Annotated in this window: 122 protein-coding genes (1 of these 122 only partly in view); 71 read left to right on the top strand and 51 right to left on the bottom strand. The window is 64.5% G+C overall.

The genetic code is table 11. The features are described 5' to 3' along the window. The 4 genes from ACOXXX_RS14285 to folK form a co-directional block, all read right to left on the bottom strand. Positions 1-335, bottom strand: partial view of a DUF2062 domain-containing protein gene (locus tag ACOXXX_RS14285; protein ID WP_422827270.1) — the 5' portion only. 319 nt of this gene lie to the left of the window's left edge; 335 of the gene's 654 nt are visible here — the first part of the coding sequence; the start codon lies at positions 333-335; the stop codon falls past the left edge of the window. 23 nt (positions 336-358) lie between these two features. After that, positions 359-2,503: a RelA/SpoT family protein gene (locus ACOXXX_RS14280; RefSeq protein WP_422827316.1), complete on the bottom strand. Its 2,145-nt coding sequence runs from the start codon at positions 2,501-2,503 to the stop codon at positions 359-361. A 34-nt stretch (positions 2,504-2,537) separates the two neighbouring features. Beyond that, the gene (gene rpoZ / locus ACOXXX_RS14275) at positions 2,538-2,891 is read right to left on the bottom strand and encodes a DNA-directed RNA polymerase subunit omega (RefSeq protein ID WP_422827269.1); all 354 of its coding nucleotides are present in this window, start codon (positions 2,889-2,891) and stop codon (positions 2,538-2,540) included. A 71-nt stretch (positions 2,892-2,962) separates the two neighbouring features. Then, a complete protein-coding gene (gene folK / locus ACOXXX_RS14270) occupies positions 2,963-3,511 on the bottom strand; it encodes a 2-amino-4-hydroxy-6-hydroxymethyldihydropteridine diphosphokinase (protein WP_422827315.1) in 549 nt (182 codons plus the stop codon). A 156-nt stretch (positions 3,512-3,667) separates the two neighbouring features. Between folK and ACOXXX_RS14265 the strand changes: the two genes are divergently transcribed. After that, positions 3,668-4,243: an NYN domain-containing protein gene (locus ACOXXX_RS14265; RefSeq protein ID WP_422827268.1), complete on the top strand. Its 576-nt coding sequence runs from the start codon at positions 3,668-3,670 to the stop codon at positions 4,241-4,243. Between the two features lie 36 nt (positions 4,244-4,279). Further along, positions 4,280-4,714, top strand: coding sequence for a YqaA family protein (locus tag ACOXXX_RS14260; RefSeq protein ID WP_422827267.1), 435 nt, complete (start codon positions 4,280-4,282; stop codon positions 4,712-4,714). Here ACOXXX_RS14260 and ACOXXX_RS14255 read toward each other — a convergent pair. Beyond that, the gene (locus tag ACOXXX_RS14255) at positions 4,711-5,148 is read right to left on the bottom strand and encodes a c-type cytochrome (protein WP_422827266.1); all 438 of its coding nucleotides are present in this window, start codon (positions 5,146-5,148) and stop codon (positions 4,711-4,713) included. The two genes, ACOXXX_RS14260 and ACOXXX_RS14255, sit on opposite strands and share 4 nt — an antisense overlap. A 134-nt stretch (positions 5,149-5,282) precedes the next feature. On the opposite strand from ACOXXX_RS14255, the gene ispH reads away from it, so the two are divergent. The 7 genes from ispH to ACOXXX_RS14220 all read left to right on the top strand — a co-directional run bounded on the left by ispH (position 5,283) and on the right by ACOXXX_RS14220 (position 9,574). Next, positions 5,283-6,233: a 4-hydroxy-3-methylbut-2-enyl diphosphate reductase gene (gene ispH / locus ACOXXX_RS14250; RefSeq protein WP_422827265.1), complete on the top strand. Its 951-nt coding sequence runs from the start codon at positions 5,283-5,285 to the stop codon at positions 6,231-6,233. Further along, positions 6,233-6,685, top strand: coding sequence for a pyridoxamine 5'-phosphate oxidase family protein (locus ACOXXX_RS14245; protein ID WP_422827264.1), 453 nt, complete (start codon positions 6,233-6,235; stop codon positions 6,683-6,685). The genes ispH and ACOXXX_RS14245 overlap by 1 nt, the downstream gene beginning before the upstream one ends. Positions 6,686-6,760: 75 nt before the next feature. After that, complete coding sequence (locus ACOXXX_RS14240) at positions 6,761-7,375, top strand: LysE family translocator (protein WP_422827263.1); 615 nt, start codon at positions 6,761-6,763, stop codon at positions 7,373-7,375. After that, positions 7,375-7,824, top strand: a complete 450-nt coding sequence (locus ACOXXX_RS14235; protein ID WP_422827262.1) for a DUF3429 domain-containing protein — start codon at positions 7,375-7,377, stop codon at positions 7,822-7,824. Before ACOXXX_RS14240 ends, ACOXXX_RS14235 begins: the two co-directional genes overlap by 1 nt. Next, on the top strand, positions 7,821-8,417 hold the full coding sequence (locus ACOXXX_RS14230; protein WP_422827261.1) for a class I SAM-dependent methyltransferase: 597 nt from the start codon (positions 7,821-7,823) through the stop codon (positions 8,415-8,417). Before ACOXXX_RS14235 ends, ACOXXX_RS14230 begins: the two co-directional genes overlap by 4 nt. Further along, a complete protein-coding gene (gene rnhA, locus ACOXXX_RS14225; RefSeq protein WP_422827260.1) occupies positions 8,410-8,877 on the top strand; it encodes a ribonuclease HI in 468 nt (155 codons plus the stop codon). Before ACOXXX_RS14230 ends, rnhA begins: the two co-directional genes overlap by 8 nt. Before the next feature lie 76 nt (positions 8,878-8,953). Further along, positions 8,954-9,574 (top strand): trimeric intracellular cation channel family protein, encoded by a 621-nt coding sequence (locus ACOXXX_RS14220; RefSeq protein WP_422827259.1) that lies wholly within the window; start codon positions 8,954-8,956, stop codon positions 9,572-9,574. Positions 9,575-9,577: 3 nt separating this feature from the next. Here the strand turns inward: ACOXXX_RS14220 and ACOXXX_RS14215 are convergent, their stop codons facing one another. Continuing rightward, the gene (locus ACOXXX_RS14215; protein ID WP_422827258.1) at positions 9,578-10,756 is read right to left on the bottom strand and encodes a MalY/PatB family protein; all 1,179 of its coding nucleotides are present in this window, start codon (positions 10,754-10,756) and stop codon (positions 9,578-9,580) included. 109 nt (positions 10,757-10,865) lie between these two features. Between ACOXXX_RS14215 and def (ACOXXX_RS14210) the strand changes: the two genes are divergently transcribed. The 7 genes from def (ACOXXX_RS14210) (at position 10,866) to ACOXXX_RS14180 (ending at position 14,942) form a co-directional block, all read left to right on the top strand. Beyond that, the gene (gene def, locus ACOXXX_RS14210) at positions 10,866-11,384 is read left to right on the top strand and encodes a peptide deformylase (protein ID WP_422827257.1); all 519 of its coding nucleotides are present in this window, start codon (positions 10,866-10,868) and stop codon (positions 11,382-11,384) included. Then, positions 11,381-11,878 carry a peptide deformylase gene (gene def / locus ACOXXX_RS14205; protein ID WP_422827256.1) on the top strand — a complete coding sequence of 166 codons (498 nt, stop codon included), beginning with the start codon at positions 11,381-11,383 and terminating at the stop codon, positions 11,876-11,878. Before def (ACOXXX_RS14210) ends, def (ACOXXX_RS14205) begins: the two co-directional genes overlap by 4 nt. Beyond that, on the top strand, positions 11,875-12,366 hold the full coding sequence (gene def, locus ACOXXX_RS14200) for a peptide deformylase (RefSeq protein ID WP_422827255.1): 492 nt from the start codon (positions 11,875-11,877) through the stop codon (positions 12,364-12,366). The genes def (ACOXXX_RS14205) and def (ACOXXX_RS14200) overlap by 4 nt, the downstream gene beginning before the upstream one ends. Before the next feature lie 82 nt (positions 12,367-12,448). After that, positions 12,449-13,360 carry a methionyl-tRNA formyltransferase gene (gene fmt, locus ACOXXX_RS14195; protein ID WP_422827254.1) on the top strand — a complete coding sequence of 304 codons (912 nt, stop codon included), beginning with the start codon at positions 12,449-12,451 and terminating at the stop codon, positions 13,358-13,360. A gap of 3 nt (positions 13,361-13,363) precedes the next feature. Beyond that, on the top strand, positions 13,364-13,603 hold the full coding sequence (locus ACOXXX_RS14190) for a hypothetical protein (RefSeq protein ID WP_422827253.1): 240 nt from the start codon (positions 13,364-13,366) through the stop codon (positions 13,601-13,603). 19 nt (positions 13,604-13,622) lie between these two features. Further along, positions 13,623-13,859: a GlsB/YeaQ/YmgE family stress response membrane protein gene (locus tag ACOXXX_RS14185; RefSeq protein ID WP_422827314.1), complete on the top strand. Its 237-nt coding sequence runs from the start codon at positions 13,623-13,625 to the stop codon at positions 13,857-13,859. A gap of 93 nt (positions 13,860-13,952) precedes the next feature. After that, positions 13,953-14,942, top strand: coding sequence for a glutathione S-transferase family protein (locus ACOXXX_RS14180; protein ID WP_422827252.1), 990 nt, complete (start codon positions 13,953-13,955; stop codon positions 14,940-14,942). Here the strand turns inward: ACOXXX_RS14180 and ACOXXX_RS14175 are convergent. Beyond that, positions 14,939-15,331, bottom strand: coding sequence for a response regulator transcription factor (locus tag ACOXXX_RS14175; RefSeq protein ID WP_422827251.1), 393 nt, complete (start codon positions 15,329-15,331; stop codon positions 14,939-14,941). The two genes, ACOXXX_RS14180 and ACOXXX_RS14175, sit on opposite strands and share 4 nt — an antisense overlap. A 212-nt stretch (positions 15,332-15,543) precedes the next feature. On the opposite strand from ACOXXX_RS14175, the gene ACOXXX_RS14170 reads away from it, so the two are divergent. Further along, positions 15,544-16,722, top strand: coding sequence for a lytic murein transglycosylase (locus tag ACOXXX_RS14170; RefSeq protein WP_422827250.1), 1,179 nt, complete (start codon positions 15,544-15,546; stop codon positions 16,720-16,722). A gap of 8 nt (positions 16,723-16,730) precedes the next feature. Here ACOXXX_RS14170 and ACOXXX_RS14165 read toward each other — a convergent pair whose 3' ends face one another. Then, positions 16,731-17,084: a hypothetical protein gene (locus ACOXXX_RS14165; protein ID WP_422827249.1), complete on the bottom strand. Its 354-nt coding sequence runs from the start codon at positions 17,082-17,084 to the stop codon at positions 16,731-16,733. Positions 17,085-17,154: 70 nt separating this feature from the next. Then, the gene (gene smc, locus ACOXXX_RS14160) at positions 17,155-20,610 is read right to left on the bottom strand and encodes a chromosome segregation protein SMC (protein ID WP_422827248.1); all 3,456 of its coding nucleotides are present in this window, start codon (positions 20,608-20,610) and stop codon (positions 17,155-17,157) included. Between the two features lie 183 nt (positions 20,611-20,793). Between smc and ACOXXX_RS14155 the strand changes: the two genes are divergently transcribed. After that, complete coding sequence (locus ACOXXX_RS14155; protein WP_422827247.1) at positions 20,794-21,246, top strand: GNAT family N-acetyltransferase; 453 nt, start codon at positions 20,794-20,796, stop codon at positions 21,244-21,246. A gap of 10 nt (positions 21,247-21,256) precedes the next feature. Here ACOXXX_RS14155 and ACOXXX_RS14150 read toward each other — a convergent pair whose 3' ends face one another. The 4 genes from ACOXXX_RS14150 to ACOXXX_RS14135 form a co-directional block, all read right to left on the bottom strand. Beyond that, complete coding sequence (locus tag ACOXXX_RS14150) at positions 21,257-21,655, bottom strand: hypothetical protein (protein ID WP_422827246.1); 399 nt, start codon at positions 21,653-21,655, stop codon at positions 21,257-21,259. A gap of 49 nt (positions 21,656-21,704) precedes the next feature. Further along, complete coding sequence (locus ACOXXX_RS14145; RefSeq protein WP_422827245.1) at positions 21,705-21,974, bottom strand: hypothetical protein; 270 nt, start codon at positions 21,972-21,974, stop codon at positions 21,705-21,707. 12 nt (positions 21,975-21,986) lie between these two features. Next, positions 21,987-22,196: a hypothetical protein gene (locus tag ACOXXX_RS14140; protein ID WP_422827244.1), complete on the bottom strand. Its 210-nt coding sequence runs from the start codon at positions 22,194-22,196 to the stop codon at positions 21,987-21,989. Positions 22,197-22,290: 94 nt separating this feature from the next. Then, positions 22,291-23,100, bottom strand: a complete 810-nt coding sequence (locus ACOXXX_RS14135) for a division plane positioning ATPase MipZ (RefSeq protein WP_422827243.1) — start codon at positions 23,098-23,100, stop codon at positions 22,291-22,293. A 223-nt stretch (positions 23,101-23,323) separates the two neighbouring features. Between ACOXXX_RS14135 and ACOXXX_RS14130 the strand changes: the two genes are divergently transcribed. Then, the gene (locus tag ACOXXX_RS14130; RefSeq protein ID WP_422827242.1) at positions 23,324-24,091 is read left to right on the top strand and encodes a hypothetical protein; all 768 of its coding nucleotides are present in this window, start codon (positions 23,324-23,326) and stop codon (positions 24,089-24,091) included. A 78-nt stretch (positions 24,092-24,169) separates the two neighbouring features. Here ACOXXX_RS14130 and ACOXXX_RS14125 read toward each other — a convergent pair whose 3' ends face one another. After that, positions 24,170-24,610: a cupin domain-containing protein gene (locus ACOXXX_RS14125; RefSeq protein ID WP_422827241.1), complete on the bottom strand. Its 441-nt coding sequence runs from the start codon at positions 24,608-24,610 to the stop codon at positions 24,170-24,172. 204 nt (positions 24,611-24,814) lie between these two features. Between ACOXXX_RS14125 and ACOXXX_RS14120 the strand changes: the two genes are divergently transcribed. Continuing rightward, entirely contained in the window at positions 24,815-25,732 is a 918-nt protein-coding gene (locus ACOXXX_RS14120) for a LysR substrate-binding domain-containing protein (protein ID WP_422827240.1), read from the top strand. Between the two features lie 72 nt (positions 25,733-25,804). Here ACOXXX_RS14120 and rpmE read toward each other — a convergent pair whose 3' ends face one another. The 4 genes from rpmE to ACOXXX_RS14100 all read right to left on the bottom strand — a co-directional run bounded on the left by rpmE (position 25,805) and on the right by ACOXXX_RS14100 (position 29,059). Further along, positions 25,805-26,026, bottom strand: a complete 222-nt coding sequence (gene rpmE / locus ACOXXX_RS14115; protein ID WP_422827239.1) for a 50S ribosomal protein L31 — start codon at positions 26,024-26,026, stop codon at positions 25,805-25,807. A gap of 11 nt (positions 26,027-26,037) precedes the next feature. Then, the gene (gene rplS, locus ACOXXX_RS14110; RefSeq protein ID WP_422827238.1) at positions 26,038-26,421 is read right to left on the bottom strand and encodes a 50S ribosomal protein L19; all 384 of its coding nucleotides are present in this window, start codon (positions 26,419-26,421) and stop codon (positions 26,038-26,040) included. 284 nt (positions 26,422-26,705) lie between these two features. Then, positions 26,706-27,866: an acetylornithine deacetylase gene (gene argE / locus ACOXXX_RS14105; protein ID WP_422827237.1), complete on the bottom strand. Its 1,161-nt coding sequence runs from the start codon at positions 27,864-27,866 to the stop codon at positions 26,706-26,708. Further along, complete coding sequence (locus ACOXXX_RS14100) at positions 27,863-29,059, bottom strand: M24 family metallopeptidase (RefSeq protein ID WP_422827236.1); 1,197 nt, start codon at positions 29,057-29,059, stop codon at positions 27,863-27,865. The genes argE and ACOXXX_RS14100 overlap by 4 nt, the downstream gene beginning before the upstream one ends. A gap of 439 nt (positions 29,060-29,498) precedes the next feature. Between ACOXXX_RS14100 and ACOXXX_RS14095 the strand changes: the two genes are divergently transcribed. The 5 genes from ACOXXX_RS14095 (at position 29,499) to ACOXXX_RS14075 (ending at position 35,107) form a co-directional block, all read left to right on the top strand. Further along, the gene (locus tag ACOXXX_RS14095; protein WP_422827313.1) at positions 29,499-30,599 is read left to right on the top strand and encodes an ABC transporter ATP-binding protein; all 1,101 of its coding nucleotides are present in this window, start codon (positions 29,499-29,501) and stop codon (positions 30,597-30,599) included. 120 nt (positions 30,600-30,719) lie between these two features. Beyond that, positions 30,720-31,841, top strand: a complete 1,122-nt coding sequence (locus ACOXXX_RS14090; protein ID WP_422827235.1) for an extracellular solute-binding protein — start codon at positions 30,720-30,722, stop codon at positions 31,839-31,841. 106 nt (positions 31,842-31,947) lie between these two features. After that, a complete protein-coding gene (locus ACOXXX_RS14085) occupies positions 31,948-32,235 on the top strand; it encodes a DUF1330 domain-containing protein (RefSeq protein ID WP_422827234.1) in 288 nt (95 codons plus the stop codon). Continuing rightward, positions 32,236-33,915 carry an ABC transporter permease gene (locus tag ACOXXX_RS14080; protein WP_422827233.1) on the top strand — a complete coding sequence of 560 codons (1,680 nt, stop codon included), beginning with the start codon at positions 32,236-32,238 and terminating at the stop codon, positions 33,913-33,915. It abuts the gene before it with no gap. A 4-nt stretch (positions 33,916-33,919) separates the two neighbouring features. Beyond that, complete coding sequence (locus ACOXXX_RS14075; RefSeq protein WP_422827232.1) at positions 33,920-35,107, top strand: ABC transporter permease; 1,188 nt, start codon at positions 33,920-33,922, stop codon at positions 35,105-35,107. 94 nt (positions 35,108-35,201) lie between these two features. On the opposite strand, the gene ACOXXX_RS14070 is transcribed toward ACOXXX_RS14075, so the two are convergent. Then, positions 35,202-36,071, bottom strand: a complete 870-nt coding sequence (locus ACOXXX_RS14070; protein ID WP_422827231.1) for a branched-chain amino acid aminotransferase — start codon at positions 36,069-36,071, stop codon at positions 35,202-35,204. A 161-nt stretch (positions 36,072-36,232) separates the two neighbouring features. On the opposite strand from ACOXXX_RS14070, the gene ACOXXX_RS14065 reads away from it, so the two are divergent. From ACOXXX_RS14065 to dxs, 6 genes are all read left to right on the top strand, one after another. After that, complete coding sequence (locus tag ACOXXX_RS14065; RefSeq protein ID WP_422827230.1) at positions 36,233-36,754, top strand: MarR family winged helix-turn-helix transcriptional regulator; 522 nt, start codon at positions 36,233-36,235, stop codon at positions 36,752-36,754. After that, entirely contained in the window at positions 36,741-37,442 is a 702-nt protein-coding gene (locus ACOXXX_RS14060) for a response regulator (RefSeq protein ID WP_422827229.1), read from the top strand. The genes ACOXXX_RS14065 and ACOXXX_RS14060 overlap by 14 nt, the downstream gene beginning before the upstream one ends. 136 nt (positions 37,443-37,578) lie before the next feature. Next, the gene (locus tag ACOXXX_RS14055; RefSeq protein ID WP_422827228.1) at positions 37,579-38,505 is read left to right on the top strand and encodes a histone deacetylase family protein; all 927 of its coding nucleotides are present in this window, start codon (positions 37,579-37,581) and stop codon (positions 38,503-38,505) included. Next, complete coding sequence (locus ACOXXX_RS14050) at positions 38,502-38,744, top strand: exodeoxyribonuclease VII small subunit (protein ID WP_422827227.1); 243 nt, start codon at positions 38,502-38,504, stop codon at positions 38,742-38,744. Before ACOXXX_RS14055 ends, ACOXXX_RS14050 begins: the two co-directional genes overlap by 4 nt. A gap of 4 nt (positions 38,745-38,748) precedes the next feature. Next, positions 38,749-39,615: a polyprenyl synthetase family protein gene (locus ACOXXX_RS14045; RefSeq protein ID WP_422827226.1), complete on the top strand. Its 867-nt coding sequence runs from the start codon at positions 38,749-38,751 to the stop codon at positions 39,613-39,615. A gap of 21 nt (positions 39,616-39,636) precedes the next feature. Next, positions 39,637-41,562 carry a 1-deoxy-D-xylulose-5-phosphate synthase gene (gene dxs, locus ACOXXX_RS14040; protein WP_422827225.1) on the top strand — a complete coding sequence of 642 codons (1,926 nt, stop codon included), beginning with the start codon at positions 39,637-39,639 and terminating at the stop codon, positions 41,560-41,562. A 25-nt stretch (positions 41,563-41,587) separates the two neighbouring features. Here the strand turns inward: dxs and ACOXXX_RS14035 are convergent, their stop codons facing one another. Further along, on the bottom strand, positions 41,588-42,202 hold the full coding sequence (locus ACOXXX_RS14035) for an exopolysaccharide biosynthesis protein (protein WP_422827224.1): 615 nt from the start codon (positions 42,200-42,202) through the stop codon (positions 41,588-41,590). Beyond that, positions 42,186-43,046 (bottom strand): SDR family oxidoreductase, encoded by an 861-nt coding sequence (locus tag ACOXXX_RS14030; RefSeq protein WP_422827223.1) that lies wholly within the window; start codon positions 43,044-43,046, stop codon positions 42,186-42,188. The genes ACOXXX_RS14035 and ACOXXX_RS14030 overlap by 17 nt, the downstream gene beginning before the upstream one ends. A 118-nt stretch (positions 43,047-43,164) precedes the next feature. On the opposite strand from ACOXXX_RS14030, the gene ACOXXX_RS14025 reads away from it, so the two are divergent. Further along, complete coding sequence (locus ACOXXX_RS14025) at positions 43,165-43,800, top strand: class I SAM-dependent DNA methyltransferase (RefSeq protein ID WP_422827222.1); 636 nt, start codon at positions 43,165-43,167, stop codon at positions 43,798-43,800. 93 nt (positions 43,801-43,893) lie between these two features. After that, the gene (locus ACOXXX_RS14020) at positions 43,894-44,379 is read left to right on the top strand and encodes a transglycosylase SLT domain-containing protein (RefSeq protein ID WP_422827221.1); all 486 of its coding nucleotides are present in this window, start codon (positions 43,894-43,896) and stop codon (positions 44,377-44,379) included. Between the two features lie 63 nt (positions 44,380-44,442). Here the strand turns inward: ACOXXX_RS14020 and ACOXXX_RS14015 are convergent, their stop codons facing one another. Beyond that, the gene (locus ACOXXX_RS14015; protein ID WP_422827220.1) at positions 44,443-45,198 is read right to left on the bottom strand and encodes a class II aldolase and adducin N-terminal domain-containing protein; all 756 of its coding nucleotides are present in this window, start codon (positions 45,196-45,198) and stop codon (positions 44,443-44,445) included. A 75-nt stretch (positions 45,199-45,273) separates the two neighbouring features. After that, a complete protein-coding gene (locus ACOXXX_RS14010; RefSeq protein WP_422827219.1) occupies positions 45,274-46,356 on the bottom strand; it encodes a DNA topoisomerase IB in 1,083 nt (360 codons plus the stop codon). Here ACOXXX_RS14010 and ACOXXX_RS14005 point away from each other — a divergent pair. Both ACOXXX_RS14005 and ACOXXX_RS14000 read left to right on the top strand, forming a co-directional pair. Next, complete coding sequence (locus ACOXXX_RS14005) at positions 46,355-47,836, top strand: AMP nucleosidase (RefSeq protein ID WP_422827218.1); 1,482 nt, start codon at positions 46,355-46,357, stop codon at positions 47,834-47,836. The two genes, ACOXXX_RS14010 and ACOXXX_RS14005, sit on opposite strands and share 2 nt — an antisense overlap. Positions 47,837-47,965: 129 nt before the next feature. Next, positions 47,966-48,253 carry an HU family DNA-binding protein gene (locus ACOXXX_RS14000; protein ID WP_422827217.1) on the top strand — a complete coding sequence of 96 codons (288 nt, stop codon included), beginning with the start codon at positions 47,966-47,968 and terminating at the stop codon, positions 48,251-48,253. 179 nt (positions 48,254-48,432) lie between these two features. On the opposite strand, the gene ACOXXX_RS13995 is transcribed toward ACOXXX_RS14000, so the two are convergent. Together ACOXXX_RS13995 and ACOXXX_RS13990 are read right to left on the bottom strand one after the other, a co-directional pair. Next, positions 48,433-49,128 (bottom strand): GNAT family N-acetyltransferase, encoded by a 696-nt coding sequence (locus tag ACOXXX_RS13995; protein ID WP_422827216.1) that lies wholly within the window; start codon positions 49,126-49,128, stop codon positions 48,433-48,435. Then, positions 49,121-50,512, bottom strand: coding sequence for an aspartate aminotransferase family protein (locus ACOXXX_RS13990; RefSeq protein ID WP_422827215.1), 1,392 nt, complete (start codon positions 50,510-50,512; stop codon positions 49,121-49,123). Before ACOXXX_RS13990 ends, ACOXXX_RS13995 begins: the two co-directional genes overlap by 8 nt. A gap of 405 nt (positions 50,513-50,917) precedes the next feature. On the opposite strand from ACOXXX_RS13990, the gene ACOXXX_RS13985 reads away from it, so the two are divergent. The 4 genes from ACOXXX_RS13985 to ACOXXX_RS13970 all read left to right on the top strand — a co-directional run bounded on the left by ACOXXX_RS13985 (position 50,918) and on the right by ACOXXX_RS13970 (position 54,367). Next, a complete protein-coding gene (locus ACOXXX_RS13985) occupies positions 50,918-51,916 on the top strand; it encodes an ABC transporter substrate-binding protein (protein ID WP_422827312.1) in 999 nt (332 codons plus the stop codon). A gap of 84 nt (positions 51,917-52,000) precedes the next feature. Further along, entirely contained in the window at positions 52,001-52,807 is an 807-nt protein-coding gene (locus ACOXXX_RS13980; protein ID WP_422827213.1) for an ATP-binding cassette domain-containing protein, read from the top strand. Further along, positions 52,804-54,069 carry an ABC transporter permease gene (locus ACOXXX_RS13975; RefSeq protein WP_422827212.1) on the top strand — a complete coding sequence of 422 codons (1,266 nt, stop codon included), beginning with the start codon at positions 52,804-52,806 and terminating at the stop codon, positions 54,067-54,069. The genes ACOXXX_RS13980 and ACOXXX_RS13975 overlap by 4 nt, the downstream gene beginning before the upstream one ends. Before the next feature lie 55 nt (positions 54,070-54,124). Next, the gene (locus ACOXXX_RS13970; RefSeq protein WP_422827211.1) at positions 54,125-54,367 is read left to right on the top strand and encodes a hypothetical protein; all 243 of its coding nucleotides are present in this window, start codon (positions 54,125-54,127) and stop codon (positions 54,365-54,367) included. Positions 54,368-54,400: 33 nt separating this feature from the next. Here ACOXXX_RS13970 and ACOXXX_RS13965 read toward each other — a convergent pair whose 3' ends face one another. Continuing rightward, positions 54,401-55,270 carry a zinc-ribbon domain-containing protein gene (locus ACOXXX_RS13965; protein ID WP_422827210.1) on the bottom strand — a complete coding sequence of 290 codons (870 nt, stop codon included), beginning with the start codon at positions 55,268-55,270 and terminating at the stop codon, positions 54,401-54,403. 161 nt (positions 55,271-55,431) lie between these two features. On the opposite strand from ACOXXX_RS13965, the gene ACOXXX_RS13960 reads away from it, so the two are divergent. From ACOXXX_RS13960 to ACOXXX_RS13945, 4 genes are read left to right on the top strand one after another with little or no spacing between them, the layout of a single operon-like run. Continuing rightward, the gene (locus tag ACOXXX_RS13960; RefSeq protein WP_422827311.1) at positions 55,432-56,109 is read left to right on the top strand and encodes a cell division ATP-binding protein FtsE; all 678 of its coding nucleotides are present in this window, start codon (positions 55,432-55,434) and stop codon (positions 56,107-56,109) included. A gap of 8 nt (positions 56,110-56,117) precedes the next feature. Further along, entirely contained in the window at positions 56,118-57,011 is an 894-nt protein-coding gene (locus tag ACOXXX_RS13955) for a cell division protein FtsX (RefSeq protein WP_422827209.1), read from the top strand. Beyond that, on the top strand, positions 57,011-57,745 hold the full coding sequence (locus ACOXXX_RS13950) for a lysophospholipid acyltransferase family protein (RefSeq protein ID WP_422827208.1): 735 nt from the start codon (positions 57,011-57,013) through the stop codon (positions 57,743-57,745). The genes ACOXXX_RS13955 and ACOXXX_RS13950 overlap by 1 nt, the downstream gene beginning before the upstream one ends. After that, positions 57,732-58,334 carry a pyridoxamine 5'-phosphate oxidase family protein gene (locus tag ACOXXX_RS13945; RefSeq protein ID WP_422827207.1) on the top strand — a complete coding sequence of 201 codons (603 nt, stop codon included), beginning with the start codon at positions 57,732-57,734 and terminating at the stop codon, positions 58,332-58,334. Before ACOXXX_RS13950 ends, ACOXXX_RS13945 begins: the two co-directional genes overlap by 14 nt. A gap of 22 nt (positions 58,335-58,356) precedes the next feature. On the opposite strand, the gene ACOXXX_RS13940 is transcribed toward ACOXXX_RS13945, so the two are convergent. The 13 genes from ACOXXX_RS13940 to sucC all read right to left on the bottom strand — a co-directional run bounded on the left by ACOXXX_RS13940 (position 58,357) and on the right by sucC (position 71,067). After that, a complete protein-coding gene (locus ACOXXX_RS13940) occupies positions 58,357-59,193 on the bottom strand; it encodes a TerB family tellurite resistance protein (RefSeq protein WP_422827206.1) in 837 nt (278 codons plus the stop codon). Between the two features lie 218 nt (positions 59,194-59,411). Further along, on the bottom strand, positions 59,412-60,800 hold the full coding sequence (gene lpdA, locus ACOXXX_RS13935) for a dihydrolipoyl dehydrogenase (RefSeq protein WP_422827205.1): 1,389 nt from the start codon (positions 60,798-60,800) through the stop codon (positions 59,412-59,414). A gap of 89 nt (positions 60,801-60,889) precedes the next feature. After that, a complete protein-coding gene (locus tag ACOXXX_RS13930; protein ID WP_422827204.1) occupies positions 60,890-61,285 on the bottom strand; it encodes an MAPEG family protein in 396 nt (131 codons plus the stop codon). After that, on the bottom strand, positions 61,282-61,512 hold the full coding sequence (locus ACOXXX_RS13925) for a hypothetical protein (RefSeq protein WP_422827203.1): 231 nt from the start codon (positions 61,510-61,512) through the stop codon (positions 61,282-61,284). The genes ACOXXX_RS13930 and ACOXXX_RS13925 overlap by 4 nt, the downstream gene beginning before the upstream one ends. A 15-nt stretch (positions 61,513-61,527) precedes the next feature. Further along, positions 61,528-62,070 carry a hypothetical protein gene (locus tag ACOXXX_RS13920; protein WP_422827202.1) on the bottom strand — a complete coding sequence of 181 codons (543 nt, stop codon included), beginning with the start codon at positions 62,068-62,070 and terminating at the stop codon, positions 61,528-61,530. After that, positions 62,067-62,306 carry a hypothetical protein gene (locus ACOXXX_RS13915; protein ID WP_422827201.1) on the bottom strand — a complete coding sequence of 80 codons (240 nt, stop codon included), beginning with the start codon at positions 62,304-62,306 and terminating at the stop codon, positions 62,067-62,069. Before ACOXXX_RS13915 ends, ACOXXX_RS13920 begins: the two co-directional genes overlap by 4 nt. A 28-nt stretch (positions 62,307-62,334) precedes the next feature. After that, a complete protein-coding gene (gene odhB, locus ACOXXX_RS13910; RefSeq protein ID WP_422827200.1) occupies positions 62,335-63,909 on the bottom strand; it encodes a 2-oxoglutarate dehydrogenase complex dihydrolipoyllysine-residue succinyltransferase in 1,575 nt (524 codons plus the stop codon). A gap of 4 nt (positions 63,910-63,913) precedes the next feature. Beyond that, entirely contained in the window at positions 63,914-66,886 is a 2,973-nt protein-coding gene (locus ACOXXX_RS13905; RefSeq protein ID WP_422827199.1) for a 2-oxoglutarate dehydrogenase E1 component, read from the bottom strand. Next, a complete protein-coding gene (locus ACOXXX_RS13900) occupies positions 66,883-67,446 on the bottom strand; it encodes a hypothetical protein (RefSeq protein ID WP_422827198.1) in 564 nt (187 codons plus the stop codon). The genes ACOXXX_RS13905 and ACOXXX_RS13900 overlap by 4 nt, the downstream gene beginning before the upstream one ends. Before the next feature lie 181 nt (positions 67,447-67,627). Beyond that, positions 67,628-68,407, bottom strand: a complete 780-nt coding sequence (locus ACOXXX_RS13895) for a hypothetical protein (RefSeq protein WP_422827197.1) — start codon at positions 68,405-68,407, stop codon at positions 67,628-67,630. 2 nt (positions 68,408-68,409) lie between these two features. Further along, positions 68,410-69,291: a succinate--CoA ligase subunit alpha gene (sucD, locus tag ACOXXX_RS13890; protein WP_422827196.1), complete on the bottom strand. Its 882-nt coding sequence runs from the start codon at positions 69,289-69,291 to the stop codon at positions 68,410-68,412. A gap of 140 nt (positions 69,292-69,431) precedes the next feature. Beyond that, the gene (locus tag ACOXXX_RS13885; RefSeq protein ID WP_422827195.1) at positions 69,432-69,785 is read right to left on the bottom strand and encodes a hypothetical protein; all 354 of its coding nucleotides are present in this window, start codon (positions 69,783-69,785) and stop codon (positions 69,432-69,434) included. 88 nt (positions 69,786-69,873) lie between these two features. Next, the gene (gene sucC, locus ACOXXX_RS13880; RefSeq protein WP_422827194.1) at positions 69,874-71,067 is read right to left on the bottom strand and encodes an ADP-forming succinate--CoA ligase subunit beta; all 1,194 of its coding nucleotides are present in this window, start codon (positions 71,065-71,067) and stop codon (positions 69,874-69,876) included. Between the two features lie 266 nt (positions 71,068-71,333). Here sucC and ACOXXX_RS13875 point away from each other — a divergent pair, with 266 nt between their 5' ends. Continuing rightward, positions 71,334-72,395: a glycosyltransferase family 2 protein gene (locus ACOXXX_RS13875; RefSeq protein WP_422827193.1), complete on the top strand. Its 1,062-nt coding sequence runs from the start codon at positions 71,334-71,336 to the stop codon at positions 72,393-72,395. Between the two features lie 36 nt (positions 72,396-72,431). Here ACOXXX_RS13875 and mdh read toward each other — a convergent pair whose 3' ends face one another. Beyond that, entirely contained in the window at positions 72,432-73,394 is a 963-nt protein-coding gene (gene mdh / locus ACOXXX_RS13870) for a malate dehydrogenase (protein WP_422827192.1), read from the bottom strand. A gap of 158 nt (positions 73,395-73,552) precedes the next feature. On the opposite strand from mdh, the gene ACOXXX_RS13865 reads away from it, so the two are divergent. After that, positions 73,553-74,308, top strand: coding sequence for a sulfite exporter TauE/SafE family protein (locus ACOXXX_RS13865; RefSeq protein ID WP_422827191.1), 756 nt, complete (start codon positions 73,553-73,555; stop codon positions 74,306-74,308). Positions 74,309-74,311: 3 nt separating this feature from the next. Here ACOXXX_RS13865 and ACOXXX_RS13860 read toward each other — a convergent pair whose 3' ends face one another. Next, the gene (locus ACOXXX_RS13860) at positions 74,312-74,620 is read right to left on the bottom strand and encodes a hypothetical protein (protein WP_422827190.1); all 309 of its coding nucleotides are present in this window, start codon (positions 74,618-74,620) and stop codon (positions 74,312-74,314) included. A gap of 254 nt (positions 74,621-74,874) precedes the next feature. Here ACOXXX_RS13860 and ACOXXX_RS13855 point away from each other — a divergent pair, with 254 nt between their 5' ends. From ACOXXX_RS13855 to ACOXXX_RS13785, 15 genes are all read left to right on the top strand, one after another. Continuing rightward, positions 74,875-75,732, top strand: coding sequence for an HpcH/HpaI aldolase/citrate lyase family protein (locus ACOXXX_RS13855; RefSeq protein WP_422827189.1), 858 nt, complete (start codon positions 74,875-74,877; stop codon positions 75,730-75,732). A gap of 3 nt (positions 75,733-75,735) precedes the next feature. Next, positions 75,736-76,281, top strand: coding sequence for an NnrU family protein (locus tag ACOXXX_RS13850; protein WP_422827188.1), 546 nt, complete (start codon positions 75,736-75,738; stop codon positions 76,279-76,281). A gap of 2 nt (positions 76,282-76,283) precedes the next feature. Continuing rightward, entirely contained in the window at positions 76,284-76,487 is a 204-nt protein-coding gene (locus ACOXXX_RS13845; protein ID WP_422827310.1) for a DUF1737 domain-containing protein, read from the top strand. After that, on the top strand, positions 76,487-77,542 hold the full coding sequence (locus ACOXXX_RS13840; RefSeq protein ID WP_422827187.1) for a MaoC family dehydratase: 1,056 nt from the start codon (positions 76,487-76,489) through the stop codon (positions 77,540-77,542). Before ACOXXX_RS13845 ends, ACOXXX_RS13840 begins: the two co-directional genes overlap by 1 nt. Positions 77,543-77,781: 239 nt before the next feature. Continuing rightward, on the top strand, positions 77,782-78,165 hold the full coding sequence (sdhC, locus tag ACOXXX_RS13835) for a succinate dehydrogenase, cytochrome b556 subunit (RefSeq protein WP_422827186.1): 384 nt from the start codon (positions 77,782-77,784) through the stop codon (positions 78,163-78,165). A gap of 14 nt (positions 78,166-78,179) precedes the next feature. Next, positions 78,180-78,551, top strand: coding sequence for a succinate dehydrogenase, hydrophobic membrane anchor protein (gene sdhD, locus ACOXXX_RS13830; protein WP_422827185.1), 372 nt, complete (start codon positions 78,180-78,182; stop codon positions 78,549-78,551). Positions 78,552-78,574: 23 nt separating this feature from the next. Further along, positions 78,575-80,380: a succinate dehydrogenase flavoprotein subunit gene (sdhA, locus tag ACOXXX_RS13825; RefSeq protein WP_422827184.1), complete on the top strand. Its 1,806-nt coding sequence runs from the start codon at positions 78,575-78,577 to the stop codon at positions 80,378-80,380. Further along, complete coding sequence (locus ACOXXX_RS13820) at positions 80,380-80,772, top strand: hypothetical protein (RefSeq protein ID WP_422827183.1); 393 nt, start codon at positions 80,380-80,382, stop codon at positions 80,770-80,772. The genes sdhA and ACOXXX_RS13820 overlap by 1 nt, the downstream gene beginning before the upstream one ends. After that, on the top strand, positions 80,772-81,095 hold the full coding sequence (locus ACOXXX_RS13815; protein ID WP_422827182.1) for a hypothetical protein: 324 nt from the start codon (positions 80,772-80,774) through the stop codon (positions 81,093-81,095). The genes ACOXXX_RS13820 and ACOXXX_RS13815 overlap by 1 nt, the downstream gene beginning before the upstream one ends. Positions 81,096-81,105: 10 nt before the next feature. Continuing rightward, the gene (locus ACOXXX_RS13810; protein ID WP_422827181.1) at positions 81,106-81,885 is read left to right on the top strand and encodes a succinate dehydrogenase iron-sulfur subunit; all 780 of its coding nucleotides are present in this window, start codon (positions 81,106-81,108) and stop codon (positions 81,883-81,885) included. A gap of 4 nt (positions 81,886-81,889) precedes the next feature. Further along, positions 81,890-82,168, top strand: a complete 279-nt coding sequence (locus ACOXXX_RS13805; RefSeq protein ID WP_422827180.1) for a hypothetical protein — start codon at positions 81,890-81,892, stop codon at positions 82,166-82,168. 132 nt (positions 82,169-82,300) lie between these two features. Continuing rightward, positions 82,301-82,456, top strand: a complete 156-nt coding sequence (locus ACOXXX_RS13800; RefSeq protein ID WP_422827179.1) for a hypothetical protein — start codon at positions 82,301-82,303, stop codon at positions 82,454-82,456. Between the two features lie 76 nt (positions 82,457-82,532). Next, positions 82,533-82,736, top strand: a complete 204-nt coding sequence (locus ACOXXX_RS13795) for a hypothetical protein (RefSeq protein ID WP_422827178.1) — start codon at positions 82,533-82,535, stop codon at positions 82,734-82,736. 184 nt (positions 82,737-82,920) lie between these two features. Beyond that, the gene (locus ACOXXX_RS13790; protein WP_422827177.1) at positions 82,921-84,090 is read left to right on the top strand and encodes a type III PLP-dependent enzyme; all 1,170 of its coding nucleotides are present in this window, start codon (positions 82,921-82,923) and stop codon (positions 84,088-84,090) included. A gap of 137 nt (positions 84,091-84,227) precedes the next feature. Further along, positions 84,228-85,064 carry an urea carboxylase-associated family protein gene (locus ACOXXX_RS13785; RefSeq protein WP_422827176.1) on the top strand — a complete coding sequence of 279 codons (837 nt, stop codon included), beginning with the start codon at positions 84,228-84,230 and terminating at the stop codon, positions 85,062-85,064. 24 nt (positions 85,065-85,088) lie between these two features. Here the strand turns inward: ACOXXX_RS13785 and deoD are convergent, their stop codons facing one another. From deoD to ACOXXX_RS13770, 3 genes are all read right to left on the bottom strand, one after another. After that, on the bottom strand, positions 85,089-85,793 hold the full coding sequence (gene deoD, locus ACOXXX_RS13780; protein ID WP_422827175.1) for a purine-nucleoside phosphorylase: 705 nt from the start codon (positions 85,791-85,793) through the stop codon (positions 85,089-85,091). Positions 85,794-85,797: 4 nt separating this feature from the next. Continuing rightward, on the bottom strand, positions 85,798-86,109 hold the full coding sequence (locus ACOXXX_RS13775) for an H-NS family nucleoid-associated regulatory protein (protein WP_422827174.1): 312 nt from the start codon (positions 86,107-86,109) through the stop codon (positions 85,798-85,800). A gap of 229 nt (positions 86,110-86,338) precedes the next feature. Beyond that, positions 86,339-88,306 carry a methylmalonyl-CoA mutase family protein gene (locus tag ACOXXX_RS13770; RefSeq protein ID WP_422827173.1) on the bottom strand — a complete coding sequence of 656 codons (1,968 nt, stop codon included), beginning with the start codon at positions 88,304-88,306 and terminating at the stop codon, positions 86,339-86,341. Between the two features lie 289 nt (positions 88,307-88,595). Here ACOXXX_RS13770 and ACOXXX_RS13765 point away from each other — a divergent pair, with 289 nt between their 5' ends. The 6 genes from ACOXXX_RS13765 to ACOXXX_RS13740 all read left to right on the top strand — a co-directional run bounded on the left by ACOXXX_RS13765 (position 88,596) and on the right by ACOXXX_RS13740 (position 94,748). Continuing rightward, positions 88,596-89,945: a 1-acyl-sn-glycerol-3-phosphate acyltransferase gene (locus ACOXXX_RS13765; RefSeq protein WP_422827172.1), complete on the top strand. Its 1,350-nt coding sequence runs from the start codon at positions 88,596-88,598 to the stop codon at positions 89,943-89,945. 137 nt (positions 89,946-90,082) lie between these two features. Then, complete coding sequence (ccrA, locus tag ACOXXX_RS13760; RefSeq protein WP_422827171.1) at positions 90,083-91,369, top strand: crotonyl-CoA carboxylase/reductase; 1,287 nt, start codon at positions 90,083-90,085, stop codon at positions 91,367-91,369. Positions 91,370-91,579: 210 nt separating this feature from the next. Further along, on the top strand, positions 91,580-91,786 hold the full coding sequence (locus tag ACOXXX_RS13755; RefSeq protein WP_422827170.1) for a hypothetical protein: 207 nt from the start codon (positions 91,580-91,582) through the stop codon (positions 91,784-91,786). Further along, positions 91,752-92,453, top strand: a complete 702-nt coding sequence (locus ACOXXX_RS13750) for a helix-turn-helix transcriptional regulator (protein ID WP_422827169.1) — start codon at positions 91,752-91,754, stop codon at positions 92,451-92,453. Before ACOXXX_RS13755 ends, ACOXXX_RS13750 begins: the two co-directional genes overlap by 35 nt. An 84-nt stretch (positions 92,454-92,537) precedes the next feature. Beyond that, a complete protein-coding gene (locus ACOXXX_RS13745) occupies positions 92,538-93,176 on the top strand; it encodes an acyl-homoserine-lactone synthase (RefSeq protein WP_422827168.1) in 639 nt (212 codons plus the stop codon). 39 nt (positions 93,177-93,215) lie between these two features. Then, the gene (locus tag ACOXXX_RS13740; RefSeq protein WP_422827167.1) at positions 93,216-94,748 is read left to right on the top strand and encodes an ATP-dependent DNA helicase; all 1,533 of its coding nucleotides are present in this window, start codon (positions 93,216-93,218) and stop codon (positions 94,746-94,748) included. A gap of 42 nt (positions 94,749-94,790) precedes the next feature. On the opposite strand, the gene ACOXXX_RS13735 is transcribed toward ACOXXX_RS13740, so the two are convergent. Then, on the bottom strand, positions 94,791-95,810 hold the full coding sequence (locus ACOXXX_RS13735; RefSeq protein ID WP_422827166.1) for an NADP-dependent oxidoreductase: 1,020 nt from the start codon (positions 95,808-95,810) through the stop codon (positions 94,791-94,793). Positions 95,811-95,914: 104 nt separating this feature from the next. Here ACOXXX_RS13735 and ACOXXX_RS13730 point away from each other — a divergent pair, with 104 nt between their 5' ends. From ACOXXX_RS13730 to ACOXXX_RS13710, 5 genes are read left to right on the top strand one after another with little or no spacing between them, the layout of a single operon-like run. Next, positions 95,915-97,549 carry a long-chain-fatty-acid--CoA ligase gene (locus tag ACOXXX_RS13730; RefSeq protein ID WP_422827165.1) on the top strand — a complete coding sequence of 545 codons (1,635 nt, stop codon included), beginning with the start codon at positions 95,915-95,917 and terminating at the stop codon, positions 97,547-97,549. Next, positions 97,539-97,982: a MaoC family dehydratase gene (locus tag ACOXXX_RS13725; RefSeq protein WP_422827164.1), complete on the top strand. Its 444-nt coding sequence runs from the start codon at positions 97,539-97,541 to the stop codon at positions 97,980-97,982. Before ACOXXX_RS13730 ends, ACOXXX_RS13725 begins: the two co-directional genes overlap by 11 nt. Further along, positions 97,979-99,220, top strand: coding sequence for an acyl-CoA dehydrogenase family protein (locus ACOXXX_RS13720; protein ID WP_422827163.1), 1,242 nt, complete (start codon positions 97,979-97,981; stop codon positions 99,218-99,220). Before ACOXXX_RS13725 ends, ACOXXX_RS13720 begins: the two co-directional genes overlap by 4 nt. 4 nt (positions 99,221-99,224) lie before the next feature. Then, positions 99,225-100,241, top strand: a complete 1,017-nt coding sequence (locus tag ACOXXX_RS13715; protein ID WP_422827162.1) for a phosphotransferase family protein — start codon at positions 99,225-99,227, stop codon at positions 100,239-100,241. Then, positions 100,238-100,651 carry a PaaI family thioesterase gene (locus ACOXXX_RS13710; protein WP_422827161.1) on the top strand — a complete coding sequence of 138 codons (414 nt, stop codon included), beginning with the start codon at positions 100,238-100,240 and terminating at the stop codon, positions 100,649-100,651. Before ACOXXX_RS13715 ends, ACOXXX_RS13710 begins: the two co-directional genes overlap by 4 nt. A 35-nt stretch (positions 100,652-100,686) precedes the next feature. Here the strand turns inward: ACOXXX_RS13710 and ACOXXX_RS13705 are convergent, their stop codons facing one another. The 6 genes from ACOXXX_RS13705 to ACOXXX_RS13680 are packed head-to-tail and all read right to left on the bottom strand — an operon-like array spanning position 100,687 to position 107,207. Beyond that, positions 100,687-101,622, bottom strand: coding sequence for a 2-hydroxyacid dehydrogenase (locus ACOXXX_RS13705; protein WP_422827160.1), 936 nt, complete (start codon positions 101,620-101,622; stop codon positions 100,687-100,689). A gap of 3 nt (positions 101,623-101,625) precedes the next feature. After that, a complete protein-coding gene (rodA, locus tag ACOXXX_RS13700) occupies positions 101,626-102,765 on the bottom strand; it encodes a rod shape-determining protein RodA (protein ID WP_422827159.1) in 1,140 nt (379 codons plus the stop codon). Further along, positions 102,762-104,681: a penicillin-binding protein 2 gene (gene mrdA, locus ACOXXX_RS13695; protein WP_422827158.1), complete on the bottom strand. Its 1,920-nt coding sequence runs from the start codon at positions 104,679-104,681 to the stop codon at positions 102,762-102,764. The genes rodA and mrdA overlap by 4 nt, the downstream gene beginning before the upstream one ends. After that, complete coding sequence (locus tag ACOXXX_RS13690) at positions 104,678-105,217, bottom strand: rod shape-determining protein MreD (protein WP_422827157.1); 540 nt, start codon at positions 105,215-105,217, stop codon at positions 104,678-104,680. The genes mrdA and ACOXXX_RS13690 overlap by 4 nt, the downstream gene beginning before the upstream one ends. Continuing rightward, on the bottom strand, positions 105,210-106,130 hold the full coding sequence (mreC, locus tag ACOXXX_RS13685; protein WP_422827156.1) for a rod shape-determining protein MreC: 921 nt from the start codon (positions 106,128-106,130) through the stop codon (positions 105,210-105,212). The genes ACOXXX_RS13690 and mreC overlap by 8 nt, the downstream gene beginning before the upstream one ends. 30 nt (positions 106,131-106,160) lie before the next feature. Next, positions 106,161-107,207, bottom strand: coding sequence for a rod shape-determining protein (locus ACOXXX_RS13680; RefSeq protein ID WP_422827155.1), 1,047 nt, complete (start codon positions 107,205-107,207; stop codon positions 106,161-106,163). Positions 107,208-107,545 lie beyond the last annotated feature (338 nt).

Raw genomic sequence — 107,545 nt, 5'->3', positions numbered from 1 at the left:
AGCCCCAGAAGCCAGTAGCCGGTTTTCATCGAAATGACGCCGATGGGCACATAGGTCAGCGGGTTGCCGAAGAACGTCGCCAGCAGCGACGCCAGGATATTGCCGCGCATGATCCAGGCCAGCAGGCCGGCGACGATGAAGTGCAGCCCGTAGAACGGCGTGAAGGTGGTGAACACCCCGGCAAAGATGCCGCGGGCGATCTTTTCCGGCGGGTCCGGCAGGCGGCGCAGGCGGTGTTTGACGTATTGCGCCGCGCGCACCCAGCCCCCGCGGGGCCAGAGCGCGTGCAGGACGATCTTCCAGAGCGGTCGATTGTCGCGACGCTTGAACACCAAGACGCTGTTTCCCTTCTGCTCCGCTACTCTGCCGCGGCCGGTGCGGTTGCCGACGCCAGGGCCGGATCGCGCCGACGCAGCACCGACGCCACATCGCTTTCCGCCTCGAGCGCCGAGATCACCGAATGCAGATGTTCCGCATCCCGCAGTTCGACATCCATCAAAAGCCGGTAGAAATCCGGCTTCCTGTCGACGAAATTAAGGTCAGAGATATTGGCCTTCTGCTCTCCGATCAACGTGCAAATCCGCCCAAGGACGCCCGCGTCGTTGCCGATGGTCAGATCGAGTGTCGCACAGTAGATCGCCGGGTGGTTGCCGCTGGCCCAGTGCAGATCGAGCCAACGCCCGGGCTGATCCTCGACCTCGGCCAGCGATGCGCAGTCGATGGTGTGCACGATGACCCCGCGCCCGCGCTGCGTCAGGCCCACGATCCGTTCGCCGGGCAAGGGCTGACAGCATTGCGCGCGGGTAAAGCCCTGCCCGTGCGTGAGACCGATGACCGCGCGGCTCAGGTCGATCTGATCCGTGGTTTTGGGCGCAAGATCGGGATAGACCGCCTGAACCACCTCTCGCGCCGTCAGCTCGGCGCTGCCCAGCCGTGCCAGAAGCGTGTCGGCATCTTCAAGCCGCAGGGTGCGGGCAGCGTTTTCCAGCGCCTTGTCGCTGGCCTTTTTGCCGACGTGTTCGAAGGCCGAGCGTGCGAGTTCGTGCCCCAGCTTGATGAAGCGTTCGCGGTTGGCCTCGCGCAGGGCGCGGCGGATGGCGGATTTCGCCTTTCCGGTGATCGCGATGTCGAGCCAGGTCGCCTGCGGCGTCTGGCCCTCGGCGGTGATGATCTCGACCGACTGGCCGTTCTTCATCCGGGTCCAGAGCGGCACCCGCAGCCCGTCGATCTTGGCGCCGACGCAGGCCGACCCGATGCGGGTGTGGATCGCATAGGCGAAATCCAGCGGCGTCGCCCCGCGCGGCAGTTTCACCACGTCGCCCTTGGGGGTGAAACAGAACACCTGGTCGGTGTACATCTCGAGCTTCACTGCCTCGAGGAAATCCTCGTGATCCTCTTCGGCGGTGAACTGTTCGGTCAACGACGAAATCCACTTGGCTGGATCGACGGCAAAGGGGTTTTCCGACCGCACCCCGTCGCGGTAGGACCAGTGCGCCGCCACCCCGGTTTCGGCGACATCGTGCATCTGGCGGGTGCGGATCTGCACCTCGACCCGCTTGCCGTCGCGTCCCGACACGGTGGTGTGGATGCTGCGATAGCCGTTGGACTTGGGCTGGCTGATGTAGTCCTTGAACCGCCCGGGCACGGACCGCCAGCGCTGGTGGATGGCCCCCAGCGCGCGGTAGCAGTCCATTTCCGTGCGGGTGATGACGCGGAAACCGTAGATGTCGGAAAGGCGGGAAAAGCCCATGTCCTTTTCCTGCATCTTGCGCCAGATCGAATAGGGTTTCTTGGCGCGGCCAAAGACCTCGGCCTCGATCCCGACCTTGTCGAGTTCGTGGCGCATGTCGCTGGTGATGCGGTGGATGACGTCGCCGGCTTCCTTCTGCAAGGTGATGAAGCGACGGATGATGCTGGCGCGGCCTTCGGGGTTGAGAACGCGAAAGGCCAGATCCTCGAGCTCTTCGCGCATCCACTGCATGCCCATGCGGCCTGCGAGCGGCGCATAGATATCCATCGTCTCGCGTGCCTTTTGCACCTGCTTTTCATGCCGCATCGCCTTGATGGTGCGCATGTTGTGCAGGCGGTCAGCCAGCTTGACCAGAATGACCCGCAGGTCCTTGGACATGGCCATGAAAAGCTTGCGGAAATTCTCGGCCTGCTTGGTTTCGGAGCTCGACAGCTGTAGGTTGGTCAACTTCGTCACACCGTCGACAAGATCGGCAACCTCGTCACCAAAGCGTTTGGCGATCGCGGCATAGGTCGATTTGGTGTCTTCGATGGTGTCGTGCAGCAGTGCGGTGATGATGGTGGCATCATCAAGCTGCTGTTCGGTCAGAATGGCGGCGACCGCGACGGGATGGGTAAAGTAGGGCTCGCCGGAATGGCGCAATTGCCCTTCGTGCATCTTCAGGCCGTAATCATAGGCGGCCCGAAGCAGCTTTTCGTTGGTCTTTGGGTTGTAGTTGCGAACTAGGGCAATCAGGTCGTCGGCCGCAATCATCATAGACGTCCTTGCCTGGCCCTGGCGCCGGGTGTCAGCCTTGCCCCTGCGCCTCCATCAGCGCGCGCAACAGTTTTTCTTCCGACATGTCGTCTTCGGCGGGCTTGTCGGGCTCGGCGCCCATCAGCAACGCCATGGCGTCGTCTTCGGGCTCGTCAACCTCGATCTGGGTCTGGTTCGATTCGATCAGCCGTTCGCGCAGTTCATCGGCGGACTGGGTTTCGTCCGCGATCTCGCGCAGCGACACGACCGGGTTCTTGTCGTTGTCACGGTCCACGGTGATCGCCGCACCCGCCGAGATTTCACGCGCGCGGTGCGCGGCGAGCATCACAAGCTCGAACCGGTTGGGGACTTTGTCAACGCAATCTTCTACCGTCACGCGGGCCATGGAACACTCCAGTATGTCGGGTCGCCGTCAGAAAGCGTTATCTAACGCGGGCAGGGTTCCAACACAAGCCGCTATTGCTGCAGGGGCACAACCTCTTGCCGCGCCTCTGGGGCGAGCGCGGCACACATCTGGACGACCGTGCTGTTCAGCACGGGATGGCGCCAGTCTGCCGCGATATCTGCCAGCGGCACAAGTACGAATGCGCGGTCCTGAAGGCGCGGGTGCGGCAGGATCATCCGGTCGGGCGCGCGGCGGCGCTGCTGGGCCGGATCAAGATGCCGCCACGACTCGAACGTCACAAGATCGGGGCAGATTGCCGGGCCCGCGGCGATCAGATCGAGGTCGAGACTGCGCATTCCCCAACGTTCTGTCCGCTCCCGGCCGAAACTTGCCTCAACGTCATGCAAGATTTTCAGGACGTCGGCGGGATTCAGCGCGCCAGACAGGGTCGCCGCGGCGTTCACGTAATCCGGACCGGCGCCCGGCGGAAAGCAAGGCGTTGAAAAAAAACGACTTACCCGCCTAAGTTGAAGCTGCGTCCGGCCGAGCGCAACAAGCGCGGCCGCCAGGGTTTGACCGGGGTTTCCCGCCGACGACCCCATGTTCGACCCCAGCGCCACCAAGAATTCTTGTCCGGTAAGTGGAATGTGACTATCCTTTTCCCACTGTATTACTTGAAGCCAATACGCTTTTACCTATTTTCCGACAAACTGAAACGGCGCCATTATTCAATCCACTCACGGGCCGGCCGTTTCAAATTATCGAAAGGACATTTTATGTTTTACAAGGACGAACGGCTGGCGCTGTTCATCGATGGCTCGAACCTTTACGCCGCTGCAAAGGCTTTGGGCTTCGACATCGACTACAAGCTGCTGCGCCAGGAATTCGTGCGCCGCGGCAAGATGCTGCGCGCGTTCTACTACACTGCCCTGCTCGAAAATGACGAGTATTCGCCGATTCGCCCGCTGGTGGACTGGCTGCACTACAACGGCTTCACCATGGTGACGAAGCCCGCGAAGGAATACACCGACAGCCAGGGCCGTCGGAAGGTCAAGGGCAACATGGACATCGAACTGACCGTCGATGCGATGGAGCTTGCCCCGCGGGTCGACCACATCGTGCTATTCTCGGGCGATGGCGATTTCCGTCCGCTGGTCGAATCGCTGCAGCGCCAGGGCGTGCGCGTGTCGGTCGTGTCGACCATCCGCAGCCAGCCGCCGATGATTGCCGACGAACTGCGCCGTCAGGCCGACAATTTCATCGAGCTCGATGAGCTCAAGGACGTGATCGGCCGTCCGCCGCGCGAAATGTCGAACGAACGGAACTTTGAGGTTGCCAGCAACGGCAACTAAGGGCGGTGGGCCTGCAGGTATGACGGGCCCGGTGTCATGATGGCAGAAGTGGCCGCGCTCGCAACGCTGTGTGCTACGGCGTTCGGCGCGGCGACTTTGCTTCCCTTCCAGTCCGAGATCGTGTTCGTCGCCTTGCAGCTGCGCGAGGCCGCGCCGTTGTGGCTGCTGGTGCTGGTGGCCAGCATCGGCAACACCGCGGGCGCCTGCGTGAACTACTGGATGGGCATGGGGGTGGAGCACTTTCGCGACAGCCGCTGGTTTCCCGTGTCCGATGGGCAGCTGGAAAAGGCACAAGGCTGGTACGCCCGCTGGGGCGTCTGGACGCTGTTGCTGAGCTGGGCGCCCTTCGGCGATGCCTTCACCGTCGTCGCGGGCATCATGCGCACACGTTTCTGGCTTTTCCTGACGCTCGTCAGCCTGGCCAAGACCGGCCGCTATATCGCGTTGGCCTGGGCCACGGCGGCGGTCTAGTTCGACGCGGCGCGGGCGTTGATGTCGTTGTGCATCTCGATCACCTGGGCGGGCCAGGTGCTTTTGATATAGGCCAGAATGTCCATGATTTCCGCCTGGCTCAGGATATCGCCATAGCCTGCCATGCGGGATTTGTAGGTGCCGCCGACCAGCGCCTCGGTGCCTTCGGTAACGATCCTGACCAGCAGGGCGTCAGGATGATGCCAGGTGTGGCCCGAGGTGTCATGCGGCGGCGCAGGCAGGTAGCCGTCGGCGTCGCGTACCTGCCAGTCGGGCTGCCCGGCAAGGTCGGCACCATGGCAGGCGGCGCAGTTTTCGGCATACAGCGTTTCGCCATTGGCCACGCGCGCCGGGTCGTCATAGGGCAAAAGCCCCTGCGCCAGAAGCGGGTGCGCGGTGAGCAGAAAGCCTGCGGCCAAAAGCGTCGATTTCATCGGACTGTCCTTTTCGGTTTTGCAGATATGTCCAGCCTTCCAGCAGGGGGCAGGCAATTCACAACGCTGTGACGGTCAAACCCTCTGGACCCGTTGGCGCGGTTTGCTTAGGTCTGGGGCAACAGGAGTGCGACATGACCAAGCCACCGCTGACCCTTTACCTGGCCGCACCGCGCGGCTTCTGCGCCGGTGTCGACCGGGCCATCAAGATTGTCGAGATGGCGCTGCAGAAATGGGGCGCGCCAGTCTATGTCCGCCACGAGATCGTGCACAACAAGTTCGTCGTGGACAACCTGCGCGACCAGGGCGCGGTGTTTGTCGAGGAACTGCACGAATGCCCCCCCGATCGCCCGGTGATCTTTTCCGCCCATGGCGTGCCCAAGGCCGTACCCGCAGAGGCCGAGCGGCGCGAGATGGTCTATGTCGATGCCACCTGCCCGCTGGTCAGCAAGGTGCATATCGAGGCCGCGCGCCATGCCGAAAACGGTTTGCAGATGGTGATGATCGGCCATGCCGGCCACCCTGAAACCGTGGGCACCATCGGCCAGCTGCCCGAAGGCGAGGTGCTGCTGGTCGAAACCGCGCAGGACGTGGCCACGCTCGATGTGCGCGACCCCGACCGGTTGGCCTTTGTCACCCAGACCACGCTGTCGGTCGATGACACGGCGGATATCGTCGCTGCCCTCAAGGCGCGGTTTCCGGCCATCGTCGGGCCGCACAAGGAAGACATCTGTTACGCCACCACCAACCGGCAGGAAGCAGTCAAGGCGATGGCCCCGCGCTGCGACGCGATGCTGGTGGTGGGCGCGCCCAATTCGTCGAATTCCCAGCGCCTGGTCGAGGTCGGCCGCCGCGCGGGCTGCGGCTATGCGCAGCTGGTCATGCGCGCCGACAACATCGACTGGCGGGCGCTTGAGGGGATCGCCTCGGTCGGCATCACCGCCGGGGCCAGCGCGCCCGAGGTCCTGATCGACGAGGTGATCGACGCCTTTCGCGACCGCTACGAGGTGACGGTGGAACTGGTCGAAACGGCGCAGGAAAACGTGGAATTCAAGGTGCCGCGCGTGCTTCGCGAACCGGCGTGATGCCGCAGCCGTTCGATCCGCAGGAGGTTCTGCGCCTGCCCTTGATGGCGACCCTGTGCACCCTGGCCGAAGACGGCGCGCCGCGCAGCGCCCCCTGCTGGTTCGCGTGGGAGGAGGCGGCGCTCTGGCTGCTATCGGATCGCGGCGCCAGCTCCGCCCGGCGCATCGCGGGGGACGCCCGCGTGTCGGTCGAGATCGTGGACTACGACAACCCCGCCGGACGCCTGCGCCATCTGGGCCTGCGCGGCACGGCCACGGTCGAGCCGATGGACCAGTCGCTCTTTCGCAGGCTCCTGACCCGCCACCTCGGCGCGCCCGAGACCTGGAACCCGTGGTTCATCGACAATGTCGCGCGGATCGACGCGCCGGACGGGCGCCTGATCCGGGTGGCCCCCGACAGCATCTTTACCAACGATGTCAGCTATTTTCGCACCGGGCCGGACCTTGCCTGACCGTGTGCGCCAACGCCTCTTGACCCCCCGGCCCGCTTTGCCCGACAAGGTGGGCACCCCAGATCGGAGCGCGAGATGATCAGCCTGCAATTCCTTCTGACCGCCCTGGTCGTCGTCGCGGCCCCCGGCACCGGCGTGATCTACACGCTGGCCATCGGGCTGGGGCAGGGCCGCTGGCCGTCGCTTGCGGCGGCGCTGGGCTGCACGATCGGCATCGTTCCGCACCTTGCGGCGGCCACGCTGGGGCTGGCGGCGGTGCTGCACACCTCGGCGGTGTTGTTCAACGTGGTGAAATTCGCGGGCGTGGCCTATCTTTTGTATCTCGCCTGGCAGGCGCTGCGCGACGGCGGCACGCTGGCGGTGAGCGCCGAGCGCAAGGCCGACAGCCCCTGGCGGATCGCCCGGCGCGGCGCGCTGATCAACATCCTCAACCCGAAACTGTCGATCTTCTTTCTGGCGCTGCTGCCGCCGTTTCTGTCGGGCAACCCGGACAGCGCAACGGCGGAAATGATCCTGCTGGGCGGGGTCTTCATGGTGCTGACCTTTGCGGTCTTCGTGCTTTACGGCCTTTTCGCCGCGCGCGCCCGTGACTGGCTGCTGTCGAGCGAGCGGGTGATGCGGTGGCTGAACCGGTCCTTCGCGGCGATCTTTGCCGCCCTCGCCGCACGCCTCGCGCTGGAGCGGGCCTGATGCCGGTGCCGCGTTCCGCGCTGATCCTGGGGCTGGCCGGGGTGATCCCCTTTGCCTGGGGTGCACTCACGCTGCTGGTTGATCCGCTGTCGGCCTTGGGGCAGAGCACCCTTGGCCCGCGCTTTATCGGGCCTTACGTGCAGCTGAGCTATGGTACGGTGATCCTGTCCTTCATGTCGGGCGTCCTCTGGGGCTTTGCCACAAAGGCGCAAGGCGCGCAGGCCGCCACAGGCTACGCGCTGTCGGTCATCCCGGCGCTTTGGGCGTTCTTCATGGTCGGGGGCGGGCCTGTCAGCGCAGGCATGAACCTGATCTTCGGCTTTCTGGGCCTGCTTGCGCTGGATTGGCAGTTCTGGCGCTGGGGGCTGGCGCCGCCCTGGTGGATGCATCTGCGGGGTCTGCTGACCGCGCTGGTTGTCGCCTGCCTCTCCGTGGGGGTGCTGCTGTGACGGATGCCGAAACGCTGCGCGTCTATGACCGGATGGCGCTGGATTATGACAAGATATCGTCTGCCGTCGGGCCGGATGACACGTTGCAGGCCTTCATCGCGGCGATGCCGCCGGGGGGCCGGGTGCTCGACCTCGGGTGCGGGCCGGGACGGTCGGCGATGTACATGGCGCGCGCCGGGCTGGTGGTGGATGCCACCGACGCCTCGGCCACGATGGTCGCGATGGCGCAGAAAATCCCGGGCGTGACGGCCTGGCAGGCCCGCTTTGACGATCTGGATGCCGAGGCGGCCTATGACGGTGTCTGGGCCAACTTCTGCCTGCTGCATGCCACGCGCGCCGAGGTGCCCCGCCATCTGCGCGCGATCCGCCGGGCGATCAAACCCGGTGGGGTGCTGCACGTGGGCGTCAAGGAGGGCGAGGGCGAGGCGCGCGACAGCCTGGGCCGCCGCTACACCTATTTCACCGTGCCCGAGATGGACCGGCTGATGCGCGAGGCGGGTTTCGTGCCCGGGCCCGCCACCCATGGCGCGGATGCCGGGCTTGATGGCGTGGTCGCCGCATTCTTTACCCTGAGCGGCACCGCCGATGGCTGAGCTTTTCGCCTATACCGACGGCGCCTGTTCGGGCAATCCCGGCCCCGGGGGCTGGGGCGTGCTGATGCTCGCCATGGACGGCGACACCGTGGTCAAGGAACGCGAGCTGAGCGGTGGGGAAGGCGAGACCACCAACAACCGGATGGAGCTTTTGGCCGCCATTCACGCGCTCGAGGCTCTGGGGCGTCCGTCGCGGATCACAGTCGTGACCGACAGCGCCTATGTGAAGAACGGGGTGACCGGGTGGATCCACGGCTGGAAGCGCAACGGCTGGAAAACCGCATCGAAAAAGTCGGTGAAGAACGTCGAGCTTTGGCAGCGGCTGGACGCGGCGCAGGCCCAGCATGACGTGATCTGGGAATGGGTCAAAGGCCACGCGGGCCACCCCGAAAACGAACGCGCGGATGAGTTGGCGCGCGCCGGGATGGCCCCGTTCAAGCCGAAGAAGTCCAAGGGCTAGGCGGCGCACAGACCGGGGTGACAGCGGCGCATTCCGGCGGTATGGCCCCGGCACCCGACCGCAGCGGAGCCGCGCCATGACCCTTTTCACCCTGCTCGACCATGCCTCGGTGCTGATTTTTGCCCTGACCGGCGCGCTGGTTGCCAGCCGCGCGCAGCTGGACGTCGTGGGGTTCCTGTTTTTCGCCTGCCTGACGGCGGTGGGGGGCGGCACGCTGCGCGACGTGTTACTGGACCGCAACCCGGTCTTCTGGATCGCCAATCCGGCCTATCTGGGCGTGGCGAGTGCCGCGGCGCTGGTGGTGTTCTTCACCGCCCACAGATTCGAAAGCCGCTACCGTGTGCTGCTGTGGCTCGATGCCTGTGCGCTGGCCGTGGCCGTGGCGGCGGGGTCGGGCGTGGCGCAGGCGCTGGGCCACCCCGCGCCGGTGGTGGTGGTCATGGGCATGATCACCGGCTGCATGGGCGGGCTGATGCGCGACGTGGTGTCGAACGAGGTGCCGCTGATCCTCAAGCAAGGCGAGCTTTATGTGACCTGCGCCTTTGCGGGCTCTGCCGCGACGGTCCTGGCCGCACAGGTGACGCCATCGCCGGGTTTGGCCGCCATTGGCTGTGCGCTCGTGACTTTTGGCCTGCGCGCGGGGTCGCTGGCATTCGGCTGGCGCCTGCCGGTCTACAAATCCCGTCCGCCGCGCTAGGCGCTATTGCAGATCGGCAAAGGCGCTTTGCAGCCGCTCCCCGGCTTCGACCACCCGGGCGCGGTTGGTGGCCAGGTTGAAGCGCAGGAAGGTTTCACCGCCCGCGCCGAAGGCGGGGCCGGGGCTGGGACAGACCCGCGCCTCCTTGTAGACCCGGGCCGAGAATTCGTCGTAGCTCATCCCGGTGCCGGAGAAATCCACCCAGGCCAGGTAGGTGCCTTGCAATGGCAGCGACCGAACGCCGGGGATGGCATGAACGGCGGCATCGAAGGCGGCGCAGTTGTCAGCAAGATAGGCGACCTGCGCATCGACCCAGTCGGCGCCTGCGGGGCAATAGGCCGCTTCGATCATCATCATGCCCATGGTGCAGGGCTGATAATCCAGCGTCTTGAGCCGGTCCTGCATCGCCTTGCGGCGCACGGGGTCGGGGATGATCATGTTGCCGGTGCGCAGCCCGGCAATGTTGAACGTCTTGGATGCGGCGGTGAGGATCACCATGCGGTCGGTCGCATCGGGCGCGGCCACGTCCATCGGCACGAAATCGGCGCCGGGATAGACCAGATCGTGATGGATCTCGTCGCTGACCAGCAGCAGATCGTTTCGTTCAGCGAATTCGGCCACCGCGCGCAGCTCGTCCGCTGTCCAGACCCGTCCCGAAGGGTTCTGCGGCGAACACCAGAGCAGCAGCCTCTCATCGCCCTTGAGCCGCGATTGCGCGTCGTCGAGGTCGAGCACGTAGGTGTCGCCGTCGCGTTTCAGCGGACATTCGGTCAGGCGGCGGCCGGTCTTGGCGATCTTGTTGGCAAATTCGTGATAGACCGGGTTGAAGGTCACCACGCCTTCGCCCGGTGCGCTCCAGACATCTATGCAGAGCGCGATGGCGTTGCCCAACCCTTGGCAGGACAGGATCCAGTCGGTGTCGATCTGCCAGCCATGCCGGTTCGACATCCACCACTGCACCGCCTGCTTGTAGCCTGCGTATTCAGGCATGTAGCCAAAGACACCGTGATCCGCCGCTCGGCGCACGGCCTCGGTCACGCAAGGCGCGGTGGCATAGTCGCTGTCGGCGGTCCACATTGCCAGCCCGTCCTCGGGCGAGACGCCGAAAAGCGGCTCCATCATGTCCCACTTGCTGGAACCGGTGTTGCGGCGGTCGATCGGGGTGTCGAAGTCGAAGGTCATGCGGATGCCTTTGGTTTGTGTTGCGCCAGACGCTAGCGTCTGACGCGCCAAGCGCAAGTGCAGGCGCTGGCATATTGCGCGACGCGGGCGGTTGTCCTACATGGTCGCCATGAAACGCCCGATCATCCTGCACCCCGACGCCCGTCTCAAGAAAGTCTGCGATCCGGTCCCGGATCTGTCGGACGAATTGCGCGCGCTGGCGGATGACATGCTGGAAACCATGTACGACGCGCCGGGCATCGGGCTGGCGGCACCGCAGGTCGGTGTGATGAGCCGCCTTGTGGTGCTTGATTGCGTCAAGGGCGAAGGCGAAGCGCCGCGCCCGCTGGTGATGTTCAACCCGGTGGTGCTGGATACCTCTGCGGAGCGGTCGGTCTACGAGGAAGGGTGCCTGTCGATCCCCGACCAATATGCCGATGTCGAACGCCCCGCCGAGGTGCGCGTGGGCTGGATCGACCGCGACGGGACCCCGCAGGAAGAGGACTTCTCGGGACTTTGGGCGACCTGCGTCCAGCACGAGATCGACCATCTGGATGGCAAGCTTTTCATCGACTACCTCAAGCCGCTGAAACGCCAGCTGATCACCCGGAAGATGGTCAAGCTCAAGCGTGAACGAGCCCGGGTATGAGCCTGCGCGAGATCCGGCGCTGGCCCGATCCGGTGCTGGCAAAGGTCTGCGCGCCGGTTGAGGATGTGGCGGCGGTGCGAACGCTCGTCGACGACATGTTCGACACGATGTATGCCGCCCCGGGCCGGGGGCTTGCCGCGCCGCAGGTCGGCGTGCTGCTGCGGGTGTTCGTCATGGATGTGGGTTGGAAAGAGGGTGCCAAGACGCCGCTGGCCTGTATCAATCCGCGGATCGTCACGGCGTCTGAAAGCCTGCATACCGGCGACGAAGGCTGCCTGTCGATCCCCGGGGTCATGGCCCCGGTCACACGCCCCGACTCGGTCCGACTGGCCTATACGGACATGGATGGGACGGCGCAGGTGGTCGATCTTGAGGGTTTTGCCGCGACCTGCGCGCAGCATGAGATGGATCATCTGGACGGCATCGTGACCTTTGACCGGCTGGATGCGGCGGCCCGCGCGGCGCTGCTGGCGGAATACGAGGCGCAGGCGTGACCGCCCGGCGCTGCATCCCCTGGCCCGACAAGCGCCTGCGAACGAGGGCCGCGCCGGTGGCCGAGATCACGCCCGAGATCTTGGCCCTTTGGGACGACATGATCGACACGATGGAGGCGATGCCGGGCGTCGGCCTTGCCGCGCCGCAGATCGGCGAGATGCTGCGGCTGGCGGTGGTCGATGCCAGCATCGAACGCGGGCAGGCGGTGCGCATGGCCAACCCGGAAATCCTGCACGCCAGTGTCGAATTGCGCGCTCACGAGGAAGGCAGCCCCAACCTGCCCGGGGTCTGGGCGACGGTGAAACGTCCCCGGGCCGTCACGGTGCGGTATCTTGACGAGACAGGCGCGGTGCAGGAGCGTGATTTCGTTGGTCTTTGGGCCACGTCCGTCCAGCACCAGATCGACCACCTGGAGGGGCGGATGTATTTCGACCGGCTGAGCAAGGTCAAACGGGACATGCTGTTGCGCCGGGCGCGCAAGGGGTGAGCCCGCGATGCGGGCTGCGAGAGACCAGTCTCTCGCGCTCTCTGAGGTTATTGGAAACCGAAGAAGCAGGAACGAGGTGCAGATGCGGGTGATCTTCATGGGAACGCCGGAATTTTCCGTGCCGGTGCTGGAGGCGCTGGCGCCGGCGGGGCATGAGATCCGCGCGGTCTATTGCCAGCCGCCGCGCCCCGCGGGGCGCGGCAAGAAGGACCGCCCGACGCCGGTTCATCAGCGCGCGGTGCAGATGGGATTGCCGGTGCGGCATCCGGTTTCGCTGAAATCCGCGGAGGAGCAGGCGGCGTTCGCCGAACTGCAGGCCGATGTGGCGGTGGTGGTGGCCTATGGTCTGATCCTGCCGCAACCGGTGCTGGACGCGCCGCGGCTGGGATGTCTGAACATCCATGCCTCGCTCTTGCCGCGCTGGCGCGGGGCGGCGCCCATTCACCGCGCGATCCTCGCGGGTGACGCGCGCACCGGGATCTGCATCATGCAGATGGAGGCGGGGCTGGACACCGGCCCGGTGCTGCTGCGCCGCGAGACCGAGATCGGCGCAGAAGAGACGACAGGAGCGCTGCATGACCGGCTGAGTGCCCTGGGGGCCGAGACGGTGGTGCAGGCCCTGGCCGGGATCGACACGCTGACGCCTGTCCTGCAGCCCGACGATGGCGTGACCTATGCCGCCAAGATCGAAAAGGCCGAGGCGGCTGTGGACTGGACGCGCCCGGCGGTCGAGGTGGACCGGCAGATCAGGGGGCTGTCGCCCTTTCCCGGAGCTTGGAGCATGATCGACGGCGAGCGGGTCAAGCTGCTGGGATCACGGCTTGCCAGCGGCGAAGGCGCGCCCGGTTTGGTGCTTGATGATGCGCTGACCATTGCCTGCGGCGACGGCGCGGTGCAGGTCACCCGCGCGCAGCGGGCGGGCAAGGGGGCGCAGCCTGCGGACGTGTTCCTGCGCGGCATGCCGGTGCCGGCGGGCACCGTGATCGGAGCATAGGCCATGTTTCCTGTCATGATCGGCACCATCGTCATCGCCGGGGTCGTCGGATATCTGTCCGAACGCACCGGGTTCACCCGCAACGGTGTGCTGCAAAGCATCATCATCTGCATCGGCGGGGCGTTTCTTGCCTATTTCGTCCGGCTGATGTTCGGGATAGGCTTCGGCTCACCGGGGCTGAATGCCATCGCGTCCTCTATCGGGGCGCTGATCATCGTGCCCACCCACTGGCGGCGGCGCTGAGGCCGCGGGAAGGTTCGCAATACCCATTCTCTGGCTTGTCATCGTCGGGGCCGCGGCGGGGTTCCTTGCCACGCGGCTGATGCGGATCGAGGCGGGGATCGTCCAGACCGTGCTGCTGGGCATGGCCGGGGCGCTGATCGGTGGGCTGATCCTGCGTTTCATCCTGACGGTCGGAAGCCTTGTGGGCGGCCTGGTCGGCGCGGTTCTGGGGGCGATGCTGCTGATCTGGCTGTGGCAAAGGATGCGCGGCGGCTGACCCTGTGCGCTGTCGCGCGGGGCCTGCGCGCTGCCCGCGAATTGCCCCTTCGGCCTTGTGATCTACCTTTTTGACAACAAAAGGAGATGGATCATGGGCCTACTGGTTGACGGCGAATGGCACGACAAGGGGTACGACACCGAGTCGAACGGCGGAAAATTCGAACGCGGCACGTCGGACTTTCGCAACTGGATCACTGCGGATGGCAGCGCCGGTCCCTCGGGGGAGGGCGGGTTCAAGGCCGAATCCGGGCGCTATCACCTCTACGTGAGCTATGCCTGTCCCTGGGCGCACCGGGCGCTGGTCTTTCGCGCGCTCAAGGGGCTTGAGGACCACATCGACGTGTCGGTCGTGCACCCCGACATGCTGAGCGACGGCTGGACCTTCGATCAGGAGTTCGACGGCGCGACCGGAGACAAGCTCTATGGTCTTCCCTTTGCGCGCGACATCTACCTCAAAGCCGATCCGAAGGTGTCGGGCCGCGTGACCGTGCCGATCCTTTGGGACAAGGAGCGCGAAACCATCGTCTCCAACGAATCCTCCGAAGTGATCCGGATGTTCAACTCCGCCTTCGACAACATCACCGGCAACACCGACGATTACTGGCCCGAGGCACTGCGCGACGCCATCGAGCCGGTGAACGCCCGGATCTACGACACCGTCAACAACGGCGTCTACAAATCCGGCTTTGCGACCTCGCAATCTGCCTACGACGAGGCGGTCGAGCCGCTGTTCGAGACGCTGGACTGGCTGGAGGACCGGCTGGGATCGTCGCGTTACCTCATGGGCGACCGCATTACAGAAGCGGACTGGCGGCTTTTCACCACGCTCATCCGGTTCGACAAGGTCTATCACGGGCATTTCAAATGCAACCGCCGCCGGATCGTCGATTATCCGAACCTCTGGGCTTATACGCGCGAGCTTTATCAATGGCCGGGGGTGAAGGAGACGGTGCATTTCGACCATATCATGCGGCACTATCACTACAGCCATGCGGACATCAATCCGCACCGGATCATCCCGGTCGGGCCGGACCTTGACCTTGAGGCGCCGCATGGGCGCGACGGGCTGATGGCGGCCTAGGTCGGGCTGCCGACGGCGTCCTTAACCTGGTCACCTGCGCCATAGTGTTCGACCATCGCCGCCAGATCGGCGGGCGGCGTGGCCGACGGCACGAAGGCGCAGGCATTGGCGCAGTGGCGAAAGATCGACCCGTCCGAGAAAAAGCTGGTGTTGGTCACGAAGATCACCCGCGTGGCGGGGTGACGGAAGCTGGCATAATCAGCGACCGCGAGGGCCGAGCCGCCGTCGATGACAAGATCGAGGATGATGACCTGGTAGGCGGTGTCCTGCAGGTGGGCGATGGCGCTGTCCTGCTCCCCGGCCAGCGTCACATCGGCCCCGAATCGCTCTAGATGGCGCGCCCACACCTTGCCGAGTTCGGCCCGGCTTTCGACAATCAAGACACGCATCCCACATACTCCTCGCCCACGTCATCCCGGCGACACAGGCAAGCATACCACGATGACGCGATCGCTGTAGGCAAAAACGCAGGCCATTCGACAGGTCTGCGAACGAAAGGTAAACGCCGGCGGGATCATGCCAACCTGGCGGGCCCGGTGTTGCTTGCCGGTGGGGCGCAGGCTGCTAGGGTGCGGTTCTGAATTTCCGTGAAAGGATGACCATGCGCCCGACCTTCCTGCCCTTCGTGCTGAGTGCCACGATGCTGACCCCGGTGGCCGCCTTGTCGCAGGATTGCGGCGGCAGTTTCGGCAGTTTTATCGATGCCCTGACGCAAGAGGCGGTGGCGCGCGGCACCGATCAGGACACCGCACGCAGCTTTTTCGCGGGCGTGCAGCAGGATCAGGCGGTACTGCGCGCGGATCGCAGCCAAGGGATTTTCCAATCCGGCTTTATCGAGTTTTCGCGCAAGCTGATCAGCCAGAACCGGATCGACCGCGGCCGCGCCAAGGCGCAGGAGTGGGACAGCGTGTTTGACCGAATCGAGGCCGAATACGGCATCTCACGCGGAGTTCTTCTGGCGTTTTGGGCGTTCGAGACCGATTACGGCAGCTTTCAGGGCGATTTCAACACCCGCAACGCGCTGGTGACGCTGGCGCATGATTGCCGCCGACCCGAGCTGTTCCGCCCGCAGATCTTTGCCGCGATCGAGCTTTACGAGCGTGGCGATTTCGACCCTCAGACCACCACCGGTGCCTGGGCGGGCGAGATCGGCATGGTGCAGATGCTGCCGCGCGATATCCTTGAGAACGGCACCGACGGCGATGGCGACGGGCACGTGCGGCTCAAGACCTCGGCCCCCGATGCGCTGCTGTCGGGCGCAAAGATATTGTCCGAACTGGGCTGGCGTCCGAACGAGCCGTGGTTGCAGGAGGTGACGCTGCCCGACGATATGGATTGGTACCAGACCGGGCTCGAGACGATCAAACCGGTTTCGGACTGGCAGGCGATGGGCGTGACGGCGCGCGAGGGTTCGCTGACCCAGGGGCTTGAGGCGTCGGTGCTGCTGCCCCAGGGGCGCGGCGGACCGGCGTTCATCGCCTATCCGAATTTCCGGGTCTATTTTGAGTGGAATCAAAGCTTTACCTATGTCCTGACCGCCGCCTACTTTGCCAATCGGCTGGAGGGCGGGCAAATCTACGACGCGGGTAATCCCGCGCCGGGGCTGGACGGCGACGCGATGAAAGAGCTTCAGCGCAAGCTGGCCGCGCGCGGCTACGACGTGGGCAAGATCGACGGTATCCTGGGTGCGGGCACCCGCGCGGCGGTGCGGGATGTGCAGCGGGAACTGGGCCTGCCTGCCGACGCCTGGCCCACGGCGGACCTGCTGTCGCGGCTCTGAGGCCTGTTTCAGGGCCGCACCGGGTAGCGCGCGCCTTTTGCGTCCAGCATGACCAGCCGATCGCCATCGCGGACGTAAAGATCGCAGCGCGAAAAGCCGTTGACGAACGCGATGCAGACCGTCCCGGCGTCTGACAGCGACCAGTATCCGTACGCTGTGCCGCCGTTGTCGGCATAGGTGTAGGTATAGCGTCCGTCGGTATAGAATTCAGCCTGACCGTCATCGTAGAAGGTGAGGGTATGGCCCGACAACCGCATCGCAAGCGCCTCGGGCGTGATCCGCTGGTCGCTGTCGCGCAGGTCAAATTCCTGCGCGAAAGCGGTGGCGGGCAAGAGCAGGGCAAGCAGGGCCAAGGCGCGCATCGCGGCTCCTTTCCCGGATCAGCCTATGCGCATCGCCGGACACGTGCCCATCACGTTGCCGCGAGCCGGATCAGGCCACCATCCTTTCGGCTTTCTTGAGGTCCACCGACACCAACTGGCTGACGCCCTGTTCCTGCATCGTGACGCCGAACAGCCGGTCCATCCGGCTCATGGTCACGGCATGGTGGGTGATGATCAGGAACCGCGTGTCGGTGCGGCGGCACATCTCGTCCAGCATGTCGCAGAACCGGGCGACGTTGGCATCGTCCAGCGGCGCGTCGACCTCGTCCAGCACGCAGATCGGGGCCGGGTTGGCAAGGAACACCGCAAAGATCAGCGCCATCGCGGTCAGCGTCTGTTCGCCCCCCGACAACAGCGACAGCGTCGACAGTTTCTTGCCCGGCGGCTGGCACAGGATTTCAAGCCCGGCCTCGAGCGGGTCGTCGGACTCGACCATCACGAGGTTCGCCTCCCCCCCGTTGAAAAGGTGGGTGAAGAGAAGGCGGAAATTGGAATTGACCTGTTCGAACGCCGTCAAAAGCCGTTCGCGCCCCTCACGGTTGAGCGATGCGATGCCGGCGCGCAGGGTCTTCACCGCCTCTTCGAGGTCGCTTTTTTCCGCCACCAGCGTGTCATGCTCTTCCTGAACCTCTTTCGCATCCTCCTCGGCGCGCAGGTTCACGGCGCCAAGCGCGTCACGCTGCCGCTTGAGCATGCCGACCTGCGATTCGATCTGATCGGAGGCGGGCATCTTCTCGGGGTCGGCATCCAGCCGTTCCAGCAGGGTCTGGGGGGTGGTTTCCTGTTCCTCGGCGATGCGTTCGGCGGCGGCGGCCACGGTTTCTGCCGCCGCTTCGGTGCGCGCCTCGGCGCGGGCCCGGGCCTCGCGCGCTTCGCCGGCGGCGCGTTCGGCCTCGCGTTCGGCATCGGTGGCCTGGCGCAGCGCGCCTTCGGCCTGGCTAAGCGCATCGGCGGCCTTGGTGCGGCGCGCTTCGGCGTCGGTGATCGCGGTGCCCAGTTCGGCACGCTTGGCGGCCAACTCGGCCGGGGCCGTCGCGGCCTCGGCCAGTTCTTCCTCGGTCGCGGTGCGCCGGTCCAGCAATTCGCCGCTGCGGGTCTTGGCAGTGTCCAGCCGGTGCCGCCAGCCGCTGAGGTCCTTTGTGACCTGCTGCGCGCGGGCAGTGCGCGCATCGCCTTCGCGGCGCAGTTCGTCATGGGCGGACCGGCGCGACATCATCATCATGCGCGCCGCCTCGACCGTCATCTTGATGTCCTCGACCTCGGCCCGGGCGGCGTCCAGATCGCCCAGGTCGGCCACGGCGCGTTCGGCTTCCTGCATCTGCTTGCGGGCTTCGGTGGCGTCATCCTCGTGCCGTTTCACGGCAAGGCCCAGGCTTTCCAGCTTGCCCTCGGCCATGTTGCGCTCCGCCTCGGCGCGGCTGACGGCGCGGGTGGCCTGCGTCAGCTCTGCATCCGCCTCGCGGCGGGCGTCGCGGGCGGATTTGTCGGCGCGCGTGAGTTCGGCCAGCCGTGCCGTCAGCGCGTCATGTGCGTCGCGCGCGCCGTCCATCCGTGCGGTTGCGCGCGCCATCTCCTGCTTGAGCGCCTCAAGACGGTTGAGCTGTTCCAGCCGCAGCGCGGCCGCTGACGGCGCATCCTCGGCCCAGGCGCGATAGCCGTCCCAGCGCCAAAGATCCCCCTCAAGGCTGACCAGCCGCTGACCGGGCTTCAGAAGCGGCTGCAGACGCGCCGCATCGTCAGCGTCGATAAGGCCAATCTGCGACATCCGCCGTTCCAGTACCTCGGGGACCGAGACATGGTGGTTGAGCCCCGTGACCCCAGGCGGCAGGGGCTGCGTCACGTCGTATGCAGGCAGCACGGCCCAGCCCGACGGGCCGTCGTCGTCAACCTGCGGCGCGCGCAGGTCATCTGCGAGCGCCGCCCCCAGCGCCTTTTCGAACCCCTGTTCGACCTGCAGCCGATCAAGGATTTGCCCGCCCTCGGCGGTGTCGCGTTCCAGCAGGCGGGCGAGCGCCGTGACCTCGGCCCGCAGGGCATTGGCCTCGCCCTCGGCCTCGGACCTTTCGGCGCGGGCATCGGCTTCGCGCGACTGGGTTTCGGCGCGCGCGGTTTCCGCATCGGCCAGCAGCTTTTCGGCACGGGTCGCCATGGCCTGCGCGGCGGTGGCCTTTTCCTCGGCCTCTGCCATCGCGGTTCCGGCCTGGGTCAGCGTCGCCTTGGCGGCGGTCACGGCGGCCTGGGCGCGGGCGGCTTCGGCCTCGGACCGTTCCAGGGTCTTTCGGGTGTCGCCCAGATAGCGATGCGCCGACTGGTGGCGGGCGGCCAAGCGCGCCATATCCTCGGTCAGCTGCGCGAGGTCGCCTTCGCGGTCCTGCAGGACGGAGGCGGCTTCGCGCGCGGCCTCTGCCGCTTCGGCCAGCCGGTCCTCGTGACCTTCGGCCGCCTTTGCAAGCTCGCGCTGTTCCCATTCCAGCCGCTCGATCGTTTCGCCCGCGTCGTGGTTGAGGCCGGTTTCCCGCTCGATGTCGCGGCTCAGCTGCTCGATCCGGTTCTTGAGCGTGCGGATCGTCTCTTCGGCGCGCTTTTCCTGATCGGCCAGGGTGTCGCGCTGTACGGTCAGGCGTTGCAGCACGGCGGCGGCAATCGCCTCTTCCTCTCGCAGCGGGGGGAGCTGAGCTTCGGCCTCTGTCCGGGTCTTTGCCGCGGCGCGGGCGGCGGTTTCGGCTTGCGCGGCCTCGGTCGTGCGGGTGCGCAGCTGCGCCTCGGCGGCGGCGCGCGCCTCATCGGCCTCGCGCCAGCGGCGGTAGAGCAGCATGCCCTCGGCGCGGCGCAGATCATCGCCGATCGCGCGGTAGCGCGCCGCCTGCCTGGCCTGCCGCGCAAGCGTCGACAGTTGTGCCGCCAGTTGCTCGATCACGTCATCGACGCGCAGCAGGTTCGCTTCGGTGTTCTTGAGCTTCAGCTCCGCCTCGTGACGGCGCTGATAAAGTCCGGAAATCCCCGCCGCCTCTTCCAGGATGCGGCGACGGCTTTTGGGTTTGGCATTGATCAGCTCGGCGATCTGCCCCTGCCGGACAAGTGCCGGCGAATGCGCCCCGGTCGAGGCATCGGCGAACAGCATCTGCACGTCGCGGGCGCGGGTGTCCTTGCCGTTGGCCTTGTAGCTCGACCCGATGTCGCGAGTGATGCGGCGTACGATATCCAGCTGGTCCTGATCGTTGAAACCGGCGGGCGCCAGCCGTTCGCTGTTGTCGATCTGTAGGCTGACCTCGGCAAAGTTGCGCGCCGGGCGCGATGCCGCCCCGGCAAAGATCACATCCTCCATCCCGCCGCCGCGCATCGCGGTGGGGCGGTTTTCGCCCATCACCCAGCGCAGCGCCTCGAGCAGGTTGGATTTGCCGCAGCCATTGGGCCCGACCACGCCGGTCAGCCCGTCGGCGATGATCAGGTCCGTGGGGTCCACGAAGCTTTTGAAACCGGTCAGCTTGAGTTTTGAAAAGCGCACCTGCGTCCGCCCCCTGATTCCCGCGTGATCCGTACTGTGCTGGCGGGGCGGGCCTTGAGTCAACGGCCTTGCGCTGCATCTGGTAAGGGTTCTTCGGTTATCCACAAGATATTGGCCCGGCGCGCCCTTGCATTCCGCTGACCTGCGGGCATTCTTGCGGGTGAAATCGCGAAAGGCCCGGCCATGCCCGTTACCATCACGCCCGCCTCTCCGCGCGATCCGGGGGTCACGCGGCTGCTGCGGCAAAGCCATGCGCTGATGCTGAGCATGTATGATCCGGGTGCCTGTCATTTTCTGGATATCGACGCGCTTTGTGCCCCGGGCATCACGCTCTATGCCGCCGAGGTTGATGGCCGGACGGTGGGCTGCGTCGCGCTGAAACGCGGCCCGGAGTATGGCGAAGTGAAGTCGTTCTTCGTCGATCCGGACGCACGCGGCCTTGGCGTGGGCCGGGCGCTGATCGCACATCTGGAGGCAGAGGCCCGTGCCGAGGGTCTGACCCTGCTGCGGCTCGAAACCGGGGTCGGGCTGGACGCGGCGCAGACGCTTTACCGGTCCTTCGGCTATGCCCAGACCGGGCCTTTCGGGGCCTACGAGGCGTCGCCGGTCAGTCTGTTTTACGAAAAGCGGCTTTGATCGCGCGCCGTCACAACCGGAAGCACTGGAATTCCAGTTCGACGAGACTGTCGAGGCGGTAGGCGCGGTCCACGTCGCAGCCGAAACGCGCCCGGCGCTTGGGCTTTTTCGGGGGCTTCGCGCCGTCGCAGCTAAGCCCGATCACCATCATCGCCTGATCGCCGCGCACCCAGGCCGCCCGGCAGCCGGTCATCCGCTGGGTCAGCAGCCCGGCCTTGCGGGCCACCACGCGAAAGCTGGGCATCGCTTCGGGGCTGACGCGCAGCACCTCGACCAACGGGCCGTTGCGGCGGATCAGAAAGCGGCTGCCGTCGTAGTCCTGCGCAACTGGGTCGATCCCGCGAAAGCCGGGGCCGCCGGTGTTGCAGGCGGTCAGCAGAAAGACCAGGGGGATCAGGCGCCAGAGCATGCCCCATCTGCCGCCAACGTGGTTAACAATCGGTTTACGGGGTGGCCTGCTACGCCGCAATGCCCCGCGCGGCGTTGATCCCGATCCAGGCAAAGAGCACCAGCGTTGTCAGGCCCAGCCTGCGCCGCGCCGCGCGATCCGCGTCGGATGTCAGCCAATCCCGCCAGCCGCGCAAGGAGTCGCCGACGCCCGGAAACATCTTCCCGGTCTGTCGCGCGGCGCGGCGCCGCAGCTCAAAGAGCACCGAAAACATCTGAAACGCCCAAGCGGCGAACAAGAGCCCGCCCAGCCCGAGGTAGATCATCTGCCCGACGGTCACAATCCGGCAGCCCTAGCGATCACCGGCCTGCTTTCCGAACAGCTTCATCCCGGTCCAGACGGCAGAGCCGCCGAAGAAAAGACCGGCAATCCCGATCACTTCGAACAGGGCGGGGCCCTGCGGGATGCCGCGAATGATCACCGCCGCCACGACCAGCGCCAGCCCGGCCAGGCTGAAGCAGAAGCGGAACCAGAGTTCGCCGCGTTGTGGATCATGGGGCATGTGACGGCGCCTTCTTGATGCTCGGAATTGCGCGAGTATAGGCGAAATCCGCGCCGATTTCTGCCCGGAAATTCTGGTGGGTGCGGATATCGGCCTAGAACTTGACCGTCACACCGGGCAGTTTCAGCGCAGCGATCAGGTCGCGCAGCTCCTGACGCGCGGCGATGTTGGAGATGTTGAGCTGCTTGACCCCCACATCCCGAAGGTCGAGCAGGGTCAGCCCGCGCGGGAACAGCTCGCGAAAGATCACGCGTTCGTTGAAACCGGGCGCGATGCGGAAACCGATGCGCTTGGACAGCCGGGTCAACGCCTTTTCCATCTTCATCTTGTTAACCATGTTCTGCGCGCCCAGCCGGTTGCGCAGCACGATCCAGTCGATGGGCTGCAGACCGGCCTGCGCGCGCAGCTGCCGCGCGTTCCAGACCATTTCCGAATAGACCGACGGGCCGCTGATCTTGTCGCCATCGGCATCGATCCGGGCCAGCAGGTCGAAATCCACGAAACTGTCATTCAGCGGCGTGATCAGCGTGTCGGCCAGGCTGTGCGCGACCTGGCTTAGCCGGGTGTGCGAGCCGGGGCAGTCGATCAGGATGAAATCCGAGGTGGATTCCAGCGCGGCGACCGCGGCGGACAGGCGATGGTCGTAGATGTTTTCGCCCGGTCCCAGCGCCGACTGGTCGATCTCGGGTAGTTCGATATAGGTGGGACTGGGCAGGTCCATGTTTTCGGAGGCGAGGAATTTCAACCGGTTGGCTGTGTAGCGCCCCATCGTCTTTTGCCGCAGGTCAAGGTCAAGACATCCCGTGCGGTGCCCCATCCGGGCCAGCGCCGTGGCGACGTGCATGGACACGGTGGATTTCCCCGCGCCACCCTTTTCGTTTCCGACAACGATGATGTGTGCCAACTGCGTCTACCCTTGCCTGCCGCCCACATGTTTGGCTGTGGTGCTTTGTTCCCCACAGTATCTGGTGCGCGCACCCATGGAAAGAGTGCTGAGCGCCCTCATCCGTCTTTGTGCCCCGGCTGCCGCAGATGCGCATCGCTCGTGCAGCGCTCGCGCCTGACCTGCTATCTTCACAAAAGTCGCAACCTGCGATAGACAATAATACGATTTGAACGGGATCATTATGAAATTTCTGCCTTTCCTCGCACTCCTGCTGACCGGTTGCGCCTCGGTCGGTTACAATACCGTCAAGACCGGCACCTTCACCGGGTCCGCCGTGGTCGTCTGGGTCGGGGCCGGGGACGAGAGCGTGCTTGGCGATGGCGAATTCCTCTATGTGCCGGTTAATGACCAGAGGCTGAGGTTCACCAGGCCGGTGGATGCCGATGCGCCCGGCGGCCCCCTGACCATCGAACCCGAAGCCTTCTATACCGACGGCGGATCGGTGCCGCGCGCCGTGCAGGCCTTGCGCGGTCTCAATGCCTGGGCATATGGCCCGGCCTACGTGATCCACGACTGGGTGTTCGTCGCCCGAAAATGCCTGAATGATGCCGATGAGAACGGACAGTTTATCGTCGACGGCAAGAACGTGATTACAGATGAGATGCGCAAGATCGCGGGGATGCGCTTTCGCGACAGCGCCGTGCTTATGGCAGAGACCATCAGGACGCTCGCGCAGGATTACGACATCGACGCGGACGCGTCGGGTGCGCTTGTCAGCGGCGTGACGGCGGGGCCGATTTCGCGCGGGCTCTGGAACGCGAGAGAGGAATGCGAGGGCCTTCAGGTCACCGATCCTGATCACCTTCGCATCATCGCCGATCTGCAGGGCCGCAATGTCGAGGCGCTCGCGCGGACGCTTGGCGATACGCGCAGCGAACGGATCACCGCATCGGGCGGACAGGAATATCGCGTGGTCGCGGCGTTCAACCTGGACCGCCCTGCCCGGTAACAACCGGAACCGAAAGCGGGGCCGCAGCCCCGGGAAGGCGGCAGCAACCGTCACCACGCGGCGCGTGCGACGCCTGACTCAGGGGGTCTTGGCGATATCGCAGACCAGCGCGGTCGCCGGGGCTTCGGTGCGGTTGTAGACCCAGTGCACGGTATCCTCGTTTTCCGGAAAGGTGCCCAACGTGTCGGATTCGAAGGTGGTTTCGCCCGAGGGTTGCCCTTCGACCCAGGCGCCGTCGATCACCGTGACGATCCCGGGCCGATCCTTGTGGCTGTGTTCAGCGATCTGGCCGCCCGGCGCGATCCTGATCGCACGCATGCGCATACTATAGCCTTCAAGGCCGACCGTCGTTTCCATGGTTTCGGGCGACAGTTCCGCCAGCATGTCCACGGACAGGCCCGCGTGTTCGGTCGGACCTGACATTTGCGCAAGGATCGGTCCGCCGACAAAGGCCGAAAGCCCCGCACAAAGCCCCAGGGCGAAGGTGGTCAGTGGCAGGCGGTAATGGGACAGTCTCATCGGAATCTCCTTTTTCGAAAGTGATTGATACCGGCAAGGCTATCCGTCATCCGCGTCGTCGCCGAATGCGCGTTTTTCATCCTTTGCTGCAGGAAATTCATCCCTTGCGGTGCAAGCCCCGGCGGCAACTTTTGTTTTGCGGAAGGGGCGTGATATACCTCGGCCAATGGTCAACGCGCGCGATTGCAGCGAGGTAAAGCCGGATTGGGACGAAGACTTCCTCCATTTGCCGCCGTCAGGGCGTTCGAAGCCGTCGCTCGGCACGTCAATGTCAAAGCGGCGGCGGATGAGTTGTGCCTCAGCCCCTCTGCCGTCAGCCACCAGATCCGCGCGCTCGAGGAGTATTTCGACACGGCGCTTTTCGAACGCCGTAGCAACCGCCTGTCGCTGACCCTGACGGGGCGGTCCTACGCGGGCAAGATGACCAGCCTCCTGGACGCGTTCGATGAATCCTCGCGCGCGATCCGCGAGGCTGGACGCCGTCCCTTTCGCGTGCTGTGCACGCCGGGCTTCGCCGCGCGGTGGCTGGTGCCCCGGCTGGATCGGCTGAGCTTTGGCGATCGCGTGCGGCTGCGCGTTTCTGACGGGGCGCCATCGCTCGACTTTGCTTCCAACGACTCCGATCTGGTGATCCAGTGGACCGATGTGCCGATAGCCGGTGTGGTTACTGAACCCCTGATGGAATCGGCGCGGTATCCGGTCATCAGCCCCGAACTGAAGGCCCGCGAGAGGGTGGAGCGGCCCGAGGATCTTTCGCGTCTGACCCTCATGCATGATGAAACCATGGATGCCTGGGATGCCTGGTTCCGAGCGGCTGACGTTGTGCCGCCAGCCCTTCCGCGCGGGCCCACTTTTCCAAACTGTGAACTGGCGACCACGGCAGCAGAACGCGGTCAGGGCGTATCGCTGGCCTACGATGCCATGGTGCGCGGCACCCTCGCGGAAGGTCGGCTTGAGCGGTTGTTCGATGCGGTGGTGGTGCCCTTCGTGATCTATTCGGTGGCCTATCCGCAGGCCCGCGCGCAGGACCCGATGATCCGTGAATTCTCGGACTGGATCCATGACGAGGTGGCGCGCGAAGGGGTGGCGCCTGCGCCGACCCGTTCGTCACATCAGGTCTGATCCCGGTGGTGTAAAACGAAAACGCCGCCCCGAGGGGGGCGGCGTTCTGATAATTGCGAAAGCTGCCGGCTCTTAGAAGCCCAGGCCTTCGTACTTCTTCTTGAACTTCGACACGCGACCGCCTGCGTCCATCAGGCGCGACGAACCACCGGTCCAGGCGGGGTGCACGGTGGGGTCGATGTCCAGCGTCAGCGTGTCGCCTTCCTTGCCCCAGGTGGTCTTGGTTTCGAAGGTGGTGCCGTCGGTCATCTTGACGGTCACGGTGTGATAATCGGGGTGAATGTCGTTTTTCATGACCCTGCTCCTTACGCTTCGGCGCCCTTGGGGGCCTTGTAGTTCGTGACTTCCGCGATCCGGGCCGATTTGCCGCGGCGCGAGCGCAGGTAGTACAGCTTGGCGCGGCGGACCTTGCCGCGGCGGACCACTTCGATGTTGTCGATGTTGGTCGAGTAGAGCGGGAACACCCGTTCCACGCCTTCGCCAAAGGAAATCTTGCGAACGGTGAACGACCCGGCAATGCCCTTGCCGTTGTTGCGTGCAATGCAGACGCCTTCGTAGTTCTGCACGCGGGTCCGGGTGCCTTCGGTCACCTTGTAGCCGACGCGGATGGTGTCGCCGGCCTTGAAGTCGGGAATGGTCTTCCCGAGGGAAGCGATCTGTTCCGCCTCCAGTTGTTCGATCAGGTTCATCTGATCATCTCCTAATGCTGCTTGCGGTTGGCCCGCAAAGTGTGTCGCGTCCTCAGAGCTCTTGGTCTTCTTCCGGGTCCGCTGCTGCGCCCGCCAGAGTTCAGGTCGTCATTTCCTTTTGGTCTGCCGGTGGCGGGCTTTGTGTCGTGCCGAAGAAAGCACCCTTTGCCCACACATGACAGGGCCGGTGGACATGAGCATGCCCCGGTTGCGCGCGGTATAGGCATGCGCCCCCGGCGGATCAAGCGGAAAGTGCGGTGGGTTGCGGACGCCTTGGCGCAGCCTCAGGTGGCCAGGCTGTCGCGCAGCCCGCCGAGCATGGACAGGCATTCCGACAACTGCGCGCGGCTCAGGTATTCGTCGGGTTTGTGCGCCTGCGCGATCGACCCCGGGCCGCAGACCACGACCGACATGCCCATCTGCTGGAAAAGCCCCGCCTCGGTCCCGAAGGGCACCACATCGGCGGTATCGCAGCCGGTCAGCGATGCGACCAGCGTGCGGGCCATGTTGACGTCCATCGGCTCCAACCCCGCGACCTCGCCAATGGTCTGGGTCATGATGTCGGCCTGCGGGCTCACGGCGCGCATCGCGGGCAGCAGCTCTTCCTCGATATACCGTTCCAGCATTTCCTTGACGAATTCGGCGTCGCCGTACTGCACGGGCCGCATTTCCCAATCGACCTCGGCCTTGCCGGGGATGACGTTATGCGCCACGCCGCCCGCGACACGTCCGATGTTCACGGTGGTCCAGGGCGGATCAAACCGGCTTTCGCGCGGCACGCGGCGCTTGAGGTCCTCGGCCAGTTCCAGCAGGCGGTTCACGTATTTCACGGCATAAGCGGCGGCGTTCACGCCGCGGTCGGGGTTCGATCCATGGCCTTCCAATCCCACAAACCGCGTCGTGTATTCGCAGCAGCCCTTGTGCCCCTCGATCACCCGCATGTCGGTGGGTTCCCCCACGATGGCGATGGACGGGCGGTGGCCGCGCTTCTGCAGTTCCGGCACCAGCGCCTGCGCGCCAAGGCAGCCGGTTTCCTCGTCATGGGTAAAGCAGAAATGCACGGGGCGGTGCAGCGTCGCCTCGGCAAACGCCGGGGCCATGGCCAAGGATGCGGCGATGAACCCCTTCATGTCGCAGGTGCCGCGCCCATAAAGCAGATCGCCGCGTTCGCTGAGCGCGAAGGGATCTGTGTACCAGTCCTGATCGGTGACCGGCACCACGTCGGAATGGCCCGACAGGACGATGCCGTCGGGCGCGTCCGGGCCGATCGTGGCGAAGAGGTTGGCCTTGCCGCCGGTGGCGTCCTCGTAGACCTCGACCCGCGCGCCCAGATCCTCGAGCCGCTGCGCCATGTCGCCGATCATCGCCACGTTCGGATCGGTGGAGACAGTGGGGTAAGCGATGAGTTCGGACAGTATCGCCTCGGTCGCGCGCAGGTCTGTCATGGCTTGACGATCATCTTGCGCGGCCGGTCGCAAAAGGTTTCCGCCGGGCCGTTCTCGGTGATCAGGATAGATTCGGTGATCTCCATCCCCCAGTCCGACATCCAGAGACCGGGCATGAAATGGAAGGTCATGCCCGGTTGCAGCACGGTTTCATCCTCGGACCGCAGGCTGACGGTGCGTTCGCCCCAGTCGGGCGGGTAGCTCAGGCCGATGGGGTACCCGCAGCGCGCGCCGCGTTCGATGCCCGCCCGTTCCAGTGGCGCCGCAAGCGCGTTGGCGATGTCGCAGGCGCGGTTTCCGGCGCGGGCGACCTCCAGCCCCGCCTCCAGCCCCTCGACCAGCGCGGCCTCGGCGGCGACGAAGATGTCGGGCGGGGTGCCCAGAAAGATCGTGCGGCAGAACGGCACGTGATAGCGTCGGTAGCAGCCCGAGATTTCAAAGAACGTGGCCTCGCCCTTTTCAAACGGGCGACCATCCCAGGTAAGGTGGGGCGCCGCGGCGTCGGACCCCGACGGCAGCAGCGGCACGATGGCGGCGTAATCGCCCCAATGGCCGTCGGCGCCCAGGATCGCGTCACGCTGCACCTCGGCCACGACCTCGTTCTTGGGCACGCCCGGCTCCACCCGTTCGGTCAGCCCGTCGACGATCTTTTCCGAAATCCGGGCGGCGCGGCGCATAAAGGTGATTTCTTCATCCGACTTGATCCCGCGCTGCCAGTTCACCAGCGCCGTGGCGTCGACCATGGTGGCCTTGGGCAGGGATTCGGCCAGGGTCAGGTAGGCGCGGGCGGAGAAATAGTAGTTCTCCATCTCAACACCCAGCCGCGCGCCTTCCAGACCCATCCCGATCAGCCGCTGTGCCAGGTCCTGCATCGGGTGGCGTTCGGTCGACTGCACATAGTTGTCGGCATAGCCGATGACCCGGTCGTCGCCCATCCAGACGGTGCGCACGGCGCCGTTGCTGTCCTGGTTGCGGCCCCACCAGACCGGATCGGCGTCGGGCAGGACGATCACGCCCTGGTGCACGTAGAAGGACCAGCCATCATAGCCCGTAAGCCACGCCATGTTCGACGGGTCCGTGACCAGCAGCACGTCGATGCCGGCCTTGTCCATCGCGGCGCGGGTCAGGCTCAGGCGGCGGGTGTATTCTGCCTTGGAAAACGGCAGGTTCTTGGCAAAGCGGTGGGGTTCCATGGGGGATCCTTTCGGGTCTGACGGTGCCAGCTAGTCCAAAGACGTACAACCCGGCGGCTCAGAAAACGACATCCGGGGGCGATTTCGGCAAAAGCGGTGATTTTCTGCATGAAATTGCGGCACGCGGCCCGGAACACACGTTTGCACGGAATGGTTGAACTGGTCCGATTTATGGGATTTTCCGGTGATTCTCGCGACGCCGGACCGCATTTGTTTGCGGTACCAGAATTTCGGTAGGGCCAGATTGTCGGTAAAATAGGGTGTATTTTGGTGAATTTTTGATCAAACATCCTGATTTTTGCGAAAAATCTGCCCGGATCGACTGTTGATGGCGGCCTGTGTCAATTTTGAACCAATCCAGTTGCATGACGGGGCCGCACGCGGTTTAGTCATGCGCATGACAGCGGAGCAAATCCGCGGCGAAACAGGGAGCCAGTCTTTGGCTGATACGGGATCAAACGAAGCGTTTGTGGCATTCGAACGCGTGCAGAAAAGCTATGACGGCGAAAACCTCGTCGTCAAAGACCTGAACCTCAGCCTGCCGAAGGGCGAATTTCTGACCATGTTGGGACCGTCCGGATCGGGCAAGACCACGTGTCTGATGATGCTGGCCGGGTTCGAGACGGCAACGCACGGGTCGATCAAGCTGGATGGGGTGTCGATCAACGACATCTCACCGCACAAGCGCGGCATCGGCATGGTGTTCCAGAATTACGCCTTGTTTCCGCACATGACGGTGGCCGAAAACCTGTCGTTTCCGTTGGAAGTGCGCAAAATGGGCAAGTCCGACCGCGAGGCGAAGGTGAAGCGGGCGCTGGAAATGGTGCAGATGGGTGCCTTTGGCGGCCGCCGTCCGGCGCAGTTGTCCGGTGGTCAGCAGCAGCGGATCGCCTTGGCGCGCGCGCTGGTGTTCGAGGCCGAGCTGGTGCTGATGGACGAACCGCTGGGCGCGCTCGACAAACAGCTGCGCGAACACATGCAGTTCGAGATCAAGCGCATCGCCGACGATCTGGGCATCACCGTGGTCTACGTGACCCACGACCAGACCGAGGCGCTGACCATGTCGGACCGCGTTGCCGTGTTCGACGATGGCCGCATTCAGCAGCTGGCGCCGCCGGACGAGTTGTACGAAAAGCCGAAGAACAGCTTTGTCGCGCAGTTCATCGGCGAGAACAACACGCTGGAGGGCAAGATCGAAACCATCGGCGGGGGCCGGTGTACGGTCAGGCTCGACGACGGGGCGGTCATTGACGGCATTCCTGTAAACGTCAGCGAAAAGGGTGAGCGCACCCGCGTGTCGATCCGCCCTGAGCGGGTGGAATTCAACCCCGAACTCGGCCCCGATGCGCATACGCTCGAAGCCGAAGTTCAGGAATTCATCTATATGGGCGACGTGTTCCGCACGCGCCTCAAGGTGGCCGGTAAAGATGATTTTGTCGTCAAGACGCGGAACCGTGCCGATCAGGTGCGGCTGAAGCCGGGCGAGAAGGTCAAGATCGGCTGGCTGCCGGAAGATTGCCGCGCATTGGACGCGACATAGAGTCACCGAATATCGAACTGGTCCGCGACGCATCGCTGGCCGGTCCGGTGAACACGAGGGTCTGGCCGAGTGCCCGTAACCCGGACCCCTTCTCGTAAACGGGCAGTTAGGGAGACTGTAATGAAATTCAGCAAGACAATGATGGCAACCACCGCACTGACCGTGGCAACGGGCGGCATCGCCTTCGCCGCGGCGCATGGCATGGCTGACAGCATGACGCTGGTCAGCTGGGGCGGCGCCTATCAGTCGAGCCAGCAGAAGGCCTATGTCGAACCGTACCTGGAAATGAACGAAGGCGTCACCGCCACCTGGGACGAATCGTCGGCAGAAGCCGTGGCCAAGCTGCGTGCGATGAACGAAGCCGGCAACGTGACCTGGGACCTCGTCGACGTTGTGGCCGCCGACGCCATCCGCCTGTGCGACGAAGGCCTGGCAATGGAATATGACCCCGAGGAACTGCTCGCTGAAGGCGATGACGGCACCAGCGCCGAAGACGATTTCGGCGACCTGATCGTCAGCGACTGCTTCATCCCGCAGATCGTCTATTCGACCACCTTCGGCTATCGCACCGACATGGTGCCGGAAGGCGTCGACGCGCCGTCCGAAATCTGCTCGGTCTTCGACCTGGAAACCTATCCGGGCAAGCGCGCGCTGGAAAAGCGCCCCATCAACAACATGGAATGGGCTCTGCTTTGCGACGGTGTGGCAAAGGACGAAGTCTATGACGTGCTGGCCACCGACGAAGGTCAGGACCAGGCGCTGGCCAAGCTGGAAACCATCAAGGACGACGTGATCTGGTGGTCGGCTGGTGCGGACACCCCGCAGCTGCTGGCAGACGGCGAGATCTTCATGGGTTCGACCTACAACGGTCGCCTGTTCTCGGTCATCGAAGAACAGGACCAGCCCGTCGCGATGATGTGGGACGCGCAGGTGTTCGACCTTGACGGCTGGATCATTCCCGCCGGTCTGCCGGACGACCGTCTGGCACGCGTGAAGGACTTCGTGAAGTTTGCCACCGACACCCAGCGTCTGGCTGACCAGGCGAAGTACATCAGCTACGGTCCCGCACGCCAGTCGTCGGCACCGCTGGTTTCCACCCATGCCGAACTGGGTATCGAGATGGCGCCGCATATGCCGACCGATCCGGAAAACGCCGCGAACACGTTCCTCTACAACTACGAGTTCTGGGCGGACTACCGTGACGACATCGACGCCAAGTTCCAGGCGTGGCTCGCGCAATAAGCGACGCGTGACGGCGGGAACTAACCTGCCTGACGCATGACACTTCCGGCGGCCCCGACAGGGGGCCGCCGGACCATAAAAACAAGCAGACGACAGGGGATGGACGATGCCCAAGGGCTATATCATCGGCCATATCACGGTGAACGATCCGGAGGCCTACAAGGAATATGTCGAACGCGACACTCCGATCCTTGAAGGCTTTGGCGCGAAATTCATCGTCAGGGGCGGGACCTCTGAAACCCCCGAGGGCGAGACGCAGAACCGTCACGTCGTGATCGAATTCCCGGATTTCGAAACCGCCAAGCGCGCGTACAACGACCCCGCCTACCAGGAGGTCGCCGAAATCCGACGCCGCACCGCAACCAGCACCATCATCCTTGTCGAGGGGGTTTAGATGACCGACGCAACAGCCGGAGCAGGCCCCGCACCGAAGGACGCCGCCGCCAAGGCCGCCGAAAAGCCTGGCCCGATGCTGGCCGCCGACGGCACGCCGCTCAAGAAAAGCCTCAACCGTGCGCTTCGGCGCCAGAAAATGCGGGCGTTGATGCTGATCGCGCCGCTTCTGCTGTTCGTGCTGATCACCTTTGTCGCGCCGATCGCGGACATGCTGTTCCGGTCGGTCGAAAACCAGATCGTGTCCGACACGCTGCCGCGCGCCACCGCCGAACTTGATAACTGGGACGCGACAACCGGCGATCTGCCGGACGAAGCGGTCTATGAGGGCCTGTACTACGACCTTGTCGTGGCCGAGGAATACAAGCTGCACACCCGGCTGGGCTCGCGCCTCAATTACGAGGAAACCGGCCTGTCGTCGCTTTTCCGGCAAACCGGCCGAGGGCTTGATGACATCAGCGACGTCTATTTCGACCAGTTCGACGATCTGAACGAAAACTGGGACGAGGCCATGCCCTGGGCCGAACTGATGGGCGACCCGGAGTGGCTGGCCGAACAGCAGGCCTGGAACGCGGAAAGCGGTGATCCGATGCCGCGGTTCCAGCTGCGTGACGGCATTTCCGAACTGCTGCCCAAGACGGCGCAGATGTACCAAACCTTTGCCCGCTTCGCACAGACAGAAGACGAAGAAAGCCCCACCGAGGAAGAACCCTGGGAAACGGTGCACACCGCGCTTTATCAGGACCTCGTGAACGCCGATGTCTCGGGCTACACCGGTCCGCAGGCCGAGATGCTGAAAGAGGCAAAGGCCGCGGTCGGAGACTTCGAAACCATCGGGTTCAAGGAAGGCTTTCTCGAGATCGACGAAGACTGGGGCGATCATGAGGTCTGGCAGACCATCAAGACCTACAGCCCGAAATATACCAACGGCTACTTCCTTAACGCCGTCGACATGCAGAAAACCCCCGAAGGTCCGGCCCTGCGCGATGAGGACGAACGCATCTACGGGATCCTCTTCAAGCGCACGATCTTCATGTCGCTGGTGATCACCTGCAGCTGTATCCTGCTGGGGTACCCGGTGGCGTGGCTTCTGGCGAACCTGCCCGCGCGCAAGGCGAACCTGCTGCTGATCCTTGTGCTGCTGCCGTTCTGGACATCGCTGCTGGTGCGCACCAGCGCCTGGAAGGTGATGCTGCAACAGCAGGGTGTGATCAACGACGTGCTGGTCTGGCTGGGCCTCGTGGCCGATGAATCACGACTTGTGATGATCAACAACCAGTTCGGTACCATCGTGGCGATGACGCACATCCTGCTGCCGTTTATGATCCTGCCGCTCTATTCGGTGATGCAGACCATCCCGCCCAGTTACCTGCGCGCGGCGAAATCGCTGGGGGCGACGAACTGGACGGCGTTCTGGCGGGTCTACTTCCCGCAATCGGTGCCGGGCATCGGCGCGGGGTCGATCCTCGTCTTCATCCTGTCGATCGGCTACTACATCACGCCGGAAATCGTCGGCGGCACGACCGGGACGTTCATTTCGAACCGGATCGCCTATCACATCTCATCCAGCCTCAACTGGGGTCTGGCGGCGGCGCTGGGGTCCATCCTGCTCGCGGTCGTGATGCTGCTCTACTACTGCTACGACAAGATCGTCGGCATCGATAACGTGAAGTTGGGATAAGATCATGGTTGCGATACTCACACCCGTCTCGAAGCGCCCGATGAGCTTTACCCTGCCGGTGCTGGCCGCGGCCGGCGCCTTTGCCGGCATGTTCGTGGGCGCCGCGCAGGGCTCGACCCTGCTGGGTATCCTGGGGGGCGCGGTGCTGATGGCCGCGCTGGCCTTTATCGCGACGGAGGTTCTGGCCGACGAACAGGAAAAGATCTTCCGCTGGGGCCTGATCGCGGTCTTCGCGGTGGCGGGCTTTCTGCTGGGGGCGCTTCCGGGGCTGGTCGTGGGGGCGCTTTTCGGCTGGTTCTTCGGGTGGTTCATCTTCTGGATCGGCGACGGGCGATATCGCGCGCCGCTGGTGCCCTATCTGACCGGCGGCCAGGTGCTGTGGTTCTATGCCTTCCGGGTGATCTGCGGCGCGATCTTCATCTTCCTCATCACGCCGATCATCGTGGTGATGCCGCTGTCCTTCAACGCCGAGGATTTCTTTACCTTCACACCGGAAATGCTGCGCTTCGATCCCGACGGCTACAGCCTCAAGCACTATCGCGACTTCCTGACCAACAGCGAATGGACAAGTGCGGTCTGGAACTCCCTGCGGATCGCGCCGGTGGCGACGTTCATCTCCGTCAGCCTGGGCACACTGGCCGCGATCGGTCTGAGCCAAAGCCATGTGCCCGGCAAACGGGCGATCATGGCGGTGCTGATCTCTCCGATGATCGTGCCGCTGATCATCTCGGCCACGGGCATGTACTTCTTCTACTCCAAGATCGGCATCGTTGGCACGTATTGGGGTGTGGTCCTTGCCCACGCGGTGCTGGGCATTCCCTTCGTGATCATCACCGTGACGGCAACGCTGGTCGGGTTCGACCGGTCGCTGGTGCGGGCCGCCGCCAACATGGGGGCCGATCCGGTCACGACCTTCTTCCGGGTGCAGATGCCGCTCATCCTGCCGGGGGTGATTTCCGGAGGGCTATTCGCCTTCATCACCTCTTTCGACGAAGTCGTCGTGGTGCTCTTTATCGGCTCGGCCGAACTGCAGACGCTGCCGTGGCAGATGTTCACCGGTCTGCGCGAACAGATCAGCCCGACGATCCTTGCGGCGGCGACGATCCTCGTGGCGATCTCGATCTGCCTGCTGGCCACGGTCGAGGTCCTGCGCCGCCGGTCGGAACGCTTGCGCGGCATGAGCCCGGGCTGAACACAAAAGAACCGGCGGGCCAACGCGCGCCGGTTCCTTCAGCCCAAATGATGGATCGGCGCGGCGCACCCCGGGGCAGCCGCGCCGTTCCGTATCAGCTGCGGACCATCTTTTCGTAGCTTTCGGCGATGTCGCGGGTCAGGGCGCCAACCTCGAAAGTGTAATCGCCGATCTGGCCCACCGGCGTCACCTCGGCGGCGGTACCGGTCAGCCAGCACTGTTCGAACCCTTCCAGCTCTTCCGGCATGATGTGCCGTTCGTGGACGGTGATGCCCTTTTCCTTGAGCATGCCGATGACCGTCTGGCGGGTCAGGCCGTTCAAGAAACAGTCGGGCAGGGGCGTGTGCACCTCGCCGTCCTTGACGAAAAAGATGTTGGCGCCGGTCGCCTCGGCCACGTAGCCGCGATAATCCATGAAAAGCGCGTCGGAACAGCCCTTCGCTTCGGCCGCATGCTTGGAGGTGGTGCAGATCATGTAAAGACCCGCGGCTTTGGCGTGCACCGGGATGGTCTCCGGCGACGGGCGCTTCCATTTCGAGATGTCGAGCTTGGCGCCCTTCATCTTGGCATCGCCATAATAGTTGCCCCAGCCCCAGACCGCGATGGCCAGGTGCACCGGGTTGCGGGCCGAGCTGACCCCCATATCCTCGCCCGCGCCGCGCCAGGCGAGAGGGCGCACATAGGCATCGGTCAAACCGTTGGCAGCGAGCACCTCGGCCTTGGCGGCCTCGATCTCATCGACCGTATAGGGGATTTCGAAATCGAGGCAGCTGGCGGAATAGTGCAGCCGTTCGGTGTGCTTGCGCGACAGGAAGATCTTGCCGTTGTAGCAGCGTTCGCCTTCGAAAACCGAGCTGGCGTAATGCAAGGCATGGGTCAGCAGGTGTACCTGAGCGGAGCGCCAGTCAACCAGCTGCCCATCCATCCAGATCTTGCCGTCACGGTCATCATATCCCCCTGCCATCACACTCTCCCTTTGGCTGGAAATTTGCGTTTGTTGCGCAAATCAGGACCGAAACGGACATAATGTTGCGCCAAAACTGAGAATCGCTACCAGTTCACGCTTGGAATGTCAACAAGGCTGACTTAAAGTGCCTCTTGAACGGGCAAAGGCCGGAGGGCGCGATGGCAGAGGGGCAAAACCTGCAGGGCCACGGGGGCGAATCGCTTCTGTTTCTGACGGACGAACAGCTGCGACAGGGCATCGAGGCGATGTTCTTTGCCTATCGCGGCTTTACCGCCGATCCCGACCGGATCCTGCAGGACATGTCCTATGGCCGCGCGCATCACCGCGCGATCCATTTCATCAACTGCGCCCCCGGCACCACCGTCAACAATCTGCTGAGCATCCTGGGCGTGACCAAGCAATCGCTCAACCGGGTGCTGCGCACGCTGATCGAGGATGGTCTGGTCGAAAGCCGCGTCGGCCGCACCGACAAGCGCGAACGCCATCTTTTCCTGACCGAGGTCGGCAAGGAGCTTGAGCAGCGGCTGTCGGATGCGCAAAGATCGCGCATGCGCGCGGCGTTCCGGCAGGCCGGGCCAGAGGCGGTGACCGGGTTCCGACGGGTGCTCGAGGCGATGATGGAGCCCGAGATGCGCCGCCAGTTCCACAGCCTCAGGGGAGGGTCGGATGAGCGATCATGATGCGCATCTGCTGATTGTCGATGACGATGAACGCATTCGCGGGCTTCTGCAGAAATTCCTGATCCGGCATGGCTTCCTCGTGACCTCGGCCCGCGACGCGGCCCATGCCCGGCGGATCCTGTCGGGGCTGGATTTCGACCTGATCGTCCTGGACGTCATGATGCCCGGAGAGGACGGCGTGAGCCTGACGCGCGGCATTCGCGAAACCAGCGCCACGCCGATCCTGCTGCTGACCGCGAAGTCCGAGACCGAGGACCGCATCGCGGGGCTCGAGGCCGGGGCCGACGACTACCTTGCCAAACCGTTCGAGCCCAAGGAGCTGCTGTTGCGGATCAACGCGATCCTGCGGCGGATGCCCGACACGACCGCCAAGGATGCCGCCCCCAAGCTGCTGAACCTCGGGCCGATCCGCTATGACATCGAACGCGGCGAGATGTGGCGCGGCGACGATCTTGTCCGTCTGACCGCAACCGAAAGTCAGCTGATGAAGATCTTTTCCGCCCGCCCCGGAGAGGCCGTCAGCCGTGCCAGCCTGGTCGAGGATCTGGGCCGGGATCGCGGGCAGAGCCAGGAACGCGCGGTAGATGTGCAGATCACCCGCCTCCGCCGCAAGATCGAGGATGACCCCAAGCAGCCGCGCTATCTGCAGACCGTGCGCGGCGCGGGCTACATGCTGGCGCCGGACTGAGGCGGGGCGCTTTGTCGTCGATCGGCACGGCGTAGACAAAAGATATCGCGCGACAATGTCTTTCTGCCAGTTTCGCCGGAAATCAACATGCTCTAGGGTCCGGTCGGACCGATGAAGACACCCGTAGGAGGTTCCCGTGGCGACAGCCCTTTTGACCCATGCCGATTGCCTGACCCACGTCACCCCCGACGGGCACCCCGAACGCGTGGCGCGGCTGGAACACCTGCTGCACGCCCTTGAACCGCTGGACCTCAAGCGCATGACCGCGCCGCTGTGCGAGGATGCGGATATTCTGCTGGCGCATCCGCAGCACTATCTCGACCGGCTCGAGGATGCGCTGCCGCACAAGAGCTTTCACCAGATCGACGGCGACACCTGGATGTCGCCCGGATCGCTGAATGCCGCGCGACGGGGCGTCGGGGCGGCGATCAAGGCCGTGGACATGGTGCTGGGTGGCGAGGTCGGCAACGCCTTCTGCGCCACGCGTCCGCCGGGGCACCACGCCGAAAAGGCGACGGCGATGGGGTTCTGCCTGTTCGGTACCGCCGCCATCGCGGCGAAACACGCGCTCGAACGGCAAGGGCTCGACCGGGTCGCGGTGGTGGATTTCGACGTGCATCACGGCAACGGCACACAGGATCTGCTTTGGAACGAATCGCGCGCGCTCGCGGTGACAAGCCAGCAGATGCCGCTTTGGCCGGGCACCGGCCAGCCGTCGGAACGCGGCGCGCATGACAACATCCTGAACGTGCCGCTGCCCCCCGAAAGCGGCGGCGCCGAGATGCGCGCCGCCTACGAAGGCCAGGTCTTTCCGCGTCTGCGCGATTTCAAGCCCGAGCTAATCATCGTCTCGGCCGGCTTCGACGCGCATCAGGACGACCCTTTGGCGAACCTCAACTGGTCGACGGCGGATTTCGCCTGGATCACCCGGCACATCTGCGCGATCGCCGCAGAGGTCTGCGGCGGCAAGGTGGTCTCGACACTTGAGGGGGGCTATGATTTGCAGGCGCTGGCGGCGGCGGGAAAGGCCCATGTGCAGGAATTGATGGAGGCAGCGCAATGACCGGTGCGGCGGTGGACGAAATGAGCTTTGAACAGGCGATGACAGAGCTTGAGCAGGTGGTGGGCCAGCTCGAGCGCGGCGATGTGGCGCTGGAGGATTCCATTGCCCTTTACGAACGCGGCGCGCAGCTCAAGAAACGCTGCGAGACCAAGCTCAAGGAGGCCGAGGAAAAGGTCGCGGCGATCACGCTCGACGGCGACGGCAACCCGAAAGGCACGACGCCTGTCGAAGGGCTCTGACCCGTTGTTCACCGACAGGCTGACCGACACCGCGACGCGGATCGACGCGCATCTTGCGGCGGTCCTTGCATCGCGCCCCGATCTGCCGGTCACCCAAGGCATGCGCTATGCACTGCGTGGCGGCAAGAAGCTGCGCGGCTTTCTGGTGATCGAGGCGGCGCGGCTGCACGACATACCCGAAACACAGGCGATCTGGCCCGCAGCCGCGATCGAGGCGGTGCATGCCTATTCGCTGGTACATGACGATCTGCCCTGCATGGACGACGACGACCTGCGCCGGGGCCTGCCCACGGTGCACCGCAAATGGGACGACGGCACCGCGGTGCTGGTGGGCGATGCCCTGCAGGCGCTGGGGTTTGAACTGGCAGGCCACGAAAACGTCGGATCGCCCGAGGTGCGCGCGAATCTGATGCTGAGCCTCGCGCGCGCCGCGGGGGCCGAGGGCATGGTGCTGGGGCAGGCACTGGACATCGCCGCGGAAACCGCTGCCACACCGCTGACGCTAGAGCAGATCACCGCATTGCAGGCTGGCAAGACCGGCGCGCTCATCGGTTGGTCGGCCGAGGCCGGCGCGCGGCTGGCAGGCGCCGATCCCGCGCCGCTGGGCCGCTACGCCGCCGCTCTTGGCCTCGCGTTTCAGATCGCCGACGACATTCTTGACGTGACCGGCGATGCCGCCGAGGTCGGCAAGGCCGTCGGCAAGGATGCCGCTGCGGGCAAGGCGACGTTCGTGTCGCTTCTGGGGCTGGACGGGGCGAAACGTCGCGCCGATGCGCTGGTGACCGAGGCCTGCGATGCGCTATCGTGCTATGGCGCGCGAGCCGCAACCTTGAAGGAGGCGGCGCGTTTCGTTATCGCCCGCCGGAACTGATCGCCCAAGGAGGGGCCGACCATGGCATCCAGGCCAGAGACCCCGTTGCTCGACCGCGTGCAGACGCCTGCCGACCTCAAGCGCTTTTCCGATGCAGAGCTGTCGCGGCTGGCGCACGAGCTGCGCGCCGAAACCATCGCCGCGGTGTCTGAAACTGGCGGCCATCTGGGCGCCGGGCTGGGCGTGGTCGAATTGACCGTGGCGCTGCATGCGGTGTTCGACGCGCCGCGCGACAAGATCATCTGGGATGTCAGCCACCAGTCCTATCCGCACAAGATCCTGACCGGCCGACGTGACCGGATGCGTACGATCCGCCAGAAGGACGGGCTGAGCGGGTTCACCAAACGCTCTGAATCGCCCTACGATCCGTTCGGCGCGGCGCATAGCTCGACATCGATCAGCGCGGGGCTTGGCTTTGCCGTCGCGCGCGATCTGGGCGGGGCGTCCGACACCGGGCATGGCGATTCCATCGCGGTGATTGGCGACGGCGCGATGTCGGCGGGCATGGCCTATGAGGCGATGAACAACGCAGGTGGCCTTAACAAGCGGATGATTGTCATCCTCAATGACAACGAGATGTCGATTGCGCCGCCCACCGGGGCGATGTCATCCTACCTCAGCCGCCTGTATGCCGAAGCGCCGTTTCATGACCTCAAGGCCGCGGCCAAGGGCGCGGTCAGCCTGCTGCCGGAACCGTTCCGCGAAGGTGCGCGCCGGGCCAAGGACATGATCAAGGGCATGGCCGTCGGCGGCACCCTCTTCGAGGCGCTGGGCTTTTCCTACCTCGGCCCCATCGACGGGCATGATCTGAGCCAGCTGCTGCCGGTACTGCGCACGGTGCGCCAGCGCGCGACCGGCCCGATCCTGATCCATGTGCTGACGCAAAAGGGCAAGGGCTACGCCCCGGCCGAGGCGGCCAGCGACAAGGGCCACGCCACGGCCAAGTTCGACGTGATCACCGGCAAGCAGGCCAAGGCGCCCAGCAACGCGCCCAGCTATACCAAGGTGTTCGGCGAGACACTCACGACCCTCGCCGCCGACGATCCGCGCATCTGCGCCGTCACCGCCGCGATGCCGGACGGCACCGGGCTGAACCTTTTTGCCGAGCGCTATCCCAGCCGCTGCTTCGATGTGGGCATCGCCGAACAGCACGGCGTCACCTTTGCCGCCGGGCTGGCGGCGGGTGGCATGCGGCCCTTCTGCGCGATGTATTCGACGTTCCTGCAACGCGGATACGATCAGGTCGTGCACGACGTTGCGATCCAGCGTCTGCCGGTGCGCTTTGCCATCGACCGGGCCGGGCTGGTCGGGGCCGATGGCGCGACCCATGCGGGCAGCTATGACATCGCCTATATGGCCAACCTGCCCGGCATGGTGGTGATGGCCGCCGCCGACGAGGCCGAGCTCAAGCACATGGTCGCCACTGCGGCGGCGCATGACGAGGGGCCCATCGCCTTTCGCTATCCGCGCGGTGAGGGCGAGGGCGTCGAGATGCCCGAACGCGGCGAGGTGCTGGAGATCGGCAAGGGCCGGATGATCCGCGAAGGATCGCGCGTGGCGATCCTGTCTTTCGGCACCCGGATGGGCGAGGTGATGCGCGCCTGCGAAACGCTGGACGCCCAAGGGATCACGCCGACGGTCGCCGATGCCCGCTTTGCCAAGCCGCTGGATCGCGACCTGATCCTGACGCTGGCCCGGGAACACGAGGCGCTGATCACCATCGAAGAGGGCGCGGTGGGCGGCTTTGGCAGCCACGTCGCACAGCTTCTGGCCGAGGAAGGCGTATTCGACACGGGCCTGCGCTACCGGTCGATGGTGCTGCCGGACATCTTCATCGATCAGGCCAGCCCTGCGGATATGTACGCGGTGGCGGGGCTCAATGCGGCGGATATCGCGGCAAAGGTGCTGTCGGTGCTGGGTGTCGAAAGCATCGGCAAACGCGCCTAGGCGACGTTGCCCCGGGGCCGATCCGTCAGACCAGCCCCTGCCAGATCATCGCAAAGAACAGCACGATTCCCCCGATGACGGTGTAGCCCGCGGCCATGAAGGCACCGTCGCGGGTCAGCAGGCCGACGGTTAGCAGCGACACCGCCAGCGCGCTGACCGAGGTGAACATCGGCAGGATCTCAAGGAACGGCCACGTGAGCGCGGTCAGAAAGATCGCCAGCGTCGCGAGAAACCGCATCGGCTTGATCGTCAGGGGCCGCAGCCGCCCGCGCGAATGGCGGTCGACCCAGCGGGCAGGCCGGATAAGGAAATCATGCGCCTGCCGCATCCTGTCGGCGGTGACGCTGCGCCGCATCAGGACATCGGGCAGCCAAAGGTGATCGCGGTGCAGCAGTTTCTGTATCGTGATCAGCATGATGATCAGCCCGCCGATGGTGGGCATCCCCGGAATCGCCGAAATCGGAGAGACCAGCACCAGCGCGGGCACCAGGATCGCCGGGGCAAAGGACTGATCTCCGATCCGGCTGAGCACATCGCGCACGGAAACGCGGGCATCGCCGTCGCCCGGCAACAGGGTGCCGATCAGATGCGTGAGGTCGACCGGGGCGCCATCGGGCGCGCTGCTATTGTCCGGCTTCATCGGTCAACAGGGCCTGCAAGCCGACGCGGTAGTCGGGATAGGTCAGATCGATCCCAAGCTCGTGCTTGATCCGGTCGTTCGATACGCGCTTGCTTTCGGCATAAAAGCTGCGCGCCATCGGCGACAGCTTGGCCTTTTTGAAGGGCACGGCCGGGGGCACCGGCAGGCCCAGCAGTTCCGCGGCATAGCCGATCACGTCCTGCGGCGGGGCGGGATCGTCGTCACAGACGTTGTAGACCGCGCCAGGGTTGGGCTGCGCGATCGACGCGACCAGAACCTGCGCGATGTCGTCCACATGGATACGGCTGAAGACCTGGCCGGGTTTCACAATCCGCTGGGCATTGCCCGTGCGCACCTTGGCAAACGGGCCACGCCCGGGACCGTAGATGCCGGCCAGCCGAAAAAAGTGGATCGGCAGGCCGGGAATCGCACCCCAGGCGGCCTCGGCCTCGACCCGGCGCTGACCACGTTCGGTGCTGGGGTGCAGCGGCGTGGATTCGTCCACCCAGTCGCCGTGGTGATCGCCATAGACGCCGGTTGTCGATAGATACCCGGCCCAGTAGAACTGCCGCGCTCGCGCCGCGATCTCGTCCGCGATCAGCCGCAGCGTCGGGTCGCCGTCGTCGTCCGGTCCGGCCGAGATCAGCAGATGCGTCGTACCCTCGAGCGCGTCGATCAAGGCGGCCTTGTCCCAAAGGATCGGCGTAACGCCGGTGTCGGCCAGTTCCGCCATCTTGTCGGGCGACCGGGTGGTGCCCAGCACGGTCCAGCCCTCCGGCACCAGCAGCCGCGCCAGCGCGCGGGCCGAATATCCATGTCCAAGCGAAAGCAGGCGGTGTGTCATGCGGGGTAAGTGGCGGCAAGCGGCACGGAATGCAAGAGGTGTTGCGGTACGGCGATCAGGTGCTATCTTGGCGTTAATTATTGTTAACTTTGACAGAAACCGCTTTTCGGACCACCGCATGACCGACAAAAAACCTGGACTCGACGCCGCCTATGCCCTGCAATCGGCGGATGACAACCGCGCGCTTTATGCCGATTGGGCAGAAAGCTATGACAGCAGCTTTGCCGGAGAGATGGACTACGTGCTGCCGCTGCGCGTTGCCGAAGCCTACCTCGACGTTGCCGGGCCTGACGCGGGCCCGGTGCTGGACGTGGGGGCGGGCACCGGCCTTTGTGGCGCGGCGCTGCGCGACCTGGGCATCGGCCCGATCGAGGCGACCGACCTGTCGCCGCAGATGCTTGCCGTGGCCGAGCGCAAGGGCATTTACACCCGCTTGTTCGAGGCTGACCTTCTGCAGGGGCTGCCCTGCGACAACGGCGCCTATACCGGGGTGGTGAGTTCAGGCACCTTCACCACGGGTCATCTGGGGGCCGAGGCGCTGGACGAGGTGCTGCGCATCATCCGGCCCGGCGGCTGGCTGGCGATTTCGGTCAATCGCCGCCACTACGACGAGGGCGGCTTTGCCGAGGCTCTTGCCGCCCGCGACGGCCGGATCACGACGCTTGAGGTGCGCGACGTGCGCAACTATGGCCCCGGTGCGCAAGGCGACCATGCGCAGGACCTTGGGCGGATTGTCACCTGTCGGTTGCGCTGATCGGCGACAATCGGCGCATGTCGTTTTCGCCCCGTTGCGGGAATCGGCGGATCGGGTAAGCCCGTCCCAGCGTTAACTGCCTTTGGAAAAAGCATGTCCAACCTGACCCGTCGCGCCGCCATGACCGGCCTGCTGATGAGCCTGGCCGCCTGTGCCAGCGGCACGCCCCAGCCCGAACTGAGCTTTGTCGCGGTGCCCAAGGGCCCGCCGCTTTATCCCAACGAAACGCCGGAGCTGCGGCAGCTGATCAACAAGTGGGCCGACCATTACGAATTGCCCCGACCGCTTGTGCACCGTCTGGCGATCCGCGAAAGCACGCACCGTCCCTGGGCGCGCAACGGCCCCTACTACGGGCTGCTGCAGATCCTGCCCGCCACGGCGCGCAGCATGGGGTTCCGGGGCAAGAACTCCGATCTTCTGGATGCCGACACGAACCTCAAATACGCGCTGAAGTACCTGCGGGGCGCGTGGCTATTGTCTGATGGCGATCACGCCACCGCAATCAAGTGGTACGCCCGCGGCTATTACTACGAGGCGAAGCGGCGCGGGATGCTGGTGGAAACCGGCCTGCGGTCCTGAGGTCGAGGGGGCGACCCCCGACCGCACGGGCCTTATGTCAGGGCCAAGGACCCAAAGACGAGATCAGGCGGCGTAGTCCGACCCTTCGGCATCCAGGATGGCCTTCAGCTCGGCCAGGTGCCGCACGTCCTGTTCGGGATATTCTTCCAGTTCGCGCGCGGTCTTTTCCGCGATCTCGTCGCTCAGCACCTTGAGCGGCTGGCCGGTCTGCAGCGCGCGGATGTAGGTTTCGGCGGCGCGTTCGAAATAATAGAGCCGGTTGAAGGTTTCGGCCACGGTGTCGCCGATGATCATGATGCCGTGATTGCCCATCACCATGACCTTTTGCTTGGGATCGGTGAAAAGCTGCGCGCAGCGTTCGCCTTCGTCCTCGAACGCGAGGCCGCCATAGTCGCGGTCATAGGCGATGCGGTTGTAGAAGGTGGCGCAGTTCTGGTCGATCGGCGGCAGCGTCGGATCGGCAAGGCAGGCCAGCACCGTGGCATGGATCGAATGCACATGCATCGCGCAGCGGGCCTGGGGGCAGTGCCGGTGCAGACCGCCGTGCAGGCCCCAGGCCGTGGGGTCCGGCGCATTGGGGCCGCTGAGCGTTTCGGGATCCTCGGCATCCACCACGATCAGGTCGGAGGCACGGATCCGGGCGAAATGCATCTGGTTGGGGTTCATCAGGAACCGCGTGCCGGTGTCGTTGATCGACAGGGAAAAGTGGTTGGCCACCCCTTCGTGCATATTGAGCCGCGCGGTCCAGCGGAAGGCGGCGGCAAGGTCCACCCGTTCCTGCCAGTGGTCGATATTGGGGCGCATCTGGGTGAGGGTCATCGGGACACTCCTTTTGGGGCTGGGGCGGGTTTCCGCGCCAGAGTATGCCCGGCCCGGGGCAAAAGGCCAGAGCGGTCAGGCCAATAAGGCGCAAAGCTGTGCCTCGGCCCGGCGCAAACCCCGAATCTCGGGCGCGTCGGCCAGCGCGGCCCGGTCGTCGGGCGCATCGGTTAGGGCCACCACATCGGGGTGGATATAGGATTTGCGCGCAATCGTCGGCGTGTTGTGCAACCGCTCGGACGCGGCCTCGGACAGCGCCTTGATGGTCGGACCATCGCTGGACAGCGCGGCCTCGAGGGCTGCGACGCTGCCGTTCCAGGTGCGAAAGGTCTTGGCGGTGATGCCGGACTGGCCGGTCATCTCTGCCAGCAGCGCGTTCACCTCTCCGGCGGTGACGGCGTGACCTTCGCCCGCGTCGTCGGTCCAGGAGATCAGCGTTGGCCCGGCCAAATCGTCCAGCGCGCCCAGCACCCGGTTGAGCGTGCGGTCGCGCAGGCGGCTGCGAATGCGCGCGCCGCCCTTGCCGGTGTAGCTCAGGCGAATTTCCCCTCCATCCAGGCTGAAGTGTTTGGGCCGCAGGGTCGAGGCCCCGAAGGTCTTGTTGCGGCGCGCATAGTCGGGGCTGCCCACGCGCAGCGCCGCCCGGTCGAGCAGCGCCAGCAGGGCGGCGATGGCAAATTGTCGTTCGCCCGGTTCCCGTTCCCGGAGGTCGCGCAGGATGCGGCGGCGCAGGGCAGGCAGCGCTGCGCCAAAGGCGGGCAGGTCGTCGTATTTCGCCCGGGCGCGGAAATCGGTCCAGTCCGGATGGTAGCGGTATTGCTTGCGCGTGCGCGCGTCGCGCCCCGTGGCCTGCAGGTGGCCCAGCGGTTCGGGGCAGATCCAGACGTCGCTGTAGGCCGGTGGGACGGCCAGCGCGTCGATGCGGGCGCGTTCGCCCTTGTCGTCGATATGTGTCCCGTCGGGGGCGGTATAGCTCCAGCCGCGACCGCGACGCCGCCGGGTGATCCCGGGGCGGTCATCCGGGTAATAGACAAGGTCGGTCGGGGTCATCATGCAGGGCAACGCGGGGCGCGGGACCGGGTTCCCGCAGCGGCGCGCTTGCGCCTGCTGTGCGTTGGTGTCACCTTGCCGCGACAGCAGCCGCGCGGGGAGTTTCATGCAGGATCAGATCAGTCTTGAGGTCGTCACGCCCGAGGCCCCCGCGCCGGAAATGTTCGATGCCGCCGATGCGGCGGTGGACCGGCTGATCGCGCTCTACGATGCCTCGATCACCTTTCTGTGCGACCGATTCAACGCCGCCATGGCAGAGGGCCATCCCGGCGTGCGCTTCCGCGCCTTCTATCCCGAGGTGCGGTTCACCATCACCAGCTACGCCAAGGTCGACAGCCGCCTGAGCTTTGGCCACGTGTCCGAGCCGGGCACCCATGCCACCAGCGTCACCCGGCCCGATCTTTTCGCCGCCTACCTGCGCCAGCAGATCGGCCTCTTGATCGCCAACCACGGCGCGTCGGTGCAGATCGGCCTGTCGACGACGCCGATGCCTGTGCATTTCGCCGTGGCCAACCGCGAAGGCATCACCGTCCCGCAGGAAGGGGCGGCGGATTTCATCCTGCGCGATGTCTTCGACGTGCCGGACCTCAGCACCACGAACGACGACATCGTCAACGGCATGGCGCAACCGGCCGAGGATGGCGCCGCGCCGCTGGCCCCCTTCACCGCGCAGCGGGTGGATTATTCGCTGGCCCGGCTGGCGCATTACACCGCCACCGATGCCGAGCATTTCCAGAACCATGTCCTGTTCACCAACTACCAGTTCTACGTCAGCGAATTCGAAGCCTACGCGCGCAAGATGCTGGCCGATCCCGACAGCGGCTACATCAGCTTTGTTAGTACCGACAATGTCGAGATCACCGGCCCCGACGACGAGATTCCGCCGACGCCCAAGACGCCGCAGATGCCGACCTACCACCTCAAGCGCAAGGGCGGGGCGGGGATCACGCTGGTCAACATCGGGGTGGGCCCGTCGAACGCCAAGACGGCGACGGACCACATCGCGGTGCTGCGCCCGCATGCCTGGCTGATGGTCGGGCATTGCGCGGGCCTGCGCAATTCGCAAAGCCTTGGGGATTTCGTGCTGGCGCACGCCTATCTGCGCGAAGACCGGGTGTTGGACGACGATCTGCCGGTCTGGGTGCCGATCCCGGCTCTGGCGGAAATCCAGATCGCGCTGGAAAAGGCGGTGGCCGAGGAAACCCAGCTTGAAGGCTACGACCTCAAGCGGATCATGCGCACCGGCACGGTCGCGTCGGTCGACAACCGCAACTGGGAACTGCGCGACCAGCGCGGGCCGGTGCAGCGCCTGAGCCAGTCGCGCGCCGTGGCGCTTGACATGGAAAGTGCCACGATCGCCGCCAACGGGTTCCGCTTCCGGGTGCCCTACGGAACCCTGCTGTGTGTCAGCGACAAGCCGCTGCATGGCGAGTTGAAGCTGCCCGGAATGGCGTCGGATTTCTACAAGACCCAGGTCGCGCGGCATCTGATGATCGGCATTCGCGCGATGGAACGGCTGCGCGACATGCCGCTGGAACGCATCCACAGCCGGAAATTGCGTAGTTTTGAGGAAACAGCCTTCCTTTGACGCGGCGAAAAGCGCAGGAAACATGCGTTTTTGCCTTGCAATGGCATACTAACAGTTGTGTTAGATAGCTACATCCGGTTTACTACGCGGAATGAGGCCCAAATAACGGGCAGAGAAGGAGACCATGAAATGGCGAAGCCGATGACAAAGACGCAGCTTGTGGCCGCTCTGGCCGAAGAGATGGGCAGCGACAAGAAAAGCGCAAGCGCGGCACTGGATGCCGTTTGCAGCCTGATCACCAAGGAAGTGGCCGCCGGCGGCGCCGTCACCCTGCCGGGCGTGGGCAAGATCTACTGCCGTGAACGCCCCGAGCGGATGGTGCGCAACCCCGCCACCGGTGAGCAGTTCAAGAAAGAGGCCGACAAGGTGGTCAAGATGACCATCGCCAAGGCGCTCAAGGACAGCGTGAACGGCTGATCGCCCGACATCAGTTTTTCGGATCAGGGTCGCCCGGGGCGGCCCTTTTTCGTGGCGCGGACCGCATCTGGTGTTTCGGACCGAATGGCCCGCAACCCGAAATTCTTGAGAATTTCGGCTCCGGAAACCTCGAGGTTTCCGTGCGCCGGACCTCTGGAAAAACGCCGGGGCTATCGCAATCAGGCGTCAGCGAGTGCGGCGATCTGCGCCCCCCCGGCGTCGAAATTATGGGGCGAAAGCCAACGCTCGAACCGTGCCTTCTGCGCGGGCCATTCGCTGTCGAGCATGGCGTACCAAGCGGTATCCCGGTTTCGGCCCTTGACCACCGCCGCCTGCCGGAACGTGCCCTCATAGGTGAACCCCAGGCGGATCGCCGCGCGCCGCGACGGGGCGTTGAGCGCATTGCATTTCCATTCGTAGCGGCGGTAGCCCAGATCGTCGAAGACGTGCTGCATCATCAGATACATTGCCTCGGTCGCGCCTGTGGTGGCCTGCAGCGCCGGGGCAAAGTGGATGTTGCCCACCTCGATCACGCCCATGTCCGGCGTGATGCGCAGATAGCTGGCAAGCCCCTGCGGCACGCCATTGGCGTCGCGGATGGTGTAGAACACCGGGTCATCGCCATCGCAGACTGGCGCCAGCCAATGGGCAAAGGCGTCTTGGGTAGCGAACGGCTCTTGCGGCAGATAGGTCCATCCGGCCCCGGATGTGTCCGCCGCGAAGGCGTCAAACAGCGGCCCGGCATCGTCGGGCTGCGTCGGGGTCAGGCTGACGTACCGCCCTGCCAGGTCGGCCGTCGTTGGGCGCGGGCGCGGCAGGCGGATCGCGACGCGCGGGCCAAGACGCTGGCCCGCGGCATTTCTTTCCTCAGCCAAAGACCCGGCCCAGGGCGCCGTCCACCGCGCTCAGAATGTGGTCGATGTCATCCTTCGTGGCGATCAGCGCGGGCGAGAAACACAGGGTGTTGTTGTAGCCTGGCACCGACCGGTTGGTGGCCCCGATGATCACCCCCTGCGCCATGCAGTCGGCGACGACCGCCTGCACGCGCTTTTCCTCCATCGGCGCGCGGCTGTCGCGATCCGCGACCAGTTCCGCGCCCAGAAACAGCCCCTTGCCGCGTACGTCGCCGATGACCTTGTGCTTGTCCATCAGCCCGCCAAGCGCCTCCAGCATGTAGTCGCCCATGGCCAGCGTGTTGCCGAGCAGGTCCTCGTCCTCGATGATGCGCATGTTTTCCAATGCCGCCGCCGGACCGGCCGTGCACCCGCCGAAGGTCGAGATGTCGCGGAAATAATCCAGCGGATCGCTGGCATCGGATTTGAACAGCTCGAATACCGCTTCGGAGGTGGCAAGGCAGGCGATGGCGGCATAGCCCGAGGCGACGCCCTTGGCCATGGTCACCATGTCGGGCTCGATCCCGTAGTGCTGATACCCGAACCAGGTGCCGGTGCGCCCGACGCCGCAGACGACCTCGTCGATATGCAGCAGGATGTCGTATTTGCGGCAAATCTCTTGCACGCGGGGCCAGTAACCTTCGGGCGGGGTGATGACGCCACCGCCCGCCGTCACGGGCTCAAGGCAGAGCGCACCGACGGTGTCGGGGCCTTCGCGCAGGATCACCTCTTCGATCTGGTTGGCGGCCCAGATCCCGTAGCCTTCGGTCGGGGCGCCCTCTTGCTCAAAGGCGCGGTATTCCAGGCAATGCGGCACCCGCACGAACCCCGGCGCGAAGGGGCCGTATTGCGCGTTGCGCTGGTCCTGACCACCCGCCGACAGGCAGCCGATGGTGGTGCCGTGATAATCGCGGTCGCGGTAGAGGATCTTGTGCTTCTTGCCGCCATAACGCTTGTGCGCGATCTGGCGGACCATCTTGAAGGCCTTCTCATTCGCCTCGGACCCCGAGTTCGTATAGTAAAGCCGGGTAAGGCCCGGCATCTTTTCCAGCAGCTTTTCGGCGAAAAGAGCGCCTGGAATCGACCCGGCGGACCCGGCGAAATAGTTCAGCTTGAGCAACTGGTCACGCACCGCGTTGGCGATGCTTTCGCGCCCGTAACCCACGTTCACGGTCCAGACCGCCCCCGACACGGCATCCAGGTGTTCCTTGCCGTTCTGGTCCCAGACCTTCATTCCTTTGCCTTCGACGATGATCCGGGGATCGGATGTCTCGTAGGGTTTGTGCTGGCTCAGGTGATGCCAGATATGCGCCTTGTCCGCCGCCACGACGCGGCTCAGATCGTTTTCGCCATAGGTGCCGTCCATGCCGGGAACTCCTTTCGTGTTCTGAAAACCGGAAGTCGGCGTTCGGGGCCTTGCCCCGCCGCCTTTTGTCCTATTGAGACCTAAGATTGGGCAATGATTAGGGCCAGTTCAGGCGTTGATGTAAGTCCAGACTGCGGGGATTCCGGCCTCCCCAACGATAGCGGAATGGCGAAGCCCTTGAAATCATGGTCAGAGTTATGCGGCGGCAGGGCCATCGAGCCGCCCACCCACCTGCCTTCCTGATCCTGAAGTGCCACAAAAACCGTTGATCGGACGCCTGTTTTCCGGTCGGATCACCCCAGAGCATCCAACGAGGTGCCCGCGCAGGAGGCCGCAACCGGCCCGGACGCAGAATTGCCCCAGGCCGCAAAGGCCGGGGTTCAACACGGGAGACTGACAATGTCGATGAAGCATGTAATCATGGGAACTGCCGCGGCGCTTGCGCTGACCGCCGGCGCACCGGCCTTTGCCGCCGGTCACGGATCGATCACCGTGGCCTATTTCCTCGAATGGCCGATGCCGTTCGAATACGCCAAGCAGATGGGCACCTACGAAGAAGAGATGGGCGTCGACATCAACTGGGTCAGCTTCGACACCGGCACCGCGATGTCGGCGGCGATGGCCTCGGGTGATGTGCAGCTGGCCGTCAGCCAGGGCGTGCCGCCCTTCGTGGTGGCGACCAGCGCGGGCCAGGACCTGCAGGCGCTCGACGTCGCGGTGAGCTATTCCGACAACGACAACTGCGTCGTGGCCGAAGCGCTCGAGATCGACAAGGACAGCGCCGGCGAACTGGCGGGCAAGAAGGTTGCCGTGCCGCTGGGCACCGCCGCGCATTACGGATTCCTCAAGCAGATGGACCATTTCGGCGTCGACGTGGCCAGCCTTGATGTCGTCGACATGGCGCCGCCCGATGGCGCCGCGGCCATCGCGCAGGGCTCGGTCGACATGTTCTGCGGCTGGGGCGGATCGCTGCGCCGTGCCAAGGAATTCGGCAATGTGCTGCTGACCGGTGCCGAGAAAGAGGAACTGGGCATCCTTGTCTTCGACGTCACCTCCGGCCCCGCGGGCTGGGTGGCCGAGAACAGCGATCTGGTGGCCAAGTTCCTCAAGGTCACGGCGGATGCCAACGCCATGTGGGCGGACGAGGCCAACCACGCCGAGATGCTGCCGGTGATCGCCAAGGATGCGGGCATGTCCGAAGAGGACACGATGGCGACCATGTCGACCTTTGTCTTCCCGACGGTCGAGGATCAGCTGTCCGAGAAATGGCTGGGCGGTGGCGCGGCCGAGTTCATGGGTGGCGTCGCGCAGGTCTTTGTCGATGCGGGTTCCATCGACGGGGCGCTCGACAGCTATGCGGACAACGTCAACACCGGCCCGCTGGCCGCTGCGGGCGATATGTAAACGCATCGAAACGGGGGGCCGGGCAAATGTCCGGCCCTTCGTTCGCAAAGACCTCGCGCCGCGGCGCATACCGGGAGATGGCCAATGTCCGGACTGAAGATCGCGAACCTGTCGATGCGCTTTGACCTGCCCAACGGCAGCTCTGTCCAGGCGCTGCAGGATGTGTCGCTCGACCTCAAATCCGGAGAGTTGATGAGCGTCCTGGGCCCGTCCGGCTGCGGCAAGACCACGCTTCTGAACATCGTGGCGGGGTTTCTGGCCCCGACCGAAGGGGTGATCGAGCTGAACGGCCATCGCGTCACCGGGCCGGATGCCGAGCGTGGCATGGTGTTCCAGCAGGGCGCGCTTTTCGAATGGATGAACGTGCGCGAAAACGTCAGCTTTGGCCCGCGCATGGCCGGTCAGCGCGAAAGCGACTGGGCCAGCAACGTCGATCACCTGCTGGATGTGGTGGGCCTGCGCGATTTCAAGGAAAAGGCGGTTTACGAACTGTCCGGCGGCATGCAGCAGCGGGTGGCGCTGGCGCGCTGCCTGGCCAATGATCCGGATGTCATTCTGATGGACGAACCTTTGGGCGCGCTGGATGCGCTGACCCGGGAAAAAATGCAATCGCTGGTCCTCAAGCTCTGGAAGGAAACCGGCAAGACCATCATTCTGATCACTCATTCCGTCGAAGAGGCGCTTTTGTTGGGCGAACGGCTGCTCGTCATGGCGCCGCGCCCGGGCCGCATTCACCGCGAATACCGGCTCCCCTTCGCCGATCTCGGGGTCGAGACTGATCTGCGCGAGGTCAAGAAACATCCTGAATTCGCCACCCGGCGCGAGGAAATTCTAAGCATGATCTGGGACATGGAAGAAGAGATCATGGGTCGGTCGGAGGATGCGGCATGATCGTTTTCCTGATCTACGCGGCGATTTTCGTCGCCTCGTTCTTTATCGTGAAGCTGGTGGTCAAGACCGCCACGAACGACTTTACCTCGCTCAAGACGGTGACATTCGGCGATGAAAGCGCGGTGCGGCCCAACCGCATCGCCAGCATCATTTCGATCCTCACCATCTTTCTGCTCTGGGGCGCGTTCACCGGATCGAAGCTGGTGCCGTCCTTCCTGCATGCGCCGGGTCCGTTCATCGGCACTGCCGAATTCGACTATACCGCCGAACTGAGCACCGGTGACCGCGACGATGCCACGGTTCGCGTGGTGGTGACCCGCGCGGGCGATGAACCGGTGCTGCCCGAGGTGGAGCCGGGTGACGGCTTTGCCAAGAACGACGTCGACGAGGTCGGCGCTTGGCGGTCCGGGCTGATCCGCGTGGATCGCAACGACGAGATCCCCGAAGGCGCGGATCTGACCGTCGTGGCGGTCAACGGCCAGCCGATCGAACCGGGCGGCACCGTGCAGACCGACTATGGCCGCATCGGCATGAGCCCCAAGGGTACGCTGAATTTCGAACCCGCCAAGGGCTGGCAGATGGAACCGATCTGGCTGCCCGCGCCAGAGGCCGTCGTCGCCCGGATCGGAGAGATTTCGCGCGAGGGCTACCGCGACAGCACGCTGTTCGAACATCTGGGCTATTCGCTGTTCCGGGTGGTCGTGGGCTTTCTCTTCGGCGCGCTTGTGGGCATCCCGCTGGGCTATGCCATGGGCCTGTCGGACTGGTTCCGTGGCTGGTTCGATCCGATCGTGGAATTCATGCGCCCGGTGCCGCCGCTGGCACTGATCCCGCTGGTGATCATCTGGGCCGGGATCGGCGAGACGGGAAAGATCATTCTGCTGTTCCTGGCAGCGCTCTGGATCATGGCGATCTCGGCCCGGTCCGGGGTGTCGGGGGTCAACATTTCCAAGGTGCACGCGGCCTATTCGCTGGGCGCGTCGAAATGGCAGATCATGCGCTATGTGATCGTGCCCAATTCGCTGCCGGAGATATTCACCGGCGCGCGCGTGGCGATGGGCGTGTGCTGGGGCACCGTGGTTGCGGCGGAACTGGTCGCGGCGGAACAAGGGGCGGGCATGATGATCATGGTCGCGTCGAAATTCCAGCTGACCGACATCGTGATCATGGGGATCATCCTGATCGGCATCATCGGCTTTGGCATCGACATGCTGATGCGCTGGGCCGAACGTATTCTGGTGCCTTGGAAAGGGCGATCCTGATCCGGGCAGGACGCGCACCGGCATTGGGACAGGTTAATCAGGGCGACGGGGCGCGATGGTGGCGCACACCCTTCTGAATTTTGATCGCTCCGCCCTAGCCCTCGACGCGGCGCTCGGCGGCCACGGCGTCGCCCCGACTTATATGGTCGAGCATGATCTGCGCGCGAAAAAGCAGGTGGAGCTCTGGGCCGATCCCGATCCGTCCGGCGATGGCCTTTATATCTCGTGGTCCAGGGACCAGCTGGGCCAGATGCGCATCAAGCGGAACATCGACTGGATCGCATCAGGCTTCGCCTAAGCGCCACCCTTTGGCGCATGGCGGCCAGTGTGATCAGTTTTCTTCGGTCGGCGGGGCCTGTTCCGAACTCATCCCGTCAAGCGATGTGAGCAGCGCCGTCACTTGACTGTCGAGCCAAAGCCGGGCTGAATCGACCGCACCGACATAGCCGGAAAGCATCGGTTCAAGCGCCGGAACCGCTGCCGCCAGTCGCGGCGCAAAGAGGTAAAGCGCCGCCGCGATCACTGCGATGATCAGCACCGTCATGAAGCCTTTGCCAAAGCCGCCGCCGGTTTCCTCGATGGGGGCGCGGCCCTGCGGGGTTTCGACCGCTCGGCGTTCCGAGGAAGAGCGCAGCGTCTGATTGATTTCGTCGATATCCGGCAGCAGTTCCCGGCGTGAACTTGCGGCCGCGGCTGCGGCGGCGGCGGCCTGCGGTGCCGTTTCGCCCGGCGGGGTGTCGCCACGCATGCGCGCCATGCGGTCGCGCGCCTCTCGGGCGCGGCGGGCGGATTCATCCTCGCGCGGTTCCTCGAGCCCCAGATCGGGCTGACTTTCAAGGTTTTCGGCCTCGGCGGCACGAGCGCGGCTTTCCAGCTCGGCTTCTTCGCGCAGCACGCTTGTGACCTCCGGATCCAACTCCCGGCGGCGGGGAGGCTCTTCGGGGTCGGAGATCTCGTCCTCGGGCGGCGTTTCGTCCGTGGCGCTGTCTTTGCCGTCGTCGGCCTGATCATCCGCGTCGGGCTGCCATTCGGCATCGGGGACCGGCTGGTTCAGCTCTTCGGCCAGGACCGGATCATCGTCGGGGTGGTTCTGGAACCATGTGTGGCCACAGTTGGAACACTGCACATCGCGACCGCCGTCGGGGATCACGTCGGTCGGAACTTCGTATTGCGCGCTGCAATTCGGGCATATCAGCCGCATCTTGCCACCTGTCCTGCCTTTTTGTCCTGCCCGGACTTGTTGTTGCCACCATAGGCTGCGCGCAGCGCTTGGAAAAGACCAATATAGCCGAGGCCCGCATTGAATCCGGCGCGATGCTGCGGCACAACAGGGCAGTTGGAACGGGGCGTGGCGGTGCAGGTGTGATCGAACTGGAAAACGTGGCCTACAGCTACGGCGGTGGGGAGTTGCTGAGCGACATTTCCCTCAAGCTGGCGCCGGGGTCGTTCCACTTTCTGACCGGCCCCAGCGGATCGGGCAAGACGACGTTCCTCAAGCTGTGCTACGGCGCGCTGCGCGCCACCGGCGGGCATGTGCGTCTGTTCGACCGCGACGTGTTCCAGATGGACCGCGATGCCATCGCGATGGCGCGGCGGCGGATCGGCGTCGTGCACCAGGACTGCCAGTTCCTTGACCATCTGCCGGTGACCGAAAACGTCGGCCTGCCGCTGGTGGTGTCGGGGCAGGCCAGCCCCGACGAAGCCGCCAACCTGGCCGAGCTTCTGACCTGGGTCGGGCTGACCAACCGCGCCCATGCCCTGCCGCCGGAACTGTCGGGCGGCGAACGCCAGCGCGCGGCCCTGGCGCGGGCGCTGATCATGTCGCCCGATGTGATCCTCGCGGACGAACCCACCGGCAACGTCGATTGGGAGATGTCGCAGCGCCTGCTGCGGCTGCTGCTGGAGCTGAACCGGATGGGAAAGACGGTGATGATCGCCACCCATGACCTGAGCCTTATCCGCGCGGCCAAGGCGCAGGTACAGGCGCGGGTGCTGCGCATTTCCGGACGGCGGCTGCAACTTGCGGGGGCCGATCTATGAGACCGAACATGGCCACCCTGCGCCGCCTGCTGACCGCCGACGCGGGCGCCGACCGGGTGGTGCCGCCCTCGGGTTTTACCGTGCGGCTGACGCTGTTCTCGGCCGCGGCGATGGCGTTCCTCGCGGTCTTCGCGCTGGCGTTGTCGCTTGCCGCCGGGCGGCTGGCCGACAGCTGGAGCGAGGCGCTCGCCCGCTCCTCGACGGTGCGGATCTCGGCTCCGGCGGGGCAGATGGCCGAACAGACCGCCGCCGCGATCCGGGTGCTGGAAACCACACCCGGCATCGTCTCTGCCCGCGCGCTGACGGCAGAGGAACAGCAGGCGCTGCTGGAGCCGTGGTTCGGCCCCGACCTTCCGGTCGCCGATCTGCCGGTGCCGCAGTTGATCGACGTCACCGAAACGGCCGACGGCTACGACAGCGCCGGGTTGCGCCTGCGCCTGTCGGCCGAGGTGCCGGGGGCCGTGCTGGACGATCACACCCGCTGGCGCAGGCCGCTGGTTGCGGCGGCGTCGCGCCTGCGGCTGCTGGGCTGGGTGTCGATCCTACTGATCGCGGCCGCCACGGGGGCGATGGTCACGCTCGCTGCCAACGCGGCGCTGGCGGCCAACGCGCAGGTGATCGCGGTGCTGCGGCTCGTGGGCGCGACGGATGCCTATATTGCCGGCGCCTTTGTGCGCCGTTTCACCCGCCGGGCGCTGGCGGGGGCCGGGGCGGGCACGCTTCTGGCGCTTCTGGCGGTGCTGGTCATGCCGTCGGGGGCGGAAACGGGCGGCTTCCTGACGGGACTGCGGTTCGAAGGCTGGCATTGGATCTGGCCGTTTCTCGTGCCCCCCCTTGCCGCAGGCGTGGCGTTTCTGGCGACGCAGATGGCGGCCCGCCGCGTACTGGAGGATCTGGCCTGATGACATATGCGGTTCAATGGGTGCGGTCGCTGATCTTTGTGATCAACGTCTATGCCTCGATCACGGTGGTGGGTCTGCTGCTTTTTCCCTGGGCGCTGGTGTCGCGGCGCGGGGCGCGGGTGGCCTGTGCGTCGGTCTGCCACTACGTGCGCTGGTCGGCGGCCTGGATGATCGGCCTGCGCACTGAGGTGCGCGGCGAGGCGCCCACCGACGAATGCCTCGTGGCGTCGAAACACCAGAGCTTTTTCGATGTCTTCGTGCTTTTCAGCGCCTTGCCCGCGGGCAAGTTCATCATGAAACGGCTGCTGATCTGGGCTCCGATCGTCGGGCAATACGGGCTGCGCATCGGCTGCATCCCGGTGGATCGCGGCAAGCGGGGAAAGGCGATCAAGCAGATGGTGCAAGCGGTGCGCGAAGGCACGTCGCAGCCCGGTCAGTTGATCATCTATCCGCAGGGCACGCGGACCGCACCGGGCGTCAAGGCGCCCTACAAGGTCGGCACCGCGGTGCTTTATGAACAGCTGGGGCAGGACTGCGTGCCGGTGGCCACGAACATCGGACTTTTCTGGCCCAAGCGCGGCATCTACCGCAAGCCCGGGCTGGCGGTGGTGGAGTTCCTGCCAAGGATAAAGGCCGGCATGAACTCCCGCGCGTTTCTGACCCTGCTGGAAGAGCGGATCGAGACGGCGTCGGACCGGTTGAACGCAGAGGCGGGGTTTCATGCGAAAGATTGACGATATCGCCGGGCTCGAGGCCTTGTACGGCCCAGCCTCCGACGCCTCGCTCCGCAAGGTCGCCAAGCGCGTTACGCCGATGTACCGCCGCTGGATCGAGGCATCGCGGTTCTGCGTGTTGAGCACGGTGGGCGCGGGCGGCACCGATGGCACGCCGCGGGGCGATGACGGCCCGGTGGTCGAGATCCTGGATCCCGGCACCCTGCTGATGCCCGACTGGCGCGGCAACAACCGGCTGGATTCGCTGCGCAATATCGTGACCGACGGGCGGGTTTCGCTGATGTTCATGGTGCCGGGCGACAACATCGTCGTGCGGGTGAATGGACGCGCCGCGCTGACCGATGACGCCGATCTGCGCGCCCGGTTCGTGCAGCGCAACACCCGGCCGACGACCGTGGTCGTGATCGAGGTGGATGAGATTTACGCCCAATGCCCCAAGGCGCTGCTGCGTTCGGGCCTTTGGGGGCGCGACGACAGTTCGGGCACGCCGTCGCTGGGCGATATCCTGGCGGAAATGACCGAGGGCGAGATTGACGCGCAGGATTGGGACAAGAGCTATCCCGAACGCGCGGCGCAAACGCTCTGGTAGCGTCCGCGCCGCTTTTGCCCGGTCAGGCGGGTTGCGCCGTGCCGGGCGCGGCCATGCGGGCGAACATGGCGCGGACCTCTTCGCCCTTGATGCCAAGCCCGCCGGCCAGACCGCCGATGAACTGCTGTTCGGCCATCGGGACGTCGCCGTCGGCCCCCAGCAGCACCAGCGCCGCCTGCATGACCAGCCGCCGGTCGGCGTCGTTCAGCCCTTGCGCGAAACTGCGGAAGGTTTCTGGCGTGAGCGTTCCGTCGCTTTCATCAAAGAGCCTGCGGATCTCGGACTCGGGCAGCGCGGTGCCAGTGAGCTGTTGCGATATTTCGCCGATCACGTCGATCTCTTCCTGCGTCAGAACGCCGTCCGCCTTGGCGGCATGCACCAGAACCTGGATCACCCGGCGTGCCACGGCGCCGCGGTCGGTGGGCTTTGTCGGGCGCCGCTTCGCCAGCTTGGCCAACAGGCCGAGGCCCAGAAGACCGACGATCGGGAGCAGACCCCAGAATCCGCCAATGACCTGGGGCAGGTCGAGCCTGGGCGTGGCGGGCAGCGAGGGTGGAAACACGCCCTCGGCCTGGCCCTGGGCGAAAACGACGGCCGACAGTTCGCCGTATTGCTCCGCCTCGCAGCGGTTCGACGCGATGACGTATTTTTCGGCGGTGCGCCAGTAGTTCAGAAAGAGGACGGTGCTGGTCCGGGTCAGCAGGCAAAGCGAATGGCCCTCGCCACCGCTGTCGGGGATTTCTGAGAGGAACACCAGATCCTCGTAATAGCCGCCGCCGCCTGCGCGCTTGGCCTCGGCCGTGTCGGGGCTGAATGTAAAAATACCGAAAGCGGCCGTGGCCAAAAGAAGGGAACGCATGAATTTTCTCCAGAAGCGAATGAACTGAAGAAAGGGTTAGTCGGGCGCTGTGGCGGTATTCGGGAGGGGGCGGGACAAATTTCCGGCACTTGGTGCGGGTTGGCGTCAATTTGATGGCGGTGCCGGACGCAATTGCTTTGCCGATGCATTTGGTCCAATGGCGCGTCAGGAGGTGCGAATGCCCCCCTGACGCCGAATTTCACGGCCAGCCGCCGGATTTACATGTGGATCGGACCGTCCCCACAGGCCAGCGCGGCCTCGCGCACCGCTTCGGAATAGGTCGGATGCGCATGGCAGGTGAGCGCCAGATCCTGTGCCGCCGCGCCGAATTCCATCGCGACGCAGATTTCGTGGATCAGGTCGCCCGCCATCGGCCCGATGATATGCGCGCCCAGGATCCGGTCGGTGTCCTTGTCGGCGATGATCTTGACGAAGCCGTCTGCGGCAAAGTTGGCCTTGGCCCGGCCATTGCCCATGAACGAGAATTTGCCCACCTTGAAGGCGCGGCCTTCCTCTTTCAGCTGCTCCTCGGTCTGGCCGACGCTGGCGACTTCGGGGTGGGTATAGATCACGCCCGGAATCACGCCGTAATTCACATGGCCGTGCTTTCCGGCGATGCATTCCGCCGCCGCCATGCCTTCGTCTTCGGCCTTGTGCGCCAGCATCGGGCCCGCGATGGCGTCGCCGATGGCGTAGATGCCCTTGACGTTGGTCTGCCAGTGATCGTCGGTCTTGATCTGGCCGCGCTCGGTCATCTCGATCCCCAGCGCATCAAGGCCCAGCCCTTCGGTGAACGGCTTGCGCCCGGTCGCGACCAGCACGGTATCGGCCTCGATCGTCTCTTCGCTGTCGTCCTTGCGCACCTTGTAATGGACCTTGGCCTTGGTCTTGGTTGCGTCGACCTTCTGCACCGCCGCGCCCATGATGAACTTGAGCCCCTGCTTCTGCAGCAGTTTCTGAAAGCTCTTCTGCACCTCGCCGTCCATGCCGGGGGTGATGGCATCGAGGAATTCGACCACCGTGACCTCGGCCCCCAGCCGGGCATAGACCGACCCCATCTCGAGTCCGATGACGCCGGCGCCGATCACCACCAGTTTTTTCGGGATCTTGTTCAGCTCCAGCGCGCCGGTGGAGGTGACGACGACCTTTTCGTCGATCTCGATCCCGGGCAGGCTGCTGGCTTCGGATCCGCTGGCGATGATGATGTTCTTGGCTTCGTGCACATCGTCGCCGACCTTGACCTTGCCCGCCTCGGGGATCGATCCCCAGCCCTTGAGCCAATCGATCTTGTTCTTCTTGAACAGAAACTCGATGCCCTTGGTGTTCTGGCCGATGACCTCTTCCTTGTAGGACAGCATCTGTTTCCAGTCGACGCTGGGGCTTTTGCCCTTGAGGCCCATCTTGGCAAAGTTGTGTTCGGCCTCGTGCAGCTGATGCGTGGCATGCAGCAGCGCCTTGGACGGAATGCAGCCGACGTTCAGGCAGGTGCCCCCCAGCGTTTCGCGCCCTTCGACGCAGGCGGTTTTCAGGCCCAGCTGTGCGCAGCGGATCGCGGCAACATAGCCGCCGGGGCCGGAGCCGATGACGATAACGTCGTAAGATGCCATGGTGGTGTCCTTTCTGATGCGGGGCGGGGGCTGACGCCCCCCAAGGCCTGCGGCCATACCCCCGGAAGTTTATCTGGCCGGATGCAGGGTCATATCAGCGCCGAGACGAGCATGATCACGGTCGCGCCGAACCCCACGAACCATATGAACGACCGCCAGGGGCGCCAGCCGAAGTAATACGCGGGGATGTAAAGCACCCGCGCGCCCAGGTAGGCCAGGGCGCAGACGGCGGTCAGCAGGCTGCCCTGGTCGGAAAAGGTGATGACCAGCACCGCGATGGAAAACAGGATCAGCCCTTCAAAGTGGTTGTTCATCGCGCGTTGCAGCCGCCCGGTGCCATCCGACATCTCGCGCGACGGCGGGCGGTCGCGTGCCGATGAGGTGTAGCCCATCCCCAGCTCACGGTTCGCGGGGATCGCGAAGGTCACGAATTGTACGACCTGCAGCAGGGCCGCCAGGGTCAGCGCGGTCAGTTCGGGGGTCATGCGGTCTCCAGGAAATAGTGGTTTACCGGGCCGTGCCCCAGGGCGCTGGCCTTGTGCAGCCATTCGCGCGCCTCATCCACGTCGTTCACACCGAAAAGCGCCCAGTGGCCGCCGTCGCCGCGCCAAAGCTGCATCAGCGACAGACCGGCCCGGCTGCGGTTTTCCGCATCACCGTCAAAGGCGTCGCGGTCGAAGCTGTCGTAGCGGGCAAGCATCTGTTGGCTCATGGTCGGGTCCTCCGGTCAGGCGGCTAAGCGCTTGAGCGCCTCTGCGATGCGCTGCGCCTTTTCCGCGATGGTCAGGCCGCGCGCGCTGGGATGGAAAACGCTTGCGTGCGCAATGTCAAAGCGTTTGCACGCCCGGGTGGCGGATTTGCCAAGCGCGATCACCGGGCGATCGTTGATTTCGTGTCGGGTCACGGTGTCGAAACTTTCCTCGACCAGCTTTTGTGGCACGCTCGACGATCGCTTGGGCGGCAGGGCGTGGAAGGCGTGGGTCACGTAAAGATCGGTCCGCTGCATCCCCGCGGCGTCCAGCGCACGGTCGAGCACCCGGTTGAACAGCATGTCGGGCAGGTAGCCCAGCGTCTTGAGCAGATGCGCGTTGCTGCGCGCCGTGTGTTCATCGAGGTAGTTGTAGGTGATCAGCACCGGCCCGTCGGGGTTGCCGCAGGCGATCTGGTAGGGCGAGACCATATCCAGGTCCAGCCCCACGTCGATCAGCGTCGCGTAGCCCGTTGGGGCAAAGGCGCGACGGGCCTTGAGGGCGGGGTGACCGGCTTTCATTTCCCGTCTTCGATTTCGCGCGTCCGTTCAGCAATATCGGCCTTGGCCGTCTCTCCGGTTTGACGAAGCTCCTGTTCCCGTTTGTTGATATAAGCGGCCAGGCCAAACGTCAGGACGAAGTAGCCCAACAGAAGCACCCAAGCCCAGGCTGGCCCATCGAACCAGATCCCCCAAATCGCGATTCCGATGGTTGCAATCAGGCTTCGGACGCCTGCTTTGAGAAACGGTCGTTGCATTTCTTACCTTATCGCCGGGAGATCTCTGTCACAGGTCCATCAGAAGGCGGCGCGGGTCTTCCAGCGCTTCCTTGACCCGCACCAGGAAGGTGACCGCGCCCTTGCCGTCAACGATGCGGTGATCGTAGCTGAGGGCCAGGTACATCATCGGGCGGATCTTGATCTCTCCGTTCACCACCATCGGACGGTCCTGGATCTTGTGCATGCCGAGGATACCCGATTGCGGCGGGTTCAGGATCGGAGAGGACATGAGCGAGCCATAGACGCCGCCGTTGGAGATGGTGAACGTGCCACCCTGCATTTCCGCCATCGACAGCTTGCCGTCACGGGCGCGCTTGCCCTTTTCGGCGATGGCCTTTTCGATCTGGGCGAACGACATCGCATCCGCGTCGCGGATCACCGGCACGACAAGGCCGGTCGGCGTGCCCGCAGCGATGCCCATGTGCACGAAGTTCTTGTAGACGATATCGGTGCCGTCGATCTCGGCATTGACCTCGGGCACCTCTTTCAGGGCGTGGCAGCAGGCCTTGGTGAAGAACGACATGAAGCCCAGGCGCACGCCGTGCTTTTTCTCGAAGAGGTCCTTGTATTCGCTGCGCAGGGCCATCGTCTCGGTCATGTCCACCTCGTTATAGGTGGTCAGCATCGCGGCGGTGTTCTGCGCATCCTTGAGGCGGCGGGCGATGGTCTGGCGCAGACGGGTCATCTTGACCCGCTCCTCGCGCGCGGCATCGTCGGCGGGGACGGGGGCGCGCGGGGCTTGCTTGGCCTCGGCCTTCGGCGCCGAACCCGATGAGGCTGCGGCGACGGCCTTGGCCACATCGTCCTTCATCACGCGGCCGTCCTTTCCGGTGCCTTCGACCTGATCGCGGCTGATCCCGGCCTCGGCCATGGCTTTCTTGGCCGACGGCGCGTCCTCGATATCCTTGCCGGGTCCGGCATCGCCCGCGTTGGGCGTGGTGTACTGGGTGTCATCCGGCGCGCTGTCGGACTTGGCCGGGGCCGCGGCCCCGCCTTCGCCCGAGATCACGGCCAGCTTGCCGCCCGCCTGCACGGTGTCGCCCTCATTGGCGACAATCTCGGACAGCGTGCCCGCGGTGGGTGCAGGCACCTCGACCGACACCTTGTCGGTTTCCAGCTCGCACAGCATTTCGTCCTGCGTGACCGTGTCGCCCACCTTCTTGAACCAAGTCGCCACGGTCGCCTCGGACACCGACTCGCCCAGGGTGGGCACCATGACGTCGGTCCTGCCACCGCCATCGCCGCTGCCCGAACCTTCGTCTTTGCGTTCCGGCGCGCCGCCCGAGTCGGCGGCCTTGTTTTCAGAGGCTTCCTTGGCCTTGGGCGCCTCGGCAGAGCCGCTGTCGCCTTCGGATATGTTCGCGAGCAGCGCATCGACCCCCACGGTATCGCCTTCGGCGGCGACGATATCGGCCAGCGTGCCCGCAGCAGGCGACGGCACCTCGACCGTGACCTTGTCGGTTTCCAGTTCGCACAGCATTTCATCGACCGCGACGGTGTCGCCGGGCTTCTTGAACCAGGTCGCGACGGTCGCCTCGGTCACGGATTCGCCCAGGGTGGGGACGCGTACTTCGGTGGTCATGGGCTTACTTCCCTTCAATGGTCAGCGCTTCGTCGACGAGCGCCTGTTGTTGTGCTTTGTGCTGGCTGGCCAGACCGGTCGCCGGCGAGGCCGACGTGGCGCGGCCCACGTAGCGCGGGCGCGGGGTCTTGGCCTTGATGCGGCTCAGAACCCATTCAAGGTTGGGTTCCATGAAGGTCCAGCCGCCCTGGTTCTTGGGCTCTTCCTGGCACCAGATCATGTCGGCGTTGGGGAATCGCTCCAGCTCTTTCACCGCGGAAATGGCGGGGAACGGATAGAACTGTTCGAAGCGCATCAGATAGATATCGTCGATCCCGCGGGCGTCGCGTTCCTCGAGCAGGTCGTAGTAGACCTTGCCCGAGCACATCACCACGCGCCGGATCTTGTCGTCCGCCGCCAGCTTGGTGTCGGAATTGCCCTGCTGGGCATCGTCCCACAGCACGCGGTGAAAGCTCGACCCGGTCTGGAATTCCTCGGCCTTGCTGACCGCCAGCTTGTGCCGCAGCAGCGACTTGGGCGTCATCATGATCAGCGGCTTGCGGAAGCTGCGGTGCAGCTGACGGCGCAGGATATGGAAGTAGTTCGCAGGCGTCGTGCAGTTGGCGACGATCCAGTTGTCCTGCCCGCACATCTGCAGGAACCGTTCGAGCCGGGCCGAGGAATGTTCCGGCCCCTGGCCTTCGTAGCCATGCGGCAGCAGCACCGTCAGGCCGGACATGCGCAGCCATTTGCTTTCGCCCGAGCTGATGAACTGATCGAACATGATCTGCGCGCCGTTGGCGAAATCGCCGAACTGCGCCTCCCAGAGGGTCAGGGCGTTGGGTTCGGCAAGGCTGTAGCCGTATTCGAAACCCAGAACCGCGTATTCCGACAGCGCGCTGTCGATCACCTCGTACCGCGCCTGGCCGTCGCGGATGTTGTTGAGCGGATAGTACCGTTCTTCGGTTTCCTGGTTGATCAGGCCCGAATGGCGCTGTGAAAACGTGCCGCGGGTGCTGTCCTGCCCGGCCAGACGGACCGGGTAGCCTTCGGTCAGCAGCGACCCGAAGGCCAGCGCCTCACCGGTGGCCCAGTCGAACCCTTCGCCGGTTTCGAACATCTGCGCGCGCGCGTCGAGCAGACGGCCCACGGTCTTGTGCACCGGAAAGCCGTCGGGCGCGGTGGTCAGCGCCTTGCCGATCTGGGCCATGGTCTCGGGTTTGATCGAGGTCTTACCGCGCTGGTACTTGCCCTCTTTCTGCCGGTCGAGGTGGGACCAGCGGCCATCCAGCCAATCGGCCTTGTTGGGCTTGTAGTTCTTTCCGGCCTCGAATTCCTCGTTCAGCAGCGACTGGAACGCCGCTTTCATATCCTCGACCTCGCCTTCGGGGATCAGCCCATCCTTGACCAGCCGCTCGGTGTAAAGCGTGAGCGTGGTCTTCTGCTTCTTGATTTTGGTGTACATGATCGGGTTGGTGAACATGGGCTCATCGCCCTCGTTATGCCCGAACCGGCGGTAGCAGAAGATATCCAGCACCACGTCCTTGCCGAACTTCTGGCGGAACTCGGTCGCGACCTTGGCGGCATGCACCACCGCTTCGGGGTCGTCGCCGTTGACGTGGAAGATCGGCGCCTCGACCACCAGGGCGTTGTCGGTCGGATAGGGGCTGGACCGGCTGAAATGCGGCGCGGTGGTGAAACCGATCTGGTTGTTGACCACGATGTGCATCGTGCCGCCGGTTCTGTGACCGCGCAGACCCGACAGGGCAAAGCATTCCGCCACGACACCCTGACCGGCAAAGGCCGCGTCGCCGTGCAGCAGCACCGGCATGACCTGGGTGCGGGTGTCGTCGCCGTACTGGTCCTGCTTGGCGCGAACCTTGCCCAGCACCACCGGGTTCACCGCTTCGAGGTGGCTGGGGTTGGCGGTCAGGCTGAGGTGAACGGAATTGCCGTCAAAGTCGCGGTCGGACGAGGCGCCGAGGTGGTATTTCACGTCGCCCGATCCATCGACATCCTCGGGCTTGAACGACCCGCCCTGGAATTCGTTGAAGATCGCCCGATAGGGCTTTTGCATCACGTTGGCCAGCACCGAAAGACGCCCACGGTGCGGCATGCCGATGATGATTTCGCGCAGTCCCAGCGCGCCGCCGCGCTTGATCACCTGTTCCATCGCGGGAATCAGGCTTTCGCCGCCATCCAGGCCAAAGCGCTTGGTGCCCATGTATTTCACATGCAGGAATTTCTCGAATCCCTCGGCTTCGATCATTTTGTTGAGGATCGCCTTTCGACCCTCGCGGGTGAACTTGACCTCTTTGCCGTAGCCTTCGATCCGCTCTTTCAGCCAGGCGGATTGTTCGGGGTTGGAAATGTGCATGTACTGCAGGGCAAAAGTGCCGCAGTAGGTCCGCTTCACGATGTCGAGGATTTCGCGCAAGCTCGCGATCTGCAGCCCCAGCACGTTGTCGATAAAGATCGGCCGGTCCATGTCGGCCTCGGTGAAGCCATAGGATTTCGGATCAAGCTCGGGGTGATGGGTCTTTTCGCGCATGCCCAGCGGGTCGAGGTCGGCGACCAGATGGCCCCGGATGCGGTGCGCCCGGATGATCATCAGCGCCCGGATGCTGTCCAGCACGGCGCGCTTGACCTGGTCGTCGTTCAGGCTGACGCCCTTTTCGGCGGCCTTGTCGGTGATCTTCTTGCCCGCGGCCTTGGCTTCGGTCGCCATGGCGGGCATCGCCCATTCGCCGGTCAGCGCCGCGGTCAGGTCGTCGGCGGGCTGCGGCGGCCAGTCGGCGCGCGCCCAGCTTGGCCCCGATGCCTCTTTCTTGACCTCGCGCCCTTCGTCGCCAAGCGCCTTGAAAAAGGCCTGCCACGCCTCGTCGACCGCGCCGGGATCTTCGGCATAGCGGGCGTACATCTGTTCCAGATATTCCGCGTTGTGTCCCTGCATGAAGCTGGAGGCGTGGAACTGGTCGTTGGGGCTTTGGTCGGTCATGATGGCACCTCGTTGGGATTAGGACCGTATTTGTTGGGGCCGGGTTGAGATGGAAGGAACGCCTGCCCCAGAGCAAAGGAGAACCGGACGAGAAAGAGGATGAAAAGCGGCAAGGCGATCAACATCGCGATGATCTGCCCGACGATGTCGCCGAACATGTTGCCGAAATAGCCGATCACGCCAAGCGGGAAGACCAGCAACAGGACCACCGGGTTGCGCCATTCGGGATAGTACACGTTCAGCGCCGCCCCGGCCTTCATCGCCGCCCACCCGCAGACGAGGGCATAGAGCAGGGACACCCACGGCAGGACGGCGTGAACGCCTGCCTCGCCGACATCCTGCAGGCGGCGCCACCACACGGCCAAAAGCGGCAGTGCGGCAATGAACACGGTGATGAGGATGCCCGGAAAGGTGAAGCCCTGCCAGACGGCGACGGCGCCCGCCAGGCCACAAAGCGCGATGCCCGCAGGCAGGAATTTGAAGAACTGGGCGCGCGGGGACCGGCCCCAGAACGCCAGGCCTTTTGACAGGCAGGTCTTGATGGCGTCGCTGAAGGTCATGGTCATTCTTCCCCCATTACACGGGCGTTGATCTGGTTCCGGCCATGCTGCCGGGGGGCGCTTGCAAAGGAGCCGGACCCGCCGAACCCCGAAGGATGCGGTGGCCGTACATACGCATCGGCGGGGTCGCCGGAATAGCCGAAAAGGGCGGTGGTGGGCATTTTTTCGCGTTCTGGCCGGATCATTGCAGCGTCTCCCGGCCATCTACCGGACCTGCGGCCATGTTCGGCAGATCGAGTAGGTCGGTCGATGTCTTGGCGCGAAACTCGAAAGGAATACGCGACAAGATTGTCTTGATGCGCGCTGTCCTGCCGATCTCGGCAAGCGGATCGGTCGGCCATTTGTGAACGGGGCGCATCGTGACCGCCACGGGAACCTGCTGCCGGTCGCTGAAGTCGATGACGCGGATCAGATCACTTGTCCGGTCGCCGATTCTTGACAGATCGTAGACCAGGTGTTCGTCGGGCGAAAAGCTCGTCACGTCCAGCGCCAATCCCGTTGAGATCTTCACCGTTACTCCGGGCGCAAGATCCATGGTATGGTGATTGAGATGCATGACGGTATCGGGCACTGCTTCCAGCCGATACACCTGATTGCATATCGAGGGTATATATCCCGGATCGACGCAGTCCAGTTTAAAACGCGCCTTCGACCACGCCCAGGCATCTTCCTGGGTCGGGTATTCTTCCTCGGGGAACGGCCATGCGGCCAGATACGCAATTTCCGCCAGCGCGTCGCGTGTGCTGGCATCGGAGCGGTCGATATATTCCCAACCGCGATCCAGCAGCGATTGCACAGGCCGGTCGCGTCCCTCGAAGTCGCGCACTGCGTCCCGGATCGACGCGAACAGCAATTCGACGTCGGCCTGCTCCGCCTTGGCAGGGTGGGGCAGAGATGCGGACAGGCAGAGGCCAAACGCCAGTAGCGTTGACCTTGCCTGTGATGTCCGCACCTGGGGCATGCTTATCCGATCGCTTTGAGCACCGCCTCGCCCAGCCCGGCGGGGCTTTCGGCGACGACGATGCCAGCGGATTTCATCGCTTCGATCTTGTCGTCTGCACCACCCTTGCCACCGGCGACGATGGCCCCGGCGTGGCCCATGCGGCGGCCCGGAGGGGCGGTGCGCCCGGCGATGAACCCGGCGGTCGGCTTCCAGCGGCCTTTCTTCTTTTCGTCGGCCAGGAACTGCGCGGCGTCTTCCTCGGCGCTGCCGCCGATTTCGCCGATCATGATGATGCTGGTGGTTTCCTCATCGGCCAGGAACCATTCCAGCACGTCGATATGCTCTGTCCCCTTAATCGGGTCGCCGCCGATACCCACGCAGGTCGACTGGCCCAGGCCCACGTCAGTGGTCTGCTTGACCGCCTCGTACGTGAGCGTGCCGGACCGGCTGACCACACCGACGCTGCCGCGCTTGTGGATGTGGCCGGGCATGATGCCGATCTTGCAGGCATCGGGCGTGATGACACCGGGGCAGTTGGGGCCGACCAGCTTGGATTTGGAGTTCTCCAGCGCCCGCTTGACCTTCATCATGTCCAGCACCGGGATGCCCTCGGTGATGCAGACGATCAGCTCCATCTCGGCGTCGATGGCCTCGAGGATCGAATCCGCGGCGAAGGGCGGCGGCACGTAGATGACCGACGCATTCGCTTCGGTCTTTGCCTTCGCCTCGTGCACCGAGTTGAAGACCGGCAGGTCAAGATGCGTCTGACCGCCTTTGCCGGGGGTGACGCCGCCGACCATTTTGGTGCCGTACGCGATGGCCTGTTCGGTGTGGAACGTGCCCTGAGAGCCTGTCAGGCCCTGGCAGATGACTTTGGTGTTCTCGTCGATGAGGACGGCCATGGGGCTGTCTCCTTATCTTGCCGCGTGGATGCGGCGCAATTTCAGGAACGGCGCCGCAGAATGCGGGCCGCAGATACGAAAAGACAGGGCGCCGCCCAAAGGCGTGCCCTGTCGAATGAATGTGTGAGGGGAGAAGGAGTTTAGCCGCGTCGGCTGTCCGACAATTCGTCCAGAAGTCGGGTCAGACCCAGCGCCACGCCACCGATCAGCAGCGACCGTCCGATCGAATCCGTGACGTTGCCGGGTGCGAAGGGCGCGACCACGTCCCGGGATTTCTGCGCGGCCCGCCGCCTGCGGCTGCGTACCGGTCCATCCCCGGCCAAGGCCGAGCGCGGGACATTTCCGATACGCGGTTTGGCCAGAAGAAGCGTCAGGCCCACCGCGACCATACCGCCTGCATAGACGAAGGGCGCAAGACGTTCCTGCCGCGATGCGGGAAGATAGCGCTGCATCAGCTCCGGCAGACGATTGCGGTCGGGCACGATATTCGACATGGGCGAAACCTCCGTTTGGAAGGCAACCCGCCACGGCGCCGGTCGGTTCCGCCGCCTGCCAGATATGATGCCCGATCCCTCGCATCGCTCAGCCCTTGACCGCTTTCACGATCTTCTGCGCGCCGTCCTTGAGGTCGTCGGCGGCGATCACGTCGAGGCCGGAGTTGTTGATGATCTCCTTGCCTTTTTCGACGTTCGTACCTTCAAGCCGCACGACAAGCGGCACCTTGAGCCCGACCTCCTTCACCGCGGCGACCACGCCTTCGGCGATGACATCGCAGCGCATGATGCCGCCGAAGATGTTCACCAGGATGCCTTTGACCTGTTCGTCCGACGTGATGATCTTGAACGCCTCTGTGACCTTTTCCTTGGTCGCGCCACCACCCACATCCAGGAAGTTGGCCGGTTCGGCGCCGTAAAGCTTGATGATGTCCATGGTGGCCATCGCCAGGCCCGCGCCGTTGACCATGCAGCCAATCTCGCCATCCAGGGCGATGTAGTTCAGGTCGTACTTGGAGGCCTGCAGCTCCTTGGGGTCTTCCTCGGTGGTGTCGCGCAGCTCGGCGATGTCCGAGTGGCGGTAGACCGCGTTGCCGTCAAAGCCCATCTTGGCGTCGAGACACTTTAGGTCGCCTTCGTCGGTGACGATCAGCGGATTGATCTCGAGCATCTCCATGTCTTTTTCGACGAAGAGCTTGTAGAGCGTGCCCATCAGGCCCACGCACTGCTTCATCGCCTTGCCCTCCAGCCCCAACGCAAAGCCGATGCGGCGGCCGTGGAAAGCCTGGTAACCGGTGGCCGGATCGACGGCGAAGGACAGGATCTTGTCGGGCGTGTTGGCCGCGACCTCCTCAATGTCCATGCCGCCCTCGGTCGAGCAGACGAAGGACACGCGACTGGTCACGCGGTCGACCAGCAGGGCCAGGTAAAGCTCTGTCTGAATGCCGCTGCCGTCTTCGATGTAGATGCGGTTGACCTGCTTGCCGGCCGGGCCGGTCTGGTGGGTCACCAGCGTGCGGCCCAGCATGCGCTTGGCCTCATCCGCGGCTTCCTCCACTGATTTGGTCAGGCGCACGCCGCCCTTTTCACCGGCATCCGCCTCTTTGAAGGACCCCTTGCCGCGCCCGCCCGCGTGGATCTGCGCCTTGACGACCCAGAGCGGACCGTCAAGCGCACCCGCTGCGGTCTTGGCCTCTTCGGCCCTCAGAACCACGCGGCCATCGGACACCGGAGCGCCGTAGCTGCGCAGCAGGGCTTTCGCCTGATACTCGTGGATGTTCATTTCAAACTGTCCCGTCTTGCTGCGATTACCAACGGTATAGGCACAGTGACACCGGCAACTTAACCCAAAACTTGCAGGATTTCGGGAATCCCGCAGATTTTTCCACATTTGTGATCACACGATAAAGCGCGTGATCACAAATTTCTGGCGCGCGCCTTTGTGGTAGCGAAAACATGCCAGACCGCCGGATTCGCCGGCCCGCCGCCCGGTTGCCAGCCGTGGGGTAGGGCGCTAAGCCTGAGAGGCTGCAGCGACGGGGGCGGGGCATGGATCGGATCACGCGGATCAGCAATGAACGCTTTGGCCCCGGCATGGTGCCCGTCGTGGCGTTGTCGCATAACGAGATCAACATCCTGCCGGATTTCCTGGCGCATTACCGCGGCATCTGCGACGCGGGGTTCCTGATCGTCGATGACCGGTCGACCGACGGCAGCCGCGATTACCTGATGGCGCAGCCCGATGTGACCCTGTTCGAGCCGGTCCCGGGCGCGGAATTTCTGAAAGAGCGGGCGATCTGGAAATCCGGGCTGCTGGACCATTATGGCGCGGGGAAATGGTGCCTGTCACCCGATATCGACGAGTTGTTCGTCTGGCCCGGCGCGCCGGACCGATCCCTGCGCCAGTACATCAACGCGCTCGAGGCCGAAGGGGCCGAGGCCGCGATTGCGCTGATGATCGACATGTACGGTGACATGGCCCTGGCCGATCACGTGCACGACCGCGCCGATGGGCAAAGCCTGACCGAACGGTTCTGCTATTTCGACGGGCCAGGGCCCTTTCCTGCGGGCTATACCATGCGACCCATCGCCCGAAAGCAGATGCGTGACTTTCCGACGCCGCCGGTGCGCTTCAATGGCGGCGCGCGTGACCGGCTGTTCTTTCTGCAGACGGCTGAACCGACGCCAGTGCAGCGCGGCATGATCGAAAGCTATCTGCGGCTTGACCGGACCGTGACGCCGCGGGGTCTGGACTATTACATGCGGATGTTCATGCGGCAGCGCACCCGGCATCTGTTTCAGGGCGCGCTCAACGCCACGAAGGTCGGGGTGTTTCGCTGGCAGGAAGGGACGCTGTTCAACGGGCACACGATGAACCGGCGGCTGCGGATGTCCGAAAGCATCGCGGCGCTGCTGCATTTTCCGCTGACGCGCGGGCGGGCGGGGATCGAATATATCGTGAATCGCGGGCAGCACGCGGGCGGCAGCAAGTACTACAAGACCTTGCTGGATGGCGACGGGCTCGACGCCTCGCCGCTTTGCGAACACAGCCTTCGGTATGACGGGCCGCAGTCCCTGTCGGATCTCATGCGCGACATTCCTCGCGGCTGAGTGGTGGCCGGGGCGCTGCCGCCCCGGCGCGGAAGGTCAGGCCAGCGACTCGTCGATGCCCTTGCAGGCTTCGACCAGGCCTTTGACGGCGTTGACAGAATTATCGAACATCGCCTGTTCGTCCTTGGTCATCTTGATGTCGACGATACGTTCGATGCCACCGGCCCCGATGATCGTCGGAACGCCGACGTAAAAGCCCTTGAGCCCGAATTCGCCGTCGCACCAGGCCGCGCAGGGCAGCAGCCGCTTCTGGTCCTTGAGGTAGGCCTCGGCCATTTCGATGGCGCTGGTCGCGGGGGCGTAAAAGGCCGATCCGGTCTTGAGGAGCCCCACGATTTCAGCTCCGCCGTCACGGGTGCGCTGCACGATGGCATCCAGCTTGTCCTGCGTGGTCCAGCCCATTTTCACCAGATCGGGCAGAGGGATGCCGGCGACGGTCGAATATCGGGTCAGCGGCACCATGGTGTCGCCATGGCCGCCGAGCACGAAGGCGGTGACATCCTTCATCGAGACGTTGAACTCGAGGCTCAGGAAGTGGCGGAAGCGCGCGGAATCCAGAACGCCCGCCATGCCGCAGACCTTGGCATGCGGCAGGCCCGAGAATTCGCGCAGGGCCCAGACCATCGCGTCTAGCGGGTTGGTGATGCAGATGACAAAGGCGTCGGGCGCGTTGGCGGCGATGCCTTCGCCCACGGCTTTCATGACCTTGAGGTTGATGCCCAGCAGATCGTCGCGGCTCATCCCCGGCTTGCGCGGCACCCCGGCGGTGACGATGCAGACGTCGGCCCCGGCGATGTCGGCGTAATCGTTGGCACCCTTCAGCGAGGCGTCGAAGCCCTCGGAAGGACCGGATTCCGCGATATCAAGCGCCTTGCCCTGAGGCGTGCCCTCGGCGATGTCGAACAGGACGATGTCGCCCAGTTCCTTGATGGCTGCGAGGTGGGCAAGGGTGCCCCCGATCTGTCCGGCACCAATAAGGGCGATCTTCGGTCTGGCCATGGATGCTGTCTCCGCTCCGTTGGAATTTCACGCATGGCTAGTGCTTTGCGCCGCATCGTGCAAGTGCGCTGCAGTGCGGCACAGGGCGCGCGCGGGGCTGTCATCGCGGCAGTCTTCGCGATAAAGCGAAGCGGTCAAAGGTTTTAGAGGGTCGCGCCATGGAACTGTTCGACTGGACGATAATCGCGGTCGCGGTGCCTGCGGTGATCTTTGCCGGGGTGTCGAAGGCCGGGTTCGGGTCGGGCGCCGCCTTTGCCAGCGCAACGATTCTGGCGCTGGTGATGGAGCCCGGCGAGGCGCTGGGCATCATGCTGCCGCTGTTGATGCTGATCGACGCGGCGAGCCTTCCGGCCTACTGGCGGAAATGGAGTTGGCCGGACGCGCGGGTGCTGCTCTGGGGCGGTATACCCGGCACGATCCTAGGGGCGCTGTTCTACCGCTCCGCCGATCCCGACACGATCCGGTTTCTGATCGGGGCGATCGCGATCCTGTTCGTGGGCTGGCAACTGGCGCAGCGCTCCGGTCTGCTGACGCTGGCCAGCCGCAGGTTCGGGACAAAGACGGGGCTGGCCGCCGGGATCGTGCTGGGATTTACCAGTTTCGTCAGCCACGCGGGCGGACCGGCGGCGGCCATCTATCTGCTGGGGCAGAAGCTGGACAAGACCACGTATCAGGCGACCACCGTGCTCGTCTTCTGGGCAGTGAACCTGTTCAAATCCGGCTTCTACGCCTTCATGGGCATCTTCAGCCTTCAAACCCTTGGGTTCGACCTGCTCATGGCGCCCTTCGCCATACTGGGCACCTTTCTGGGCATCCGGGCACATCGTATGGTGCCCGAGAAGGTGTTCTTCAGTCTGACCTACACGCTGCTTGCGGTCACCGGCACGAAACTGATCTGGGACGCGCTGACCTAAGGATCAGGCATCCTTGCCCTTGGCGGGCAGCGCCTCGGCGATATCCTCGTAGGCCTGGCCGCTGGCGATCAGGCAGGCGGTGCCGTTGGCCGTGGTCACGACAATGGTCCACGTCCCGGTTTCGGCGGAGGCGAACACCTCGACCACCGCGTTGTTGGCGCCCAGGCCGATCGACTGGCGCGTTTCGCCGTATTTCGCCGCCAACCGCTCCACCACCGATTCGCGCGGCGCGCAGTTGCCGGACTGCGCCAGCGCGCCGGTGGCGGTCAGCAAGATCGCTGCGGCCAGGGCCGTCAAGGATTTGAACTGCATGATGTCATCCTTCTGTGCTGCTGCGGCAGGCGGGGCTGCCGGTGAGAGGCGACCGGCCTTTGGCGCGGTGCTGACATGCGACAAAGCCTGCACTGAAACCTTTTTCGGTTTGGTTAACGGCGCGGTCGTTGCCGGTTCAGACGCCATCGGATCAGAAAACCGGGCGTAGTTGCTGCGCTGCGGCGCAATTTCTCTTGAAATGTATGCCAATGTATGCGCAGTTTCGCGCAACTTTGTTTCTCAGGGAGACTCGGATGGACATTCGCACCCGGCCTTACCGTTCGGTCCTGTATCTGCCCGCCTCGAAAGAGCGGGCATTGAACAAGGTGCGCAGCCTGCCTGTCGACGCGATCATCTTTGATCTCGAGGATGCTGTCGCGCCCGACGAAAAGGTCGCCGCGCGCGAAACCCTGGCCGCGGCCCTGGCCGAAGGCGGCTATGGCCACCGGGCGCGGATCGTGCGGATCAACGGGCTGGACACCGTCTGGGGCCGCGACGATGCCGAAGCGGTGGCAAAGATGGACTGCGACGCGGTGCTTCTGCCCAAGGTGGGCGATCCGGCGCAGCTGGATGCGCTGGCCGAGATCACCGGCGATCTGCCGATCTGGGCGATGATGGAAACGCCGCGCGGCATGCTGAACGCCGCCGCCATCGCTGCCCATCCGAAACTGCAGGGCATGGTGATGGGCACCAACGATCTGGCCCGCGAGCTGGGCAGCCGTCCGCGTGCCGACCGGCTGCCGATGATGTCGGGGCTGGGCCTGTGCCTGCTGGCGGCCCGGGCCGAGAATCTGGTGATCATCGACGGCGTCTATAACGCCTTCAAGGACGAGGACGGATTGCGCGCCGAATGCACGCAGGGCCGCGACATGGGCTTTGACGGCAAATCGCTGATCCATCCGGCGCAGATCGACGTGGCCAACCTGGCCTTCGCGCCCAGCCAGATGGAGGTGGCGCAGGCCCGCCGGTTCATCGCCGCCTTCAACTTTGCGCAGAGCGAAGGCAAGGGGATCGCGGTAGTCGATGGGCAGATCGTGGAAAACCTTCACGTTGCCACGGCACAGGAACTTCTGGCAAAGGTGCAGGCAATCGAAAAGATTGCAGCGGAGTAAGCCATGATCCTTCTTGTCCTCGGCATTGCCCTGTGGGTCGCCGCGCATGTGTTCAAGCGTGTGGCCCCCGAACGCCGTGCGGCAATGGGCAACGCCGGTCGCGGCGTTGTCACAGCTGTCATTCTGGTGGGCCTTGGCCTGATCATCCTGGGCTATCGCAGCGCCGATTTTATCGCCGTCTGGTCGCCGCCGGGGTTCCTGGTGCACGTGAACAACCTGCTGATGCTGATCGCGATCTTTGTCTTCGGCATGTCGGCCACCACCGGCCGCCTGCGCGGCAAGATGCGCCACCCGCAGTTGACGGCGGTCAAGATCTGGGCCGTGGCGCACCTTCTGGTGAACGGCGATCTGGCGTCGATCATCCTGTTCGGGTCGATGCTGGCCTGGGCCGTGCTCGAGGTGGTGCTGATCAACCGCAACGAGGTTTGGGAGCGTCCCGCACCCGGTCCGGCGAAAAAGGACATCGTGCTGGTCGTGATCACGCTGGTGATGTTCGTCCTGATCGCCGCCGTGCACAGCTGGCTTGGCGTATCCCCGTTCGGAGCATGACGATGCAGCTTTACCGTTTCCTGACCGCCGACGATTCCTCTGACTTCTGCCACAAGGTGTCCGCCGCCCTGGCAAAGGGCTGGGTGCTTTATGGCGATCCGACCTATGCCTATGACAGCGCGAACGAGGTCATGCGCTGCGGTCAGGCCGTGGTGAAAGAGGTCGAAGGCACCTATTCGCCCGACCTCAAGCTTGGAGATCAGTGATGAAAGACGTCCATACGCCACCCGCCACCAAGACCAATCCCGGGTTCTTTTTCGAGGATTATCGCGTCGGGCAGGTCATCCGCCATGCCGTGCCGCGCACGGTGGGATCGGGCGAACGGGCGCTTTATCATGCGCTATACCCGGCGCGCCACGCGCTTTATTCGTCGGATGCCTTTGCACAAAGCTGCGGCCTTGCGGCGTCGCCGCTGGACGATCTGGCGGCGTTTCACGTGGTCTTTGGCAAGACCGTGCCGGACGTGTCGCTGAATGCGCGGGCCAACCTGGGTTATGCCGAAGGGCGCTGGCTGAAACCGGTCTGGCCCGGCGATACGCTGCGCGCGGAATCCGAGGTGATCGGCCTCAAGCAGAATTCCAACGGCAAGACCGGCGTGGTCTGGGTGCGGTCGCGCGGTCTGAACCAGCGCGGCGAGGTCGTGATGGACTATGTCCGCTGGGTCATGGTCAAGAAGCGGGACCCCCAGGCAGAGGCGCCGGAAACTGTCGTGCCGACGCTGAAATCCGCGCTACGACCCGAGGATCTGGTGATCCCCGAGGGGCTGCATTTCTCGGCCTACGATGATGTGCTCGCGGGCGAACCGCACCGCTGGGGCGATTACGAGGTCGGCGAACAGATCGACCACGTGGACGGCGTCACGATCGAGGAAGCCGAACACATGATGGCCACCCGGCTGTGGCAGAACACCTCGAAGACGCATTTCGACGGCACCATGCGTGAGGACGGCACGCGCCTCATCTATGGCGGGCACGTCATGTCGATGGCGCGGACGCTGTCGTTCAACGGGCTGGCCAATGCGCAGATGATCGCGGGTCTGAACGGCGGCGCGCATGCCAATCCGTGCTTCGCGGGCGATACGGTGCGCGCCTGGTCCGAGGTGCTGGACAAGGCCGAAACCCCGGCACCCGGCGTCGGGGCGATCCGCCTGCGGCTGGTCGCCACCAAAGGCGGCGCGCCATTCACGCTGAAGGGCGAGGACGGCAAGTACCTGCCGCATGTGCTGCTGGATCTGGACTACTGGGCGCTGATGCCGCTTTGATCCCGCGCTGACTGCCTTGCTGCGCAGTCGGATCCTGTCGCGGGCACAGGGAATCGGCGCGTCGGCGCCGATTCGCGGTGTTAGCGCAATCGATGTGATCACAGTTTTCGCGCTGTGATCACGGAGCCCGCGCAATTTTGGAATTTCACGAAAAAACCCGCGCCCTGCGACGCTGCATGCCGTGACAGCGGCGCAGAATGCGTTAGAAACAGAGCCAAGGGAACCGAAAGGACATCGCCATGGCCGACGTGAACCGGGGCAATCGCCCCTTGTCACCCCACCTGACCATTTATCGCCCGCAGCTGACCTCCATGACCTCCATTCTGACGCGGATCACTGGCAATGCGCTGATCCTCGGGATGCTGATGATTGTCTGGTGGCTGCTCGCCGCGGCGACGAACGCCGATTATTTCGCGACCGCTGATGCCGTGGTGACAGGCTGGTTCGGCAACCTGGTGATGTTCCTTTCGCTCTGGGCGCTTTGGTATCACACGCTGGCGGGCATCCGGCATCTGATCTGGGATCAGGCGGTCGGGCTTGACCTCGATACCGCTTACAAGCTGGGTTACGCGGTGATCGGCGGATCGGTCCTGCTGACCCTTTTGACCGTCGCCATCATCTGAGAAGGAGCGCACACATGGCTTATCTGACAGACCGCAAGCGCGCCACCGGCATGGGATCGGCGAAGTCCGGGACCCAGCATTTCTGGGCGATGAAGGTGTCTTCGGTCGCGTTGCTGATCCTCATTCCGCTTTTCGTCTTCACGTTCGGGTCGATCCTGGGGTCGAGCTATGAAGAGGTCACCGCCTACTATTCGCGGCCCTTCCCGGCGATCGTGGCGGCGCTGACGATCATCGTGGCGTTCAAGCATTTCAACGACGGTTTCCAGACCCTGATCGAAGACTACGTTCACGGCATCTGGGAGAAGATCCTGATCATCGGCATGACCTGCCTGGCTTACGGTGCCGCGGCGACGGGCGTCTTCGCCATCGCACGTCTGGCCCTTTGAACGCATACCGGAGCATCTGAACAATGGCTGCATACGAATATGAAACCCACGACTATGACGTCGTGGTGGTCGGCGCGGGCGGCGCGGGGCTGCGCGCCACGCTGGGCATGGCCGAACAGGGCCTGCGCACCGCCTGCGTGACCAAGGTTTTCCCGACCCGCTCGCACACGGTTGCGGCACAGGGCGGCATTGCCGCATCGCTGTCGAACATGGGCCCCGACCACTGGCAGTGGCATATGTATGATACCGTCAAGGGCTCTGACTGGCTGGGCGACACGGATGCGATGGAATACCTCGCACGTGAGGCGCCAAAGGCGGTCTACGAACTCGAACACTACGGCGTGCCGTTTTCGCGCACCGAAGAGGGCAAGATCTACCAGCGCCCCTTTGGCGGACACACCACCGAATTCGGCGAAGGCCCGCCGGTGCAGCGCACCTGCGCTGCTGCGGACCGCACCGGCCACGCCATCCTGCACACGCTGTACGGCCAGTCGGTCAAGAACAACGCCGAATTCTACATCGAGTACTTCGCCATCGACCTCATCATGTCCGATGACGGCGCCTGCACCGGCGTGGTCTGCTGGAAGCTGGACGATGGCACCATGCACGTCTTCAACGCCAAGATGGTCGTGCTGGCCACTGGCGGCTATGGCCGGGCGTATTTCAGCGCCACATCTGCACATACCTGCACCGGCGATGGCGGTGGCATGGTGGCGCGGGCAGGTCTGCCGCTGCAGGACATGGAATTCGTGCAGTTCCACCCCACCGGCATCTACGGCGCGGGCTGCCTCATCACCGAAGGCGCGCGCGGCGAGGGCGGGTACCTCACCAATTCCGAAGGCGAACGGTTCATGGAGCGCTATGCGCCCAACTACAAGGACCTCGCCCCGCGCGACTACGTCAGCCGCTGCATGACCATGGAAATCCGCGAGGGTCGCGGTGTCGGGGCGGAGTCGGACCACATCCATCTCAACCTCAGCCACCTGCCCAAAGAGGCGCTGCATCTGCGGCTGCCGGGCATTTCCGAATCCGCCCGCATCTTTGCCGGGGTGGACGTGACCAAGGAACCGATCCCGGTCATCCCCACCGTGCATTACAACATGGGCGGCATCCCGACGAACTACTGGGGCGAGGTGCTGAATCCCACGAAGGACGATCCGCATGCGGTGGTTCCGGGCCTCATGGCCGTGGGCGAGGCGGGCTGCGCATCGGTGCACGGGGCCAACCGGCTTGGCTCGAATTCGCTGATCGACCTCGTGGTCTTTGGCCGCGCCGCCGCGATCCGCGCGGGCAAGGTCGTGGACCGCGAGAGCGCCGTGCCCTCGACCAACACCGGCCAGGTGGACAAGGCGTTCGATCGGTTCGATGGTCTGCGCAACGCCGATGGCGGCACGCCGACCGCCGAACTGCGGCTTGAAATGCAGAAGACCATGCAGCGCGACGCCGCCGTCTTCCGTGAAAGCAAGACGCTGGAACAGGGGTTGAAAGAGATGACCGCCATCGCCGGGAAACTGGACGATATCAAGGTCACCGACCGCAGCCTGGTCTGGAACTCCGACCTGATGGAAACGCTGGAGCTGACGAACCTGATGCCCAACGCGCTGGCGACCATCGCCGGGGCCGAGGCGCGCAAGGAAAGCCGCGGAGCCCATGCGCATGAGGATCACGGCACCCGTGACGACGAAAACTGGCGGGTCCACACGATCAGCCGGATCGACGGCGCAAAGGTCGACCTGAGCTATCGGCCCATCATCACCGATCCGCTCACGACCGAGGATGAGGGCGGCATCGCGCTCAAGAAGATCGCGCCCAAGGAAAGGACGTTCTGATGCGTACCATCCTGTCATTCGCGGCCCTTCTGGGCCTTGCCGCACCGGCCATGGCGCAGTCCGATTTCGTCGTGGCCACGGCGGCCCAGCAGCAGGCGATCATCGTGCAGTGCCAGCAGGACCTTGGCTATGGTGCCGCGGGCCTGTCGCTGGGACATGGCGGATCTGGGGCCAAGGGATCGGCCGAAGTTCTGATGGCCGTGCCCAATGCGCAGATCAGCCCGGCGGCCGCGAACGAGATCAACGCCTGCGCGCGCAGCTCTGCCGCGGCGGTGGTCTATGCCGCACCCGCCCCGCGCCACAAGCCCGCGCCGCGCGCCCATGTGGTGGCCACCTACGGCTGCCCGCCGGATGCGCCGGTGATGTATCGGGGAACGATGTATTGCCGCTGATGCGTCCCCTGTTCGGCGCGTCGGCGCTTGGCCTGATGCTGGCCCTGGGGGCGTGCAACGCGCAAAGCCAGGACGAGATTGCCCGCGCCGCCGCGCGGTCTGCCACGTCCAAGGTGCTGGCCGAACGCCTGCCTGGGGTGCCGCTGCAACCGGCCGTCAACTGCGTGATCGACAACGCAAGCTCGGGCCAGATCTACGCCCTGGCCGCGGATTCCGTGACCGGGCCGACCGAAAGCACCGTCGAGATTGTGACCGGTATCCTCCGGCAACCCGAAACCCTGACCTGCCTGGCCGCCGAAGGCCTGCCAGCGCTGCTGCGATAGGAGTAGAGACATGGTTGAATTCACCCTTCCCAAGAACTCCCGGATCACCACCGGCAAGACCTGGCCCAAGCCCGAGGGCGCCAAGAACGTCCGCAAGTTCAAGATCTATCGCTGGACGCCCGACGACGGAAAGAATCCGCGCGTCGACACCTATTTTGTCGATATGGACACCTGCGGCCCGATGGTTCTGGACGCGCTGATCAAGATCAAGAACGAGATTGATCCGACGCTGACCTTCCGCCGGTCCTGCCGCGAAGGCATCTGCGGGTCCTGCGCGATGAACATTGACGGCATCAACACGCTGGCCTGCATCTACGGCATGGACGAGATCAAGGGCGATGTCGCGATCTATCCACTGCCGCACATGCCGGTGGTGCGCGACCTGATCCCCGACCTCACGCATTTCTATGCCCAGCACGCCAGTATCATGCCGTGGCTGGAAACCAAGACGAACCGCCCGGCAAAGGAATGGAAGCAAAGCATCGAAAGCCGCGAAGAGCTCGACGGGCTTTACGAATGCGTCATGTGCGCCTGCTGTTCGACCTCGTGCCCGTCCTACTGGTGGAACGGCGACCGGTACCTGGGGCCGGCCGCGCTTTTGCATGCCTATCGCTGGATCATCGACAGCCGCGACGAGGCGACGGGCGAGCGGCTGGACGATCTGGAAGATCCGTTCAAGCTTTATCGGTGCCACACCATCATGAACTGCGCCAAGACCTGCCCCAAGGGTCTGAACCCGGCCAAGGCGATTGCCGAGATCAAGAAACTGATGGTCGAACGCGCGGTCTGAGCGGGTGGACGCACCAAGGCTCGACTTCAAGTCGCCCGAAGAACTGGCGCAGCTGCTGCAGGTCATCTCGCGGCGGCTGCACTACATAAACCGCGTTTCGGGTGAAAGCCGGTACATGTGGCATCTGGCCGAAACCATCGCCGCCGCCGGTCGCCTGGCCGAGCGGATCAAGGATGATGAGGTCACGGCGGTGTTCGGCACCGGCTATGATCCCGAGACGTTGACACGGGAAGAGCGGCGTGACCTCATGCTGTCTTACCTCGAACAGGAAATGCGGGTCTGACGGGCGGGGTTGCACGATCAGACCGGTCTGTGTGTCGTGCATGGCGCGCTTGCGCCCTGATCCCTTGCCATGTGCCCCGGTCCGACCCATCTTGGTCAGTGGGAGGAGCCAAAGCAACCGCGAGAGGCTCTGATGCAAGATCGAACCCTGAACTCAAAACGACTTTCTCCGCAGGACCAGCTTTGCCTTCTGGCAGATGCGCTGTCCTGCTACACGTGTCCCGAATGGACGCCGCAAAGCGCGCCGCGTCCCGCCCAAGGCGGCTATGATACCGAGGCGCTGATCTGAGCGTGGGGCCGCCCGCGCGGCTTGTCGCCGGGCGGCCCTGCCTTAACTGGTGGCCGGACCGATAAAAGGCGCCCGCATGCTTGTCATCCTTGGCCTGATCATCGCCTTCGTGCTGATCGCCGTGTTTTCCAACCGCGCCACCCGGCAATGCCGCTGGCGCGAATATCCCCGTGGCGAAACGGCCACATGGGTCTGCGTGCAATGCGGCGAACAGATCGAGGGAAAGCGCGGTAAGGCCCCCCAGACGTGTCTGCGAAACCACAGTGAAACCGACGGCTAAACTTTTTCAGATCAAGCGAAAAAATCACTTGATGTGAATCGGCATTGGCCACATATGCACGCCATCAGACGCCAACGCACGCACCTCTGGCGAAAGGGGATCCGACCCCTAAGGTTACGTAGCGACGGTAACGTCTCCCTTGGAACTGAGCGGTCATATATGGCCGGGTCTATTGGAGATGGACATGAACGCATTCGCCACCGAATTTTCGGCTCGCACCGCTGTACCCGCATCGCGCGTGGAAACTTTCATCCGCAACAACAGCTTTGATCACCCGACCTTGGTCGTGGACCGCGACGCCGTGGCCCGCCAGTACGGTGCGCTCAAGGCCGGTCTGGGCCGCGCGTCGATCCACTATGCTGTGAAAGCGAACCCCGCGAAAGAAATCATCGAGACCCTTGTCGGCCTTGGTTCGCATTTCGATGCGGCGTCGCGCGGTGAAATCGAGCTGTGCCTGTCCCAGGGCGCCCACCCCGAACACATCTCGTTCGGCAACACCATCAAGAAGGCGCGGGACATCGCCTGGGCGCATGGCGTCGGCATCACGCTTTTCTCGGTCGACGCCGAAGAAGAGCTTGAGAAAGTGGCCGAGCATGCCCCCGGCGCGCAGGTCTACATCCGCCTGATCGTCGATGCGTCCGAGGCCGACTGGCCGCTGTCGCGCAAGTTCGGCTGCGCCCGTGACAAGGCGCTGGTGCTGCTGGATATGGCGAAATCGCTGGGCCTGACCCCGGTCGGCTTTTCGTTCCACGTCGGATCGCAAACCCGCCGCGCAGACATGTGGGCGATCACGCTCGATCAGGTGGCCGCCGTCTGGAACGACGCGAAAGAAGCCGGTCACGAGCTGTCCCTGCTGAACATCGGCGGCGGATTCCCGGCATTCTATGGCGAGGCGATCGAGGCTCCGACCTCTTACGCCGCCAACGTCATGCGCCAGATCGACGCCCGTTTCGGCGACGTCCCGCAGATCATGGCAGAGCCGGGCCGGGGCATGGTTGCCGAAGCCGGTGCCATCGCCTGCGAAGTCATGCTGGTGTCGCGCAAGTCGGAAATGGACATGCACCGCTGGGTTTACTTGGACATCGGCCGCTTTTCCGGCCTGGCCGAAACCGAAGGCGAGGCGATCCGCTATCAGTTCCTGACCGAGCGCGAGCACGAGTCCTTCGGTCCCTGCATCCTGGCAGGCCCGTCCTGCGACAGCGCCGACGTGCTGTACGAAAAGCGGCCCGTCGAACTGCCGCTGGGCCTGAAGTCGGGCGACAAGGTGATCATCCGCAACTGCGGCGCCTATACCTCGACCTATTCGTCGGTCGGCTTCAACGGCTTCCCGCCGCTGGATGTAGTGGTGATCTGATCCCCGGGTCCGTAGAGAATTTCGGAAAGGCCGGGGCGCTGTCCCGGCCTTTTCGCGTTTCGGGGGGAAGCGGAGACGCTGGCGAGGCTTGTCATTTTCGGTGCAGCGACCTCAGATAGACCCCAAAGGATTGCGCCATGACTCAGCCCCCAGACGCCGATGCCCGCCGCGCCGTGCCGCCGGTGATCTGCTATCCGACCGATGATCTGGCGCAGCCCGACCTTGCCGCCTACCTGCAGGCGCTCGACACGGCAAAGGTGACGGGCACCGTGATCGTGCCGCCGCGCGATGCCCGCACCTTTCGGGTGCCCGCCGGACATTTCTTTCGCATCACTTCCGTCGAAGGGCCACAGGTCGGGGATCTGAACCTCTGGCAGGCTGACGATCTGTCAGAGCGGTTCTTTTCCGGCAAGACCCGCGCGCTGCACGGCACGCATGTGAGTACCGGCGACAGGCTCTGGTCGACCCTGCCATATCTGCGGCCCATGGCGACCATCGTGGCCGATACGCTCGACTGGTACGGGATCGACGCCTTTGGCGGTTCGGTGCACGACGTGATCGGCACGCGCTGCGATCCCTACACCGGGCAGCTCTTGTCCGGCACGCCCTATCACCATTGCTGCCATTCGAACCTGACCCGCGCTCTGGCGGCTGACCTAGGCCTGTCGCTGGCCGAGGCAGAGCCTCATATCCACGATGTGCTGAACGTCTTTATGTGTACCGGCTTTACACGCGATACGGGGCAATATTTCATGAAGGCGAGTCCGGTGCGGCCGGGCGATCACCTGACCTTTCTGGCCGAGATCGACCTGCTGGGCGCGCTCAGCGCCTGTCCGGGCGGCGATTGCGGGGCGCGCCATTCCAGCGACGTGGCGGCCTGCCATCCCCTGCGCGTCGACATCCTTGCCCCGACCGGCATTCCGGGTTGGGCACCGCCGCCCCGCAACGGGTACGACCGCAGCCACGGCGCGTAGGGTGGGTCTGCGACCCACCGCAGCTTAGGAAAAGGCCGCCTCCAGCGCGATTTCGACCATGTCGCCAAAGCTCTTTTCGCGGTCTTCGGACGGCAGTGCCTCGTGCGTCAGCAAATGGTCTGACACGGTCAGTACCGCCAGCGCCCGCACGCCGTAGCGGGCGGCGAGGATATAAAGTTCCGCCGCCTCCATCTCGACCCCCAGAATGCCGTGGCGGGTCATCTGTTCGTTGAGATCGGGACGTTCGTCATAAAAGACATCCGCGGAATAGATACCGCCCACATGGGTCGGTGTGCCGCGGGCCTTGGTCGCCTGGACCGCGGCGTTCAGCAATGACCAATCCGCACAGGGGGCGAATTGCAATTCCCGGAAGATGCCGCGCGACGGCGTCGACATCGAACTGGCGGTCATCGCTATGATGATGTCGCGGATTTTCACCCGCTCCTGCATCGCCCCGCAGGAGCCGATCCGGATCAGGGTTTTCGCCCCGTAGTCCCGGATCAGCTCGTTTGCGTAGATCGAAAGGCTCGGCATCCCCATGCCTGAGCCTTGGATCGTCACCCTGTTTCCGCGCCAGGTGCCGGTAAACCCCAGCATGCCGCGGACCTCGTTCACCAGCACCGGATCCTGCAGAAAGGTTTCCGCCGCCCATTTCGCCCGATAAGGGTCGCCGGGCATGAGAACGGTTTCGGCAATCTGATCCGGCTTCGCGCCGATATGAACGGTCATGCTATCAGATTTTCATATCGTCCAGCGATTTGCCGGCAGCCAGGGCGTCGATCACCCAGTTGGGTTTGCGGCCACGACCTGTCCAGGTCTGGGACGGATCGGCGGGATTGGCATATTTCGGTGCGCTTTTCGGACCTTTGCCCGACGACGCCCCCAAAAGTTCGTCCAGCGAGAAACCGTATTCCTTTGCCGCATGCTCGGCCGCTTTCTTGGCCTCGGCCTTGCGACGCGCGTCAATGGTCTTCAGCGCCTTGTCGACATCGGTTTTGAGTTGTTTGAGTTCTTCCTTGGAAAGGTTTTCCAGATCTACTGCCATGTTATTCTCCTGAGTGGTGACTTCAATTTTATAAAAAGGTGGAAAAACTCAAGAGCTTATTTGTGCTAATTCAGAAAAAATAGCATCAACAGCATCAAATCGCTCATCCCAGAGGGGAGCGATTTGATGAATTGCACGTCAGGGATTCGATATAACCGATTAACCGGTATTAAGGTGGTCAATCTATTTTCAATTCGCGCCGATTGGGTGCCAGAACAAAACGGAAATTCTATTCGGCCGCCACGGCTTTGGGATCGACGAGTTTCACGATGTCACGCATGATCGCGTTCAGTTCGAAATCCTTGGGCGTGTAGACCTTGGCGACGCCCATGGCCCGCAGGCGTTTTGCATCCTCTTCGGGAATGATGCCGCCGACGATGACAGGGATATCGCCCAGCCCTTCCTGGCGCATCCGGTTCATCAGGTCTTCGACCAGCGGGATGTGCGAGCCGGACAGGATCGACAGGCCGACCACATGCGCGCCGTTGCGGGCGGCGGTCACGATTTCTTCGGGGGTCAGGCGGATGCCTTCGTAATCGATCTCCATCCCGCAGTCGCGGGCGCGGAAGGCGATCTGTTCAGCCCCGTTCGAATGGCCGTCGAGTCCAGGCTTGCCCACCAGGAATCGCAGCCGCTTGCCCAGCTGATCGGACACCGCGTTGACCGCGTCGCGGATGTCGTCCAGCCCTTCGGTCTTGTTGCTGACGGATTTCGACACGCCGGTGGGGCCGCGGTATTCGCCGTAGACGGCGCGCATCTGTGCCGCCCATTCGCCGGTCGTGACGCCCGCCTTGGCGGCGGTGATCGACGGTTCCATGATATTGCGGCCTTCCTTGGCGGCGGCGCGCAGATCGGCGAGGGCGGCCTTCACGGCCTCCTCGTCCCGCTCGGCCTTCCAGGCGTTGAGCCGCGCGATCTGCTCGGCCTCCACGCCCGGATCGACGGTCATGATGCCGCCGTCTTCGCCCATCAGCGGCGAGGGTTCGGTCGCCTGCCATTTGTTCACGCCGACCACGACCGTTTCATTGCGTTCGATCCGGCCCACCCGTTCGGCGTTGCTGTCGACCAGCCGCCCCTTCATGTACTCGATGGAGCCAATGGCGCCGCCCATGCTGTCGAGGTTGGCCAATTCAGCCCGCGCGCCTTCTTTCAGTGCCGCGACCTTTGCCTCGACCGCCGGATTGCCTTCGAACAGGTCCTCGTATTCCAGAAGGTCGGTCTCGTAGGCCATGATCTGCTGCATCCGCATCGACCATTGCTGATCCCAAGGGCGGGGCAGGCCAAGCGCTTCGTTCCAGGCGGGCAATTGCACGGCGCGGGCCCGGGCCTTTTTCGACAGGGTCACCGCCAGCATTTCGATGAGGATGCGATAAACGTTGTTTTCGGGCTGCTGTTCGGTCAGCCCCAGCGAATTGACCTGCACGCCATAGCGGAACCGGCGGAATTTCGGGTCTTCGACGCCGTAACGCTCAAGCAGGATTTCATCCCACAGATCGACGAAAGCGCGCATCTTGCACATCTCGGTCACGAAGCGGATCCCGGCGTTCACGAAGAACGAAATGCGGCCCGCGAGGGTCGGGAAATCATCGGCCGGGACGCGAGGTTTCAGTTCGTCCAGCACCGCAACGGCGGTGGCCAGCGCAAAGGCCAATTCCTGTTCCGGTGTCGCGCCTGCCTCTTGCAAATGATAGGAACAGACGTTCATCGGGTTCCATTTCGGAATGTGCTTGTAGCAGTATTCGGCCACATCCCCGATCATCTTGAGGCTGGGTTTCGGCGGGCAGATATATGTGCCGCGGCTCAGATATTCCTTGATCAGATCGTTCTGCACCGTGCCTTGCAGTTTGGTGGTATCGACGCCCTGTTCTTCGGCCACGGCGACATACAGCGCCAGCAGCCAAGGGGCGGTGGCGTTGATGGTCATCGAAGTGTTCATCTGATCCAGCGGGATTTCGTCGAAGAGCGTGCGCATGTCGCCCAGATGGCAGACCGGCACGCCGACCTTGCCGACCTCGCCCCGGCTGAGGATATGATCGCTGTCATAGCCGGTCTGCGTGGGCAGATCGAAGGCCACCGACAGACCGGTCTGCCCCTTGGCGAGGTTGCCGCGATAGAGTGCGTTTGACGCTTTGGCGGTGGAATGGCCGGCATAGGTGCGGATCAGCCAGGGCTTGTCGCGGGTCGGAGTGTCGGTCATGGGGTCCTCGTGAATCAAATCGGCAATCTTCTTGCGTCAAATGGTGCATACGCGAAAGATTATAACCTTGTCAATTCGCCGCAATGCGGCGAGGCGATCGCGCTGCGCAGCAGCATGACCTGCCTGGGCGGGCCGCGCAAGGCCCGGGCGCGCTCTGCGCCGCAAAGGGCGCGCCAAACGGGTTTCATGCCTCTGACCGGGCCTTTGCAGCGCAAAGACACGGCTCCGTGCAAAGGGGGCCGCGGTCAACACCCTTGCCCCATCCCGCGCGGGCTGCTTTGGTCGGGCCATGACATCGACGATTTCCCTGCCGGTCTGGGTGTTTGTGCTGATCCTGCTGTTCGCGGCGGTGACCTTTGCCTCGCATTTCCTGTTTCCATCGGTGCGCTGGTTCCTGCGCCGCCGGGCGGAACGGGTTGTGGCGCGGCTCAACGCGCGGTTGGAACGGCCGATCCAGCCGTTCGAGCTGGCGCGGCGCACGGACATGATCCAGCGGCTGTGCTACGACCCGCAAGTGACAGAGGCCATCGTGCAGCACGCCCGCGAAAATGGCGTGCGCGAGGATGTGGCGTTTGAAAAGGCGCGCCGCTACGCACGTGAAATCGTCCCGTCCTTTTCCGCCACCGCCTATTTCAGCATCGCGATCCGGCTGGCGCGGCTGTTCAGCAACGCGCTTTATCATGTGCGGCTGGGGCATCAGGGCGACACGACGCTGGCGGATGTCGACCCCGACGCGACGGTGGTTTTCGTGATGAACCACCGCAGCAACATGGATTACGTGCTTGTCACCTACCTCGCGGCGCAGCGGTCGGCGCTGTCCTATGCGGTGGGGGAATGGGCCCGTGTCTGGCCACTGTCCTTCCTGATCAAGGCGATGGGCGCCTATTTCATCCGCCGCAAGTCGCGCAATGCGCTCTACCGCCGGGTGCTTGCGCGCTACGTGCAGATGGCCACGGCGGGCGGCGTTGCGCAGGCCATGTTCCCCGAGGGCGGGCTGAGCCTGACTGGCGCGCTGGCGGAGCCGAAGATCGGTCTGCTGAAATACCTGACCGATGACGCCGATCTGAAGGCGCGCGACATCGTCTTCGTGCCCGTGGCGCTGAATTATGACCGCGTGCTCGAGGATCGTATCCTGATCGAGGCCGGGGCGTCCGGCACGCGGCGCTTCCGCGCGCGGATCAGCGTGGTGGCCTTCTTTGCACTGCGGCTGCTGTGGCGGCGGATCACCGGGCGGTTCAAGCGCTTCGGCTACGCGGCGGTGAGCTTTGGCAAGCCGCTGTCTCTGCGCGGCGATCCAGCGCTCGCCTCGGACCCCGATGCGCTGGCCAGCCGTATCATGGGGCGGATCGCCGATGCGGTCCCTGTGCTGCCGGTGCCGCTTCTGGCGCATATCCTGCTGACCGGGGGGCCACTGGACCGGGCCGGGCTTGAAAAGGCCTTTGCCAGCCGCACCGCGCATCTTGACCCGCGCATCCTGCACCTGCCGCGCGACAGCCGCAGCTTTGCGGTCGAAGGGGCGCTGACTATCCTGACCCGGCGCGGAATGATCAAGGACACCGCCGACGGTTTTGCCGTGGTCGATGCAGAGCGCGCCACCCTGGAGTATTACGCCAATTCGATCCGGCACCTGATGCGCTAGTTTCTGCACCTGCTCGGTCATAAAGTTGCAAAATTTAGCTTTGGGTTGTTGCAATGTTGCGCAAGGCCCTATATTTCCCGGAAATCCCTCCGCGATTCTGCGGTGCGGCACGGCACAACCCGATGAAGGAGGCCCTGATGGCTCTGGACACCCAAACCGGAATCGCGACCTACGACGCACCTGAAAAAGACCTCTACGAAGTCGGTGAAATGCCACCGATGGGCTATGTCCCCAAGAAGATGTACGCTTGGGCGATCCGCCGCGACCGGCATGGCGAGCCCGACAAGAGCTTTCAGGTCGAGGTGGTCGACACCTGGGCAATCGACAGCCACGAGGTTCTGGTTCTGGTGATGGCCGCGGGCGTGAATTACAACGGCGTCTGGGCGGGCCTGGGCCAGCCGATCAGCCCCTTCGACGTGCACGGTCAGGACTTTCACGTGGCCGGGTCCGATGCCTCGGGCATCGTCTGGGCGGTCGGCGACAAGGTGAAGAACTGGAAAGTCGGCGACGAGGTCGTGATCCACTGCAACCAGGACGACGGCGACGATGAATTCTGCAACGGCGGCGATCCTATGTATTCGCCAAGCCAGCGGATCTGGGGCTACGAGACCGGCGACGGATCGTTTGCGCAGTTCTGCCGGGTGCAGGCGCAGCAGCTGATGCCACGGCCCAAGCACCTGACCTGGGAAGAGGCCGCGTGCTACACGCTGACGCTGGCCACCGCCTACCGGATGCTCTTCGGGCACGAACCGCATGACCTCAAGCCCGGGCAGAACGTGCTGGTCTGGGGCGCGTCTGGCGGCCTTGGGTCCTATGCGATCCAGCTCGCCAACACGGCGGGCGCAAATGCCATCGGCGTGATTTCGGACGAAAGCAAACGGCAGTTCGTCATGGATCAGGGCGCCAAGGGCGTGATCAACCGCAAGGATTTCGATTGCTGGGGGCAGCTGCCGACCGTGAACAGCCCCGAATATAACGCCTGGCTGAAAGAGGCGCGCAAGTTCGGCAAGGCGATCTGGGAGATCACCGGAAAGGGCGTCAACGTTGACATGGTGTTCGAACACCCCGGCGAGGCGACGTTCCCGGTGTCGACGCTGGTGGTCAAGAAGGGCGGCATGGTGGTGATCTGCGCCGGCACCTCCGGGTTCAACTGTACCTTCGACGTGCGCTACATGTGGATGCATCAGAAGCGTCTGCAGGGGTCGCACTTTGCGCATCTGAAACAAGCGTCGGCGGCGAACAAGCTGATGATCGAACGCCGCCTTGATCCCTGCATGTCCGAGGTGTTCGAGTGGGGAGAGATCCCGGCGGCGCACATGAAGATGATGCGCAACGAACACAAGCCGGGCAACATGTCGGTGCTGGTGCAGGCGCCAACGACCGGGCTGCGCACGCTGGAAGACGCGCTGGAGGCGCGCAAGTAAGCCACGCCTCATCCCCGTAAGAAAGAACGCCCGCGAATCGGTTTCCGTTTCGCGGGCGCAGTGCATTTTCGGGGCGGTTTATTCCGTATCAGGGGTTTGCAAAATCGGACCCCGCCATTTCTGGGGAGTTGGAATGGGTGAATACGGGATGCTGGCCCTACATGCTATGATTGCATTAACGCTTCGTTAACCACTTGGGGTAAGGCTCTTATGGCACACGACTGGATCATCGACGTTCTGACGGATCTGAGAGAATTCGCTCACGCCAACAAGCTGCCCGAGCTGGCGGCCGAACTGGACGCCACCAGTCGGATCGCCCGGCGCGAGATCGCGTCGCACACCAAGGGAGAAGCGATTGGGCTTCGCGACATTAACGCCGCGCTTGGACGCCATTCTGGGACAGCTGGAATCGGCTGAGACCCTCGATGCCCTGCAATCGACAATAGAGGCCTTGCGCGACCACTACGGCGTTGCCCACATGGTGTATCACTGGGTCAACAGCGACGGCGATCAATACGGCTGCGGAACCTATTCCCCCGAATGGGTCGCGCGATATCTGGAACGCGGATACCTGCGGATCGATCCGGTGGTTTCGGGCTGTTACCGCTATTTCCACCCGGTCAACTGGAAGCGTCTGGATTGGTCCGGCAAGGCCGCCCGCGCCTTCCAGAAAGAGGCGATCGATTACGGGGTGGGCAACCAGGGTTACTCCATCCCCATCCGAGGGCCGAACGGGCAATTCGCGCTGTTTACGCTCAGCCACAACGCCACGGATGCCGAATGGGACGATTTCACCGAAACCCATCTGCGCGACCTGATTCTGCTGGCGCATTATTTCAATCGCACCGCGCTCGCGCTTGAACCGGGCCGGACCCCGGAACCGGCGCAGGCGCTCAGCCCCCGGGAAGTCGAGACACTGACGCTGCTCGCGGTGGGGTACAGCCGGGCACAGGTGGCGGAAACCCTGTCGATTTCCGAACACACCTTACGGGTTTATATCGAAAGCGCTCGGTTCAAACTTGGTGCGCTCAATACCACGCATGCGGTCGCGCGGGCGATGTCGCGGGGGTTGATCGTGGTGTGATATCGGCTGACCATGCAACGTACGGTAGTTAAATTACCAGTCAGGATTGCTAGGCTAATTCTCCTTTAACCAGGGAGAACGATAATGATCCGATATCTATACGCCGATCAATTGGCGCAATTTCCAAAACTTCGCCAAAGCATGTTTCGCGACCGTGCCGATCAATTCAAGACCCGTCTGCGTTGGGATGTGTCGGTCGACGCCGCAGGCGAAGAGCATGACGACTATGATGCGCTCAATCCGCTTTACGTGATATGGCAGGACCGCGACGGGGGCCACGGCGGGTCGATGCGGCTGCTGCCGACCGTCGGGCGGACGATGGTCAACGATCACTTTGTTCATCTGACCGACGGGGTGCGCATCGAAAGTCCGGTGATCTGGGAATGCACGCGGTTCTGCCTGTCGCGCGGCGCGCATCCGCAGACCGCCGCGGCGCTGATGCTGGCGGGTGGGGAGGTCATGCAGGGCTTCGGCATTCGCCATTTCGTCGGGGTGTTCGATGCCCGGATGGTGCGCATCTACCGACTGATCGGTGCCTCGCCCGAGGTGTTGGGCAGCGAAGGTACGGGGCGCGACCGCGTCAGCGTCGGGCTGTGGGATTTCAGCGCCGCGTCGCAGGCGCGGGTGGCCGCCCGCGCGGGCCTGTCACCCGACCTGTCGCGGCTCTGGTTCGAACGCGCCTTCGGGCGGGTCGAAAAGGCGCGCAAAAACCGCGCCGCTTGACACTGGTACAGCCTGTGGCGGGCCTGTAGGGTCCGCCGCATGACCCAAGCCGCGCTGACATTCTCCGAAGACCAGGCCGATGCCTACGACCGCGTGTCCGAGATGCTGCGCGCGGCGGGGGTCGATCTGTCGGGCGAGGTGCTTTTGCCCGCCAAGGAAGGCGCGCAACGGCTGATGGCGCTGGTCGGCAAGGCCGGATCGGGGAAGACGCTGCTGCTGGCCGAGCTTTACAAGGCGCTCGAGGCGGCAGGGGTCGAGGTCGTGTCTGGCGATTACGAGTCGCGCAAGCGGCGCGACAAACGCTCTCTCGCCATTCTGGCCCCTACGAACAAGGCGGCCAGCGTTCTGCGGGTTCGCGGCGTGCCCGCGACGACGATCCACCGCATCCTTTACACGCCAGTCTACGATCCTGAATACGAAAAGATCGCCGAATGGCTGACAGGCAACGGTGAAAAACCCGAGATCGAGGCGCTGACCGACGCGGCGCTGGACCGGGCCTATACCTCGTTTCAGGGGCACAAGTCCGTGCCCGCGGCATTGGCCGCAGCCGGGCTGCGCGGGTCGGATTTCATCACCGGCTGGAAGCGCCGCGAGGAACCGCTGGACATCGGCTTTGTCGATGAGGCGTCGATGCTGGATGCGCGGCAGTTCGAGGATCTGCAAGAGATCTTTCCCAACCTGCTGCTGTTCGGCGATCCGGCGCAGCTGGCCCCTGTCAACCAGTCGGGTGCGATGGTCTTTGATGCGCTCAAGCCCGCGCAGAAGATGGAGCTGCACCGCATTCACCGGCAGGATGCGGACAACCCGATCCTGGATCTGGCGCACGCGCTGGCCGATCCCGCGCTGGAGTTTTCCGATTTCGAACGCATGGTCGAAGACAAGGCGCGGCAGGACGACCGGGTCGTCTGGGGCCAGCGGGTCGAGGTCGACCTGATGGCCCGGTCGCCGGTCCTGGTGTGGCGCAATGCGACACGCATCCGGCTGATCAACGCCTTCCGATCCGTGCACGGCGCGCCCGAGACGGAGCTTCTGGAAGGCGAGCCGCTGATCTGCGACGGCATCGAGCTGCCGTTGAAACACCGCAAGAAGCGGCTGGATCTTGAGGCGCGCGGCCTGATCAAGGGGGCGCAGGTGATCTATCTGGGGCCGGGACGCAAGCCCGGGTTCAGCCGCCTGCACGTGATGGGCGCCGAAGATCCGCAGGTCTCTGCCGCGTCGATCGTGAAGATCGAGAAACCCGACGAGGAAGAGCCCTTCATTCCCTATGCGGCCCGCATGGGGGCGACCTTTCTGCACGGTGCGGCGGTGACCATCCATAAGGCGCAAGGGTCGCAATGGGACACGGTGCAGGTTTTTGCGCCGGATCTGTTCGTGGCGGCGCGGATGGGTCGGGTCGAGGCGGGCCAGCCGCTGTGGAAACGGCTGGCTTATGTGGCGATCACCCGGGCGCAGGAGCGTCTGATCTGGGTGGTGCGCAACCGGCTGTCGAAACCCACCGGCCCACTGGTCGTTGATGATCTGCGCGCCACGCCCGCCGCGCCGCTGACGCTGGAGGCGGGTGAGGTCGAGTAAGGGCGCACCCCTCCTCAAGCCCTTGCGGGCTTTCCTCGGACGCTAGAGCGCGACGATCTGCTTTCCGGTATTGCCGCCCTTGAGCATCGCGATGAAGGCAGGCACCATGTTGTCCAGCCCCTCCGCCACGTCTTCGAGGTAGGCGATTTTGCCTTCGGCGACCTGGGGGCTGACCTCGTTGAGGAAGGCCGGGTAGTCGTTCCAGTGATCGAAGATGATGAAGCCCGTGACCTGCAGCCGTTTAACCAGAACCGCGCGCCACATCTGCGGCAGCCGGTCGGTGCCGTCGCCATCGACGCCACCATACCAGGCGATCATGCCGCACACAGGGATGCGGCCGTGCGTGTTCATCAACGGCAGCACCGCTTCGAGCACCTTGCCGCCGACGTTTTCCCAGTAGATGTCGACCCCATCGGGGGCGGCCTCGGCAATCGCCTTGCGCAGATCGGAGGCGGTGTCGTGGGCGCGGTGATCGATCGCGGCGTCAAAGCCGAAGGTATCCGTCGCCAGCGCGCATTTTTCCGGCCCGCCCGCGATCGCCACGGTGCGCAGCCCTGCGGCCTTGGCCAGTTGTCCGACCATCGACCCTACCGGACCGGTGGCGGCTGCCACCACGAGAGTTTCGCCCGCCTTGGGCTTGCCGAACCGGTTCAGCCCGACCCATCCGGTCAGTCCTGGCATCCCCAGCACGCCAAGAGCGGTCGAAGGCGGCAGGTCCGTGTCGAGCTTGCGCAGGTCCTTGCCTGGCAGGCAGGCGTGGCTGGCCCAGCCGGTCATTCCTGTGACCAGATCGCCGGTCGCGAAGCCATCCGCGTTGGACGTCAGCACGTGGCCCACGCCCTGGCCGGTCATCGTCTCGCCAATGCCGACAGAGGGGGCATAGCTTTTCACGTCGTCCATGCGTCCGCGCATGTAGGGATCGAGCGACAGGTGCGTGACCGCGATCAGCACCTCGCCGTCCTTGGGCTCGGGCATCGGGTCGGATTGCAGTTTGAAATCCTCGGGCACCGGCGCGCCAGAGGGGCGGCGGGCGAGGGTGATGCGCTGGAAAGTGACGGACATGGGGCGGGGTCTTTCGCTTGGGACAGGGGAATTTGGGTTGCGCGCGGGGCAGGGCCTGCGCAGTGTGACGTAGAGTGACAACGCAGAAAGCAAGGGAGGGCTGGATGCTTGGGATGATGATGAACCAACCGCTGTCGATCATCGAGATCCTGCGGTACGCGTCCGGTGCGCATCCCGGGGCCGAGGTCGTGTCGGTCAGGACCGAAGGCGACATGCACCGCGAAACCTATGCCGAGGCCTATGCCCGGGCCGCGCAGCTGGCCCATGGTCTGGGCAAGCTGGGTGTGGCGCAGGGCGACAGGGTGGCGACGCTCGCCTGGAACGGTTACCGGCATTTCGAACTGTACTATGGCGTGTCCGGCATGGGCGCGATCTGTCACACGATCAACCCGCGGCTGTCCGCCGAACAGATGCTCTATATCATCGGCCATGCCGAGGATAAGGTGCTGTGCTTCGACCTGACCTTCCTGCCGCTGGTCGAGGCGCTGGCCGAGCATCTGCCCGAGGGGCTGATGCTGGTGGCGATGACGGACCGGGCGCATATGCCCGAGAGCAAGCTTGATCTCATCTGCTACGAGGACATTCTGGACGGGCAGGCGGAAAGCTATGATTGGCCCGATCTGCCCGAGGAAACGGCGGCGGCGCTGTGCTACACCTCGGGCACCACCGGTAATCCCAAGGGCGCGCTCTATTCGCACCGGTCAACCGTGCTGCACGCGCTGTCGGTGTCCATCGCTCTCAACGACAGTCTGCGCGAAGGCGGGCGGATCCTGCCGGTCGTCCCGCTGTTTCACGTCAACGCCTGGGGCCTGCCCTATGCTGCCCCCCTGACCGGGGCGAGCCTGATCATGCCGGGTGGCAAACTGGATGGCGCGTCGCTTTACGATCTGATGGAGGCGGAGGGCGTGACCTCGGCCTGGGGGGTGCCGACGGTCTGGCTGGGTCTGCGGGCCGAGATCGAAAAGCGCGGCCGAAACCCCGAAAAGTTCCGCCAGGTCGTCATCGGCGGGTCCGCCGCGCCGCGCAGCATGATCGAACGGTTCGAAAGCTCGGGCGTCGATGTCTGCCATGCTTGGGGCATGACCGAAATGTCGCCGGTGGGCACGCATGGCCTGCTGTCGGCACCGATGAAGGAGCTGCCGTTCGACGACCAGATCACGCTCAAGTCAAAGCAGGGGCGCCGCATCTTCGGGGTGGAGCTGAAGATCGTCGACGAAGCTGGCCAGCCGCAGCCGCATGACGGCGTGGCATCGGGCGAGCTTTACGTCCGCGGCAATACCATCGTGTCGGGCTACTTCAACAACGAAGAGGCGACCGCCAAGGCGCTGGACAAGGACGGATGGTTCGGCACCGGCGATGTGGCGACGATCGACACGCGCGGTTTCGTGTCGGTGCAGGACCGGTCCAAGGACCTGATCAAGTCGGGCGGCGAATGGATCAGCTCGATCGATCTGGAAAACATCGCCATGGCGCATCCCAAGGTCGCGAACTGCGCGGTGATCGCCATCGCCCATCCGAAATGGGACGAACGCCCGCTGCTGGTTGTCGTGCCCGAGGACCCGGCGGACAAACCCAAGCTGTCGGAGATTCACGAGATGATGCTGCAAAGCCTGGCCAAATGGCAGTTGCCCGACGACATCGCCTTTGTCGATGAACTGCCCCTGACCGCGACCGGCAAGGTGTCAAAACTGACGCTGCGCCAGCGCTTTGCGGATTACTCGCTGCCCGATGTCCGCTGACGACCTGCGGTCCCTGCCTGCGCGCCTGTCGGAGTGGGTCGTGCTCGACGCCGCCCGGGTGCGCGCCTTTGCCGATGCGACCGAGGATTGGCAGTTCATCCACCTGGACGAGGACCGTGCGGCGGCCGAAACGCCCTTTGGCGGCGCAGTGGCGCACGGGTTCCTGACCCTGTCGATGCTGTCGGCGATGTCCTATCAGGTCATGCCCGACCTGCCGGGCATAAAGGCCAGCATCAACTACGGCTTTGACCGCATCCGCTTTGTCTCGCCCGTCCGGGTCGGGTCGCGCATCCGGGGCCGGTTCACCGTGGCCGAGGTGGACGAGGCGCCGGGCCGCCTGACCGTGCACTGGGATGTCAGCATCGAAATCGAAGGGGCCGAGAAACCGGCGCTGGTGGCGGCCTGGATCACCCGTCTGGAATTGGAGGAATGAGCATGGATTTGGGTGTGACCGACAAGGTGCGGCCGCTGATCGACAAGGTCCGCCGCATGGTTGAGGACGAGATCGCGCCGCTGGATGCCGAATTCCACGCCGAGGTCGGCAAGCATCCGTCCGGTGACAGGTTTCAGCATACCGACCGACAGTTGGAGATTCTGGACGGCCTCAAGGCCAAGGCGAAAGAGCGCGGGCTCTGGAATTTCTGGCTGACCGGTTCGGAGCGGGGCTATGGCCTGTCGACCGTGGAATACGCCTATCTGGCCGAAGAGATGGGAAAGGTCGGCATCGCCGCCGAAGTGTTCAACTGCAACGCGCCCGACACCGGCAACATGGAGGTGCTGGAACGCTATGGCACCCAGTCGCACAAGGACCGCTGGCTGGGGCGGCTGTTGGAGGGTGAGATCCGCTCGGCTTACGTTATGACCGAACCGGGCATCGCGTCGTCGGATGCGGCGCAGCTGCAGTTCGCGGCCGTGCGCGATGGCGACGACTATGTGCTCAACGGCGAAAAGTGGTGGATTTCCGGCGCGGGCGATCCGCGCTGCGCGCTTTACATCGTCATGGCCTGCACCGATGCGGACGCCCCCAAGCACCAGCGCCACACCATGTTCGTGATGGACCCGGACACGTCCGGCATCGAGGTGCTGCGCCCGATGCAGGTCTTTGGGCAAGATGACGCGCCGCATGGGCATATGCATCTGCGGTTCACGGATGTGCGCGTGCCCGCCGACCAGGTCGTGCTGGGCGAGGGCCGGGGGTTCGAGGTCGCGCAGGGGCGTCTGGGGCCGGGGCGCATCCACCATTGCATGCGCGCCATCGGTCAGGCGGAAAAGGCGCTTGAAATGATGTGCCGCCGCGGCCTTGCGCGCGAGGCGTTCGGCAAGAAGCTGGTCGAGCTGGGGGCGAATTACGACATCATCGCCAATGCCCGGATGGAGATCGAGATGGCGCGGCTTCTGTGCCTCAAAGCCGCCTGGATGATGGACACCCAGGGTGTGCGCGCCGCGCAGCCGTGGATTTCCAAGATCAAGGTCGTGGCGCCGTTGATGGCCGGCAAGGTCATCGACGAGGCGATGCAGCTGCACGGCGCGGGCGGGATCAGCCAGGATTTCGACCTGGCGCATATGTGGACCCACGTGCGCACCCTGCGCTTTGCCGATGGGCCGGACGCGGTGCACCGCCGCCAGGTGGCGCGGGCCGAGCTGCGCAAGTTCGTCAACGACAAGGTCTGACCGGATGGATGCGGCGCAGCTTGAGGCGGTGGCCGGCTGGATGGCCCGGCACGTGCCGGGGTTCGAAGGGCCGGTCAAGGCGCGCAAATTCGACGTCGGCCAGTCCAACCCGACCTTCCGGCTGACGGCACCGTCGGGATCTTACGTGTTGCGGCGCAAGCCGCCGGGTGTGCTGCTGAAATCCGCCCATGCGGTCGACCGTGAATTCCGCGTACAGCGTGCGCTGGCGGGAACCGATGTGCCGGTCCCGAAGATGCTGGCGCTCTGCGAGGACGACGCCGTGATCGGGTCGATGTTCTACGTGATGGAGGATGTCGCCGGGCGCAATATCGCCGACCCGTCGATGCCCGAGGCGACACCGCAAGAACGCGCCGCGATCATGGCCGAGATGCACCGGGTTCTGGCGGCAATCCATGACGTCGACATCAATGCGGTGGGCCTGTCCGACTACGGTCCGCCGGGGGATTACTACGCCCGGCAACTGGGTCGCTGGACCAAGCAGTACCGCGCGTCCGAGACGGAGCCGGTGCCCGCTATGGACCGGCTGATGGGCTGGCTTGGCGCGCATCTGCCCCCGGATGACGGCCAGCGCACGCTGGTGCATGGCGATTACCGCGTCGACAACATGCTGTTCGCGCCGGACGAGCCCCAGTGTCGCGCGGTACTGGATTGGGAATTGTCGACCATCGGCCACCCCTTTGCCGATCTCGCGGGGGTGATCATGCAATGGCAATTGCCGCCGGGCCCCGAGGGTCGGGGGCTGGCCGGGGTGGACCGTGCCGGTGCGGGGTTGCCGTCGGATGAGGCGTTTGTGCAGGCCTATTGCGAAAGGCGTGGCATCGACGCGATTGATGGCTTCGGGTTCTACGTGGCCTTCGCGTTTTTCCGTATGGCGGCGATTCTGCAGGGGGTGAAGAAGCGCGCGCTCGACGGCAACGCATCGAACCCCGACAAGGCGCTGCGGCTGGGGGCGTTCGTGCCGCGCTTTGCCGAACTGGGGCTGGAGGCCGCGGGCGCATGAGTGATCTCGATCCCCGTTTCGCCGAACCGGCCTATCCCTTTGCCGCGCATCTGGGCATGCGCATGACCGGCTGGCGCGACGGCTGGGCCCGGTTCGAGATGGCGCTGGCGCCCGAGATCATGAACCGCCACGGCAATCCGCATGGCGGGGCGCATGCGTCGCTGCTGGACACCGTGATGGGCTATGCCGGGTGCTGGACCGGTGACCCTGAGGTGCGGCAGATGGCGCTGACGCTGTCGCTGAACGTGCAGTATCTGTCGCGCCCCCGGGGCACGCTGCTGATCGGGGAGGGGCGGCAGACCGGCGGAGGGCGCAGCACGTTCTTTGCCGAGGCGACGGTGGTGGACGATCTGGGCGAGTTGATCGCCAGCGGCACGGGTGTCTTTCGCTATCGCAAGGGGGGCGCGTAGCTCCTCAAGCCCTTGCGGGCTTTCCTCGCCCGCGCTCAGTAGCCCGCGTCGCGATCCACCAGATGCAGGAACGGCTCGCCCGCTTCGCCGCGGCGGATGTTTTCGGCCACCACGCGGCTGGCGCTGTCGGAGCGGGTTTCCGACGCGATATGCGGTGTCACCGTGACCTGCGGGTGGGTCCAGTAGGGATCATCGGCGGGCAGCGGTTCGGTGCGGAAGACATCCAGCGTGGCGTGGCTGATCTGCCCACTGTCGAGCGCGGCCAGAAGCGCGCTGTCGTCGATCAACGGGCCGCGACCGGGGTTGATGATCACCGCCCCCGGGGCGGTCAGCGCCAGGGTGCGGGCATTGAGGACATCCCGCGTCTGCGGCGTGTCGGGCAACAGCAGCACGACGATCTGCGCGCCTGTCAGCGCGGCATCGATCCCCTCCGCTCCGGCGAAGGACTGCACGCCGGTCTGCGCGTGGCCGGACCTGCTCCAGCCGCGCACGGGAAACCCAAGGGCGGTCAGCGCTGCGGCGCAGGCCTGCCCCAGCGCGCCGAAGCCGAGGATCGCCACCGGCCTGTCCCTGGACAGCGGCGGCGGCGTGTTCTGCCACAGGTGGTCGGGGTTCACGATGTGTGCATCCATACCCAGGTGGTGGCGCAGCACATGGCCCGTCACCCATTCGACCATGCCCTGCGTCAACCCCTCGTCATCGACCATGCGCGCCAGCGGCACGGTCAGGGTGTGGTTGCCAACCACGCCTTCCACACCGGCCCAGAGGTTCAGCACCGCCTTGAGCCGCGTGTAGGGGCGGAAATCCTGCACCGCGCTGTTGGGCGCGTAAACGATGTAATCGACCTTGGCCGCGGGCAGGTCCGTTGTCAGCACATAGTCAAGATCAAGCGCATCGAGGGCGCTGCGCAGCGGCGCTTCGTATTGCGCCCAGCGGTCGGGCTGGGCGGCGAAAAGGACGTTGACGGGCATCGGTTACCTCGGTCTGTGGATATGGGCGCTTTGCACCAGGCCAAAGGCCACCATGAGCACCAGCATCGCCGATCCGCCGTAGCTGACCAGCGGCAGCGGCACACCCACGACCGGGGCCAGCCCCATGACCATCGACATGTTGACGGCGAAGAACAGGAAGAAGGTCAGCCCCACCCCCAGGATCAGCAGCGACGAAAACCGGTCGCGGTTCTGCAAGGCCGAGGCGATGCAGAAGAGCAGGATCAGCACGTAGAGGATCAGCAGCGAAAACGCCCCGACAAAGCCGAATTCCTCGGCCAGGGTGTTGAAGATGAAATCGGTGTGCTTTTCCGGCAGGAAGTTGAGCCGCGATTGCGTGCCCTGCATGAAACCGCGCCCGGTCCAGCCGCCCGATCCCATCGCGATCTTCGCCTGGGTGATGTGATAGCCCGCGCCCAGCGGGTCGGAACTGGGGTCGATAAAGGTGTCGATCCGGCGGAACTGGTAGTCCTTGAGCATCTGCCAATCGGTGCCGCGGCTGCGGAACACCGTCGACACAAAGCCCGCCCCGGCGGCGATGACCACCCCGAAATAGGCCCAGTGCACACCGGCGAGGAACATCATCAGCCCACCGCCGGTGACAAGCAGGATGGCGGTCCCCAGATCCGGCTGGGTCAGCACCAGAAAGGTCGGCAGAAGGATCAGCAGAACCGGCAGCAGCACCCAGAGCGGGCGCGAGGTTTTGCGGATCGGCAGCCAGTCGTAATAGGCCGCCAGCAGCATCACCATGGTGACCTTCATGAGCTCGGACGGTTGCAGGCGGAAAAAGCCAAGGTCGATCCAGCGCTGCGCGCCCATGCCGACCGCGCCGAAGAATTCGACGAAGACCAGCAGCACCACCGACACGAGGTAGGCCACCACGGCCATGTTGCGCCAGAACCAGATCGGCACCAGCGCCACCGTGAACATCAGCACCAGCCCAAGCGCATAACGTTTCATCTGCGGTTCGGCCCAGGGGCTGAACGACCCGCCCGCGACGGAATAGAGCATCAGGAACCCGACACCGGCCACGGCTGACAGCAGGATGACCAGCGGCCAGTTGAGGTGCAGCACCTTGCGAAGGCCCGAAGGGACCGTCTTGACGGTATATTCAAGATAACTCATGCGCGGCTGGACCCGTCGCTGCGCCGCTCTTCGCGTTCCCGGGCCAGACGTTCCTGCTGCGCCTTGATGCGGCTGCGGTCCGATGAAGGGTAGGCCTCAAGCGGCGGGGTCCCGCCGTAAAGCGCCTGCAATGTCACGTCGCGGTTGATAGGGGCAGCGGCGGATGACCCGCCACCGCCGTGTTCCACCACGACCGATACCGCGATCTTGGGGTTGTTGTAGGGTGCGAAGTTCACGAACAGCGCGTGATCGCGTTCTTCCCAGGGCACATCCTCGTTGCGGACCACGCGGTTGCGGACCTGGCTGGTGCCGGATTTGCCCGCGATCTCCATCCCCTCGGCGACGACACGCGACCGGTAGCCGGTGCCGCGGCGGTTGTTGGACACTGCCCACATCGCCTTGCGCACCTGGCGCAGGTGGTTTTCGTTGAGGCCCAGGCTTTCTCCGGCGCGCGACGGTGTGTCGACGCCATCAATCCGCTTGACCAGCCGCGGCCCGATGCTGCGCCCGGTGGCGATGCGCGCTGTCATGATCGCCTGCTGCAGCGGCGAGGACAGCACGAAACCCTGCCCGATGGACGCGTTGACGGAATCCCCGATCAGCCAGGACGCCCCGCGTTCGCGCAGCTTCCAGTCCTTGTCGGGCACAAGGCCCGCGGTAACCGCAGACATCGGCACATCCGGCGCCTCGCCCAGGCCCAGACGGCGGGCCATGTCGGCGATGCGTTCGATCCCGACCTTGAGCGCCAGTTCGTAATAATAGACATCGCAGCTTTCGCGGATGCTTTCCTCAAGGTTGACCCAGCCGTGCCCGGCGCGTTTCCAGCAATGGAAACGCCGCGACCCAACCTCGAGGTGGCCGGGGCAATAGGCGGTGTCGTCGGCAGAAAGAATGCCCGATTCCAGCGCCGCCAGCGCGCAGATCATCTTGAACGTCGATCCCGGAGGATAGGCGTCCTGCACGGTCTTGGAAGCCAGCGGACGGTGGTTGTTGTCGCGCAGTACCGAATAGTCGGCGACAGAAATGCCGCGCACGAACTTGTTGGGGTCGTACGACGGAGACGAGGCGATGGCGAGGATATCGCCATGCTCGAGATCCATCACCACGCAGGAGGCCGATTCCTGGCCCAGCCGTGACTTGATGTATTCCTGCAGATCGCTGTCGAGCGTCAACTGGATGTCGGTCCCGGCGTCGCCTTCGCGGCGGTCCAGTTCGCGCATGACACGGCCTACGGCGTTGACCTCGACCCGCTTGGCCCCGGCGTTGCCGCGCAGCTGTTCCTCGTATTTGGCCTCGACCCCGACCTTGCCGATCTGGAAGCGCGGGATGCGCAGCACCGGTTCGGGGTCTTCGTAGCGCGCAAGGTCGCGTTCCGACACCGGGCCGACGTAGCCCACCACATGGGCAAAGCTGTCATGCCGAGGATAGAACCGCGACAGGCCGACCTCGGGCGTCACACCAGGCAGGGCGGGGGCATTGGCGGCGACGCGGCTGATATCGCTCCAGCTCACGCGGTCGGCGACGGTGATCGGCAGGAAAGGCGCGCTGCGCTCCATTTCCGCCAGGGCGCGGTTCAACTCGTCCTCGTCGAGCTCCACCAGGTTGGACAGCCGCGCGATCACATCGGTCACGTCGCCCGCATCCTCGCGCACGATGGTGATGCGGTAGCTGGGCGCATTTTCGGCGATCACCACGCCGTTGCGGTCGAAAATCTGCCCCCGCGCGGGCGGGATCAGCCGGATGTTGATCCGGTTTTCCTCGGCCAGGAGGCGGAACTCATCCGCCTGGTCGACCTGCATGAACCGCATCCGCAGCCCCAGCACCCCGGCAAAGCCCAGTTGCAGCCCGCCCAGCACCAGCCCGCGGCGGGAAATGCGGCGCACGCTTTCGGTGGTTTCGCGCGGCGACCGTCTCATAGGGAATGCCCCAGTCTGTCCACCTCTCCGGGGTTGGAGCGGCGCACACCAAAGACGACGTGCGACAGCAGGACGACGACGGGATAGGCGGCAAGGGTCATGAAATACTGCATGAGCGTCAGAAACATGGCTCCGGGTGACACGATCAGCACGATCAGTATCACCCGGTATATCAGGGTGATCGCGAAAAGGCACCCGGCCACGGTGATCCATTCCAGCACGAAGGTGTTATCGCGCTGCCGCCGTTCGCGGGATTTCAGCCATTCCACCGCCAGAACCACAAGCGCCGCCCACAGTCCGGGCGGGCGCTGGAACACAAGGTCCGAAAGCAGCAGAACGGCCGCCACCAGAAACGTGGGTACATAGTCCGGCCGCCGCAACGCCCAGGCAAAGCAGAGCGCTACCATGAGGTCGGGCGCGGCCCAGCGGCGCGGGGTGGTTTCGAGCGGAAGCAGATGGAAAAAGATGATCAGCAGGCACAGCAGCACGAAGGCGCCGCGCATGGACCAGATCCGGGCCGCGCTTTGATCAACCATCGCCGGCCTCCGCCGCCTCCGCCTCGGGCGCCGGGGTGTTGGTGCCGGGCGGTTCGTCGGGAAGGATCAGCGCGCTGGGCTGGCTGACCTTGCGCGCGCCGTGGTCGCGCAGGACACGCAGAAACTCCAGCCGTTCGTAATCCGCGGCCATCCGGGTGCGCAGCCGCCCGCCGGGGTCCTGTGCCACCTGTCCGATCAGCAGGCCGGGCGGGAAGACATCGCCGTCGCCGCTGGTCACGATCCGGTCGCCGGGGCGCACGAGGTCGGGATTTTCGAGGAAATCGATGGGCGGTGCGGCGGTGTTGTCGCCCACGATCAGCGCCCGCTGGCCCGAGGGCTGGATCGTCGCCGGGATGCGGCTGGTGGAGTCGGTGAGCAGGATCACCCGGCTGGTGTTGTCCCCGACGCCCGAAATCCGCCCCACCAGTCCGATGCCGTCCATCGTGGCCCAGCCGTCGACGATTCCGTCGCGCGAACCGACGTTGATCAGCACGGTCTGCCGGAAGGGCGAGCCCGAGTCGGCCAGCACGACGCCGGTGATATAGGTCAGCCGGGGGTCCAGCCGCACGTTGTTGAGATCGCGCAGCCGGGCGTTTTCCTGTTCCAGCTGCAGCGCCGCCTCTTTCCACGAGGTCATCTGCCGCAACTCGCGTCGCAATTCCTGGTTCTGCTCGTAGATGTTCTGATAGCTGCGGAAATCCCGCAAAAGCTTGACCGTCGCGGTGACCGGGGCCATTGCCCAGTCAAAGCTGGGCACCACCGTGTCGATCACCTGGGCGCGGAACCGTTCGACCCTCGGGCTGTCCACCCGCCAGACCAGGAACAGACCGACAAGACACAGGATCAGCAGCGCCAAAAGCAATCGTTTCAGCGGGCCGGTGTAGTCTTCGCCGTTTGCGCGATCCTTGGCCAATTTTGCCCCTTCACGTCAAAGGTGCAGGGATCAGCTGTCGTAGTCAATTGCGTGGCGCAACTGCTTTTCGTACTCCAGCGCCTTGCCGGTGCCAAGCGCCACGCAGTTGAGCGATTCGTCCGCGATGCTGACCGCAAGTCCGGTCTGTTCGCGAAGCGCCAGATCCAGTTCGCCCAGCAGTGCGCCGCCGCCGGTCAGCATCACGCCACGGTCGACGATGTCGGCGGCCAGATCCGGCGGGGTGGCTTCCAGCGCGGTCATCACCGCCTCGCAGATCGCCTGCACCGGTTCGGCCAGCGCCTCGGCCACCTGGGCCTGGCTGATCTCGGTTTCCTTGGGTACGCCGTTGAGCAGGTCGCGGCCACGGATATGCATGGACGAGCCGCGCCCGTCGTCGGGCATGCGGGCGGTGCCGATGCTGGTCTTGATCCGTTCGGCGGTCGATTCCCCGACCAGCAGGTTCTGCTGGCGGCGCAGGTAGTTGATGATCGCCTCGTCCATGCGGTCGCCGCCGACGCGGACCGACCGGGCATAGACGATGTCGCCCAGGCTCAGCACCGCGACTTCGGTCGTGCCGCCACCGATATCGACGACCATGTTGCCGGTCGGATCGGTGATCGGCATGCCCGCGCCAATGGCCGCCGCGATGGGTTCGGCAATCAGACCCGCGCGCCGCGCGCCCGCCGACAGCACCGACTGCCGGATCGCGCGCTTTTCCACCGGGGTGGCGCCATGCGGCACGCAGACGATGATCTTGGGCTTGGAAAAGGTCGACCGCTTGTGAACCTTGCGGATGAAATGCTTGATCATCTCTTCAGCCACGTCGAAATCGGCGATCACGCCTTCGCGCATCGGGCGGATCGCCTCGATGCTGCCGGGGGTACGGCCCAGCATCAGCTTGGCGTCCTCGCCCACGGCGAGGACCTTCTTGACGCCGTCCTTGATGTGGTAGGCCACGACCGAGGGTTCGGACAGGACCACACCCTTGCCCTTCACATAGATCAGCGTGTTCGCCGTCCCAAGGTCAATCGCCATGTCCGCAGTGAACATGCCCAGGAGTTTTTCCAGTCCAAACATTCGTCGAGTCCCAATCGTGTGAAGGCCCGCGACTCTTCCGAGGCGGGCCGAGCGCTCTTATAGGCTTGGAACCGGGGTAGCGAAAGGGTGCGCGCAAGATGAATCAGCGTGAACCCGCCGCCCTGTGGCCGGGTGGGCAACGCCCCCGCGGGTGCTTGCCAATGCTGTGCCGAGCGCCGCGAGATCCGCGCAAGGCGGGCTGTTGACGTACAAAAAACGGTCCGAGCCACGCGGGATGCGGCGCGTGTGAAAGGCCGAGACATTGAACAGCTGCGGCGAATCGTCAGGGGTGGATGCGCAACCCCGGCGAATCGAGAAAGGGCAGGGCAGGGGCCCGC

The sequence above is a fragment of the Thalassococcus sp. BH17M4-6 genome (assembly GCF_049323015.1).
Lineage (GTDB): Bacteria > Pseudomonadota > Alphaproteobacteria > Rhodobacterales > Rhodobacteraceae > Puniceibacterium.
This window is presented reverse-complemented; position numbering and strand designations above follow the sequence as displayed.

Bases quoted from the DNA above. Each gene is read 5' to 3' on its own strand.
- ACOXXX_RS13930 (WP_422827204.1), bottom strand. From the start codon at position 61,285: ATGACCCCCGAACTGACCGCGCTGACCCTGGCGGCCCTGCTGCAGGTC.
- ACOXXX_RS14260 (WP_422827267.1), top strand. From the start codon at position 4,280: ATGATGGCAGAAGTGGCCGCGCTCGCAACGCTGTGTGCTACGGCGTTC.
- ACOXXX_RS13810 (WP_422827181.1), top strand. From the start codon at position 81,106: ATGGTTGAATTCACCCTTCCCAAGAACTCCCGGATCACCACCGGCAAG.
- ACOXXX_RS13980 (WP_422827213.1), top strand. From the start codon at position 52,001: ATGTCCGGACTGAAGATCGCGAACCTGTCGATGCGCTTTGACCTGCCC.
- ACOXXX_RS14215 (WP_422827258.1), bottom strand. From the start codon at position 10,756: ATGACCTTCGACTTCGACACCCCGATCGACCGCCGCAACACCGGTTCC.
- fmt (WP_422827254.1), top strand. From the start codon at position 12,449: ATGCGGGTGATCTTCATGGGAACGCCGGAATTTTCCGTGCCGGTGCTG.
- ACOXXX_RS14010 (WP_422827219.1), bottom strand. From the start codon at position 46,356: ATGAAACTCCCCGCGCGGCTGCTGTCGCGGCAAGGTGACACCAACGCA.
- ACOXXX_RS13845 (WP_422827310.1), top strand. From the start codon at position 76,284: ATGCAGCTTTACCGTTTCCTGACCGCCGACGATTCCTCTGACTTCTGC.
- rnhA (WP_422827260.1), top strand. From the start codon at position 8,410: ATGGCTGAGCTTTTCGCCTATACCGACGGCGCCTGTTCGGGCAATCCC.
- ACOXXX_RS13680 (WP_422827155.1), bottom strand. From the start codon at position 107,207: ATGTTTGGACTGGAAAAACTCCTGGGCATGTTCACTGCGGACATGGCG.
- ACOXXX_RS13820 (WP_422827183.1), top strand. From the start codon at position 80,380: ATGCGTACCATCCTGTCATTCGCGGCCCTTCTGGGCCTTGCCGCACCG.
- ACOXXX_RS14220 (WP_422827259.1), top strand. From the start codon at position 8,954: ATGACCCTTTTCACCCTGCTCGACCATGCCTCGGTGCTGATTTTTGCC.
- ACOXXX_RS13740 (WP_422827167.1), top strand. From the start codon at position 93,216: ATGACCCAAGCCGCGCTGACATTCTCCGAAGACCAGGCCGATGCCTAC.
- rpoZ (WP_422827269.1), bottom strand. From the start codon at position 2,891: ATGGCCCGCGTGACGGTAGAAGATTGCGTTGACAAAGTCCCCAACCGG.
- ACOXXX_RS13715 (WP_422827162.1), top strand. From the start codon at position 99,225: ATGGATGCGGCGCAGCTTGAGGCGGTGGCCGGCTGGATGGCCCGGCAC.
- ACOXXX_RS13735 (WP_422827166.1), bottom strand. From the start codon at position 95,810: ATGTCCGTCACTTTCCAGCGCATCACCCTCGCCCGCCGCCCCTCTGGC.
- ACOXXX_RS14125 (WP_422827241.1), bottom strand. From the start codon at position 24,610: ATGAGACTGTCCCATTACCGCCTGCCACTGACCACCTTCGCCCTGGGG.
- ACOXXX_RS13850 (WP_422827188.1), top strand. From the start codon at position 75,736: ATGATCCTTCTTGTCCTCGGCATTGCCCTGTGGGTCGCCGCGCATGTG.
- ACOXXX_RS13800 (WP_422827179.1), top strand. From the start codon at position 82,301: ATGCAAGATCGAACCCTGAACTCAAAACGACTTTCTCCGCAGGACCAG.
- ACOXXX_RS13785 (WP_422827176.1), top strand. From the start codon at position 84,228: ATGACTCAGCCCCCAGACGCCGATGCCCGCCGCGCCGTGCCGCCGGTG.
- ACOXXX_RS14180 (WP_422827252.1), top strand. From the start codon at position 13,953: ATGGGCCTACTGGTTGACGGCGAATGGCACGACAAGGGGTACGACACC.
- ACOXXX_RS13865 (WP_422827191.1), top strand. From the start codon at position 73,553: ATGGAACTGTTCGACTGGACGATAATCGCGGTCGCGGTGCCTGCGGTG.
- rpmE (WP_422827239.1), bottom strand. From the start codon at position 26,026: ATGAAAAACGACATTCACCCCGATTATCACACCGTGACCGTCAAGATG.
- ACOXXX_RS13940 (WP_422827206.1), bottom strand. From the start codon at position 59,193: ATGCGTTCCCTTCTTTTGGCCACGGCCGCTTTCGGTATTTTTACATTC.
- ACOXXX_RS14235 (WP_422827262.1), top strand. From the start codon at position 7,375: ATGCCGGTGCCGCGTTCCGCGCTGATCCTGGGGCTGGCCGGGGTGATC.
- ACOXXX_RS14060 (WP_422827229.1), top strand. From the start codon at position 36,741: ATGAGCGATCATGATGCGCATCTGCTGATTGTCGATGACGATGAACGC.
- ACOXXX_RS14020 (WP_422827221.1), top strand. From the start codon at position 43,894: ATGTCCAACCTGACCCGTCGCGCCGCCATGACCGGCCTGCTGATGAGC.
- ACOXXX_RS14130 (WP_422827242.1), top strand. From the start codon at position 23,324: ATGAAATTTCTGCCTTTCCTCGCACTCCTGCTGACCGGTTGCGCCTCG.
- ACOXXX_RS13875 (WP_422827193.1), top strand. From the start codon at position 71,334: ATGGATCGGATCACGCGGATCAGCAATGAACGCTTTGGCCCCGGCATG.
- ACOXXX_RS14245 (WP_422827264.1), top strand. From the start codon at position 6,233: ATGCCGCAGCCGTTCGATCCGCAGGAGGTTCTGCGCCTGCCCTTGATG.
- ACOXXX_RS13755 (WP_422827170.1), top strand. From the start codon at position 91,580: ATGGCACACGACTGGATCATCGACGTTCTGACGGATCTGAGAGAATTC.
- sdhA (WP_422827184.1), top strand. From the start codon at position 78,575: ATGGCTGCATACGAATATGAAACCCACGACTATGACGTCGTGGTGGTC.
- rodA (WP_422827159.1), bottom strand. From the start codon at position 102,765: ATGAGTTATCTTGAATATACCGTCAAGACGGTCCCTTCGGGCCTTCGC.
- sucD (WP_422827196.1), bottom strand. From the start codon at position 69,291: ATGGCCGTCCTCATCGACGAGAACACCAAAGTCATCTGCCAGGGCCTG.
- ACOXXX_RS14030 (WP_422827223.1), bottom strand. From the start codon at position 43,046: ATGACACACCGCCTGCTTTCGCTTGGACATGGATATTCGGCCCGCGCG.
- def (WP_422827256.1), top strand. From the start codon at position 11,381: ATGAGCCTGCGCGAGATCCGGCGCTGGCCCGATCCGGTGCTGGCAAAG.
- ispH (WP_422827265.1), top strand. From the start codon at position 5,283: ATGACCAAGCCACCGCTGACCCTTTACCTGGCCGCACCGCGCGGCTTC.
- ACOXXX_RS13730 (WP_422827165.1), top strand. From the start codon at position 95,915: ATGCTTGGGATGATGATGAACCAACCGCTGTCGATCATCGAGATCCTG.
- ACOXXX_RS13790 (WP_422827177.1), top strand. From the start codon at position 82,921: ATGAACGCATTCGCCACCGAATTTTCGGCTCGCACCGCTGTACCCGCA.
- ACOXXX_RS13765 (WP_422827172.1), top strand. From the start codon at position 88,596: ATGACATCGACGATTTCCCTGCCGGTCTGGGTGTTTGTGCTGATCCTG.
- ACOXXX_RS14170 (WP_422827250.1), top strand. From the start codon at position 15,544: ATGCGCCCGACCTTCCTGCCCTTCGTGCTGAGTGCCACGATGCTGACC.
- ACOXXX_RS14165 (WP_422827249.1), bottom strand. From the start codon at position 17,084: ATGCGCGCCTTGGCCCTGCTTGCCCTGCTCTTGCCCGCCACCGCTTTC.
- ACOXXX_RS13965 (WP_422827210.1), bottom strand. From the start codon at position 55,270: ATGCGGCTGATATGCCCGAATTGCAGCGCGCAATACGAAGTTCCGACC.
- ACOXXX_RS13955 (WP_422827209.1), top strand. From the start codon at position 56,118: ATGGCCACCCTGCGCCGCCTGCTGACCGCCGACGCGGGCGCCGACCGG.
- ACOXXX_RS14035 (WP_422827224.1), bottom strand. From the start codon at position 42,202: ATGAAGCCGGACAATAGCAGCGCGCCCGATGGCGCCCCGGTCGACCTC.
- ACOXXX_RS13720 (WP_422827163.1), top strand. From the start codon at position 97,979: ATGAGCATGGATTTGGGTGTGACCGACAAGGTGCGGCCGCTGATCGAC.
- ACOXXX_RS14240 (WP_422827263.1), top strand. From the start codon at position 6,761: ATGATCAGCCTGCAATTCCTTCTGACCGCCCTGGTCGTCGTCGCGGCC.
- ccrA (WP_422827171.1), top strand. From the start codon at position 90,083: ATGGCTCTGGACACCCAAACCGGAATCGCGACCTACGACGCACCTGAA.
- ACOXXX_RS13985 (WP_422827312.1), top strand. From the start codon at position 50,918: ATGAAGCATGTAATCATGGGAACTGCCGCGGCGCTTGCGCTGACCGCC.
- ACOXXX_RS13690 (WP_422827157.1), bottom strand. From the start codon at position 105,217: ATGGTTGATCAAAGCGCGGCCCGGATCTGGTCCATGCGCGGCGCCTTC.
- ACOXXX_RS13945 (WP_422827207.1), top strand. From the start codon at position 57,732: ATGCGAAAGATTGACGATATCGCCGGGCTCGAGGCCTTGTACGGCCCA.
- rplS (WP_422827238.1), bottom strand. From the start codon at position 26,421: ATGAACCTGATCGAACAACTGGAGGCGGAACAGATCGCTTCCCTCGGG.
- lpdA (WP_422827205.1), bottom strand. From the start codon at position 60,800: ATGGCATCTTACGACGTTATCGTCATCGGCTCCGGCCCCGGCGGCTAT.
- ACOXXX_RS14255 (WP_422827266.1), bottom strand. From the start codon at position 5,148: ATGAAATCGACGCTTTTGGCCGCAGGCTTTCTGCTCACCGCGCACCCG.
- sdhD (WP_422827185.1), top strand. From the start codon at position 78,180: ATGGCTTATCTGACAGACCGCAAGCGCGCCACCGGCATGGGATCGGCG.
- def (WP_422827257.1), top strand. From the start codon at position 10,866: ATGAAACGCCCGATCATCCTGCACCCCGACGCCCGTCTCAAGAAAGTC.
- sucC (WP_422827194.1), bottom strand. From the start codon at position 71,067: ATGAACATCCACGAGTATCAGGCGAAAGCCCTGCTGCGCAGCTACGGC.
- ACOXXX_RS13860 (WP_422827190.1), bottom strand. From the start codon at position 74,620: ATGCAGTTCAAATCCTTGACGGCCCTGGCCGCAGCGATCTTGCTGACC.
- ACOXXX_RS13855 (WP_422827189.1), top strand. From the start codon at position 74,875: ATGGACATTCGCACCCGGCCTTACCGTTCGGTCCTGTATCTGCCCGCC.
- ACOXXX_RS14080 (WP_422827233.1), top strand. From the start codon at position 32,236: ATGACCGACGCAACAGCCGGAGCAGGCCCCGCACCGAAGGACGCCGCC.
- ACOXXX_RS14175 (WP_422827251.1), bottom strand. From the start codon at position 15,331: ATGCGTGTCTTGATTGTCGAAAGCCGGGCCGAACTCGGCAAGGTGTGG.
- ACOXXX_RS14265 (WP_422827268.1), top strand. From the start codon at position 3,668: ATGTTTTACAAGGACGAACGGCTGGCGCTGTTCATCGATGGCTCGAAC.
- ACOXXX_RS14050 (WP_422827227.1), top strand. From the start codon at position 38,502: ATGACCGGTGCGGCGGTGGACGAAATGAGCTTTGAACAGGCGATGACA.
- ACOXXX_RS13895 (WP_422827197.1), bottom strand. From the start codon at position 68,407: ATGCCCCAGGTGCGGACATCACAGGCAAGGTCAACGCTACTGGCGTTT.
- ACOXXX_RS13915 (WP_422827201.1), bottom strand. From the start codon at position 62,306: ATGCAACGACCGTTTCTCAAAGCAGGCGTCCGAAGCCTGATTGCAACC.
- ACOXXX_RS13795 (WP_422827178.1), top strand. From the start codon at position 82,533: ATGCTTGTCATCCTTGGCCTGATCATCGCCTTCGTGCTGATCGCCGTG.
- ACOXXX_RS14150 (WP_422827246.1), bottom strand. From the start codon at position 21,655: ATGCTCTGGCGCCTGATCCCCCTGGTCTTTCTGCTGACCGCCTGCAAC.
- ACOXXX_RS13920 (WP_422827202.1), bottom strand. From the start codon at position 62,070: ATGAAAGCCGGTCACCCCGCCCTCAAGGCCCGTCGCGCCTTTGCCCCA.
- ACOXXX_RS13705 (WP_422827160.1), bottom strand. From the start codon at position 101,622: ATGCCCGTCAACGTCCTTTTCGCCGCCCAGCCCGACCGCTGGGCGCAA.
- ACOXXX_RS13710 (WP_422827161.1), top strand. From the start codon at position 100,238: ATGAGTGATCTCGATCCCCGTTTCGCCGAACCGGCCTATCCCTTTGCC.
- ACOXXX_RS13770 (WP_422827173.1), bottom strand. From the start codon at position 88,306: ATGACCGACACTCCGACCCGCGACAAGCCCTGGCTGATCCGCACCTAT.
- ACOXXX_RS14280 (WP_422827316.1), bottom strand. From the start codon at position 2,503: ATGATTGCGGCCGACGACCTGATTGCCCTAGTTCGCAACTACAACCCA.
- ACOXXX_RS14065 (WP_422827230.1), top strand. From the start codon at position 36,233: ATGGCAGAGGGGCAAAACCTGCAGGGCCACGGGGGCGAATCGCTTCTG.
- ACOXXX_RS13725 (WP_422827164.1), top strand. From the start codon at position 97,539: ATGTCCGCTGACGACCTGCGGTCCCTGCCTGCGCGCCTGTCGGAGTGG.
- mrdA (WP_422827158.1), bottom strand. From the start codon at position 104,681: ATGAGACGGTCGCCGCGCGAAACCACCGAAAGCGTGCGCCGCATTTCC.
- ACOXXX_RS14190 (WP_422827253.1), top strand. From the start codon at position 13,364: ATGTTTCCTGTCATGATCGGCACCATCGTCATCGCCGGGGTCGTCGGA.
- ACOXXX_RS14025 (WP_422827222.1), top strand. From the start codon at position 43,165: ATGACCGACAAAAAACCTGGACTCGACGCCGCCTATGCCCTGCAATCG.
- ACOXXX_RS14090 (WP_422827235.1), top strand. From the start codon at position 30,720: ATGAAATTCAGCAAGACAATGATGGCAACCACCGCACTGACCGTGGCA.
- ACOXXX_RS13885 (WP_422827195.1), bottom strand. From the start codon at position 69,785: ATGTCGAATATCGTGCCCGACCGCAATCGTCTGCCGGAGCTGATGCAG.
- sdhC (WP_422827186.1), top strand. From the start codon at position 77,782: ATGGCCGACGTGAACCGGGGCAATCGCCCCTTGTCACCCCACCTGACC.
- ACOXXX_RS13815 (WP_422827182.1), top strand. From the start codon at position 80,772: ATGCGTCCCCTGTTCGGCGCGTCGGCGCTTGGCCTGATGCTGGCCCTG.
- ACOXXX_RS13925 (WP_422827203.1), bottom strand. From the start codon at position 61,512: ATGAGCCAACAGATGCTTGCCCGCTACGACAGCTTCGACCGCGACGCC.
- ACOXXX_RS14100 (WP_422827236.1), bottom strand. From the start codon at position 29,059: ATGGAACCCCACCGCTTTGCCAAGAACCTGCCGTTTTCCAAGGCAGAA.
- ACOXXX_RS13745 (WP_422827168.1), top strand. From the start codon at position 92,538: ATGATCCGATATCTATACGCCGATCAATTGGCGCAATTTCCAAAACTT.
- ACOXXX_RS14005 (WP_422827218.1), top strand. From the start codon at position 46,355: ATGCAGGATCAGATCAGTCTTGAGGTCGTCACGCCCGAGGCCCCCGCG.
- ACOXXX_RS13950 (WP_422827208.1), top strand. From the start codon at position 57,011: ATGACATATGCGGTTCAATGGGTGCGGTCGCTGATCTTTGTGATCAAC.
- deoD (WP_422827175.1), bottom strand. From the start codon at position 85,793: ATGACCGTTCATATCGGCGCGAAGCCGGATCAGATTGCCGAAACCGTT.
- ACOXXX_RS13905 (WP_422827199.1), bottom strand. From the start codon at position 66,886: ATGACCGACCAAAGCCCCAACGACCAGTTCCACGCCTCCAGCTTCATG.
- ACOXXX_RS14075 (WP_422827232.1), top strand. From the start codon at position 33,920: ATGGTTGCGATACTCACACCCGTCTCGAAGCGCCCGATGAGCTTTACC.
- argE (WP_422827237.1), bottom strand. From the start codon at position 27,866: ATGACAGACCTGCGCGCGACCGAGGCGATACTGTCCGAACTCATCGCT.
- ACOXXX_RS14015 (WP_422827220.1), bottom strand. From the start codon at position 45,198: ATGACCCTCACCCAGATGCGCCCCAATATCGACCACTGGCAGGAACGG.
- odhB (WP_422827200.1), bottom strand. From the start codon at position 63,909: ATGACCACCGAAGTACGCGTCCCCACCCTGGGCGAATCCGTGACCGAG.
- ACOXXX_RS14140 (WP_422827244.1), bottom strand. From the start codon at position 22,196: ATGCCCCATGATCCACAACGCGGCGAACTCTGGTTCCGCTTCTGCTTC.
- mdh (WP_422827192.1), bottom strand. From the start codon at position 73,394: ATGGCCAGACCGAAGATCGCCCTTATTGGTGCCGGACAGATCGGGGGC.
- ACOXXX_RS13970 (WP_422827211.1), top strand. From the start codon at position 54,125: ATGGTGGCGCACACCCTTCTGAATTTTGATCGCTCCGCCCTAGCCCTC.
- ACOXXX_RS14085 (WP_422827234.1), top strand. From the start codon at position 31,948: ATGCCCAAGGGCTATATCATCGGCCATATCACGGTGAACGATCCGGAG.
- ACOXXX_RS14070 (WP_422827231.1), bottom strand. From the start codon at position 36,071: ATGGCAGGGGGATATGATGACCGTGACGGCAAGATCTGGATGGATGGG.
- ACOXXX_RS13840 (WP_422827187.1), top strand. From the start codon at position 76,487: ATGAAAGACGTCCATACGCCACCCGCCACCAAGACCAATCCCGGGTTC.
- ACOXXX_RS14155 (WP_422827247.1), top strand. From the start codon at position 20,794: ATGCCCGTTACCATCACGCCCGCCTCTCCGCGCGATCCGGGGGTCACG.
- ACOXXX_RS14000 (WP_422827217.1), top strand. From the start codon at position 47,966: ATGGCGAAGCCGATGACAAAGACGCAGCTTGTGGCCGCTCTGGCCGAA.
- ACOXXX_RS13775 (WP_422827174.1), bottom strand. From the start codon at position 86,109: ATGGCAGTAGATCTGGAAAACCTTTCCAAGGAAGAACTCAAACAACTC.
- ACOXXX_RS13990 (WP_422827215.1), bottom strand. From the start codon at position 50,512: ATGGACGGCACCTATGGCGAAAACGATCTGAGCCGCGTCGTGGCGGCG.
- ACOXXX_RS13975 (WP_422827212.1), top strand. From the start codon at position 52,804: ATGATCGTTTTCCTGATCTACGCGGCGATTTTCGTCGCCTCGTTCTTT.
- dxs (WP_422827225.1), top strand. From the start codon at position 39,637: ATGGCATCCAGGCCAGAGACCCCGTTGCTCGACCGCGTGCAGACGCCT.
- ACOXXX_RS13900 (WP_422827198.1), bottom strand. From the start codon at position 67,446: ATGACCTTCAGCGACGCCATCAAGACCTGCCTGTCAAAAGGCCTGGCG.